Source organism: Amycolatopsis jiangsuensis, from assembly GCF_014204865.1.
In the GTDB taxonomy this organism is placed as follows: domain Bacteria; phylum Actinomycetota; class Actinomycetes; order Mycobacteriales; family Pseudonocardiaceae; genus Amycolatopsis; species Amycolatopsis jiangsuensis.
In genome coordinates this window covers 6,409,154-6,524,496 of record NZ_JACHMG010000001.1, presented here as the reverse complement: position 1 = coordinate 6,524,496, position 115,343 = coordinate 6,409,154, and the positions used below count along the sequence as shown (strand labels likewise).

Genomic DNA, 115,343 nt, shown 5'->3' with positions numbered 1-115,343 from the left:
AAGTGGTTCGGCGAGACCGTGCCGACCTGGACCGGCGGGCCGTGGAAGATCTCGAAGTTCGCCAACAACCAGTCGGTGACCGAGGTGCCGAACGAGAAGTACTGGGGCACCAAGCCGCGGCTGGCGAGTGTGGTCTTCCGGATCATCACCGACGCCACCCAGGAGCCGACCGCGCTGCAGAACAACGAGGTCCAGGCGATCTACCCGCAGCCGCAGGTCGACCTGGTCAACCAGGTCAAGAACATGCCGAACATCTCCTCCTACATCGGCCTCGGCCTGCAGTGGGAGCACTACGACTTCAACCTGAAGAACCCGGCGCTCGCGGACAAGGCGCTGCGCCAGGCGATGTTCACCGCGGTCAACCGCAAGGACATCATCGCCAAGACGGTCGGCCAGTTCACCGACAAGGTGCAGCCGCTCAACAACCACAACTTCATGCCGCAGCAGACCGGCTACAAGGACGTGGTGACCCCGACCGGGCAGGGCAACGGTGACGTCGAGAAGGCGAAGAAGATCCTGACCGACGCCGGCTACAAGGTCGGCGGCCAGCAGCTGATCGACCCGAAGGGCAAGGCGGTCCCGACGCTGCGGATCCGCTACACCGTCGGCAACCAGATCCGCCAGGACGAGTGCCAGCTGTTCGCGCAGGCGGTGGCCCCGCTGGGGATCAAGGTCGAGGTCTCCTCGACCGACGACCTCGGCGCCACCACGACCGAGGGCGACTACGACATCATCGTGTTCGCCTGGGTCTCCTCGCCGTTCCCGTTCGGTGGCGCCAAGCAGCTGTGGGGCACCGGCCAGGGCAGCAACTACGGCAAGTACACCAGCAAGAAGGTCGACGACCTGATGGCGCAGGCCAACTCCGAGACCGACCAGACCAAGGCGGCCGACCTGCTCAACCAGGCCGACCAGCAGCTGTCGGAGGACGCCTACGTGCTGCCGCTGTACCAGAAGCCGACGTTCCTGGCGGCCTCGGACAAGATCGGGAACCTCCGGAACAACTCGACCCTGGACGGGCCGGTGTACAACATGTCGGAGTGGGGCATCCGCAAGTGATCACCACCCGGTAGATTCGCGCTGAACCACCGGTGAGGGGCCGGCAGAACATTGCCGGCCCCTTACCGTTTGCCTGATTTGTTCCCGAACGCACGCTTGCCCGTCTCGTCGCACCGGCCCTGCCACCACCCGCGGCGGGCACCGGCAGAACACCGCCCAGAGCAGGAAGACCTCCATGCTTGCCTTCGCACTGCGCCGGCTCTTCGTCTCGGTGCCGATTCTGATCGTCTCGACGTTCGTCGTATTCGTGATGGTCTCGCTGTCGGCCAACCCGCTGAGCCCGCTTCTGGCGAGAAATCCGCCGCCACCACCGCGCACCATCGAGCTGGAGCGCATCCGGCTGCACCTCGACCAGCCGATCCTCGAGCGCTACTGGCACTGGATCACCGGCATCTTCAGCGGTGACTTCGGCCCATCGGTGCAGACGACAACGGACATCGGCAGCGAGGTCTTCGTCCGCTTCGGCGTGACGCTGCGGCTGATCGTGCTCGCCATGGTGGTCGCACTGATCCTCGCGGTGATCATCGGTGTGGTCAGTGCCGCGCGGCAGTACTCGAAGTTCGACTACACCGCGACGTTCTTCGGCTTCCTGTTCCTGTCGATGCCCTCGTTCTGGTTCGCGATCGTGCTGAAGCAGGTCGGCATCTCGATCAACACCGCGGTCGGCGACCAGCTCTTCTACACCATCGGGTCCTCGTCGGTGATCGCCAGCGGCGGGTTCTGGACCCAGTTCGGCGATGTGCTCGGCCACCTGATCCTGCCGACCATCTCGCTCGCGCTGACCAGCTACGCGGCCTGGAGCCGGTTCCAGCGCGCGTCCATGCTCGAGGTGCTCAACAGTGACTACGTGCGCCTCGCCCGTGCCAAGGGCCTGCCACGCTGGACGGTGACCCGCCGGCACGCGCTGCGCAACGCGCTCATCCCGCTGACCACGGTGACCGCGCTGGACCTCGGCTCCATCCTCGGCGGCGCGGTGGTGACCGAGACCGTGTTCCAGTGGCAGGGCGCGGGTGCGTTCCTGCTCAACGCCATCAAGCAGAGCGACGTCTACGCCGTGGAGGCCTGGCTGCTCATCGCGGCCACGTTCATCATCCTGCTCAACCTCATCGCCGACTTGCTCTACGGCCTGCTCGACCCGAGGATCCGCTATGCCTGACTCGACTCCCACCGCCATGGGCGGCTCCCGTTTCTCCCCGGACGACCCGCAGACCCCCAGCGGCGCGCCGGAGCGCGAGTTCACCGTCAAGGAACGCAGCCAGGCACAGCTGGTCTTCCGGCGGTTCCTGCAGCACCGACTGGCGATGATCAGCCTCGTCGTGTTCGTCCTGGTCGTGCTCTTCGCCTACGTCGGCGGGGCACTGTGGAAGTACGGCTCGGACAGCATCACCCCGGACAACTCGGCCGCCCCCTCGGGCGACCATCCCTTCGGCACGGACGCGGTCGGCCACGACACGCTCGCCCAGGTGATGCGCGGAACGCAGATCTCGCTGCAGATCTCCGTGCTGGTCGCGCTGTTCGCCACCATCGTGGGCACCATCTGGGGCTCGGTGGCCGGCTACTACCGCGGCTGGGTCGACACGCTCCTGATGCGCATCTCCGACCTGGTGCTCACCCTGCCGCTGCTCGCGGTGGCCGCGGTGCTGGCGCACCAGTCCGGCGGCACCTGGTGGCTGATCGCGGTGGTCATCGCGGGCCTGTACTGGGCCTACGTGTCCCGCGTCGCCCGCGGTGTGGTGCTTTCCCTGCGGGAGAAGGAGTTCGTCGAGGCGTCCAAGGCGCTCGGCGCGAGTGACGCGCGGATCATCTTCCGCCACCTGGTGCCCAACGCACTCGGCGCGATCATCGTCAACCTGACGATCCTGGTGTCGATCGGCATCCTGCTGGAGACCGCGCTGTCGTTCCTCGGCTTCGGCGTGCAGGTGCCGGACACCTCGCTCGGCCTGCTCGTCTCCACCGCGCAGACGGCGGTCGACACCCGCCCGTGGCTGTTCTACTTCCCGGGCATTTTCATCATCCTGATCGCGCTGACGATCAACTTCATCGGGGACGGCCTGCGGGACGCGTTCGACCCCCAGCAGACGAAGGTGCGCGCATGACGACCGAGCACACAGGCGACCCGGTCCTCGTGGTGGAGGACCTGACCGTGCAGTTCCCGACCGGAGAGGGCGTGGTCAACGCCGTCCGCGGGGTGAACTACCAGCTGCGGCGCGGCGAGGTACTGGGCATCGTCGGGGAATCCGGTTCCGGCAAGTCGGTGACCTCGCTGGCGGTGATGGGCCTGCTGCCGCGCACCGCCAAGGTGTCCGGCTCGATCCGCTTCGGCGGCACGGAACTGCTGAAGGCGAGCGAGAAGGACCTCAACAAGGTCCGCGGCAAGGGCATCGCGATGGTCTTCCAGGACCCGATGACCTCGCTGAACCCGGTGTACACCGTGGGCGACCAGATCGCCGAAGCGATCACCGCGCACCACGACGTGCGCAAGGACGTGGCGAAGAAGCAGGCGGTGGAGCTGCTCGACCTGGTGCGCATCCCGAACCCGCAGCAGCGGGCGAACGAGTACCCGCACCAGCTTTCCGGCGGGATGCGCCAGCGGGTGGTGATCGCGATCGCGATGGCCAACAACCCGGACGTGATCATCGCGGACGAGCCGACCACCGCGCTGGACGTGACGGTGCAGGCGCAGATCCTGGAAGCACTGCAGGCCGCGCAGAAGGAGACCGGCGCCGCGATGGTGCTGATCACCCACGACCTCGGTGTGATCGCCGGGCAGGCCGACCGGGTGCACGTGATGTACGCGGGCAAGGTGGTCGAGTCCGGCACGGTGGACGACATCTTCTACACCCCGCGGATGCCCTACACCCTCGGTCTGCTGGGCAGCCTGCCGCGGCTGGACGTGAAGACCGAGCGGCTCACGCCGATCACCGGTTCGCCGCCCGCGACCACGAACATGCCGCCGGGCTGCCCGTTCAGCCCGCGCTGCCCGCTGTCGCAGGACCTCTGCGACCAGGAGGAGCCGCCACTGGTCGAGGTCTCCGGTGGGCAGAAGGCGGCATGCCACTTCACCGAGCAGGTCGCCGGCAAGGACCCGGCCGAACTGTTCAGCGCCACCTCGGTCGACACGGACGACGTGGCCCCCACCGCCGACGCAGCGACCGACACGGAGACGAACCGATGAGCGAGGCGACGGCGGTGGCCACTCCCGTCCTTTCCGCGCAGAACCTGGTCAAGCACTTCCCGATCCGCGGCGGCGGGATCCTGCGCCGCAACGCGGGCGCGGTGCAGGCGGTGTCGGACGTGTCGTTCGACATCTACGAGAACGAAACCCTCGCGCTCGTGGGCGAATCCGGCTGTGGCAAGTCGACCACCGCACGGGTGGCGCTGGCCCTGCAGCCGCTCACCGGCGGCACGGTCAGCTACGAGGGCCGCGACCTGGCGAGCATGTCCAAGCGGGAGCTGCAGCGGCTGCGCCGCGACATGCAGATCGTGTTCCAGGACCCGTACGCCTCGGTGGACCCGCGGCTGCCGGTGAACGAGATCATCGCCGAACCGCTGCGCATCCACGGTCTCTACGCCGACGGTGGCCGCCAGCAGGTGCGGGACCTGATGCACACCGTGGGCCTGCGTCCCGAGCACGGCAACCGGTTCCCGCACGAGTTCTCCGGCGGCCAGCGCCAGCGCATCGGCATCGCCCGTGCGCTCGCGCTCAAGCCGAAGGTGCTGGTGCTCGACGAGCCGGTGTCCGCACTGGACGTCTCGATCCAGGCGGGCGTGCTCAACCTGCTCAAGGACCTGCAGGCCGAGCTGGGCCTGTCGTACCTGTTCGTGTCGCACGACCTGTCGGTGGTGCGACACGTGGCCGACCGCATCGCGGTGATGTACCTGGGCAAGATCGTGGAGACCGCCCCGTCGGAGGAGCTGTTCACGAACGCGGCGCATCCCTACACCCAGGCGCTGATCTCGGCGATCCCGGTGCCGGACCCGCGCAAGGAACGCACCCGCCAGCGCATCGTGATCACCGGTGACGTGCCCAGCCCGGCGAACCCGCCGTCCGGCTGCCGCTTCCGCACCCGGTGCCCGAAGTTCGCGAACGAACTCGACGACGCGGGCCGCGAGAAGTGCACCACGCAGGAGCCGGAACTCCTCGACCGCGGACAGGCACACCCGGTCGCCTGTCACTTCGCCGAAAGCCTGCAGCTGATCTGAGCGCGCAGCCGTGAAGGCCTCGTCCAGGGAATCCGGTTCCCCGGACGGGGCCTTCACCGCGTCCGGGGGTCAGCCGGTGGGCGTGGTGGAGCTGGTGGGGTCGGTGGAGGCGCCGCGGGTCCAGTTCACGGCGGTGCCGAACGGACCCTGCATCGGCGGCCCCGGCGTGAGGCCGGAGATGCCCTTGCCCACCGCCAGTGTTTCGGCGTCCTGGAAGAGCGGGATGACCGCGTTCGCCGACCACAGCTGGGGTTCCAGCGTCTTCAGCGAATCGGCCAGCGTCGCCGAGCCGGTGAGCGCCGAATCGATGGTGGCCTGCAGGCTCTCGTCACACAGCCCGGTCGGGTTGGCCGGCACCACCGGTTTCGTCTTGTCCGTTGTGGACTGTCCCGGTGCGCAGCCGAAGGTGGACGCCAGCACGGTCGCCGGATCGCCGCCGACCGGCAGGCCGGCCACCGCGATGTCCACGCCCACGTTGCCGTTCGCGTCCGGACCTGCCTGCTGCTGTCCGTTGACCACCGGCATCGCCAGCATCGACGAGAACAGGTCACGCGGCTGCGGGGTGATCGTGTTGACCTCGATCCCCTCGGCGATCAGTTCGGCGGACAGTTCCTTCGCGATGGCGGTGTAGGGCTCCTGACCGGCCGGTGACGCCAGCACCAGCGACAGCGTCTTGCCGTTCTTGCGCCACACGCCGGCTTCCTTCTTGTACCCGGCGGCGGTGAAGTACTTGTCCGCGGTCGCCGGATCCGGCGCGGCGGGCGGACCGGCCGGGATGGTGGCCGCATAGTCCTTCGCCGACGGCGGCAGCACCTGTGCGTCCGCCTTCAGCGTGGCGGACGGGCCGCCCTTCGTACCGGCGCTGATCAGCTCGGCACGGTTCAGCAGCGCGGCCACCCCGGCACGGACCTGCGGATCGGACAGCGTCGCGCTGACCGGCCGCAACAGCACCGACGCGGTGAGCGGCCGCGGCAGCGTGTGCAGCTGAACCGCGGGACCCAGCTCGTTGAGCAGCTGCAGGCCGGTGGAATCGGGATGGGTGAGCGAGAACTGGTCGTTGCCGCTGCGCAACGCGGTGGCGATCCCGGACGGATCCGACCGGCGCAGGGCCAGCGTGTCGACCGCGGCCGGCTTCTCCCAGTACCGGTCGTTGCGCTGCAGGATCACCTCGCCGCGCGCGGTGTCCAGGCTCTTGATCGCGAACGGCCCGGCCACCGCGGGGAAACTCGACGCGAGCGCGGTCTGCCAGCCGCCAGGAGCGTCCTTGAGCAGGTGCTGCGGCAGCAGGTCGTCGAACAACGTCTGCCAGGCCGGATACGGCTTGCTGAAGGTGACCTCGACGCCCTTTCCGCCGTCGCGGGGTTCGATGTCGGAGATCAGCCGGTAGCCGGCCGGTTCCCGGACACCCGGCTCACTCTTCATGGCGTTGGCCAGGTAGATGAAGTCCTCGGTGGCGATCGGGGCCCCGTCGGACCAGGATGCGTCCGGGCGGATCTCGTACCGGACGGTGAACGGCGTCTGGGAGACCACCTCGGCCGAGTTCATCAGGGTCTTGTCGAGCGTGCGGGTGCCGTCGTCGGACTGCCGGAACACCGAGGGCAGCAGCAGCTGGGACAGCGCCGAGGTGATGGTGGAGGAATCCGCGATGGTGTGCGGGTTGTAGCCGCCGACCACGTCGTCCACCCCGACCACGATCTGCGACGCGGCGGCCGGGTCGGTGGTGGGGCTCGGCGGGGGCGTGGAGGTGACCACCGGGGGTGGCGGCGTGTTCGAGCACGCGGCGAGCAGCACCCCCGCCAGTGCCAGCACCGGCGCCGCCCGGCGTCGCAATCGCACGCTCGTCCTCCCGAAACTTCCTGCCGTCGACGTCCTTGCTCCCGCGCGGCCCTTGTCCCTGGGAACGACTTCCCCCGGGAACGGCGCCGGCGCTTCTTCGCGGCGGCGTCCGGCAGCCCGAGCGGACATGCTGCCACGCCGCCGGCCGGACCGGCACCGAGATTCCCACATCCGCACGGGCCCGGCGACACCGGAGTGGATACCGCCATCAGGGTGGACGTGCGGGACCCGGCACGGGTTCCACCGTGGACACGGCGAAGGGCGCCTCCCCGGTTGCGGGAGACGCCCTTCGTCCGAGCCGGATCAGCCGTTCTCGCGGCTCTTGGCGCGGGAACGCTCCTTGGCGCGGGTCGAGATGTCGAGCGTGACCTTGCGGACGCGCACCGCCTCCGGCGCCACCTCGACGCACTCGTCGCTGGCGCAGAACTCCAGCGCCTCCTCCAGGCTGAGCTTGCGCGGGCGGGCCAGCCGCTCCAGCTCGTCACCCGCGGAGGTGCGCATGTTGGTGAGCTTCTTCTCCTTGGTGATGTTGATGTCGAGGTCCTCCATGCGCGGGTTCTCGCCCACGACCATGCCCTCGTACACCTCGGCACCCGGCTCCACGAAGAACGTGCCGCGGTCGGCCAGCTGGATCATCGCGTAGCCGGTGATCGGGCCGGAGCGGTCGGCCACCAGTGAACCGGTGTGCCGGGTGCGGATCTCGCCCGCCCACGGGAAGTAGCCCTCGAACACGTGGTTCGCGATGCCGGTGCCGCGCGTTTCGGTGAGGAAGTCGGTGCGGAAGCTGATCAGGCCGCGCGAGGGCAGCACGTAGACCAGCTTGATCCGGCCGCTGCCGTTGCCGCTCATGTCCTCCATGCGGCCCTTGCGCGCGGCGAGCAGCTGGGTGATCGAGCCGAGGTGTTCCTCGGGCGAATCGATGTAGAGCCGCTCGAACGGCTCGTGCAGCTTGCCCTCGATCGTGCGCAGCACCACCTGCGGTTTGCCGACCGTGAGCTCGAAGCCCTCGCGGCGCATCTGCTCGACCAGGATGGCCAGCGCCAGCTCGCCGCGGCCCTGCACCTCCCAGGTGTCCGGACGTTCGGTGGGCAGCACCCGGATCGACACGTTGCCGACCAGCTCGGCGTCGAGGCGGGACTTGACCAGCCGTGCGGTGAGCTTGTCGCCGCCGCCCCGGCCGGCCAGCGGCGAGGAGTTCACGCCGATGGTCATCGAGATGGCCGGCTCGTCCACGGTGATCCGCGGCAGCGCGACCGGGCTCTCCGCGTCGGCCAGCGTGTCGCCGATGGTGATCTCCGGGATGCCCGCGATGGCGACGAGGTCACCCGCGCTGGCCTCGGTGGCCGGCACCCGGGTGAGCGCCTCGGTGACGAGCAGCTCGGAGATGCGCACGTTGGCCACCGTGCCGTTCTCCCGCATCCAGGCCACCGTCTGGCCCTTGCGCAGCTTGCCGGCGTGGATGCGGATCAGCGCGATGCGGCCGAGGAAGTTGGACGCGTCGAGGTTGGTGACCAGTGCCTGCAGCGGGGCGTCCGGGTCCGCGGTGGGCGGCGGCACGTGGGTGAGCAGCGTGTCGAACAGCGGGTCGAGGTTCTCGCTCTCGGGCAGCCCGCCGTCCGCGGGCTGCTCCAGGCTCGCCTTGCCGGCGCGCGCGGAGGCGTAGACCACCGGCAGGTCGAGGATCGCGTCGTGGTCGGCGTCCTCGATGTCGCTCGCGAGGTCGAGCAGCAGGTCGTGGGTCTCCTCGACGACCTCGGCGATCCGCGCGTCCGGGCGGTCCACCTTGTTCACCACGAGGATCACCGGCAGCCCGGCCTCGAGCGTCTTGCGCAGCACGAAGCGGGTCTGCGGCAGCGGGCCCTCGCTGGCGTCCACCAGCAGCACCACGCCGTCGACCATGGCGAGGCCGCGCTCGACCTCGCCACCGAAGTCGGCGTGGCCGGGGGTGTCGATCACGTTGATGGTGATCGCGCCGTCGGCGGTCTGGCGGTGGATGGAGGTGTTCTTGGCGAGGATGGTGATGCCCTTTTCCCGCTCGAGCTCACCGGAATCCAGCACGCGGTCGACGACCTCGGCCCGCTCGGCGAACGCGCCGGACTGCCGGAGCATGGCGTCGACCAGTGTGGTCTTGCCGTGGTCGACGTGGGCTACGATCGCGACGTTGCGCAGGTCGGGCCGGGTCTTGCCGGACGCGCGGCCGGGTTCGACCGCGGTGGCGCTTGCTGCGGGCACGCGAGGACTCCTGAACGTTGAAAGGAAGTGCGGTGGGCGGCCGCGCTGGGCGTGGAAACCGGGCCTGGGGGCCACGGCGCCGAAGGTCATGACCGGCTCTGGCCACACGCGGACCACACCAGGATACCTGGCGCCGCAGTGTGAGTAGCGCCACGCCCTGTTATCGGTTAGCCTCACCTAACCTGGACGGCCGGAAGACCGCTGCCGGAACGAGGAGCGCAGGTGGGCAAGAAGCACCCCGACGACCCGCAGGCGGTCGTGCGCGAACTGATCAAAAAGGGCAAGGTCAAGAAGAAGTGCTGCCGCTCCAAGAGCCGGTGCGGCAAGTGCCCGGTGCTGGCGTTGAAGAAGGCCAAGAAGCAGCTGGCGAAGGCCGCCTGAGGCGGAAGCTCGTGACCGGTCCTCCGGCGAGCGGTCCGGTTTCCGGGGACAGGTGTCCGCAAGCGGGCAGGCTCGGCGCGCACGGTCCGGCTCCACACGCCACCGCTTCGCCGGTCGGTCGCGATTCCGGCGCCGTACCCACCGTGGCCACCCGATCGTCGGCTACAGTTCGTGTCATGCGTTTCCAGAGCATCCAGTGGTGGCCGCCCCTCGGCGGCCCCGAAGCTCTGCGCTGATCCAGCGAAGGCCGCCCCGGTGGGCGGCCTTTTCCCTGTCCGTCTCCCGGGGCCTGCGTACCCAGGAGAGGAACATCCCATGGTCCAGCTGTCCGGCATCACCCCGTCCGGCCACGTCCAGCTCGGCAACCACCTCGGTGCCACGCGCCGCTGGGCGGCCGAGGGCGGGGCGGACGACCTGTACTTCGTCTCCGATCTGCACGCGATGACCACCGCGCACAATCCGGCGAAGCTGCGTTCGCTGGCCACCGAGCAGCTGGCCGTGCTGGTGGCCACGGGCATCGCGCCGGATCGGGTGTTCGTGCAGTCCGACCTCGCCCGCGACCTGGGCGCGCTGACCTGGGTTCTCGAGTGCACCTGTTCCTACGGTGAGGCCGCGCGGATGATCCAGTTCAAGGAAAAGGCGAAGGGACAGGCCGGGGTACGGCTGAGCCTGCTGACCTATCCGGTGCTGATGGCCGCGGACATCCTGCTGCAGGGCGCGGACGAGGTTCCGGTCGGCGAGGACCAGCGTCAGCACGTCGAACTGGCGCGCACGCTCGCCCGGCGGTTCAACTCCACCTACGGCGAGGTGTTCACCGTGCCCGAAGCGGTGCTGCCGCCCACCGGCGCGCGGGTGAAGGACCTGGCCGATCCGGAGCGCAAGATGTCGAAGTCCGCGCGGGACGAGGCCGGGGTGGTGTTCGTGCTCGACGAGCCGGACCAGGTGCGGCGCAAGATCCGCCGGGCCCGCACGGACGGCGGCTCGATCCCGGCCTACTCCCCCGGAAGCCGCCCGGGGATCGCGAACCTGCTCGACATCCTGGCCTCGTGCACGGGGGGCGACCCGGCTGAGCTGGCCGGGCAGTACCCGTCCTACGGCGTGCTGAAGGACGCCGTGGCGGACGCGGTGATCGAAGAGCTGCGCCCGATCCGGGAGGGCGCCCGGGCGCTGCTGACCGACGTCGCCGAACTGGAACGCGTGCGCAAAGCGGGCGCGGAGCGCGCGGCCGATCGCGGTGCGCACCGGGTCTCCGCCGCACTACGGCTCATCGGCGCGGCTTGAAGACCCTCGTGAGTGGTGAGCACCGGGCTCACCACTCACGAGGGTTCACTGCAGCAGCGAATGCAACGCGGGCAACAGGTCCCGGTCCGCGGGCAGCCAGTCAACCTCGTCCAGTTCGTCGGCTCCGACCCAGCGCAACGCCGTGTGCTCGACCGCGCGCGGTTCGGCACCGGGCGACAGCAGCGCGGCCGCGTAGACCCGCAGCACCTTCCCGCCGGGCAACGGCACTTCCGGGCCGATCCGCGTACCGATGGTCACCACGACGTCGAGTTCCTCCTGGCACTCCCGGGCCAGCGCGAACGCCTCGGTCTCGCCCGGCTCGACCCGCCCGCCCGGCAGCTCCCACTGTCCCGCGTGGTGCGGTGGCCATGCCCGTTGCTGGGCAAGCAGTTTCCCTTCGCGCACGAGCGCTGCGCCCACGATGACCCCGTCCATCCGCTCAGTCTCCCGCACGGGGTGCACCCGGCCCCGGGCCGCCCGCCGAACTCCGCGCAGGGGGCTTTGACCGACGCGAGTTCACTGAAGGAGGCACCGCCGGACTCTCATCGACCGGCCGCACGCCACGTGATCTCGAAGCGCGCCCCACCGTCCGGGGACTCCCCGACCCGTGCCTTCCCGCCGCGCCGCCGCACGGCTTCGGCCACCATCGCCAGTCCGAGCCCGGTGCCGCCGGAGATTCGCGCGCGGTCGTCGGACGCGCGGTAGAACCGGTCGAACACCTTCCGCCGGTGCTCGGGTGCGACCCCGGGCCCGTCGTCGTCCACCACGACCCGCACGCTCGAACGCGACGCCAGCACCGACACCACGATCTGGCCCGCCGCGTACCGGCAGGCGTTGCGCAGCAGGTTGTCCAGCACCAGTTCCACCTCCTGGTGCGCGGCCGCGGCGAAGGCCTGCGCCACCGCGGTGCTCACCCGGGTCTGCGGCGCGCCGGCGGGCAGCCGGCCGACCGCGGCGCGGACCTCCGAGACGATCTCGACCGGTTCGGCGGGCGGCACCTCCCCTGCGTCCGAGCGGGCCAGCGTGAGCAGGCCGTCGAGCAGTCCGGACAGCCGTTCGGCCTCGGTGAGGATGTCCGACAGCGTTTCCTGCGCCAGCTCCGGATCCGGATTCGTCACGGCCACCTCGGCCTGCACCCGGATCGAGGCGACCGGCGAGCGCAGCTCGTGCGCGGCGTCCCCGGTGAACCGGCGCAGCCGCTGGCTCACCTCCTCCTGGCGCGCGAGCAGGGCGTTGAACTCCTCGGCGAGCGCCCGCATCTCGTCGTGCGACTGCGGCAGCGGCAGCCGGGACCCCGGCGGCAGCGACCGCACCAGGCCACGCATCCGGGCCACCGGCCGCAGCGCGAGCCGCACCACGAGCCACGTCGCGAACCCGGCCACCGCGGCACCCACCAGCGCGGCGAGCACCAGCCACAGCCCGCCGTACCGCACCGCTGCGGTGAACCCGACCAGGCCGGCGCTCGCGACCACGAGCCGCTGGGTGCCGTCCGGCGCACTCACCACCTCGCCCTGCCAGCGCGAACCGCCGCGCTGCACCGGCGTGCCTGCCTTGAGCTGCGCGACGTCGGCGGCGTTCAGCTGCGCACGCGACTGCCCGTCGACCGGCGCGCCGGAGATGTCCAGCACCCGTACGACCACCGGATCCGTGGGGCTGAGCCGGTGCCCGGCTGCGACCTCGGCGGCGGCCGGACCGAGCGCGGCCGACAGTTCGCGGTCGACCGAGCCGACCAGCAGCGGCTGCAGCCGCCCTGCCGCGAGGGCGGCCAGGCCCAGCAGGCAGAGCAGGGTGATCGCGGTCGCCAGCGCGGTGATCCGCACCCGCAGCGAACGACCCCGCCACCACCCGGGCGAGCCGATCACCTGACCTCGTCCGGCTGCGCGTCCGACGCGAGGTAGCCGTGGCCGCGCACCGTGCGCAGCAGCGTTCCGGCACCGACCGCGTCGAGCTTGCGGCGCACGTACCCCACGTAGACCTCGACGAGATTGCGCGTGACCGACTGCTCCTCGCCCCACACCGCACGCAGCAGCTCGTCCTTGGTCACCACCGTGCCCGCCCGGCCCACGAGTACTTCCAGCAACCCGAACTCACGGGGACTGAGCGGCACCTCCCGTCCGTCCCAGCGCACCTGCCGCAGCCCACGGTCCACTTCCAGGGCACCGAGTTTCAGCGTGCCACGCGCGGCGTCCGGACCGGCCCGGCGCAGCACCGCCCGTACCTGCGCGACCAGCACCACGAACGAGAACGGCTTGACCAGGTACCCGTCGGCGCCGAGGTCGAGGCCGTCGGCCTGGTCGATCTCGCCGTCCTTGGCGGACACGAGCAGGACCGGCGTACGCACGTCCTCGGCACGCAGCCGTTCCAGCACCCGGTAACCCGACAGCCCGGGCAGCATGATGTCCAGCAGCACGACGTCGAACGAACCGGTGCGCGCGAGCTGCAGCCCGGTCGGCCCGTCCGCGGCGGTGACCACGTCCATGTCCTCCGCACGCAGGCCGCGCTGCAGTGCCTTGCATACGCCCGGTTCGTCGTCGACCACCAGCACCCGAGGTTTCACGAGGTTCATCATGGCCGGTTTCCGCAGCTGACGCCGGGCCTCTCAGCGCGATCTCAGGCGCGCGGGCCGACCATTCAGGGGTATCTCAGCCTCGACCGGGGAGCGTCTGCACCGGGAGCCGAGCACACTGGGGCTCGGGAACACAGGGAGACGACATGGATCCGAAGAAGAAGGCCATCACCGCGGCCGTCGTCGGCACCGCGCTCGGGGTCGGCGGGCTGGTCGTGGTCGCGATGCCCGCGTCGGCGGGAGACGCACCGAAGCTGCCGCAGGTCAGCGCGGAGGACCTGGTGCAGTCGGTGATGACGGCGAAGCCGGCGGCGTTCGACGGCACGGTGCGGGTCAGCAACGACCTCGGCCTGCCGAGCATGGGCAACGCGATCCCGGGGGCCGGCGCGCTGAACGTCGATTCGGCGCAGGTGTTCAGCGACGGGGCGGACAAGGCGAAGGTCTCGCTCACCCAGGGTTCGTCGCAGGAGACGATCATCCACGACGGCACCACCGTCTGGAACTACAAGTCGAAGGACAACACCGCCACCAAGACCACCATTCCGGCGGGCGTGGCCACCGGGAAGCACGGGATGGGCGCGGACAAGGCAGCCGCCGACCCGGCCACCGCGGCGAAGGAACTGCTCACGAAGGTCCGGGAAAGCAGCACGGTTTCCGTCGACGGCACGGCCAACGTCGCCGACCGGCCGGCCTACGAGCTGGTCCTCACGCCGAAGCCGTCCGAGCGCACGCTGCTGCGTGAGATCCGCGTCGCGGTCGACTCGCAGACCCGGATGCCCCTGCGGCTTTCCGTGCTGAGCAACGGAACCACGTCCCCGGCACTGCAGCTGGCCTTCGACAAAATCGAGTTCACGCCGCAGCCGGCCGACCTGTTCGCCTTCACCCCGCCCAAGGGCGCGAAGGTGACCGAGAAGTCCGCGAAGCCGGACCAGGACACGAAGGACCTGGCCGACCAGGCCAAGCAGGACACCGCGCTCGTCGGGGACGGCTGGGACACCGTCGTCACCGGCAAGGTCCCGGCCGACGCACTCAAGATGACGCAGGGCGACAAGGGCAACAGGGGCAACGTTGACCCGCAGAAGCTGCTGAGCCGGGTGGCCAAGCGCGTGAACGGTGCGTGGGGCAGCGGCTACCTGCTGACCACCAAGGTCGGCACCGCGGTGCTGTCCGACGACGGCCATTTCGCCGCCGGCGCCGTGCCGGAGCAGGTGCTGTACGACGCGCTGGGCACCAAGTGACCAGCACAGCGATCGAGACCGGGGCGGGCATTTCGGACGAGGTGCCCGCCCCGGCGGTCCCGCTGGCCGCGCGCACCCGGGGGTTGCGCAAGGTCTACCGGAGCACGGTCGCGGTCGACCACGTGGATCTGGACGTGCCCGAGGGTGCGGTGCTGGGCATGCTCGGGCCCAACGGTTCGGGCAAGACCACCACGATCCGGATGCTGCTCGGGCTGGTCCGGCCCACCGAGGGTGAGGTCGAGCTGCTCGGCAGGCGGATGCCGGACGAGTCCGCGCACGCGCTGCCCGACGTCGGCGCGCTGGTCGAGGGCCCAGGTTTCCACCCGTTCCTGTCCGGCCGCGACAACCTGCTGCGCTTCGCGGCGGCGGAACCGCGGCTGGCGGCCAAGGCGATCCCGGGCGCGGTGGACGCCGCGATCGAGCGGGTCGGGCTCACCGCGGCCGCCCGGCGGCGGTACAAGGGCTATTCGCTCGGGATGAAGCAGCGGCTCGGCCTGGCCAGTGCGCTGCTGGTGCCGCGCAGGGTGGTCGTGCTCGACGAGCCCACGAACGGCCTCGATCCGGCGGGTACCAGGGAGATCCGCCGGATCATCGCCGAACTGCACGCCGAGGGCGTCACCGTGGTGGTGTCGTCGCATCTGCTGGCCGAGGTGGAGGCGACCTGCACGCACGTGGCGGTGCTCCAGTCCGGCACCGTGGTCGCCCAGGGCGAGCTGTCCGAGCTGCTGGAATCGGGCAACGCGGCGCTGCTGGTCCGCACGCCGGACGCGGAGCTGGCGCTGGAAACGTTGCGGGAGAACCGGATCGGCGCCCGGCTGGCCCCGGACGGCGTCCGCGCCGACCTCACCGTCACGCCCGCGCCGCGGGTCCTGCAGGTACTCGTGCAGGGCGGGGTGGAGGTGCACGAGGCGACCCGGGCGCGCACCGGATTGGAAGACTTGTTCGCCCGCCTCACCGAAGGGGAATCGGGAGCCGAGGGCGACGACGAGGGGGACTCATGACTACCGCCGACATGCTCCTTCCCGTGGAGGCGTCATGACTACCGCGGCACTCACCGCACCGGCGAGTCGGACCGGGCACGACACCGTGCCCGTGCCGCGGCTGGTCGCCGCGGAGCTGCGCTGGATCTTCCGCCGGCCGCGCACGCTCGCCGTGCTGGGGCTGCTGGCGCTGGTGCCGATCGTGGTCGGCGTCGGGCTCACCCTGGCGGGCGGAGCCTCACCGGGCGGCGACACACCGGGCGGCGCCCAGGGCGATGCGGGGGCGGCGCTGCTGGCGTCCGCGGTGAACAACGCGTTCGTACTGCCGATCGCCGCGATGGTGATGACGCTGACGTTGCTGCTGCCACTCGCCTCGGCGATGGCGGGAGCGGACGCGATCGCCGGGGAGACGGCACACGGTACGTTGCGCGGCTGGCTCGTCGCGCCGGTGAGCCGGGGACGGCTGCTGGTGGTGAAGGCGATCGGCGTCGCGGCCGTGTCGTTCGTCGCGGTGCTCGCGATGTGCGTGACCGGCGTGGTCACCGGCCTGATCCTGAACGGCACGGATTCGCTGTTCACCTTGTCCGGCACCACGTTGTCGCTCGGCGGGGCGCTCGCCCGCATCCTGCTCGTGGCCGGCTGGATCGTGCTGCAGATGTGGGCGGTCGGGGCGGTCGCGCTGGCGGTGTCGAGCTGGACCGAGCACCCGATGCTCGTGGTCGCCTCGGTGCTGGCGGGCAACATCGTGTTCACCATCCTGGGTTTCCTGTCCTCGCTGGACTGGCTGCACCCGTTCCTGCTCACGCAGAACTGGACGGAAGCACCGCTCGAGGTACTGCAGGACCCGATGGCGTCGACAATGCTCGGCGAAGGCGCACTGCGGGCGGTCTGCTACCTCGTGGTCGGCCTGTCCCTGGCCTACGGCCGCCTCAGCACCCGCGACGGCTGAGCACCCTGGTGAGTGGCGAGTCCGGTTCTATCCGGCCTCGCCACTCACGAGGGCAATTCCGTCCGGGTCTGGTGCCAGGCGTACGGGGTCGCCCGCACGCAGGTCCGAGGAGGCGGGCGCGACGGCGTCCACCGTCTCCACGGCAGGCGTTGCCAGCCGGACCAGCAGTCGTACGTGGTCGCGGCGGTGCAGGGCGGCGGTGACCTCCCCGGGCACGCCGTCGGAGGCCACGCGCAGACCGTGCGGGCGCAGGCCCAGCCGGACCGGGCCGTCCGGGGCCGCGGCCAGCTCGAACTGGCCCAGCTCGGTGCGCACCACGCCGCCGGAGGCGCGACCGGGCAGGAACGTGGTGACGCCGAGGAAACGGGCCACCGCGTCGTCGGCCGGGCGCCGCCACACCGAACCGACCGCACCCTCCTGCCGGATCTCGCCGGCGTCGAGCACCGCCACCCGATCGGCCAGCGTGAACGCCTCCTCCTGGTCGTGCGTCACGAGCAACGCGGTGATCTTGCTGCGTCGCAACAGGTCCGCCAGGTCGATCGCCAGCTGTTCACGCAGTCCCGCGTCGAGCCCGGACAGCGGTTCGTCGAGCAGCAGCAACCGGGGTTCGGGTGCCAGGGCTCGGGCGAGCGCGACCCGCTGGGCCTGGCCGCCGGACAGCTCGGTCACCCGGCGTCGTTCGAACCCGGTCAGCCCCACCAGTTCCAGCAGCTCGGTGACCCGTTTCGCGTGCTGTGCGCGCGGGACGCCGTGCATCCGCAGGCCGAAGGCGATGTTCGCGGCGACGTCGCGGTGCGGGAACAGCTGCCCGTCCTGGAAGACCAGGCCGAAGCCGCGTTTGTGCACCGGGACCGCGGCGAGGTCGGCACCGTCCCAGGAGACCACGCCCTCCGAAGCCGGTTCCAGTCCGGTGATCGCCCGCAGCAGCGTCGACTTCCCCGAGCCGGACGGGCCGAGCAACGCGAGCACCTCCCCGTCGGCGAGGTCGAGCGAGGCACCGCGCACCGCGGCGAAGGATCCATAGTGGACAGTGACGTCCCGTACCGACAGCGCCATCAGAACTCCCCGACCGAACCGAACCGGTCGATCAGCACGACGGCCACGACGGTCACCAGCATCAGCAAGGCGCATCCGGCGTAGGCCATCTGGTTGTTCAGCTCCCCCGGCCGGCCGATCAGCGTGGCGACGGCGACCGGCAGCGTCGGCGCGTCCGGGCGGGCGAGGAAACTCGTGGCCCCGAACTCGCCGAGCGCCACCACGAATCCGAACCCGGCCGCGGCGACCAGTGACCGCGCGGCCAGCGGCAGGTCGATCTCCCGCCACACCCGCGCCGGGCTCGCGCCGAGCGTCGCCGCGGCCTGGCGCAGCCGCTCGTCGATCGCCCGCAGCACCGGCAGGATCATCCGCACCACCAGCGGGATGATCACGAGCGCCTGGGCCAGCGGCACGAGCATCGGCGACGTGCGCAGGTCGCCGGGCAGCGCGTCGAGCGTCACGAGGTAGCCGAATCCGACCGTCACCGCGGAAACTCCCAGCGGCAGCATCAGCGCCGCGTCCATCGTCTCTCCCATTCCGTGGGCGAGCCGTCCGGGTGAGCGGCGCAGCGCGACCAGCACCACGCTCGCGATCACCCCGATGGCCATGGCTAGCAGGGTCGCGTCGGTCGCCGCGGCAAGTGAGTTCTGTGCGGCGACCCAGCCGGTCACCTGCAGCGCACCGTTCGCGCCGGTACCGGACAGGGCGCGATATCCGGCGAAACTCCACCCGTCCGCAGTGGACACCGACTCCACGAGCAGCGCGAAGATCGGTATCAGCAACAGCCCGAGCACGGCCACCGCCGCCCCGACCACGTACCACTGCCCGCCCTGCGGACACCGGGCAGTGACCTGCGCGGACCGCAGCCGCACCGCGTTCTCCCGCCGCCGTCGTGCGACCGCGCCGAGAGCCAGCGCCGCGACCACCGCGGCGAACTGGAGCAACGAGAGCGCCGCCGCCCCGGAGAGATCCAGCAAATCCACGGTACGCAGGTAGATCTCGGTCTCCAGGGTGCGGAAGTTGCCGCCGCCGAGAATCAGCACCACGCCGAAGCTGGTGGCGCAGAAGAGAAAGACCACTGCGGCCGCCGAGGCGACCGCCGGTGCGAGCGCAGGCAGCGTGACCGTGCGGAACGCCCGCCACGGCGAAGCGCCGAGCGCCCGCGCGGCCTCGGTGGCCCGCGGGTCGAGGTGCGCCCACAGCCCGGAGACGGTCCGTGCGACCACGGCGACGTTGAAGAAGGCGTTGGCCAGCACCAGCGGCAGCACCCCGCCGTCCGGCCACAACGCGCGGAACGCGAGGCCGACGACCACCGTCGGCAGCACGAACGGGACCAGCACGATGGTGCGCGCCAGGCCGACGCCGGGCAGCCGCACCCGGGCGAGCAGGAACGCCACCGGCAGCCCGGCCACCACCGCGACCACGGTGGACGCGGCGGCGCTGGCGAGGGTGAACCCGGTCAGCCGCCAGGTCTGCGGGTCGCCGAGCACGGTGTCGACGCCGCCCGCGGAGAACCCGCGGCCGACGATCGCCACCACCGGCCAGGCGAAGAACACCACCAGGAACGCGACCGGCAGCAGCCCGAGGAGGGTGAGCCCGGCCGTGCGAGCCGGTCTCACGCCCCCATGAGCGAGCGCCATGTCCCGATCCACTTCTCCCGGCCGGCCTGGATCTTGTCGGCGGCCATGGTGCCCGGGGCACTCGGCAGCGGCGCCGCGGTGGCCCAGCCCGCCGGCAGCTCGACGCCGGTTCGCGCCGGGTAGACGTACATATTGGCCGCGACCGTGGCCTGGAACTGTTGCGACAGCAGGAAGTCGACCACCTTCTGCGCCTGCGGCTGCTGCTTGCCGCCGGTCAGCACCCCGGCGTACTCGACCTGCCGGAAGCACGTGTCCAGCAGCGCCTTCGTCCGCGGTTTGCCATCCTGGCCGAGTTCGGCGGCAGGCGACGAGGCGTAGGAGACCACGATCGGCCGCGGGCCCTTGCCGGACGAGCCGGAGAAGTCCTTGGTGTAGGCCTCCTCCCAGCCGCTGTCGATCTTGAGCCCGTTGGCCTTGAGCCGGTTCCAGTAGTCCGGCCAGCCGGATTCGCCGTACTTCGCGACCGTGCCGAGCAGGAAGGCCAGCCCGGGCGACGCGGTGGCCGGGCTTTCGGCGACCATCAGGTCCTTGTACTTCGGATCGGCCAGATCGTCGTACGACGCCGGCGCCGGGATGCCCTTGCTCGCGAAGTAGCCGGTGTCCACGTTCACGCAGACGTCGCCGACGTCGACCGCGGAGAGCCGGTGCTCGGGGTCGACCGAATAGCGCTGGGGCCCGCGGTCGGCTTCGGGGCTCGTGTACGGCTGGAACACGTCCTCACCCAGCGCGCGGGAGGCGAACGTGTTGTCGACGCCGTACGCGACGTCGCCGACCGGGTTGCCCTTGGTCAGCACCAGCTTGTTGGTCAGCGCGCCCGCGTCACCGGACTTGACGATCTTGAGCGTGATGCCGGACTGACGCTGGAAGGCGTCGAGCACGTCCTGCGGCGCGGCGAACGAATCGTGCGTGACCAGCGTGACCGTCGGGTTCTGCTGGTCGGAGCCCGCCGAGCCGCCGGAATCACCGCCGGACAGCGAGCAGGCACCCGCCAGCACCGCCACCGAGGTGAGGCCCAGCACCGTGCGTGCGGTCCGCGGAAACATCTACCCTCCTGCACTACGCCGGGCGAGGAGAGCGGTGGGCCTCCCTGCGCCGGCATGATCCGGATTCAGGTGCGAACGGTCGCGGACCTGCTGCCCGCCTCTCAGCCCGGCCGTGCCGGACTCCCGTGGCAACCGCGAAGCCTAGCCGACACCATGGAGGGATGACGGAACTCCTGAGCGACTCGGCCGCCGACGAGGCACTGAGCACCCTGTCCGGCTGGCACCGCGACGGCGCCACCCTCGTCCGCACGACCGAACGGCCCTCCTTCCCGGCCGCGATCGAGGTGGTCGACCGGGTGGCCGAACTGGCCGAAACCGCGGACCACCACCCCGACATCGACATCCGCTGGCGAACCCTGACCTTCCGGTTGAGTACCCACTCCGCGGGCGGCCTCACGGAGAAGGACTTCGCACTGGCCAGGCAGATCGACGACCTGCTGGCGGCACGCTGACCAGGCGTGACGTCGGCAACAACGGCGACACCACCGCCGGTCTCGCACGTCTCCCGGACACCAGATCCGGAAGGACGCGAGATGACGCAGGCGGTAGTGGTGGGAATGGTGTCGTTCGGCCTGATGGTGGCCGCGGCAGGCGGGGTGCTCTGGTACACCGCCCGCGCCCGGCGTGATCCGTGACACACCCGGTAACGCCGGCCGTGATCAGGCCGCTATGCAGGCGGAACCGTCGGCACTCGCCCACTAGGACACGTCATGCACAGCACGTCCGCCCAGCTCTCCCCCACCCAGCGCGCCCTGATCACCGGCTACGCCACGGCGTTCACGCTGATCGCGATCGTGGTGCTCGGCCTGCTCGGCTGAACATCCACGCACGGGCCACGTGACGAAGCCCCCACGGCACACCGGCCGTGGGGGCTTCGTCAAGCGATGCCACTACACGTTGAAGCGGAACTCGACCACGTCGCCGTCGGCCATCGGGTAGTCCTTGCCTTCCATCCGGACCTTGCCGGCGGAGCGGGCGGCGGCCATCGAGCCCGCCTCGATCAGGTCGGTGTAGGACACGACCTCGGCCTTGATGAAGCCGCGTTCGAAGTCGGTGTGGATGACGCCCGCGGCCTGGGGGGCGGTGGCGCCCTGCGGGATCGTCCACGCGCGCGACTCCTTGGGACCCGCCGTGAGGTAGGTCTGCAGGCCCAGGGTGTGGAAACCGGCGCGGGCCAGCGCGTGCAGGCCGGGCTCCAGCTGGCCGACGGACTCCAGCAGCTCGCGCGCGGACTCGTCGTCGTCCAGCTCCAGCAGCTCGGCCTCGACCTTCGCGTCGAGGAACACCGCGTCGGCGGGCGCGACCAGCTTCGCGAGCTCTTCGCGGCGGGCTTCGTCGGTGAGCACGGGCTCGTCGGCGTTGAAGACGTAGAGGAACGGCTTCGTGGTGAGCAGGCTCAGCTCCCGCAGCGCCTCGGAGTCGATCTCCTTCTGCGCCTGGAACAACGTGCGCCCGGAGTCGAGGATCTCCTTGGCCTGCTGGGCGTTCTCCAGCGCCGGCCGGGCCTCCTTCCTGGTCCGGGCCTCTTTCTCCAGCCGCGGCAACGCCTTCTCCAGCGTCTGCAGGTCGGCGAGGATCAGCTCGGTGTTGATCGTCTCGATGTCGCCCAACGGGTCGATCCGGCCGTCGACGTGCACCACGTCCGGATCGTCGAACACCCGGATGACCTGGCAGATCGCGTTCGCCTCGCGGATGTTGGCCAGGAACTTGTTGCCCAGCCCGGCACCCTCGGACGCACCCTTCACGATACCTGCGATGTCCACAAAGGACACCACTGCGGGCACCGTCTTCTCCGAGGCGAAGAGCTCGGCGAGCTTGTCCAGCCGCGGGTCCGGCAGCGGCACCACGCCGACGTTGGGCTCGATCGTGGCGAACGGGTAGTTCGCGGCGAGCACGTCGTTGCGGGTCAGCGCGTTGAACAGGGTGGACTTGCCGACGTTGGGCAGGCCGACGATACCGAGGGTGAGACTCACGGCGGGTAAGTCTACGTGCCGCGCGCCGGCCCCCGCCGACCCGGTGAACGGTGCCGCAGCGTCGTGGCGGATTTCCGCCAGTCGACACTGTCACCTGCTGGCATCATTGCAGGCATGGCCACCACGAGCACGCCGATCTGGCTCGACACCGAGCGTTGCTACCGGGCCGTCACCGCCCGCGACCAGCGGTTCGACGGCCAGTTCATCATGGCTGTGCGCACGACGGGGATCTACTGCCGGCCGTCGTGCCCCGCGCTCACGCCGAAGGAGCGGAACGTCCGCTTCTACCCGACGTCGGCCGCCGCGCAGGCCGGCGGCTACCGCGCGTGCCGCCGTTGCCTGCCCGACGCCGTTCCCGGGTCGCCGGACTGGAATGTCCGCGCCGACCTGGCCGCCCGCGCGATGCGGCTCATCTCGGACGGTCTCGTCGAACGCGAAGGCGTGCCCGGCCTGGCTCGACGGCTCGGCTATTCCGAACGCCAGCTGGGCCGCGTGCTGACGGCCGAGCTGGGTGCCGGCCCGCTCGCTCTCGCGCGTGCCCACCGCGCACATGCGGCGCGGCTGCTGATCGAGATGTCCCAGCTTCCGCTCACCGACGTCGCGTTCGCTGCCGGCTTCTCGAGCGTGCGGCAGTTCAACGAGACGATCCGCGAGGTTTTCGCGACCACGCCGTCTCAGCTGCGTGCAGTCAGCGTCCGCCGCGGACGCCGTGCCGAACCGAGCACCGCGACGAGGTTGAGCCTCCGGTTGCCGTTCCGCGCGCCGTTCGACGCGCGAAGCGTGCTGCGTTACCACGCTTCGCGCGCGTTGCCCGGCATCGAAGCCACCGAGGGCGACACAGCCTTGACCGGCTACGGCCGCACACTCCGCCTGCCGCACGGGCCGGGCGCGGTCTGGGTGCACCCCCGGCCCGACCACGTCCGCTGTGACCTGACGCTGACGGACCTGCGGGATCTGGGCAGCGCCGTCACCCGGGTCCGCCGCCTCCTGGACTTGGACGCCGACCCCGAGGCAGTCACCAGGATCTTGGGTGCAGACACCGCACTGGCGCCCGTGGTCGCCGCAGCACCGGGCATCCGGGTCCCCGGCGCAGTCGACGGCCCGGAACTCCTGCTGCGAACTCTGCTCGGCAAGGCCGCGACCAAGGTCGCCACCCTGGGCGACCCCTTCGGCGGGCCACTTGCCGGACCTCTTGACGAACTGACCCCAGCAACGGGGACAGAGACTGCCTCAGCACGGAGCCGGGGCGCCCGGAGCTTCGCCGCACATCCCGCCTCTGTGCTGCCACGGGGCCACGCGAAACCGCCCGGTGCGGCACCGGATCTCCCATCGGATGCCCCACGCGCCGACTCCATCCCTTCACGCGGCCACGCGATAACCCCCAACGCAGCACGGAACGCCCCCTCGGCCGCCCCGCACGTCGCATGCCCCGACACCGCACCGCCACACAGCCACGGAGAACCACCCGGTGCGGCACCCGACTCGCCCACCGATGCCCCGCACATCACCGCACACCCCGGCCAGGTGCCACCACGCGGCCAGGAAGTACACCCCGGTGCGGCACCGGATTTCCCAGCATCACCCGACGCAACGCGGGACCACGCATCCTCACCCGGCTTCCCGCCGCCCTCCGACGCGGTCGCAGTCCAGCCACCAACCGCGGGCGCGGTATCTGGCGTTGCGAGCCGACTGTCCGACCTGCCGGGTAGCGCGGCATCGGCCTCCCGGCCCTGCCGCGGTCGCCCGGTCCCGGGGTCCGAGTCGCCGATGAACGCTCTGACGACTCTGTTTCCGACACCCGAAGCCGTGGCCGAAGCCGGCGTGGCACCGCTGGTCCGCCGGGTCGCCACCGCGCTGGCGGACGGCACGCTCGACCCCCACGTCGGCCGCGACCCGGACGAACTCCGCGACGAGCTGCTGTCCGGCGGCATCGACCCGGCGACCGCGGACTACGTCGTCATGCGCCTGCTGGGTTCGCCCGACGTGCTGCTGACCGCCGACCCCGCCGTCCGGCAGGGCGCGGACGTTCTGGGCATCGACCTCGCGACGTCGGCCAGGGGATGGCGACCGTGGAGTTCGTACGCCGGCATGTACCTCCGTATTCTCACCACTCAGGCCGTTCGAGGAGAATTCTCGTGAGCACAGCTTTTTGGTCCACTGTGGACACCAAGGTGGGCCCGTTCACCGCCGTCGTGGCAGGCGACGGCGCCGTACTCGCCTCCGGCTGGACGGGCGACGTCGCCGAACTGACGGCACTCATTTCCCCGTCGCTGGCGCCGACTGCGCTGACCGAACGCCGCGATCTGGGACCCGTGACCAAGGCCGTCCGCCGCTACCACGCCGGCGAGCTGGACGTCATCGCAGACGTCGAAGTCCGCCAACGCTCCGGCGCTTTCCGCGAGCACGCCTGGGAAATGCTGCGGAAGGTGCCGGCAGGCAGCCCCGTGAGCTATGCGGAGTACGCCACCCTGACGGGCAGCCCAGCCGCCGTCCGAGCCGCCGCCTCGGCCTGCGCCCGCAACGCCGCCGCCCTTTTCGTCCCCTGCCACCGCGTGATCCGCACCGGCGGCGCCCTGGGCAACTTCCGCTGGGGCACGGACACGAAGCGCTGGCTCCTGGACCACGAGCACCCTGCCTGAGACGCGCAGCACCCGCCCCACAAGCGGGAGCCTGGTCCGGGCGCTACCATCCACGGGCAGTCCCCTCCGGCAGCGGCGTCCCCTTCAGCAGCGGCCCCTCGCCGATAGCGGCTCTCCCACCGCGCAGACTGGCCCGCATCCATCCGCGATCGGATGCCTCAGCCGACAACGGTCTTCCCGCCCTGTGAACGCTCTCTGTTCTCGGGCGAATCCCGCCGGAGAGCAGCCCTCGCGACCTGAGAACGGGCGTCCCGACCCGCGGACGGCTCCCTACCCGGACAGGCCCACTCGAGAACAGTCCCCACCAGACGACGGCCGGCCCGCCCGAAAACAACCCTCGCCACCCGACAACGGCTCCCGACCCGTCGGCGCTCCCTACGCGGGTAGGCGGGCGCCACCCAACATCGGCGCTCGAACGGCCGACCCCACCCGAGAACAGCTTCCCGCCCCGCGGACGGCTTCCTACCGGGGCCGACCCCGTCCGAGAACAACCTCGCCACCCGACAACGGCCGGTCCCACGCGACAACGGCTCCCGCTATCCGCAGACAGCCTCATTCCCGAGCAACCGCCATCCGCCGACGGGCGGCGCACTGGATCAGTCCACAGGCCAGCTCGGCCTGGCGCGTGTGCCCGCAGGGTTCCGCGCGGTCAGCGTCCTGCGCTGATGTGCTCAGGCCACGCTCACCTCCACGGTCGAGCCGGCACGCGCCTTTCGCACCCGTAGGCGGGTCGGGATGCGCTGGCGCAATTCCTCCACGTGGGACACCAAGCCGACCACGCGGCCGCCGGCTCGGAGTTCGTCGAGGATGTTCATCACGACGTCCAGGGTTTCGGCGTCGAGGGTTCCGAAACCCTCGTCCACGAAGAGCGTGTCGAGCAGCGCTCCGCCGGTCTCGCCGGCGACGACGTCGGCCAGGCCCAGTGCGAGCGACAACGAAGCCAGGAACGATTCGCCGCCCGAGAGCGTCTTGGCCGGCCGGATGGCTCCGGAATAGTCGTCCAGCACGTCGAGCCCCAGTCCGCCGCGGGTGCCGCGGGCACCGGCCGCGTCCGAGTGCACGAACGAGTACCGGCCCTGGCTCATCGTGCGCAATCGAGCGGTCGCCGCGAGCGCGACCTCCTCCAGCCGCGCGGCGAGAACGTACGAGCGCAACGACATCTTCCGCGCGTTCTGCCCTCGCCCATTGACCACTTCGGACAGTGCGCGCAGCTCCGCGTACTCCTCCTCGACGGGCGCGAGCTCCGCAAGCGCCTTGCCCATCCGGCTGGCGAGTTTCTCCAGCTCACGATGCTGAGCCTGCACCGACTGCTGTTCCGCGTAAGCCGCGTCGGCACGCGCACGCGCGGCCTTGGCCATCTCGGCTTTCGGCGCGACCTCCACGGAGTCGTCCGGCGAAATCCCGAACAACTCGGGTTGCGCGAGCAGCTCACGCGCGCCCGCCGCAGTCGCATCGGCCTCGGCGAGCCCCTGTTCGAGCTTGGTGATCTGCTCGTCCGAACGCGTTGCCGCGCGCATCTCCTCGAGCGTGGCAAACCCTTTGGCGTGCAAAGAAATCTCGACAAGATCCCGCTGCTCGGCAAGCCGCGTCTCCGCTCCGGCAACAGTGGTGCGTGTCTCGGCGGCCTCGTCCAAGGCCCCCGCGACTGTGAGCAGGTGCTGCCGCCGCGCGGGGACGTCCGGAAAATCACCCCGGCCGGTGATCAACCGCTGCGCACGCTCGGCGAGACGCTCGTCCAGCGCCCGGATTTCGCTGGTCGCCCCGGTGACCGCCTGCTCTGCCTGCCTGCGTTGTTCGGCCAGCTCGTCCGCTTGTCGCTCCAGTTCGCTCACCTGGCGGACGAGCCGGTCCTTGTGCCGTGCCTGTTCGGTCAGCCCGGCAAGACTGCTCCGGGCCGCGGCCAGCTCAGCCGCCACCGACTCCGCTGTCTGCCCACCGAGCCGTTCCCGCAACGCGTCGGCGCGAGCCTTCACCTCTTCCAGCGTGGACACCACTCGCTGCCGCGCCGAAGAGGCCTGCTGCTCGACCTCCTCAGCGTCCCGTTCCGCGGCCGGATCGACCAGCCCGACCTCGTGGTCTGCCGGAGCAGGATGATCCGCCGAACCACACACCGGACACGGCGCCCCTTCCGCCAGCCCGGAAGCCAGCTCGGCCGCCATTCCCTCCAACCGACGCTCACGCAGGTCCAGCCGGTGCTGCCGGGCTGCCTGGTGCGCATCGACCGCCTCTCGCAGCTTCGTCTCCCCTCGCTCGACCCGGGCCACGGTGGCAGGCAATTGCTCGGCCGCCCGTGCCAGTGCGGTCAGCTCCTCCACCCGGGCCCCGACGCCCTCCAGCTTCGCCGCTGCCTCCGCGGCCGAAGCCGCGGCAGCCCGGGCAGCGGTGAGCTGTTCGGGCAGCTTCGTCAGTTTCTCGGTGAGGACCGTGACCTTGGTGGCCGTGTCCGCGACCGCCTTGCTCCGCTCCGCCCGCCGTTGTTCGTCGACCTGCTGCTGCCGCGCCTCCGCAGCCAGCTCGGCGAGGGCACCGGCTTCCTCGCGCAGAGAACCTGCGCGTTCACGCAGGTCGGCGACGACCAGCCCCGCTGCGTCGAAGCCCAGCTCGGCAAGGTCGCGGGCACGCTCGGCCTCCGCCGCCTGGGCGTTGCCGAGCTCGGCGGTACGCCGCTCCAGCAGCTCGGCCTCGGGTGCCACCGCCGCGGCCCGCCGCGCGACCGCGATCTCCTCCACCCATTCGGCACGCTCGTCCGCCTGCTCCGCGATCTGCGCCAGCCGCGTGTGCGCGGTGCGGACCCGGCGAATCTTCTCCACGTCCTCCTCGGCTTCTCGCAACGCCGCGTCTGCCGTTTTGGTCGCGGAAAGTGCTTGAGCGGCTTGGGTTTGCACCGATTGAGCGCGGGCAGCTACCTCGGCGAGCACGGTGTCGACCCATTCCACCCGGCCGTCTTCCGGCGGGTCCTGCTGCGCTTCCTGGGCGTAGCGGGCCAGCAGCTCCCGCACTTCCGCCTGCCGCTTTTCCAGCATCCGCCCCCGCTCGGTGCGCAGGTCGGCGAACCAGCGTTCGACGTCGGAAAACCGCTCCGTGCCGAACAATCGCTCCAGCAGCTTCTCGCGTTCGGTCGTGTCGCTGCGCAGGAACCTCGCGAACTCGCCCTGCGGGAGCAACACGACCTGGAAGAACTGCGCTGCGGTCATGCCCAGCAGCCGCTCGACCGTCCGGGCCACCTCATCGATCCGGATCAGTCCGTCGGGCGGCAGACCGGCCGGCGGAGCGCCGACCCAGGTCAGCGAGACCCGCGCCTGCTGCGTCGTGACACCGGCGCCGCGCTTCTTCGGGCGTTCGTACTCCGGGCTGCGGACGATCCGCAGCCGCTGTCCCTGCACGGTCAGCTCGAGCACCACTTCCGTGTGCTGCTCGGACGCGGCGAGATCGCACCGCAACCGCTTGGCGTCCCCACGCGCGCCCGGCACCACACCGAACAACGCGAAGGCGATCGCGTCGAGGAGTGTGGTTTTGCCCGCGCCGGTGTCGCCGTGAAGAAGGAAGAGGCCATCAGCTCCGAGAGCGTCGAAATCGACCATCTCTCGGCGCGCGTACGGGCCGAACGCCTCCACTTCCAGCAGGTGCAGTCTCACAGCTTCGCCACCGCCGCCCGGTTCGCCGCTTCGAGGGCGAGGTGCACGAGCCGCTCTTCCCGCTCGTTCGGTTCGGCACCCCGGCAGTCGTCGAGGAAGCTCCGCGCGATCTGCAGGTCACTGCGGCCACGGACTGCCTCGGCGTACTTCAGCTCCGCCCCGGCGACTCCGCCTTCCGGCCGCCAGTCCATATGCACCGCGAAGGGAAACCTCTCCCGAAGCCGGCGCATCGCCTCCACCGGACGGACCCGGTCGGTGACAGTGATCGAGAGGAAATGCGCGCGCCACTGCTCGTGATCCGGCTCCGCGAGCAGCGCGGACAGCTCACCGGTGAGCGTGGCCAGCGGACGCGGCACGGGCAGCTCGTGCCGACGCACAGCTGCCAGGCCGGCGACGTCGAGATCGACCAGCCAGACCGATTTCCGTTGCCTGGCCTCGGAAAACGAATAGGCCAGCGGACTGCCCGAGTAACGCAGGTGCTCGGCGAGCGTCTGCGGACCGTGCAGATGCCCGAGCGCGACGTAGTCCACGCCGTCGAACACCGAACCCGGTACCTGTTCGACCCCGCCCACAGCGATCGTCCGCTCCGACTCGGTGGGTTCACCACCGGTGACGAACGCGTGCGCCAGCACCACCGAGCGCGTTTTCGGACGGCGGGCCAGATCGGCACGTACGCGGCGCATTGCTTCGCCGAGTACGCCGGTGTGTCCCCGCGCCTCCGGGACACCCAGTGCGTGCCTCGACGGTTCCGGCTCCAGGTAAGGCAGGCCGTAGAACGCCACCGGACCGTGTTCGTCGTGAAGCAGCACGGGTTCTGCGATACCGGCGACCGTCGCGCGCAGGTGCAGCCCGCCGGCCGCGGCGAACTCCGCGAACGCGCCCAGCCGGGCGGCCGAATCGTGGTTGCCCGGGGTGAGCACCAGCTGCGCGCCCGCTTGGCGGATGCGGGCGAGCGCGGTCGTGGCGACCCGGACGGCCTCGGCGGAGGGCACCGCGCGGTCGTAGATGTCACCGGCCACCACCACGACGTCGACCGCCTCGCGCTCGACGAGTCCGGCGATGTGCGTGAGGACGGCCTCCTGTTCGGTGAGCAGATCGGCGCCGTGGAACGTGCGGCCGAGATGCCAGTCGGATGTGTGGAGGACTCTCACGGCGACCACGTTAGGAGCAGGGTCCGACCAAATGCCGCAGGCACGCCGATACCCCACTCGAACGTGTGTACGAAGCCGATCAGGGTTCGCCGGACACGCCGAGTTCCGGATCGGGTGAACTCGCTGGTCAGCTACGCACCGCGATCGCTCGCACCGGTTTTTGTCGGTGGGGTCCGCCATGATGTCTTCTCGACCGACACCCCGACGGAGAGGAGGCTCGGGTGGAGACGGTGATCACCACCGCGGCCGTCGTGCTCGCGCTGATCCTGTGCGTCGCGGTCGCCCTGCTGTGGCGGCTGTACAACGACGGGATGCGCCGGGCGGACGCGGCCGCGCGGCTCGTCGCGGCGGAGCGCGCGAAGGGGGACCAGCAACAGCTCGCGCTGCGCCGGTACGAAGTGGCGTTCGCGTCGATCCACGGAAGGGGCGAGCTGGGCGAACAGGTTCTGGCGGAGACTGCGCGCGCGCTCGGTTTGCGGGAGGGGCTGCACTACACGCTCCAGACCGACCTCGCCGGCGGCGGGAGCGCGAAGCCGGATCTCGTGCTGAACGTCGGCGGCGGCCGCGCGGTTCCGGTCGATGCGAAGGCGAGCATGGCCATCTGGGCGGAAGCGGTCGAGACCGACGATCCGGAAGAGCGGCTCGACGCGCTGCGCGTCCACGTCCGGCAACTGCGCTCCCGTGCGGCAGAGCTCGCCGGCAAGGGATACCAGCGCTGGGCGGACGCGATTTACGGAACGATCATGTTCGTCCCGTCCGACGCGGCCGTCGTCGCCGCTCTCGACACCGACCCGGAACTGCTGCGCTGGCTCATCGACCGCCGGGTGTTCCTTTGTGGACCGACCGGCTTCGGCGTCCTCGCCTCGGCCGCGTTGTTCGCGGCCAGCGATCGAGCGCTGGTCGAGGACGTGGAACAGGTGCGCGCGGGAGCGGCCTCCGCGCACCGGGCTGCCGGGAACGCGGTGGAGGCGCTCAATCTGTCCACAACGCACCTGCAGCGTTTCGTCTCCGCACGTCGGCGCGAGCTGGAGGCGCTGGAGGCTTTCCGTTCCACAGTGGCGCCGCTCACCGAGGCGTCCGGCAGCCCAGCGCCGGTACCACAGCTGCGGAAGGGAGACGAATTGGCTGCCAGCTGAGGAGACGTCGGTGTCCGGAAGCCGGGTCTGGTCACGGTTTGACTCGTTGCGACCGGGTGCTGTGGGCATGGGAGTGGCTGCCTGCTCCGAAGGGAGCCGCTGGCTTGCTGGCGGGCATGGGCGTGGCAGTTTCGGAGAGACGCTCTGGGTTACGTCCGCGGAGGTGGTGTACGGGTTCGTCGCTGGTGAGCGGCGTGGCGTCGTGACGTGAGACGGCCACCGCGTGATCTTTCTCGAGTACCGACCAAGGAACTCCAGGAAGGACCACCACGATGGCCGCACCACACAGTGTGGACCCTGCCCAGCTTGTCGAGGAGCTCGCCTCGGCGGGTGTGTCGCCGGATCTGTTGCAGACGATGATCGCGACGATGGCGAACGCGTTGATGTCGTCGCAGGCCGATCAGCAGTGCGGGGCCGGCTATGGCGAGCGCAGCAGCGAGCGGACGAACCAGCGCAACGGCTACCGGGCCCGGGAGTGGGACACCCGAGCGGGCACGATCGAGTTGGCGGTGCCGAAGCTGCGCCAGGGCTCCTATTTCCCGGACTGGCTGCTGACCCACCGCCGCCGCGCCGAGCAGGCCCTGGTCACCGTCGTGGCCACGGCCTACCTACTCGGTGTCTCCACCCGGCGGGTGGAGAAGCTGGCCGAACAACTCGGGGTGAAGTCGCTGTCGCGTTCGCAGGTCAGCGAGATGGCCACGCACCTCGACGGGCAGGTCGCCGCGTTCCGCGAGCGCCCGCTCGACCAGGGCCCGTACACGTTCGTGTGGGTCGACGCGCTCACGGTGAAGGTCCGCGAAGACGGCCGGGTGGTCAACGTGCACGCGCTGCTCGCGACCGGGGTGAACGCCGACGGGCACCGCGAGATCCTCGGCCTGGATGTGGCCTCCAGCGAGGACGGAGCGGGCTGGTTGGCGTTCCTGCGCGGTCTGGTCGCCCGCGGCCTGTCCGGGGTCCAGCTCGTCATCTCCGACGCCCATCCCGGCTTGGTGGCGGCGATCGCCTCGGCGTTGCCGGGTGCGGCGTGGCAGCGGTGTCGCACCCACTACCTGCGTAACCTGCTCTCCCGTGTTCCGAAGTCGGCGCAGCCGCATGTCGCTACGCAGGTGCGCACGATCTTCGACCAGCCCGACGCCGACGCCGTCACAGCCCAGTACGGACGCGTGGTCGACACTCTCACCGCGCGCTGGCCCGACGCAGCCGAGCACCTCGACAACGCCCGCGATGAGCTGCTGGCGTTCACCGCATATCCGCGCGAGGTCTGGCGCCAGATCTGGTCGAACAACCCTCAAGAGCGACTGAACAAGGAGATCCGCCGTCGCACCGACGTGGTCGGGATCTTCCCCGGCCGCGACTCCCTGATCCGCCTCGTCGGCGCCGTCCTGGCCGAACAGAGTGATGAGTGGACCGAGAACCGCCGCTACATGGGCCTCGATCTACTGGCCCGCTCACGCATCCGCATCGTCACCACCGAAGCCGCACCGACCGGCAGCGAGGCACTCATGACAACCGAGGCAATAACCGCCTAGAATCCCGAACCAAGATCACGCGGAGTCGATCTCATACACCACTCCGCCGGACGTGACCACGCTCTGAACGGACGCAACCAAGCATCCTCGGCGACCGATCCGGCACGCTCGACGGCCGCTACGCGGCGTCGACAACCGCTCTGCGGCGTCGACACGGCGACGTCTGGTCGCAAGTCGGTCGTGTCACAGGTCGGCAGCGTCAGGTTGGCCGTGTCGCGGGTCGGTCGTGTCGGGTCGGTCGTGTCGCGGGTCGGCAGTGTCAGGTCTGCCGTGTCGCGGGTCGGTGGTTCACAGGTGGGTGGGCTGCGCGTGCTCCCTGGTTAGCCGAGGCCGGCTGGCTCGGCTGGTTGCCGGGTGAAGCACGCGGTGGTCTGGGCGGACGCGCCGCGAGGCCGTGCGGGGAGGGGCGAGGACGTTCGAAAGGGCATGATTCCGGCATGGGCGGGCAGGGTCTGCTGCAACGTCAGAAGCATCGTCGCGTTAGTTTTCGGTCAAGTTCCGGGTGCGGCGAATGTTCCGGAACGGGCGTGACGTGACCACTGGGCGGCGGCGTCGGGGCGGCATGGACTCGTCGTCAGCGAAGGACCGCGAGTCGGCTTGTCGACCCATACTGGCGGTATGAGCGCTGGTCAGGAGTCTGGTCCGGACACCACTCGACCGGCGGAGTGCGGTGGCGGGGCAGCACGATGGAGACCACCCGACCGAGGGAGGAGTCACGCTCTTGAGTGGCTGCCGGATGCTGTCTTCGGCAGTGCCAGCAAGATCCTGACAAGTACGGGATACGGTGTGCCCCGTGACCGCGATACGCGATCGCCAGAGCGATCCTGATGCCGATGACGCTCCTCCCGTGCCCTGGGACGAGCGTCTCGTTGTCGGCGCGAGGCGCGGGCTGCCCTGGTGGGGAGCCGTGCTCGTGGGCTTCGGCTTGGCCGTGCTCGGCGCCATCATCGACGAGAAAACCCAGGGCAGCCTCGAATTCGTCTTCAAGGCCGGCTACTTCCTGGGGGCCGTGATCGCGGTCGGCGCAGTACAGAGACGCGCGCTGTTCGGCCCGATGGTGCAGCCGCCACTGGTTCTGGCGGTCACGGTGCCCGGCGTCGTCCTGGTGACCGGCGGCAGTTCCGGCGGCTCCGACACCCTGTCGAAGCTGCTCAACATCGGCACCCCGCTCATCAACGGGTTCCCGACGATGGCGGTCACCACGGCCGTCACTCTGCTGTTCGGTTTCTTCCGCATCTACCGCGAACGCGACCCGAACGCGCCGGTCAAGTTCAAGGACGGCAAGCAACCGCGCGACCGCGAAGACGGCGAGCCTCCCGCACGCCCCCGCAACCGCCCGGCGGCCGGACGCACCGGGCAAACGCCTCCGCCGCCCGGCAGTTCGCGTCGCACGCCGCGCGAACGAGGCGTCGACGCGCCGCCGCCTCGGCGCCCGCGTCCGCCTGCGGAACCGGGTGCGCGGCCTCGGCGAGAGCCACGGGACCCGGGCGTTCGCGGTGGGCGTAAACCTCCTCCTCCTGGCCGGCCGCGGCCACCCGAAGGCGACCCGCGCCGACGCGATCCGCGGGGCGAACCGCCGCCTCGCCGCCGGCCCCGCGCCGACGAGCCACCACCGGGACGCCCCCGCCCTCCACGCCGGGAACCCCCGCGCCGCCCACGCCCCTGGGATGACAACGCCTGACCGGCGACAACGTTGACAGACTGAACACGATCTCGCGTGAAAGGCCGCCGAACCACCCAGGTTCGGCGGCTTTTCCCTTGCCACAGCCGATTCTCGCAGTCGGCGCAATGCGAGAGACGCCGTTGAGGTGCCGAAACCTTGACAGGAAAAGACATTTCGGACGCTCGAGCAATCGGCCGACCACCTCGCCGACGCCGGCTGTACACGGTGGTCTAGTCCACTGTTACGTCGACCGCTCTCGACCACGCGCGAGGTGAAGGATCAGCATTCGCGGCAGCACACGACGGGCTCAGAAACACAAGGCGCGCCGAGAAGTTCGCGCGGTCGGCTGATCTCGTGGCCGCTCCCGCGGTACGACCGCTGCCCACCGGGCCGGCGAAGGCGGTCCGGTGCCGGTATTGCCACGGTGCGGAGGGTGAGGTGGTGCTCGACCTCAACGACCAACCGGGCTGCGAGCAGTCCGCGGAGCCCAGGGAAATGTCGTCGGGCCGGGTCCGGTTTTCCCGTTGCGAATGTGATGCTCAGCTACAGATGTGGTCTTCCCACTGCAGATGTGATGCTCCGCTGCGGATCCGGTGTTCCCGCGGCAGATGTGATGCTCAGCTACGGGATGCTGTGTTCCGCTGCGGATGTGGTTCTGCGCAGCTTTCAACCAAACGACCACGCCCGGAACCCCAAGACTCGACGCGCAGGCTCAACTCCCGAGTCCGAATCGGACGCCCGAGCCGTACAACCACGCCAGGCGTGCCACCCCGACGCGCACGCCCTGTACCCGACGCGCGGCCCCGACACTTCGCAAACCCAGCCCGGCACCCAGCCGCGCAGCACACCAGCCGCGCAAGCACACCAGGGGGCCGCACCCGACTCGGCCCTGCACCCGCCCAGCCCGAACCGGACGCCCAGCCACACCACCACGCCAGGCGCCCCACACCCGACGCGCGATCCCGACATTCAGCGAACCCGAAACCGACGACCCGACCGCGTCAGGCGCCCAATACCCGAAGTGCGGTCCCGAAACCCGGCGAATCCGGATATCACGCCCCACCCGCGCAACCACGCCAGGCAGCCCGCACCCGACCCCGCTAGCCCAAGACCCACAACCCAGTAGCCTCCGGCCCGGGAGGGGTCAGGAGTCCGTCTTGGTGGCTTTTCGGAGTTCCTTCGGCAGGGCGAAGGCGATCTTCTCGTTCGCTGTGGTCACCTCGTCGACCTGGCCGTAGCCTCGGTCGGCCAGCCAGGTCAGCAGGTCCATCACCAGGACGTCCGGGACCGAGGCGCCGGAGGTGACGCCCACCGTCGACACGCCTTCCAGCCATGATTCGTCGACCTCGGTGGCGAAGTCGACCAGGTGGGAGGCTCGGGCGCCGGCCTTCAGGGCGACTTCCACCAGGCGCTTCGAATTCGACGAGTTCGTCGAGCCGACCACCAGGACCAGGTCGCACTCCGCGGCCATGGCCTTGACCGCGACCTGGCGATTCGTGGTGGCGTAACAGATGTCGTCACTCGGCGGGTCGCTCAGGCCGGGGAACCGCTCGCGCAGCTGGTCCACGCGCTCCATCGTCTCGTCGACCGACAGCGTGGTCTGCGACAGCCAGATCACCTTGGACGGGTCGCGAATGCTGACCTTCTCGACGTCTTCGGCCTGGTCGACCAGCTGGACCTTGTCGGGTGCCTCACCCGAGGTGCCCTCGACCTCCTCGTGGCCCTCGTGGCCGATCAGGAGGATGTCGTAGTCGTCCTTGGCGAAACGGTTGACCTCTTTGTGCACCTTGGTGACCAGCGGGCAGGTCGCGTCGATCGTGCGCAGGTTCCGCTCCGCCGCCTCCGCGTGGACGGCCGGCGACACACCGTGCGCGGAGAACACCACGAGCGCCCCCTCGGGGACCTCGGACGTCTCGTCGACGAAGATCACACCGCGTTCGCTCAGGGTGTCCACGACGTGCCGGTTGTGCACGATCTCCTTGCGCACATAGACCGGCGGGCCGTAGAGCTCGAGCGCCTTCTCGACCGCGACGACGGCGCGGTCCACGCCGGCGCAGTACCCGCGCGGCTTCGCGAGCAGCACGCGTTTGGCGGCGCCGGACTGGGAGATCGTCGGATTGCCGGCGGGCTCGGTTCCGGGACTCGCTGAGGTCATGCCTCCAGGGTACGGGCTGTCCCGGCCCGGCTTCGAAGTCCTCTTTGGGATGGACCGGCTGGGCCGTCCGGGGTGTGCCAGCGGTCACGTCGGGTGCACTGGACCACCCGTTCGGTTGGGCAGGAGGGCCCTGATACGGCACGCTGTGACCCATGAAGCCACTCCCGCTCCCCCTCCGGGTCGCCGCGGGCCTCGCCGTCACCACCGCCGAGCGGGTTCGTGAGCTCCCGAAACAACTCACCGGTCTGCCGGTCACCGTCGTGAGCCAGGCACTGCAGCTGTCCATGCGCGTCCAACAGCACGTCACCGAGCTGGCCATCAAGGGCGACGACGCGCTGTCCCTGCTCCGTCCGGTCGAGGACACCCCCAGCTGGGCGACGTTCGACGAGGACGCCGAGCCCGACCTCGCACCCGCCCGGCCGAATCTGGTTCCGGTGGACGATCTTCCGCAGCCGCACGCGAACGGGCACCGCACGCCGGCGCCCGGCCTCGCCACCAATGTGGGGGACGAAGACGGGCCCGCAGACCCGTGGCTCGAAGAGGCGCGCGCGCTCGCCGAGGACCACGCCGAGGGTGAGAACGACAGTGCCGGTGGTCCGGCTACCCCTGACGACGGCGCCGGCCTCAGTCACCGGGTCGAGCCGGAAGTCCGCCCAGCCGACGGCGACGAGAGCACGAACCAAGCCGACGCACACAAGAAGGCGCACGAGAACGCGCACGAGAGTACCGGCGTGAGCGAGGGCGGAAGCGGACCGGCAGGACTCGCGGGCTACGACGAACTCACCCTGCCGCAGCTGCGTGCCCGGTTGCGCCGGCTCTCGGTGCCGCAGCTGGAGGAGCTGCTGGCCTATGAGAAGGACCACGCCGACCGGGCGTCGTTCACCGGGATGCTCGCTCGGCGCATCGCCAACGCGCGCAAAGCCGACGAGGTGAACGAGGACGGTCCCGCGTCAGGCACATGAGGCTGGCGCGTAAGCGATCCGCGTACCGGGAAAGCACCGCGTAACAGCGCTGAACCGTGAACCACGACCGAAAAACGGCGAAGCGCCCGAGCACACGACGACACCGGCGCGGAATGACCGCGCAGGCACCCGAACCCGCGGAGGCGGTATGAGTACCGAACCGGCCACCAGTGCGGAACAGCCCTGGCCGGTGCGCACCGTCGCGCGCAAGATCGGGGACTGGATCCACCGGCTCGGGGACGTGTGGGTCGAGGGGCAGGTCACGCAGATCAACGCGCGGCCCGGGACGCAGACCGCGTTCCTCACCCTGCGGGATCCCTCGGCGGACGTGTCGATGTCGGTCACGTGTCCGATGTGGCTGGTGCGCGAGCTGGAAACGCCGTTGCGCGAAGGGGATCGCGTCGTCGTGCACGCGAAGCCCTCGTACTTCTTCGGGCGCGGGACGCTCAGCCTGCGGGCCGATCGGATTCGCGCGGTCGGCATCGGGGAGCTGCTCGCGCGCATCGAACGGCTGCGCAAGCTGCTCGCCGCCGAAGGGCTGTTCGCCGTCGAGCGGAAACGGCCGATTCCGTTCCTGCCGCAGGGAATCGGCCTGATCACCGGCCGCGCTTCGGCGGCCGAGCGGGACGTGCTGGTGAACGCGCAGGCCCGGTGGCCGCACGTGCTGTTCAAGGTGGTGAACACCGCCGTGCAGGGACCGCAGGCGGTGCCGCAGATCCTTCGCGCTCTGTCCACTCTGGACAAAGATCCGGAGGTCGACGTGATCGTGCTCGCCCGCGGTGGTGGCAGCGTCGAGGATCTGCTGCCGTTCTCCGACGAGGCGCTCTGCCGGGCGGTCGCGGCGGCGGGCACGCCGATCGTGAGCGCCATCGGGCACGAGCCGGACACCCCGTTGCTCGACCACGTCGCCGATCTGCGCTGTTCCACGCCCACCGACGCGAGCAAGTGCATCGTGCCCGACGTGCGTGAGGAGAACGCGCGCGTGCGGCAGATGCGGGACCGCGGCCGCCGGGCGCTGCACGGATGGGTCGACCGGGAGACGCGGCTGCTCACCCAGCTGCGCAGCCGTCCGTCGCTGGCCGATCCGCTGGGTCCGGTGCAGCGCCGCCTGGACGACGTCGAGCTGCACCGCGAACGCGGGCGGCGCGCGATGCTCGGCCTGCTCGCCAAGGACCAGGCCGAGGTGGCCGGCGCCCGCGGCCGGCTGACCGCGCTCGGACCGGCGGCCACGATGGCGCGTGGCTACGCGGTCGTCCAGTTCACCGACGAGGCAGGCAACCTCCAGGTGCTGCGGTCCGTCTCCCAGGTCGAGGACGGCGCACGGCTGCGCGTGCGGGTCGCCGACGGGGCGGTCCACGCGGTCGCCGGATCCGTCGAAACCACCGAAGGGACGACCGCGAAAGGAGACGGGCCGTGAGAGCACCGGCGTTCCTGCCGCTCACCGTGGACGCCGCGGCCCGGCTCGGCGCCGAGGTGCTGCTGCGGCAGGCGCTGATCACCGACCGTGCCGCCGACGAATGCTGGACCACGCTGCTGGCCGGCTGCGGTACCGCCGCGCGCCGCGGGCTCGCGCCGCAGCTGCGCCGGCTTTCCGAAGCGGCTTCCGAGCACGTCGGGACGCGGTGGTGGTTCGACGAGGGCGCCGGGCACCGCCGGCGCGTGGCGGGGGCGCAGGAGAATCTGGAAGACGCGATCGCGGACGGTGACGGGCAGGAGTTCGCCCTCGCGTTCGTCGGCTACGACCACGCGATGGCCAGCGCGGTAGTGTGCGCGCACAGCCCCGTGCACCGGAAGGTCGGAGAACGTCCAGCGTGAGCGATTCAGCCAGCGAAACCGCCGGCCTCGGCTACGAGCAGGCCCGCGACCAGCTCGTCGAGGTCGTGAAGGAGCTCGAAGCGGGCGGCCTGTCCCTGGAGCAGTCGCTCGCGCTGTGGGAGAAGGGCGAGCAGCTCGCCAAGGTGTGCGAGCGGCATCTGGAAGGTGCGCGCGAGCGGATCGAGGCGGCGCTGGCGTCGGTCGAGGCCGACGACGCAGAGTGACCCGCACCATGCGCTGCTGAATCGTTCAGGTCAACCCGGCATCTGACAGACTGGTCATCCGCTGAGCAACTGTGATCCGGGAGGCCCGTATGACCACAGCCAGTGACCCGCGCCACGGAGAAGCGCCGGACCGCAACCTCGCGATGGAGCTGGTGCGCGTGACCGAGGCCGCCGCGATGGCGGCCGGCCGCTGGGTCGGCCGCGGCGACAAGATCGGCGGCGACGGCGCGGCGGTCGACGCGATGCGCCAGCTCGTCTCCACCGTCTCGATGCGAGGCGTCGTCGTGATCGGCGAAGGCGAGAAGGACGAAGCGCCGATGCTGTTCAACGGCGAGGAGGTCGGCAACGGCGACGGCCCGGACTGCGACGTCGCGGTGGATCCGGTCGACGGCACGACTCTGATGGCCAAGGGGATGCCGAACGCGCTGGCGGTGCTGGCGGTCGCCGAACGCGGCGCGATGTTCGACCCGTCCGCGGTGTTCTACATGGAGAAGCTCGCCGTCGGACCGGACGCGGCAGGCAAGGTGGACCTGGCCGCGCCGATCGCGGAGAACATCCGCCGGGTGGCCAAGGCGAAGAACTCCAGCGTCGGCGACGTCACGGTGTGCATCCTCGACCGGCCTCGGCACGAGCAGCTGGTCAAGGAGGTCCGCGCGGCGGGCGCCCGGATCCGGTTCATCTCCGACGGCGACGTGGCCGGCGCGATCGCCGCGGCCCGTCCGAGCACCGGCGTGGACATGCTGGTCGGCATCGGCGGGACGCCGGAGGGCATCATCGCCGCGTGCGCGCTGAAGTGCCTCGGCGGCGAGCTGCAGGGCCGGCTGTGGCCGAAGGACGCGGCGGAGCGGGACAAGGCACTGGCCGCCGGCCACGACCTCGACCGGATCCTGCTGAACGACGACCTCGTCACCGGCGACAACGTGTTCTTCTGCGCCACCGGGGTCACCGACGGCGACCTGTTGCGCGGCGTGCACTACCGCGCGGGCGGCGCGACCACGCAGTCCATCGTGATGCGGTCCAAGTCCGGCACGGTCAGACTGATCGACGGCTATCACCGGCTGGAGAAGCTCCGGGCCTACTCGTCCGTGAACTTCGACGGCAACCTCGAACTCGACGAGGACGACAGCGTGACCCCGCCCCTGCCCTAGAAAACACCGTAGAACCGCAAGGAGCTCCCCTGGTGCCGAAACGGTTGCCCGCCCTGCTGTCCACCCTCGTCGCCGGCTTGGCGCTCAGCTCGGGCAGCGCGGCCGCCGCTCCGGCGGTCATCGGCGGGACGGCCGCGGACCAGCCCTATCCGTACGTGGTCTCGCTGCACACCTCGTCCGGCGAGTTGTTCTGTGCGGGTTCGCTGATCGCCCCGTCGTGGGTGGTCACCGCGGCGCACTGCCTGTCTCCGGAGAAGCCCGCGACGATCAGTCTGCGCGTCGGCACGAACGACGCCGGCCAGGGCGGGGAAACGCCGAAGGCGGCCGAATTCGTGCTGAGCCCGCATTTCGACGCGGCCAACCAGACCGGCGACCTCGGGTTGATCCGGCTCGCCGAACCGGTGCGGGCCACGCCGGTGGCGATCGGCGGAACCGCCGCGCCGGGCAGCGACGTGCGGCTGCTCGGCTGGGGCCAGACCTGTGCCACCCCGGACTGCGGGCCGCTCGCCACGTCGTTGCAGCAACTCGACACGAAGCTCGTCGACGGTGCGAAGTGCACCTCGGCGTTCGACGGCACTTCCGAGCTGTGCACGGACAGCCCCGGCGGCAAGGCCGGTTCCTGCTACGGCGATTCCGGCGGCCCGGAGCTGGTCCGCGACGGCGACCGCTGGGTGCTGGCCGGCCTGGTCAGCCGGCCCGGCAACGGCTCCCCGACCTGCGCGACGGCGCCGTCCATCGCCACTTCGGTGGTGGCCTACCAGCCGTGGATCGCGGAGAAGACAGGCAGTTGACCTGCCCGGGAACGGGCCTCGTGGAGGGCGCGCTGAGCCCGGTCCAGGTGTCGTTGGCCCACGACGTCGCCGTCCACACCGAGCCGGACGTCCGGATCGGGCACCGTAGACCCTGAATCACTCCGCGTTGCTCGAATGGCCGGGGAACAGGTGTGCCTCCGGGTTCAGGGCCACCGCGATGTTGTTCACCGCGGTGGCGGCCTCGCCGAATCCGGTGGCGATCAGCTTCACCTTGCCCGGATACGCCGCGACGTCGCCGGCCGCGTAGACGCGCGGGCGGGCGGTCGCCATGGTCGAGTCGACCGAGATCGCGCGGTGGTCGATTTCCAGTCCCCAGCTTTCGATCGGGCCGAGGTCGGCGGTGAAACCGAGCGCCGCCACCACCGCGTCGGCACGCAGCTGCTCTTTCTCGCCGCCCTTCACCTCGACGTCCACCGCCGTCAGCTCACCGCCCGGCGCCGCGACGAAGCTGGTCACCTCGGCGTCGGTGACCAGCCGTACGCCCAGTTCCCGCACCTGCCGCACGATCGACTCCGCGGCCCGGAACCGGGCCCGGCGGTGCACGAGCGTGACGCTCGCCGCGACCGGGTGCAGCGCCAGGCACCAGTCGAACGCCGAGTCGCCGCCACCGACCACGACCACGTGCTGACCGGCGTGCGCGGCCAGCGACGGCACGAAGTGCACCATGCCGCGGCCGAGCCAGCCGTCTCCCGCGGGCAGCGGGCGCGGGGTGAACTCGCCGATCCCCGCGGTGATCAGCACGGCGCCGGCCCGCAGCACCTCACCGCCGTCGAGCGTCAGCTCCACGCCGTCTCCGACGTTCTCCAGCTTCTCCGCCTTGCGGCCGAGCAGGTAGCCCGGCCGCCACGGCTCGGCCTGCGCGACCAGGCCGTCCACCAGATCGCGGCCGCGAACGGCAGGGAAACCACCGACGTCGTAGATCATCTTCTCCGGGTACATCGCGGTGACCTGGCCTCCGGGTTCCGGCAGTGAATCGATCACGGCCATGGACAGGCCGCGGAATCCCGCGTAGTAGGCGGCGAAGAGACCGGTGGGTCCGGCGCCGATGACAGCGAGGTCGTAGGAATCCATGAAAGCTCGCTCCAAGCCCGTGGTGGTGGCGGTGATCGAGAACACAGCCGAGGATAGTCGCGTCCGGGTGACACGGTGGGCGAGGACACCACGCCGTCCGGCCGATTCGGGGCCAGAATCGGGGTATGGCTGAACAGGAATTCCGGATCGAACACGACACGATGGGTGAGGTCCGCGTCCCGGTCGACGCGCTCTACCGTGCGCAGACGCAGCGTGCCGTGGAGAACTTCCCGATCTCCGGCCGCGGTCTCGAGCGGGCCCAGATCCGCGCGCTCGGCCTGTTGAAGGCGGCCGCCGCCCGGGTGAACAAGCAGCTGGGCGTCCTGGAACCCGACGTCGCCGACGCGATCGCCGCGGCCGCGGACGAGGTGGCCGAGGGCAGGCACGACGAGCACTTCCCGATCGACGTGTTCCAGACCGGTTCCGGCACCTCGTCCAACATGAACGCGAACGAGGTCATCGCGACGCTGGCCACGCGTTCGCTGGGCCGTGACGTGCACCCGAACGACCACGTCAACGCCTCGCAGTCCTCGAACGACACCTTCCCGACCACGATCCACGTGGCCGCCACCGAGGCCGTGCTGACCGACGTGGTCCCGGCGCTGGAGCACCTCGCGGGCGTGATCGAGACGCGGGCGCGGGAGTGGCAGGACGTGGTCAAGTCCGGCCGCACGCACCTGATGGACGCGGTGCCGGTCACGCTCGGCCAGGAGGCCGGTGCGTGGGCCGCGCAGATCCGGTTCGGCGTCGAACGGCTGCAGTCCGGCCTGCCGCGGCTGGGTGAGCTGCCGATCGGCGGAACCGCGGTCGGATCCGGGCTGAACGCACCGGAGGGCTTCGGCGCCGCGGTCGCGGCCGAGCTGGCGAACCTGACCGGGTTGCCGCTCACCGAGGCACGCGACCACTTCGAGGCGCAGGCGACCCAGGACGGTGTGGTCGAGACCTCCGGGCACTTGCGCACGGTCGCGGTGTCGCTGAACAAGATCGCGAACGACCTGCGCTGGTTGGGTTCCGGTCCGCGCGCCGGGCTCGCCGAGCTGGCGCTGCCGGACCTGCAGCCGGGTTCGTCGATCATGCCGGGCAAGGTCAACCCGGTCATCCCGGAGGCGACGCTGCAGGTGGTCGCGCAGGTCATCGGCAACGACGCGGCGGTGGCGTTCGCCGGTGCGGCAGGGAACTTCCAGCTCAACGTGAACCTGCCGGTGATCGCACGCAACGTGCTGGAGTCGGCGCGGCTGCTCGCGGCGGTTTCCCGGTTGCTGGCCGACAAGGTCTTCGCCGGCGTCACCGCGAACACCGACCGCGCACGGGAATACGCCGAGGGTTCGCCGTCGATCGTCACGCCGCTGAACAAATACATCGGCTACGAAGCGGCGGCGTCGGTGGCGAAGCAGGCGCTCAAGGAGCTGAAGACGATCCGGGAGGTCGTCATCGAGCGCGGCTTCGTGAAGGACGGCAAGCTCACCGAAGCACAGCTGGACGAGGCTCTCGACGTTTTGCGCATGGCGCGCGGCGGAAAGTAGCTCAGCGGTCCGTGCAGGCCTCCTCGATGAGGCCTGCACGGCCTTCCCGGTCGGTCTGCTGAACCGCGGGTGAACTCCTGATGCACGCGGGAGGGGTCCCGTTTTCCGGCGCCTAGGGTGGACCTCTCGCGAATTCGCGCAGGGGGAAGGATCGCCGTGGGCTTCGGGGAGATCGTGCGGAGCCTCGCCGAGGTGCTCACCTCCGGTCGGGGCATCGTCCCGATCGCGGTCGTGGCCGGGGCGACGATCGCCGCCCCGCTGATCGACCGTTACGTGATCCGGCGCAGGCGGCTGCTTTTCCGGGTCCTGTACAACTCGAAGATCGGCCTCAGCCCGGTCATCCTCGGCGACGGCCACGACGGTGCGGCACAACAGGATCCCGAGCTGGCCCGCACAGTCCGGCTGCTGGAACCGCTCAGCGTGGTCGTGATCCGCATCCGCAACACCGGCAGTTTCGACATCCGCCCGGAGGATTTCGAGCATCCGCTGCAGTTCACCTTCGGCGACCGGGTGGTGTGGGACGCGCGGGTGTCCGAGGCCCGCGACGGCCTGCGTGACGTGGTGCGCAACGGGCTCGAGTTCTTCACCGACCACGAACCCGACCCGGAACCGGTCCCCGAGTCCGCGCGGCTGTCCGGTCTGCGGGCCCTGTTGCCGCAGCGGCTCACGGATTTCCTGCGCCAGCCCGATCCGTCCGCTGTGCGGACCCGCGCACCGCAGTGGCACGGCGTGCAACTCGGGCAGCTTTCCCTGAAACGGCGCGAAAAGTTCAAGCTCGTGGTGGTGCTGCGCGAACCGGACAGCTGGCCGGGCGGCACCCTGTCGAAGGAATGGGCGTGGACCGGACGGCTCGGTGGGGGCCGGATCAAGGACGAACGCAAGCAGCGCTGGCTGTCCTGGCCGGTGATCACGGTGGCGATCGGGGTACTGCTGACCGGGGCGCTGATCAGCACGCTGATCGTGGCCGCCTCGCAGTCGGCCGAGCCCGGCTGCGGGACCGGTTCGCTGTCCGTGCACGGGTCGAGTGCGTTCGCGCCGATCATCGACAACGTCGCACACGAGTACCACCGGCAGTGCCCGGGCGCGGGGATCACGACGCGGGCCACGGGCAGCGTTTCGGCGGTCCGCGAACTCGGACCGCTTCCTCCGGAGGGGAAGGACAGCCTCGCCGTGCTGTCCGACGGCAAGGCAACCGGTCCCGACCTGGTGGCACAGCCGGTGGCGGTGCTGATGTACAGCATGGTGGTCAACAGTGCGGCGGGAGTCGACCGGCTGACCACCGACCAGGTGCGCGGGATCTTCGGCGGCCGGTATCGCGACTGGGCACAGCTGCGGCCGGGGCCGTCGCTGCCGATCCGCATCGTCGGCCGCGGGCAGGAATCGGGTACGCGCATCACGTTCGAGCACAAGGTGTTGAGCGCCGCCGAACCTGCGTTGTCTTCGGACGACTGCCGGACGGCGGGGCGCGCGCCGGACGCGACGGTGGTCCGCTGCGAGCGCGGAACGACCGCCGAGCTGCTGCACGCCGTCGGCGAGACGCCCGGCGCGGTCGGATACGCGGACGCGCCGGCCGCCAAAGTCGAGTCAGTCCGGGGCGGCAAGGTGACCGTGGCCCAGCTCGACGGCCGTTACCCGGACGCGACCAGCATCGACGCCGGTTACCGCTTCTGGACGGTCGAGTACCTGTACACGAAAGGGGTACCGGAGAACGATTCGCTGCTCAAGCTGTTCCTGGACTACCTGCGCAGCAGCACCGCGCGGGCGGAACTGCAGGACGCGGGCTACACACCGTGCGTGACGAAGCAGGGTCTGCCGGAGCCGCATTGCACCCGTCCGGACGCTTGAGCCGGTTTTTGTCGGTGGCCGGGGTCATCATGGTCGGGTGTTGCTCACCGACCTCGTCACCGCCTCCGCCGAGCTGACGGCCACCCGGTCCAGGAAGGCGAAAATCGCCGTACTGGCCGGCGTGCTGCGCGCGGCCGCGCCCGCCGAGCTGCCCGCCGTGATCGCCTACCTCACCGGGCAGACCGCGCAGGACCGGCTGGGCGCGGGCTGGCGCACCCTCGCCGAGCTCGCCGTCCCGCCCGCGTCGGAGCCGGCCGTCGAGGTGGGCGAACTCGACGCGGCGCTCACCGAGGTCGCGGCCGCCACCGGGGCCGGTTCGGTCAAACGGCGTGCGGAGGTGCTCACCGCGCTGTTCGCCCGGCTCACCAGGGCCGAGCAGGAGTTCGTCGTCCGGCTCGTCACCGGAGAGCTGCGGCAGGGCGCGCTGGAGGGGGTGATGGTCGAGGCGGTGGCGGTCGCCGCCGAGGTGGGCCTCGAGCAGGTGCGGCGAGCGTTCATGCTGTCCGGCCGGCTGCCGGTCACCGGGCACGCAGCGCTGACCGGAGGCGCGGACGCGCTCGCACGGTTCCGGCTGGCAATCGGCCGTCCGGTGCGGCCGATGCTGGCCTCGCCGGCGGAATCGCTGGACGAGGCCGCCGCCGAGCACCGGCACGCGCTGGTCGAGTACAAAATGGACGGTGCGCGGATCCAGGTGCACCGCCAGGGCACCGATGTCCACGTCTACACCCGTACGTTGCGCGAGATCACGTCCAGCGTCGCCGAGCTGGTGGAGCTGGTGCGGTCGCTGCCGTGCGAATCGGTGGTGCTGGACGGGGAGACGCTGGCGCTCAGCGACGACGGCAGGCCGCGGCCGTTCCAGGAGACGATGAGCCGTTTCGGCAGCACGCGGGAGGAGCAGGTGCGGGCGTTGCTGCTGCGGCCGTACTTCTTCGACTGCCTGCACCTCGACGGCGTGGATCTGCTCGACGCACCGCTGTCCGAACGCAACGCGGCGTTGCGCCGGGTGGCCGGCCCGCACGTGATCCCGGGCGAGGTGGAGCCGGCCGATCCGGCCGCGGTGCTCGAAGGCTCGATGGCGGCAGGTCACGAGGGCGTGATGGTGAAGGACCTCGATTCGGTCTACGCGGCGGGGCGGCGCGGACGTGCCTGGCTCAAGGTGAAACCGGTGCACACCATCGATCTCGTGGTGCTCGCCGCGGAATGGGGACACGGCAGGCGCACCGGCAAGCTGTCCAATCTGCACCTCGGCGCGCGGGATCCGGACGGCGGTCCGCCGATCATGGTGGGCAAGACGTTCAAGGGCCTCACCGACGAGCTGCTGGCCTGGCAGACCGAGCGGTTGCAGGAGATCGAAACCCATCGGGACCGCTGGACGGTTTACGTGCGGCCCGAGCTGGTGGTGGAAATCGAGCTGGACGGCGCGCAGGTCAGCACGCGGTATCCGGGCGGGCTGGCGTTGCGGTTCGCGCGGGTGGTGCGCTACCGCCCGGACAAGGAGCCGGCGGAGGCGGACACCATCGACACGATTCGGTCGCTGCTGCGAGGGGATCGGGCGGAATGATGCTTCGTACTGGATTCCACGCTGTCGCCCGGAGAATCGCGCGGGAGGTCGGGGTGCGGGTGGGTTCTCTTGCCGTGCGATGTTTCCGGCTCGGACTTGCGGTGCGGGGATCGCTGTGGCCGCGTCGTCGTGGACTGGAGTGGGAGCGGCCGGGCGGCTGGCCGGGTAACTCAGCCGCGGACCCGGCGGAACGCGTTCAGCGGATCGTTGAACCCTGCGGTCAGCAAGGCACGGACCGCGCTGCGGTCGTCCGCCGGTTTGCCCGCCGCCAGCCGATGCAGCTGCTGGGTGTGCCACTGGATCTCCAGCAGGCTGTCGGCGAGCCGGATTCCGGTGCGCGGACACCGCCGCTGCGCGAGCACGTCCTGCCCGGCCAGCAGCCGTCCGGGCAGCTGCGGATCCACTGTGTACGGACGCCCGAGCCCGATCACGTCCAGCGCACCGGAACCGAGCGCTTCGGCCATCGCGGACGCCGTGGTGAAACCGCCGGTCACCATCAGCGCGACGTCGCTGACTTGGCGGGCTTTCGACGCGTAGTCAAGGAAATACGCTTCCCGTCGCGCGGTGCTCGCCCGCACCGTGCCCACCATTGCGGCCTTTTCGTAGGTCCCGCCGGAAATCTCCAGCAGGTCGATACCCGCCTCGCCGAGTGCCCGGACCACCCGCAGCGACTCGTCCTCGTCGAAGCCACCACGCTGGAAGTCGGCGCTGTTCAGCTTCACCGAAACCGGCACCCGATCCCCCACCGCGCCCCGTACGGCGCGCACCACCTCGAGCAGGAACCGGCTGCGGTCCCGGCCCCACTCGTCCTCACGCCGGTTCACCAGCGGGGAGAGGAACTGCGAGATCAGATAACCGTGTGCGCCGTGCAGCTGCACGCCCGCGAACCCGGCGTCCACGAACGTCCGCGCAGCCAGCGCGAACCGCGCCACGATGGCCTCGATCTCGTTCCCGGTGAGTGCGCGGGGAGGCGCGAACGCGGTGCGCACGCCGCGGTCGCCGAACGGCACCGCGGACGGCGCGACGGGCTGCCGCGACAGGTACCGCGGGCTCTGACGGCCGGGGTGGTTGAGCTGAACCCACAGTCGCGCGTCCGTGCCCTCGACTGTCCGCGCCCACCGCCGGTACGCCGCGGCGTCCGGACGGGCCGGCAGGGCCACGTTCCGCGGTTCGCCGAGCGCGGCCGGGTCGACCATCACGTTGCCGGTCACGAGGAGCCCCGCGCCACCGCGTGCCCAGGTCCGGTAGAGCTCGGCCAGCTCGGCGGTCGGCGCGTTGCGGCGGTCACCGAGCTGCTCGCTCAACGCCGACTTCGCGAGCCGGTGCGGCAGGACAGCGCCGCAGCGCAGCTGGAGCGGTTCGGCCAGCAGTTCCCGGGTGGCTGTCATCGCGGTCCCGTCGTCGCAGCGAACTTACTTCTGGTAAGGATACTGCACAGTAGGTACCGGCGGTATGGCTGCTGTCCCGCCCGGGGACCACTAGGGTCGGCAGGCATGACGGCCATAGTGCAGAACCTGGTCACGTCGGGTGTGTTCGAGCTCGACGGCGGCAGCTGGAACGTGGACAACAACGTCTGGATCGTCGGCGACGACACCGAGGTGATCGTGATCGACGCGGCGCACGACGCGGACGCCATCGCCGACGTGGTCGGGGACCGCGCCGTCCGCGCGATCGTCTGCACACACGCGCACAACGACCACGTCAACGCCGCCCCCGCGCTGGCAGAGCGCACCGGCGCGCCGATCCTGCTGCACCCGGACGACCGCGTCGTCTGGGACCTGACCCACCCGGACCGCGCCCCCGACGGCGAACTGGCCGACGGACAGCGGATCACCGTCGCCGGCACCGACCTCACCGTGCTGCACACCCCCGGTCACGCCCCGGGCGCGGTCTGCCTGCACAGCCCGGACCTGGGCGTCCTGTTCACCGGCGACACGCTCTTCCACGGCGGCCCCGGCGCGACCGGCCGGTCGTACTCGGACTACCCGACCATCGTGCGCTCCATCCGCGAACGCCTCTTCGCCCTACCGGAAACGACGACCGTCCACACCGGCCACGGCGAAGGCACCACGATCGGCGCGGAACAGGCAACGTCCACCACCTGGCCCGAAGCCTGAGCCGACACAGCCACGCCCCTGCCCCGCCGCCACGCCACGCCGCCCGCGCCAAGCCCGACCCGCCGACCGGACCTACCGGACAACCCGCCGCCCGGCGCCGGCGGGCCGACGGATGGGACCCGGTCGACCGGTGCCGCCGGTCCAGCGGGGCCGGGTCGGTCGACCAGTGCCGCCAGTCGAGTGGGGCCTGGTTCCGGTCGACCAGTGCCGCCAGTCCAGCGGAACGGCCCAGCCGACCGGTGCCGCCAGTCCAGCGCGGGCTGGTTCCGGTCGACCAGTGCCGCCAGTCCAGCGGAACGGCCCAGCCGACCGGTGCCGCCAGTCCAGCGCGGGCTGGTTCCGGTCGACCAGTGCCGCCAGTCCAGCGGAACGGCCCAGCCGACCGGTGCCGCCAGTCCAGCGCGGGCTGGTTCCGGTCGACCAGTGCCGCCAGTCCAGCGAGACGGGACGAGTCGGTCGACCGGCGCTACCGGATCAGTTCTGTCGCCGAGGCCGCCGGGTCCGCCCTGATCTGCCGGGCCATCCGGATACGTCTCGTTCACCGGGCGAGCCCGTTCCGCCGGGCAAGCTTGTCCCACCGCGCCTACCTGGCGCGCGGGCTCGGGAGTACCGGGCCAGTCCGATCGAGCCGGGTCAGGTCGACCCGCCGGGCCTGGCCCACCGGAACTGCCGGGTTCACCAGCGCCTGCATGCCCCCCGGAACTGCCGAATCCGCCGTGTCTGCCGGTCGCCCGGGTCGCCCGATCCGCCAGGTCAGCTGCTCTTGGGTCAGCCCGTCCACCGTTTCCCTACCCGGGTCGGCTGATCACAGCACCGGCCCCCGCGTTTACAGCCGACCCGACCAGGTCAGCCAGACTCCCCGGTCAACCCAGTCGGCCGCGGCCAGGACAATGCGTCAGCAACGGCCGTCCGACCTCGTCAACAGGGTTCAATCCGTCCACCGGGCAGCCATGGCCCTATCCGTCCACCGGGCGGCCGTGGCCATGCCCGATCAGCTCGCCGCGGGGGCGGTACCCGACCAGCCGGCCGTAGAGCCCTGCCGCGTCACTCGCCGCCCCACCGTCCGTCGTGTCCCGACCGCCCCACCGTCCGCCGTGTCACGAACGCACCGCCCGCACGCCCGACCCGCCGCTTCGTCCTGCCGTTATCCGGTCAGCCGGGGGCTTGCCGGCTCCGCGCGGGCTCGGTGCTTGACCTCCGCTGCCAGCGCGCGTGCCCAGGTTTGCAGGCCGGCCACGTCGATGCCGTGTGGCGGGGACTCGCGGTAGGGCTCGACGTTCTCCGCGCCGCGTTCGAGCAGGGCGGACGCGCCGGTGCTGTTGCCGCGCAGTGCGTGCGTCATGCCGACCGCCAGCTGGGCCAAGCCACGCCACAGCTCCCGGTCGGGGCCGTCGGTGGACTTCCACGCGTCCTCGAACACCTCGTGTGCATGGAAGGGGCGGCCGGCGTCGAGCAGGTCCTGCGCCTCGGCCAGGGTCTCCTGCGGCGTACGCACCACACCCTCCGGCTGGCGGGCCACTCCCGCCGACCCGTACGGCAACGGCCGGCCCAGGCCGTCACGCGGGCGGGAGTTGCGCGCGCGGCCTGTTTCGTCGCGATCACGGCTGTTCACGAGGCCATTGTCCCACGGGGCACGCCGGGTTCGCGCCCTGCGCGCGGGCCACGTAGCCTGGGGACTCGTGCGCTTTCTGGATGGGCATGTGCCCGCTCACGATCTGACCTACGACGACGTGTTCCTGCTGCCGAACCGTTCGGACGTCGAATCCCGGTTCGACGTCGACTTGTCCACTGTGGACGGTACCGGCGCGACGATTCCCGTGGTGGTCGCCAACATGACTGCCGTCGCCGGTCGCCGGATGGCGGAGACGGTGGCCCGCCGCGGCGGGCTGGTGGTGCTGCCGCAGGACGTCGACACGGCCGCGGTCGCCGAAATCGTCACTTGGGTGAAGAGCCGGAACCCGGTGTGGGATACGCCGCTGGTGCTCACCGGCGGTGACGCGGTGGCGGACGCGCTCAACCTCGTGCACAAGCGAGCGCATGGCGCGGTGGTGATCGTCGACGGCGACGGCAAACCGGCGGGCATCGTCGACGAAGCCGCCTGCGCGGGCGTGGACCGCTTCGCCCGGCTGGCCGACGTCGCCCAGCCCCCGGCTGTCGCAGTGCCACTGGAAACCCCACCGCGGGAGGTCTTCGAGCGGCTGCACGAGCATGGCGGACGGCTGGCGCTGGGCCTCGACGCGGAAGGGCGGCTCGCCGGCGTGCTCACCGAGGTGGGCGCCCTGCGCGCGGGCGTCTACACGCCTGCCGCCGACGCGGAGGGCAGGTTGCGCGTGGCCGCGGCCATCGGGGTGAACGGCGACGTCGCGGGCAAGGCCGAGGCGGTGCTGGCCGCCGGGGTCGACGTGCTGGTGGTCGACACCGCGCACGGGCACCAGGAAAAGATGATCGCCGCGTTGAAGGCGGTCCGGTCGGTCTCGCCGAAGGTGCCGGTGGTGGCCGGCAACGTGGTCACCGCCGAGGGCACCCGTGACCTGATCCAGGCCGGCGCGGACGTGGTCAAGGTCGGCGTCGGGCCAGGCGCCATGTGCACCACCCGGATGATGACCGGTGTCGGCCGTCCGCAGTTCTCCGCCGTCGCCGAATGCGCGGCCGCAGCCCGTGAGCTGGGCAAAAACGTGTGGGCGGACGGCGGGGTGCGGCATCCGCGGGACGTCGCGCTGGCACTGGCCGCCGGCGCGTCCGCGGCGATGGTGGGCTCGTGGTTCGCCGGCACCCACGAGTCACCCGGCGACCTGCGTTACGACGAGCAGGGCCGCCCGTACAAGGAGTCGTTCGGCATGGCGTCGAAGCGCGCGGTCGGCGCCCGCACGCGCACCGACAACGTCTTCGACCGAGCACGCAAGGCCCTGTTCGAAGAGGGCATCTCCTCGTCCCGTATGGCGCTCGACCCGGCGCGCCCGGGGGTGGAGGACCTGCTCGACTCGATCTGCTCGGGAGTGCGCTCGTCCTGCACCTACGCGGGCGCGCGCACGCTCGAAGAGCTGCACGCCCGCGCGCTGCTGGGTGTGCAGTCGGCCGCCGGATTCGCCGAGGGACGCCCCCTGCCCTCCGGCTGGTGATCCTCGTGAGTGGCTGGGCCGGTCAGAACCGGCCCAGCCACTCACGACGTCAGGTGTGGTCCTCCAGCATCTCCGTGACCAGGGCGGCGATCGGCGAGCGTTCGGAGCGGGTCAGGGTCACATGCGCGAACAGCGGGTGCCCCTTCAACTTCTCGATCACCGCCGAGACGCCGTCGTGCCGGCCGACGCGGAGGTTGTCCCGCTGGGCCACGTCGTGCGTGAGCACCACCCGCGACGCGGTGCCGAGCCGGGAGAGCACCGTGAGCAGCACGTTGCGCTCCAGCGACTGGGCCTCGTCCACGATCACGAACGAATCGTGCAGCGAGCGGCCGCGGATGTGCGTGAGCGGCAGGACTTCCAGCATGCCGCGGTCGAACACCTCGTCCAGCACGTCCTGGCTGACCAGCGCGCCGAGCGTGTCGAACACCGCCTGCGCCCACGGCTGCATCTTCTCGCTCTCGGACCCGGGCAGGTAGCCCAGCTCCTGGCCGCCGACCGCGTAGACCGGCCGGAACACCACGACCTTGCGGTGCTGCCGGCGTTCCATCACCGCCTCCAGGCCCGCGCACAGCGCCAGCGCCGACTTCCCGGTGCCGGCGCGGCCGCCGAGGGAGACGATGCCGACGTCGGAGTCGAGCAGCAGGTCGAGCGCCACGCGCTGTTCGGCCGAACGGCCGTGCAGGCCGAACGCCTCCCGGTCGCCGCGCACGAGCCGGACCCGCTTGTCCGCGGTGACCCGGGCGAGCGCGCTGGAACTGCCGGCGAGCAGCCGCAACCCGGTGTGACAGGGCAGCTCCCCCAGCTCGGGCAGCCCGAACTCGGCCGGCTCCGCCGAGCCGTCGGAGAAAAGCGCGTCGATCAGCTCCTGCGGGGCGTCCGCGTCCGCCATGCCCGTCCAGCCCGAGGGCGTGACCTCCTGGGCGCGGTACTCGTCCGCGACGAGGCCGACGGCCCCCGCCTTGACCCGCAGCGGGATGTCCTTCGTCACCAGCGTGACCTGCTCGCATTCGCCGGCGAGGTTGAGCGCGCAGGCGAGGATGCGGTGGTCGTTGGAGTCGGTGCGGAAGCCCACCGGGAGCACGGACGGGTCCGTGTGGTTCAGCTCCACCTGCAGCGTGCCGCCGTGCTCTCCGACCGGGACCGGCGTGTCCAGCCGGCCGTGCAGCCGGCGCAGGTCGTCGAGCATGCGGAGCGACTCCCGGGCGAACCACCCCAGCTCCGGGTGGTGGCGCTTGGCCTCCAGTTCACTGATGACGACCAGCGGGAGCACCACGGCGTGTTCGGCGAACCGGGTGAGCGCCCACGGGTCGGACAGCAGCACCGACGTGTCGAGCACGTAGGTGCAGCGCGGGGATTCGGGCGAGATCGAGGCTTTCTCCGGCGCCGGGGCACCGGTCGAAGAACGGCCAGAGGCCTTGCGGGGTGAACGCTGCGCAGTCACGACGGCATCTCCCTCGAGGGCGTGTGCACCCCACGCCCGCACTCGCTGGGCCGGGCACCTCCCTGGCGGCTCGCACTCCCCGACGCCGGATGCGTCAGGGCACGCGGCCACGGGGGCCGGGTGCCGGCCCCCTCGTGCCTCGTGTGGGCGGCTGAGCCGCCCCCTCGATCAACGCCACGACCAGGGCCTCCCGCGAGAACCCGCACGGAACGCGAGCCCTCTCTTCCGGACGGTACCGACGTCCGCCGGATCGTGCAGGCAGCCACACAGGTGATTCGCCGATTCGTCATCTCACCGTCGGTGGGCCGACACGAATGCCAGGCGTTCTCACGCAGAGTGATCGAGTGGTTCGATCGGGCGGTCGCGCAGTCGAATGAATTCAGTGGAATTCTCACCCAGTGCATGGAAAATAGCAGGAAGAAAGCTTTTACCACGGGGTCGCGTCGAATGCATTTCGCGCACGGGAGAGTGGACCTGACCGAGTGAAAGCCGCCGGTCCAGGCTCACACAATGGGAGTACAGGGCATTCGCAATCGGCCGTTTGCAGGTAATTTTCTCACCGCGGGACACACCACCGGAACACTCGGTGCCCGGATCCCAGTTAGTTCAACTTAGGAGTGTGCGAAGTGCTGAAGAAGGCTGGAATCGTCGCTGGTGCGGCCGCGGGCCTGATGATGATCGGCGGAACGGCGTTCGCTTCGCCGGCCGACGACACGACCGGCACCCCCGACCCGACGTTCGGCGACGCGTACGCCACCTTCATCGAAGGCGGCGGCGCGCTGGGCTACGGCGCCGCTTCCCTGGTCGCCGGCGCCTACACCGGTGTCGCCACGACCCCGGCGCTGGTTGCCCACTCGCTGGAGCACCACGGCCACTGAGGTCGGCAGTGAAAGGCCCCGGAGCTTCGGCTCCGGGGCCTTTCGCCGTCTGCCGGATTTACCGAGTCGGCGGGCGACCGATCGCCGGCCATCGACTGGTCCGCCTACCGAGTCGACGGGCCGTCCGATTACCGGCCGACGAGCGGTCCGGGTACCGAATCGACGGCGGGTCGGCGGCGGGCGGATGGTTCGCTTGCCGATTGCCGGACCGGCGGGGCGGGTTTGTCTGTCGACAAGTCTCGGTGCCCCAACGGTTTCGTGGTGAAAACGGCGTGTGTTCAGTTGCCGAACCGGCGGTGGCGCCAGGCGTAGTCACGCATTGCGCGCAGGAAGTCCACCCGGCGGAATGCGGGCCAATAGGCCTCGGTGAACCAGAATTCCGAATGCGCCGACTGCCACAGCAGGAATCCGGACAGCCGCTGTTCACCGGAGGTGCGGATGATCAGGTCCGGATCCGGCTGGCCGGAGGTGTACAGGTGCTCGGAGATGTGGTCCACGTCGAGCATTTTCGCGAGCTCGCGAATGGAGGTGCCCTCGTCCGCGTGGTGCAGCAGCAGCTTGCGCACGGCATCGGCGATCTCCTGCTGCCCGCCGTAGCCGACCGCGACGTTCACCTCCATGCCGGCGCGGTCCGCGGTCCGCTCGGCCGCCTCGGTGAGCTTCTTCGCCACTTCGGCCGGCAGCAGGTCCAGCGCCCCCACGATGCGCAACCGCCAGGGCACGCCGGGTGCGGCCAGATCGTCGACGACACCGGTGATGGTTCCCAGCAGCGGAGTGAGCTCGTCCGGATCGCGGTTGAGGTTGTCCGTGGACAGCAGCCACATGGTCACGACCTCGACCTCGGCCTCCCGGCACCAGCTCAGGAAGTCGGCGATCTTCTTCGCCCCCGCCCGGTGCCCGTCGGCGACGTCGGCGAGCCCGGCCTCACGCGCCCACCGGCGGTTCCCATCGAGGATGATGGCGATGTGCCGCGGATGCTTGCCTGCCGCCTGCTGGATCAGGCGGCGACCGTAGACGCTGTAGACGACGTCGGACAGGAATGATCGGAGGCTCACGTCAGCTGAGCGTACGCACCCCTGGCATCCGGGTGTGACGCACCACGGGGGCTGGCGAAAAGCCTACGGTCCCGTAGCGTGGGTTCGGTGAGCGTGACGACCGAGCCCCCACTGCCACCCGTGGACACCAGGCCCCGGCTGCGGGGCCACATCCACTTCTGGTCCTTCTTCGGCGCGCTCGCCGGCGCCGCCACGCTGATCAGCCTCGCCGCCGCCACCGTGTCTCCGGTCGCGGTACTGGCCACGTCGATTTACGGCCTGACCGTCATGGGCTTGTTCGGAGTGAGCGCGCTGTACCACCGCCGGCTCTGGAGCCCGCGCGCGTACAAGTGGATGAAACGCGCCGACCACTCGATGATTTTCCTGTTCATCGCCGGCACCTACACCCCGTTCACGCTGCTGGCCATGTCGAAGCCCACCGGATACGTCATCCTGGGCATCGTCTGGGGTGGCGCGGTGCTGGGCGTGGCGATGAAGATGCTCTGGCCGCACGCCCCCCGCTGGCTGGGCGTGCCGATCTACATCGCACTGGGCTGGGTGGCGGTGTTCGTCCTGCCCGAACTCGCCCACCACGCCGGCGCGGCCGCCTTGGTCCTGATCTGCGTGGGCGGCCTCTTCTACACGCTGGGAGCAGTCTTCTACGGGGTGAAGTGGCCCAACTACCACTCGGAAACCTTCGGATACCACGAGTACTTCCACGCGTGCACAGTGCTGGCCGCGGTGTCCCACTACATCGCGATCTGGCTGGCCATGTACGCCTAGCTGCGGTTTTACCCTCGCCTCACGCCCAGGCCTTCACAGCGAATCCGGCCCCGTCGCGGGTGATTTCGGCGGCTCCGGGGCCGGCGAAGTGGGCTGGGATGACTAGTTCGCGTTCGTCGGCGGCGCGTTCCAGGACTCGGCGGCGGGTGGTGGCTGCTTGGGCCGGGTTTTCGCAGAAGCAGCTGTTGTGTTCCGGGGCCAGGATTTGCACCGGGCTGTGCAGGAGGTCTCCGGCGAACACGGCGCGGTCGCCTTCGGAGTCGAGGCGGAGCACGGACGAGCCGGGGGTGTGGCCGGGCGCGGGTTCGAGGAGCAGGTTCCGGTCGATGCGGTAGCCGTCTTCCCACAGCGTCGCCCGATGCAGCACGGGGGCGACGCTGTCCCCGTAGACCAGGTGGCTGCCCTGACGCCGCACCTGGTCGTAGGCGGTTTTCGGGGACGGGCGGAGGTGCTCGTTGCGGGGGTCGAAGTAGTGCTGGTCGGCGCGCGGGATGAGGTACGTGGCGTTGGGGAACGTCGGTACCCAGCCGTCGTCCCAGCGCGTGTTCCAGCCGACGTGGTCGTAGTGGATGTGCGTGTTGACCACCAGGTCCACGTCCTCCGGCTGGACGCCGACGGCGGCCAGCCGGTCGAGGAAACCGGTGCGCAAGTGGTCGAACAGCGGGATCTGCGGCCGCTCCCGGCCGTTCCCGACTCCGGTGTCCACCAGGATCACCTTGCCCTCGCTGCGTAGCACCCACGTCTGCACGGCGCCGTGGTACTGGTCCGGCTCCGGACGCCAGTGGTCGGGGACGAGCAGGGACGCGTTGTCCCGCCACAGTTCGGGCGGACTGGGCACGATGCCCCTCGCGGGCGCGATCTCGCCTTCCCATTCGACAACTCGGCGGACTTCGACAGCGCCTAGCCGGATGTTCTCCATACCTGCACACTAGGCCGCAAGCATGAGACGGAGAATGTCTCGCAGCTGCAGGATGATACGTGAAAGTCTCAATACCGAGCGCTACGCTGGATCCATGGACCTTCTCAGCGACGCGATCGCGGTGATGCGCACCGGCGAGCCGGCGTCGAACCGCATGTGTGTCGGCACGGAGTGGAGCTATCGGTTCGCCTCCTACGCCGGCGCCGGCTTCCACGTGCTCCTGCGCGGCTCCGGCTGGTTGCTGACCGAGCGGGGCGGTCCCGTCCGGCTCGGGCCGGGCGACGCTGTGCTGCTCCCGCACGGCAGCGCGCACGTGCTGTCGAGCACTCCGGACGACCGGCGCGCGGTGCCGTTCGAGACCGCGGTCGCACAGCCGGGCGGGACCACCGACGTGCTGTGCGGGAAGTACCGGTTCGACCGTTCCCGCGCGCATTTCCTGATGTCCGCGCTGCCCGAGGTGATCCACCTGCCTGCCGAGATCGGCACGCATCCCGAACTGCGCGCGGCGATTTCGTTGCTCGGCAACGAGGTGCACGGCACACGACCGGGCAGGGACGCCGCTGTGGGCGGCCTGCTCGATCTGCTGCTCGCCTATCTGATCCGGGCGTGGCTGGCGGAGAACTCCGCGGACGGGTGGCCAAAGGCCCTGCACGACAAGGAAATCGCTGCCGCGCTGGAGGCGTTGCACGCCGATCCGGCACGCCCGTGGCAGCTCGCCGAGCTGGCCGCGGAGGTCGGGCTTTCCCGCGCGACATTGGCACGTCGCTTCACCGCGTTGACCGGGCGGCCTCCGATGGCGTACCTCACCTGGTGGCGGATGACGACCGCTGCACAGCTCCTGCGAGACAGTGAACGAGCGTTGCCCGCTATCGCGCGACGGGTGGGGTACAGCTCGCCTTTCGCGTTCTCACACGCCTTTAAGCGACAGTTCGGTGTCGCGCCTGCTCTGTACCGGTCAGCTGTCGAGCATGGGAGCGGCGAGGAACTGCTTCGGGATGGCGAAGGCGTCGACGAGAGTGCGCGCGTGCGGGCGTAGTGCACCGCACAGGCTGTTGACGGCAGCTGTCACCGCCTTCGAGCGCGATGCGGTAATGCGGCCGTGCTCCAAGAACCACGCGCGGTCGGCTTCGATAGCTGAAAGCGCGTACAGGTCGCAGACACGCTCGAGAAGTGCCTTCGCCTCGGGGTCAGTACAGGCCTCGACCGCGCGCACGAAGGCCTCGAGGACCAGCCGCTCGACGTGTACGCGACCGACGAGCAACACGTGGTCTTGCGCGCTGTTGAAGACGCCGAAGGGATCCTTCCCTGCCTTACGCAGGCGGTTGGCGACGCCGTCGAGTACGTGGCCCTCGCGGTCCTCGAAGAGCTGCAGCTGCCACTCGCGATCGAAAAGCACCACAGCGTCGTCGGAATCGGTGAAGCGCTCGACAAACTGCCGCGCGGCGGTGCGCTCCAGCACGGTGTCCACCAGCTGCTCGGCGACGAAGCGCGCGGTCGCCAGCGGACTGAGGTCCTGGAAGTGCTCCTTGTACCGCGTCAGCAAGCTCTTCGCGACCAGCTGCAGCAGTACCGTGTTGTCGCCTTCGAACGTGGTGAAGACGTCGGTGTCGGCTTTGAGGCCCGGGAGCAGGTTCTCCGACAGGTATCCCGCGCCACCGCACGCCTCGCGCGCAGCCTGGATCGTGCTGGTGGCGTGCCAGGTCTGCGCGGCCTTCAACCCGGCCGCACGGGATTCCAGCTCGCGCTGCTCCTCCTCCGGCGCGTCCGCGGCGATGTCGTTCAGCTTCGCGACGAGCTCTTCCTGCGCGAAGTGCAGCGCATACGTCTTCGCCAACGCCGGCAGCAGCTTCCGCTGGTGCCCGAGGTAGTCGAGGATCACCACCTCGTCCCCGTCCGGGCTCTGGAACTGGCGACGCCGCTCGCCGTAGCGGATGGCCAGCGCGAGCGCGCGTTTCGTCGCGTTGCCGGCGCTGCCGCCGACGCTCACGCGGCCGCGGATCAGCGTGCCGAGCATGGTGAAGAACCGGCGCCCGTCGCTCTCGATCGGACTGGAATACCTACCGTCCGCGGCGACGTCGCCGAAACGGTTCAGCAGTGCTTCCCGCGGCACCCGCACGTGGTCGAACGACAACCGTCCATTGTCGACTCCGTTGAGGCCGGCCTTCGGTCCGCAGTCCTCGATGGTCACACCCGGTGCCGCAGCCCCGGATTCGTCGCGGATCGGCACCAGGAAGGCGTGCACGCCACGCTCCTCACCGCCGGTGACGAGTTGCGCGAACACCACTGCGACACGGCCGTCCCGCGCGGCGTTGCCGATGTATTCCTTGGTGGCGCCGGGATCCGGACTGTCTACTACGAACTCTCCACTCACCGCGTCATAGGTGGCGGTGGTGTGCAGGTGCTGGACGTCCGAACCGTGGCCGTGCTCGGTCATCGCGAAACAGCCGAGCAGATCGAGATCCATGATGCGGCGCAGGTACTTCTCGTGGTGGCGTTCGGTGCCGAGCAGTTGCACGGCGCCCCCGAACAGGCCCCACTGGACCCCGGCCTTGACCATCAGCGACAGGTCGCCGAGCCCGAGCATCTCGAACGACATCACCGAACCGCCGACATCGCCCGCACCGCCGTACGCCGGGTCGAAACCGAGCGCGGGACGGTCGGTGGCAGCGAGTTTCCGCAGCTGGTCGAGCACCTGCGCACGGTGTTCCTCGACGCCGAGCGCACCGGCGTCGAGGAACTCCTCGGTGGCCATCTGCGCGCGTACGCCGCGTTTCAGCTCGCTCCACCGCCCGTCGAGCACGGCGGTGAGCAGTTCCGGGTCCACCTTCTCGGGCACGGCAGGGACGTCCACGGCTCCTCCGATGCGGCTGGCTGGCTGCTTACCGGCCAGCCTGCCGCAGCGGAGAAACCACCGCAGGCCAAGGTGAGGTGAACGACTCGATGGTTTGGTTCCCGCCCGGAACGGGAAGAACCCACGCGCTCAGCCCAGGTCGGGACCCTTCGAACGCAGGTCGTCCACCTTCGTCAGGGCTTCGCGCAGCTCGGCCAGCCAGCTGTCCGCGTGCTCACCGACCAGCCGCACCGCCCAGGCCAGCGCCTCGGACCGGGACCTGGCCACGCCGGCGTCGACCAGGGTGTCCAGCACCAGCCGCTCGGGTTGCCGCAGCCGGGTCATCACCGGCGCCGACAGCGTCGTGAACAGGACCCTCGTACCGCCGATCCGCGCGCCCCAGGCCACCTTGCGCTGGTAGCGGTGCTCGGCGTGCCGGGCGATCTCGATCCGCTCGTCCCGCGTCTCCTCGCGGAACCGGCTGATCCGCCCGTCCTCGGCCGCCGCGCGGGCCGCGTCGTCGGCGTAGTCGCCGGTCAGCGCGGGCAGCTCGCCGACCACCACGATCTCCTCGCGGTCCACCGTGACCTCGGGATCCCCGGTGAACCAGCCGTCGGGCAGCCGCCCGCCGAACCACGCGGCCGCGTCCGCCGCCGAGGGTGCCTCGGCCTGCTGCCAGCCACCGCGGCCCTTCCAGCCTCGCCCCATGTGTCCCACCGCCTCGAAATGCGTGTACATGCTCGCCTCCGCGATTACATGATTACAGTGCTAATCACGTTACGCGGAAGCGTCCGTCGCCGGGACGGTGTTCACCAGGGGCGGAATCTCAGAGCTGCGCGACCAGTTCGCCGGCCGTCGTCACGGGCCGCTCACACACGTACCCGCGGCAGACGTAGGCGGCCGCGCGGCCGGCCACCAGCGGACGGTCGGCGAGCAGCGGCACGCCGGGCGCGTCCGGAGCGCCACCGAGCACGATGCCGCCGCCGTGCACGTTCCGCGCCGCCGCGGTGAGCAGCGGCCCGCGCTCGTCGCCGACCACCGCCACCTGCACCGGGCCCGACTCGGCCGCCTCGGCCACGGACAGCCAGTGCCCGGCGAACCGTGGCACTCGCGCGGCGAGCAGGCCGACCCGGCGAAGCGCGGCTTCCGCGGCTTCCCGGTACCGCGCGGCCTCCGCGGGACCGGCCAGGGCAGCCGCGGTGAGCAACGCCCCGGCCAGCCCGGACGCACCGGAAGGGCTCGCGTTGTCCGTCGGATCGGACGGCCGCTGCACCAGCGTTTCGGCGTCGTCCGCGGTGTCGTGGTAAGCGCCGGGTGCGGTTTCCGACGCGAACCGCGTCAGTGCGACGTCCAGCAACCGGGTCGCCTCGGCGAGCCAGCGCGGTTCACCGGTCGCCTGGTGCAGGCTGAGCAGACCGTCGGCGAGGCACGCGTAGTCCTCGAGCACGCCGGCCGGCGTGCCGACGACTCCGTCGCGCGAACTCCGCCGGAGCCGTCCGTCGACCAGGTGTACGTCGAGCACCAGCTGGGCCGCGGCCCGTGCCAGCTCGACCCACTCGGGACGGTCCAGCGCCAGTCCCGCCTCCGCCAGCGCACCGATCGCGAGGCCGTTCCAGGACGCCACGACTTTGTCGTCCCGCCCAGGCTGCGGACGTGCGGCGCGAGCGTCGAGCAACGCCTGCCGGACTCGTTCGAACCGCCCGGGCTCGGGCTCGGTCAGCAGCCGCAGGGTCGAGGCGCCCGCTTCGAAGGTGCCTTCGGCCGTGACGCCGAACAGCTCCGCGGCCCAAGCTCCGTCTTCATCACCCAGCACTTCCCGCAGCTGCGCGGGCGTCCACACGTACGTCGAGCCCTCGACGCCCTCGGTGTCCGCGTCGAGCGATGCCGCGAAACCTCCTTGCGGCGTACGGAGATCCGCTTCCAGGAAGCGGACTATGCCTTCGGTCACGCGCAACGCCGCGGCCGAACCGCGCCGGGCGAGGTGCGCGTAACAGCGGAGAAGCAAAGCGTTGTCGTACAACATCTTTTCGAAGTGCGGCACGGTCCACTCGGCATCCACGGAGTAGCGCGCGAAACCACCGGCGAGCTGATCGTGGATGCCGCCGCGGGCCATCGCCTCCGTGGCCGCCTCGGCCAGCACGAGGGCGCCGGCCGAACCGGTGCGCTCGTGGTGGCGCAGCAGGAACTCCACCACCATCGACGGCGGGAACTTCGGCGCGCCACCAAACCCGCCGTGCACCGGATCCGCCTCTTCCCCCAGCTTCGCGACGGCGTCGGCGAGCACCCCGCCGTCGACGATCGACTCCTTCAGCGGACCACTCTGCTCGGCGAGGTGCTCGACGATCTGCTTCGCACCGGCACGCAGGTCGTCCGGCCGCTCCTGCCAGGCCTCCGCGACCGCGACCAGCAGCTGGCGGAACGACGGCATGCCCGGCCGCGGCGTGGGCGGATAGTAGGTGCCGCAGTGGAACGGCTCGCCGTCCGGCGTCAGGAAGCAGGTCATCGGCCAGCCGCCCTGGCCGGTCATCGCCTGCGTGGCGGCCATGTAGACGGCGTCGATGTCCGGCCGCTCCTCACGGTCGACCTTGACCGGGACGAAATGCGCGTTCACCAGCGCCGCAGTGCCCTCGTCCTCGAAGGACTCGTGCGCCATCACGTGACACCAGTGGCACGCCGCGTAGCCGACCGACAGCAGGATGGGCACACCTCGCCGCCGCGCCTCGGCCAGTGCCTCGGTGCCCCACTCCTGCCAGTCGACCGGGTTGCCGGCGTGTTGCAGGAGGTAGGGGCTGGTCGCGTCCGCCAGTCGGTTGCTCACTCTTCCCACCGTAGGGGCCGCGGCGAGCAAGGGCGAACACGTCCGAGTGAGGGAGCGGTCCCGGTCAGTCGGGCTTCTTGCCCGCTGTCGCCTCCCCGGCCGGTGTGCCGGCCTCGGCCTCGCGCGCTCCGGCGTCGTCCCCGGACTGCCCGGCCTCGTCGGCCTTGTCGCCGGTGCTGTCCGCGGCCGGCTCTTCCTCCGGTTCGAAGCTGGCCGGCACCTTCTTCAGGTGCTTGCTCATCGAACGGATCAGGAACGCGACCGCGATCAGGAACAGGATCAGCACGAGCAGGCCGACCGGCGAGGACTTGCCGAAGTCCTCACCCTGGCCGCCGTTGTCGCCGCTGTCCGGCTGCTGGGCCAGTACCAGGGCCGACGCCGTGAGCGGGACGACCGCCACGGCCGGCACACCGAAACTCATGGACTCACCTTCTCCTTGATGCCTGCGAACAGATCGTCCTCCGGCAGCGTGCTGTCCACCAGCGAGCGGTTCAGCTCGTACTCCTCGGTCGGCCACACCTTCCGCTGGACGTCGATCGGCACGAAGAACCAGCGGCTGTCCGGATCGATCTGCGTGGCGTGCGCCTTGAGCGCCTCGTCGCGCACCTCGAAGTATTCACCGCACTCGATCTGTGTGGTCACCCGCTCCATGACGTCCGGGCGGGCCGGATCCCACTTCGCCAGCCACTCGGCGTACGGCGACTCCACCCCGGCATCGAGCATCGCCTGGTGGAACAGCTCCATCCGGCGCTTGGAGAACCCGTGCCCGTAGTAGAGCTTGAGCGGCTGCCACGGCTCACCCGCGTCCGGGAACCGGTCCGGGTCGCCCGCCGCGTCGAAGGCGGCCATCGACACCTCGTGGGTGCGGATGTGGTCAGGGTGCGGGTACCCGCCGTTCTCGTCGTAGGTGGTCAGCACGTGCGGGCGGAACTCGCGAATGACGCGCACCAGCGCCTCGGTGGACTCCTCCAGCGGCGCCAGCGCGAAACAGCCCTCGGGCAGCGGCGGGAGCGGGTCGCCCTCGGGCAGGCCGGAGTCGACGAACCCGAGCCAGCGGTGCTGTACCCCCAGGATCTTCGCCGCGCGAGCCATCTCCTCGCGGCGGATCTCGGTCATGTTCGCCAGCACCTCGGGCCGGTCCATCGCCGGGTTGAGGATGCTGCCCGCCTCGCCGCCGGTGCAGGTCACGACCATGACCTGGTGACCCTCGGCGACGTAGCGGGCCATCGTCGCGGCCCCCTTGCTCGACTCGTCGTCGGGGTGCGCGTGCACCGCCATCAGGCGCAGTCCTGGTTTGCGGTCTTCTACTGTCAGCTCGTCGGCTCCCACCATCGTCCGAACGGCCCTTTCCTGTGCTCTTATTCCGTGGTGTCCGGCTGTCCCGCGGTTGGCCGCCCCGGCTCCACGTCTCCGGAGCGGATCACGGATACTCGGTACGGACGGTGCTGCCGCGGCTGCGGCGATACCCATTGTCCTCAGGGGTACGACAAGTCCGACCGGAGGCCCGGATTTTGCAGAGCGGGGAGACCGTGACCACCGAGGGCGACGCCGATCCGGCGCCGCTCGCGGAGCGGTACGGCACCCCACGCCGGCCCCGGTCGTCGCGGCGCGGGCGCGGCTGGCTGTTCGGCGGGATCGCGGTGGTCGTGAGCTGCGCCATCGCCTGGATCGCCTACGTCAACCTGGGGCAGACCTCGATCGACGCCGAGCGGGTGGCCTTCGAGGAGCGGCCCGGCAACGCGATGCAGATCACGATCAACGTCACGCGCGACGATCCGGACCGGCCGGGCGTGTGCATCGTGCGCGTACGCGACCGCGCGGGAGCCGAAAGCGGCCGCAAGGAGGTTCTGGTCCCCGCCGGGGCCGGGCACAGCAGGGTGAGCACGGTGGTGAAGAGCATCGGGCGACCGGTGACCGCCGACGTGTACGGCTGCTCGTATTCGATACCACGTTATCTGTCAACCCCGTAGCGGCCAACGGGGTGAAATGCGCGGTGAGCGTCCGCGCAGCGTGGGAATCGACCGGCGTCGACCAGTCATGCCGTGATAGGCTGGAACACCAGCACGGCCCGGAGCGGGCCGTGTTTTTCCTTTATCCCACCCACGTGAGCCCCGATGGCCCACGTGGTGGCCGGCTTGTACACCCAAGCCTGGCAGGCCCTACGAGGAGATGGTGACCGTGAGCGACACCAAGGTGACCTGGCTGACCCAGGATGCCTACGACAGGCTCAAGCACGAGCTCGACGAAATGATCGAGAATCGTCCGGTCATCGCCGCACGCATCAACGACAGCCGCGAAGAGGGCGACCTCAAGGAGAACGGCGGCTACCACGCGGCCCGCGAGGAGCAGGGCCAGGCCGAGGCCCGCATCCGGCACCTCCAGGAACTGCTGCGCAACGCGAAGGTCGGCGAGGCACCCGAGGACGACGGCACGGCCGGTCCGGGCAAGGTGCTCACCGTCAAGTACGACGGGGACGACGACGAGGAGAAGTTCCTGCTCGCCACCCGCGAGGAAGGCGCAGAGGGCACGCTCGACGTGTACTCCCCGGAGTCGCCGCTGGGCAAGGCCCTGCTCGGCGCCAGGGAAGGCGAATCCCGCGAGTACGAACTGCCCAACGGCAAGACCATGAAGGTCGTCCTGGTCAAGGCGGTGCCCTACAGCGAGTCGTGAGGCTTGCCGCGCTGCGCTCGGCGTCCGCGCTGGTTGGGTTGGCTGCGCTGGTTGGGTTGGCTGCGCTGGTTGGGTTGGCTGGGTGAGGGCGGATCGGGTCTCTCGGGCGGGCGGGCTGGCTGGGCAAGGACGCGTCGGGTCTCTCGGAGTGGCGCTTTGTGCTCCGGGCCGAACGGCCGGTCGAGGGCAGTGCTGCACGGTGAAGCCAGAGCCCTTCTGCGCTCGGCGGCCCACTGGCCGGGCTGACAGGGTGACGGCGCACCGCACTCACCAACTCACGCTCCCTACCAACGGCCGGCCGAGGCGGGCACTGCACGGCGCAACCAGAACCCTTCTGCGCTCGGCGGCCCACTGGCCGGGCTGACAGGGTGACGGCGCACCGCACTCACCGACTCACGCTTCCTACCAACGGCCGGCCGAGGCGGGCACTGCACGGCGCAACCAGAACCCTTCTGCGCTCGGCGGCCCACTGGCCGGGCTGACAGGGTGACGGCGCACCGCACTCACCGACTCACGCTTCCTACCAACGGCCGGCCGAGGCGGGCACTGCACGGTGAAGCCAGAACCCTTCTGCGCTGGGCAGCCCGCTCGCTGGACTGACAGGGGTGAGGGCGCACTGAGTTTCGCGGAGTGACGCTTCCTGCTTCGGCAACGGTCGGCCGGTCGCGGGCAGTGCCGCATCTTGAATGCTTCCCGATCCGGAAGCGGCCGACCGGGATACGGCGACGCCGCGCGGTGAAGCCGGAGGCTTGCCACCTCAAGCGCACCCGGCCGGGTGAGGAGACGGCGTGCTGCCGAGTCGGGGACCGGCCTAAGAAGCGGTCGGCTGGTCGAGGCGGCAGCTGAGGTTTCAACGTCCAGGCACGCTCGGCCGGGCGAGGCGGGGTGGAGCTCCGGCGAAGTCCGTTCCCAGCGCGGCGCTCGGTGGGTTTTCCACCGGCCGGGTGCCGGGTGGCGGCCTAACGTGGTCCTTCACTACTGCTGGGAGGAACCCACGATGAGCACCGAACCCGTCTGCCTCGCCTGTGGCACCCAGTACGCGCGGCCGCGGGCCGACTGTCCCGTCTGTGAGGACGAGCGTCAGTTCGTGCCGCCGGGCGGTCAGCGGTGGACCGACCTCGCGGCGATGCGTGCGGGCGGGGAGCACCGGGCGCGGGTCGAGGAACAGGGGCCGGGGATCGTGGGCGTCGGGTCGGCTCCGAAGTTCGCCATCGGCCAGCGCGCGCTGCTGGTGCGCGCCGGGAGCGGCAACTTCCTGTGGGACTGCGCCGCCTACCTCGACGACGAGGTGATCGCGAAGGTCACCGAACTCGGCGGGATCACCGGGATCGCGATCAGCCACCCGCACTACTACACGACCATGGTCGAGTGGGCGCACGCCTTCGACGTGCCCATCCACCTGCACGAGGACGACCGGCAGTGGATCGGGCGGCCGGATCCGGCGATCCGGCTGTGGTCCGGCACCACGCTCGACATCACCGGCGATCTGCGGCTGATCAACCTCGGCGTGCACTTCGCCGGCGGGACCGTCCTGCATTGGCCCGGCGGCGAGGGCGGCCGCGGCGCGCTGCTGTCCGGCGACATCGTGCAGGTGGTCGCGGACCGCACGCACGTGGGCTTCATGTACAGCTACCCCAACCTGATCCCGGAGCGGCCGAGCGTGGTTCGCCGCGCTGCGGAGCTGCTCGAGCCGTACGCGTTCGAGGCGATCTACAGCGCGTGGTGGAACGCCATCGTACGCACGAACGGCCACGAAGTCGTCCAGCGCTCGGCGAAGCGCTACCTCGCCTACGTGCAGGAAACCCTCTGACATTCGTCAACCGTTGGTGTGCACTCCGATACCACCCGAGACGGTGAGGTTCTGGCCGGTGATGTAGCTCGCGGTGTCCGAGGCGAGAAAGGCCACGGCCCCCGCGATGTCGGCCGGGGCACCGACGCGGCCGAGCGGGACCTGCTCGCCCCAGGAGTCGATCATTTCCCGGGTGACGCCCAGCTTGCCGTAGGCGGGGGTGTCGATGATCCCCGGGCTGACGGCGTTGACGCGGATGCGGCGAGGCGCCAGCTCGAGCGCGAGTGACCGCACGAGGGGCAGCAAAGCACCCTTGGCGGCGGTCATCGCGGCCCCCAGCCCCTCCCCGGCGCCCACGGTGACCACGACCGAGGCGCCTTCGCCGAGGAGCGGGAGCACCTTCTGAAGCGTGAAGAAGTTGCCCTTCACGTTGGTGTCGAACAGGGCGTCGAAGGCCTCTTCGTCGGTGGACTCGATCGGGCCGGGACGCGAGATGCCCGCGTTGAGGAAGAGCAGGTCGAGGGAGCCGAATCGCCGTCGGGCCTGGTCCACCACCTGGTCAAGGTCCGGCAGGGACCGCGCGTCGGCCCGCACCACCGCGACGTCTTCGGGAAGTCCGGCGTCGGCGACCCCGCTCACCCCGGTGACCATGACGCGGTAGCCGCGGGAGTGCAGCAGCTCGGCGGTCGCCTTGCCGATGCCGCTGGTTCCCCCGGTGATCAAAGCCGAAGGTGCAGACATGTCCGCTCCTTTCCGTGTCTCCGGAGAGCGAATCCCTCCAGCCTTGACAGCGTATAGCGCTTTGACAGCGACTGCCAGGTGGTCGTCGAGTGTCAACCTGACAGTGCTGGGCTACCCTGACGAGATGAAGCAGGAAGCCGACGCGGCGACGGGCGCACCGGCCACGCTGTGGGACCGGACGCGGCAGCTGGCCTCCCAGGAGATCCTCGAGACGGCGCTGCGCCTGTTCACCGAGCAGGGCTACGAGGAGACGACGATCGCCCAGATCGCCCGGGAGGCGGGCGTTTCCCAGCGCACCCTCTTCCGCTACTTCGGCACCAAGGAAGAGCTGCTCGGCGGCGACCAGAGCCGCTTCGGGAGAGTCCTGGCGGACACGATCAAGGCGCAGCCGGCCGAAGCCGGAGTCTGGGAGGTCCTGCGCGCGGGCGTCGCCGCCGTACTTTCCTTGCACGCCAGCAGGGAACGGGCCCTGGCGAGATTCCGGCTCATGCACGACACGGCTTCGCTGCGTGCCGGATGGCTGGCGAAGGCACTGCGGCTTCAGGAAGAACTGCTGCCGCTCGTCGAGGCGCGAATGGGTGTAGCCCCCGGCGCGTCGGATCCGAGGGTTCGCGCGGTGCTCGCGACGGCGTTCGCTTGCCTGGATGCCGCGTCGATGGCCTGGGTCGGCAGCGACGGCGAGAGCGACATCCTGGATCTGTACGACGAGTGCCTTGCCGCTGTGCGCGGATAACTCGCGGCCCTATTCGCGCGCGGCCCGCTCCAGCAACGGCCGCACCCGTGGCGGTACGGGCGTGGAAAGCGCGATCGAAGTGGACGTGCGTAGCACGTCGGGCACCCCCACCACCTCGTCGATCACGCGCTGCAAGTCGTCGTTGTCGCGCGCCACCAATCGGACGAACAGGTCACCTTCGCCGGTCGTGGCGTGCACTTCGCACACCTCGTCGATGGCAGCCAGTGCTTCCGCGACGCCGCCGCGTTTGCCCTGGGCGATCTCCACCACGGCGAACGCCGTGAGGCCGTACCCCATCGCGGCGAGGTCCAGCTCGGGCGGGAAACCGCCGAGCACCCCGCGCTCGGCGAGCCGGTCGAGGCGGGCCTGCACGGTGCCGCGGGCCACCCCGAGCCTGCGGGCGCATTCCAATACCCCCAGCCGCGGCGAATCGGTCAGCAGCAACAACAACCGCGCGTCGAGCGAGTCCAGCACCGGCGACCTCCCTGCCCGGATTATCCACGGAACCGCGTGCCCGTCGCGGCGTTCCATCCACAGTGGATGGTCAAGGGACGATGGTGAACCCGGCGTCGGCGAGGGCGGCCTCGACCTCCGCGCAGTGTTCCGGGCCGCGGGTCTCCAGTGCCAGCGCGACGTCCACCTCGCCGAGGGCCAGGCTGCCGGAAATCCGCGAGTGCTCGACGTCCAAAACGTTGGCGCCCAGCTCCTTCACGCTCGCCAGCACCGAAACCAGTGAACCCGGGCGGTCCGGTACCCGCAGGTGCAGTCTGAGATAACGCCCGCCCGCCGTCATGCCGTGCTGGATGATCTGCTGCAGCAGCACCGGATCGACGTTGCCACCGGAGAGGATCGCCACGACCGGCGGTTCGAAGGCACCCGGATGCTGCATCAGCGCGGCCACGGTCGCCGCGCCGGCGGGCTCCACCACGAGCTTGCGCCGTTCCAGACACAGCAGCACCGCGCGGGACAGCGACTCCTCGCTGACCGTCACGACCTCGTCGACGAGCGCGGACACGTGCGCGTAACTGACCGGGCCCGGTTCCCCGACGGCGATCCCGTCGGCCATGGTGTGCGGTTCCGGCAGGCGCACCGGGGCGCCCGCGGCCAGCGAAGGCGGGAACGCGGCGGCGTCCTCAGCCTGCACACCCACGACCCGCACCTGCGGCTGCAGCGCCTTCACCGCCGACGCGACCCCGCCCACGAGCCCGCCACCGCCGGTCGCCACGAGCACCGTCTTCACGGCCGGCACCTGCTCCAGGATTTCCAGCCCGACGGTTCCCTGTCCGGCGATCACGTCTGCGTGGTCGAACGGGTGGATGAACACCGCGCCGGTGCGCTCGGAGAACGCGACGGCCTCCGCGAGCGTCTCCTCGAGCACCGCGCCGTGCAGGTGCACGTCGGCGCCGTAACCGCGGGTCGCGGCGAGTTTAGGCAGCGGAGCACGCAACGGCATGTACACCGTGGACGGAATGCCGAGCAACGACGACGCCAGCGCGACGCCCTGCGCGTGGTTGCCGGCGCTGGCGGCCACGACGCCGCGGGCACGTTCGGCGGCGGACAGGCCGTGGATCCGGGTGTAGGCGCCGCGGATCTTGAACGAGCCGGTGCGCTGCAGGTTCTCGCATTTGAGGTGCACCGGTCCGCCGTGCAGCCGGCGCAGGTCCCGGGCGTGTTCCATCGGGGTGACCCGGGTGACGCCGGACAGCAGCTTCCGGGCCTCCTGGATGCGCTCGAGGCTGACGAGTTCCATAGCCTGCGATGATGCCATCCGCCGGACGGCCGGGCCGCGACCGCCGGGAGACCGGTACTCTGATTACGGCAATCACACGTGAGCAGGGAGTGCGCCCATGGCACGCGGGCAGGACCCGACCACCGCTCGGTCGATCCGCGCGACCCGTTCCACCGGCCTGCTGCCCCTCGTCGCGGGCATCGTGTCCGCGGCCGCACTGGCCGGAGCCGCCTTCGTCACGGTCGACGCGGCCGGCTGCGGAGGCCACGCGCAGTACATCCGCCACGACAGCCACACCGAGCTGGTCGGCAGCTGCCTCGACGGCGCCCACCTCCCGGCCGCCCCGGCGCAGGAAGAGGCCGCCCACCACGCCGGCACGAAGCCCGGCGCCCAGCCGAGCAGCTACCGTCCCTGACACTCGCGGCGACGGCGGGTTGACGTCCGCTCGCCCGCAGCTGCTCGTTCGCTGACGCTTGATCCGGTCGGTCACTGCTCGCACGACGCGCGCAGGTGCCGGAGTCGGTCCCGGACGGTCTTGACGAGCCGAGACGGAGAGGCATGAGCATACCGAGTACGCGCAGCTCAGCGGGCCGAGTCAGGACGGCGATGCCGGTCGGCTGAACCTGACCCGGACCATCGGGCCGAGCCGGACCGGCGATGCCGGCTGAATCTGGACCGGCCCAGCGCCCGGGGCAGGTCGGCGATGCGCTCGTTGGCTGAACCTGACCCGGGCCAGCAGACCAAGCCACACCGGCGATGCCGGTCGGAGGAAACCCGGTTCGGCTCAGCCCAGTGCCTGGGTCAGGTCGGCGACCAGGTCCTTTCCGTCCTCGATGCCGACGGAGAGGCGGATCAGGTCCTCCGGGACCTGGAGGGTCGAGCCCGCGGTGGAGGCGTGCGTCATGCGGCCGGGGTGTTCGATCAGCGACTCGATGCCGCCAAGGGATTCGGCCAGGATGAAAAGCTTGGTGCGGGACGCGGTTTCCAGTGCGGCCTGTTCACCGCCTGCCACGCGGAAGGACACCATGCCCCCGAAGCGGCGCATCTGCTTGGCCGCGATCTCGTGGCCGGGGTGTTCCAGCAGCCCGGGGTAGTACACCTGGGTGACCTTCGGGTGCCGGGCCAGGGTGCGGGCGACCAGTTCGGCGTTGCCGCTGTGCCGGTCCATCCGCAGGGCGAGCGTCTTCAGGCCGCGCAGGGTGAGCCACGCGTCGAACGGGCCGGGTACCGCACCGGCCGCGTTGCGCAGGAAGAACAGCTGCTCGCGCAGCTCGTCCTCGTTGGTCAGCACCGCGCCGCCCACCACGTCCGAATGGCCGCCGAGGTACTTCGTGGTCGAGTGCACGACGATGTCCGCACCCAGCGCCAGCGGGGTCTGCAGGTAGGGCGTGGCGAAGGTGTTGTCGACGACGAGACGGGCCCCCGCCTCGTGCGCCGCGCCGGCCAGCGCGGCCACGTCCGCGACGCCCAGCAGCGGGTTGGTCGGCGATTCGCACCAGACGAGCTTGGTCTCCGGACGCATCGCGGCACGCACGTCCTCGATCCGGCCCAGGTCCGCGACGGTGTGCTCGACGCCCCACAGGCTCAGCACCTTGTCGATCAGCCGGAACGTGCCGCCGTACGCGTCGTTGCCCAGTACCAGGTGGTCACCGGGGCGCAGCACACTGCGCAGCACCGCGTCGGAAGCCGCCATCCCGGACGCGAACGCGAGCCCGTGCCGGGCGCCCTCCAACGACGCGAGCGCTTCTTCCAGCGCACTGCGCGTGGGGTTGGCCGTGCGCGAGTACTCGTAGCCGCCCTCGCGGGTGCCACCCACGCCGTCCTGCGCATACGTCGACGTCTGGTAGATGGGCACGATCACCGCACCCGTGCGCGGGTCGGGCTGCTGCCCGGCGTGGATCGCGCGCGTCTCGAAGCCCAGGGCGGAGTAGTCGTCGGCCATGCCTCCCAGGGTACGGTCCTGGCCCGACAATCCCGTCAGGTGGGAGGCCGCCGGCACGCCCGGGCGCGCCGGCAGCCCGCGCCTCACCAGCTCGGTTGCTGCGGGTAACCGCCCGTGGCCGGCTGCTGGGCGCCCTGCGAGACCCACTCCACCGTCGGCTTCACCAGCGCCAGCACCAGCGTCGCGATCGGCGGGATCAGGCCGACCAGCGCTCCGGCGATCCCGGCGCCGATCACCTCGGCGCCACCGCCGACCGCGCTCACGCCCACCGTGATGAGCACGACCGAGACCACCGAGACCGCGATCGCCAGCCCGCTGCCGATGAGCACGCACAACCGGCCGGCCGGCTTGTGCATGAACAGCGCGACGGCTCCGTAGAGCAGCAGACCCGCCTGGGCCAGGTTGACGATCAACGCCACCAGCCCGGGACCGACGCCGCCGGAATGCCCCAGCAGGATCGCACCGCCGACCACGCCGAACAGGGCGAACAGGCCGCCGAGGATGGCCAGCACGCCGGCGATGATCGCGGTCGCGCCGCTCGGCTTCGGCTGCAGCGCGCCGGGTCCGCCCGGGTAGGCCGGGTAGGGCTGCTGCTGCTGCCCGTACGGCTGCTGCGGGTACTGCCCCGGCGCCTGGCCGTAGGGCTGCGCCGGCATCGGCTGGCTTCCCGGGTAGGGCTGCGCCGGCATCGGCTGGCTGCCGGAGTAGGGCTGCTGCTGCGCCGGCGTCGGTTGGCTGCCGGGGTAGGGCTGCTGCGCGGGCGTCGGCTGGCTTCCCGGATACGGTTGCTGCCCGCCGGGGTACGGGTTCTGCCCGGGGTACTGGCCCTGCGGGTTCTGGGGGTAGGTCACGGGAATCCCTCGGCTTCTGCGGATCCGCCTGCGGCGGGTTCGGTCCCCGGTATCGTGCCAGGCCGGACCCCGTTTCGGGGCGGAATTGCGCACTACCGGGGGCGGCCGGTCCTCTCCCGCGCCGTCGCCGGTCCCCGGAACCGCAGATAGCCCAGCGTCCGCGGCGACGCGGCGAGCAGGAGCACGATCAGGGCCGAGCCCATCAGCACGGCACGGTCGATCGCGGCGAAGCCGTCCAGCCGGAGCACTTCGTGGAAGTACTCGGTGTAGGAGATCCCGCCGCCGAGCGCGGGCTCGAGCAGAATCGCCCCGGCCGCCACCAGCGCACCGAAGATCAGCAGCACCGCGCCGGCCACCGCGCGGAAGAACGTCGCCACCGAACCCACCAGCAACGCCAGCGCGGCGACCAGAAAGCCGGCGAGATCGACAAGTGTCCACCGGGGCAGATCGCCGAGGCTGAATCCGGAAGGAATGTCCAGGAATTGCGTGATCGGCAGATAACCCGCTGCGACCGCCGCCACGAGCCCGAGCACACCCGCGGCGATCGCGGTACCGCTGCCGGGACGCCGGGGCGGTGCCGGCTCGGGGGACAGCTCCCGCGGCAGTTCACGGGCTGGGTATCCGTACTGGCCGCGCACCGTGGCTCCCCCTGGACTCGAAGGCGAAACGAACGGCGCTCACCCTAGCCGGGAAAACACCCCTATCGAACGCGATGACGCAACCGGTGCCGGAATCCGGCGACAATTCCCCCGGCTGCCGGAACGCGGCAAGATCAAAGCCTCACATTTCTTGGTTTTCGCCGGAAGAAATTGTGCGGGAACGACGAAGGGCGCCTCCGTGCGGAGGCGCCCTTCGCGAGATTCAGCGGATTACCACTGCGGGGTCTGCCCGTAGCCCTGCTGTCCGGGCTGCTGGCCGTAGCCCGGCGGCGGCTGCTGACCACCCGGCGGCGGGGGGTACTGCCCCGGCGGCGGGTAACCAGGCTGCTGGCCCGGCTGGCCGTACCCCGGCTGACCAGGCTGACCCGGCTGGCCGTACCCCGGCTGCGGCTGGCCGTACCCCGGCTGGCCCGGCTGACCGTAGCCGGGCTGCTGCGGCGGCTGGCCGTAACCCGGCTGCTGTCCCGGCTGGCCGTAGCCCGGCTGCGGCGTCGGGCCGCTGGGCGGGTTCGCCCCGCCCGGCTGCGGGAAACCACCGCTGCCCGGCTGGCCGAAGCCCTGCTGTCCGGGCTGGCCGAAGCCACCCGGCTGACCCGGCTGACCGAAACCGCCGGGCTGGCCCGGCTGACCGAAACCGGGGCCGGCGGGCGGGCCGCCGAACCCGCCGGGCTGCTGCGGACCGTCCGAGGATCCACCGCCGAGGCCGACGAACTGCGCGGTCGCCGGGATCAGGCTCAGCACACCGACGATCAGGATGACGATGCCGAGGATCATCGTGAGCGTGCCCATGCCGCTGGCGAAGCTGTCGTCGCTCGCACCGATCTGCCTCAGCTGGTCGGCGAGCGCGCCGCTGATCGTGGTGCCGACCATCAGCAGCACGGAGAAGAGCGTGAGCAGCACGCCGCCGGCCGCCACCGCGATCGGCACGAACTTGCGGAGCCCGCCGAGCCGGCCCGCCAGCGCCAGCCCGACACCGCCCGCCAGCGCCAGCACCGCGCCGATCAGCGCGAGGATCACGTAGATCCACAGCGTGCCCGGGCTGGACAGGCCGGACTGCTCGTAGAACTTGTCCAGTTCCGCCTGGCTGGGGGCGGAGTCCAGGTAGGTCGAGTAGTCACTGATCTTGCCCATGTAGAGGAAGGTGTAGATCAGCGAGACGAGCGCGAGCACGGCGGTCACGCCTCCGGCGATGTAGCCGTACAGGGCGTTGCCACCGCCACCGCCCGCGGCCGGTGCGCCGAAGGCGGCGGGCTGGCCGAAGCCGCCTGGCTGACCGGGCTGCCCGAAACCACCCGGCTGACCCGGCTGGCCAAAGCCCTGCTGCTGGTCGAAGCCACCCGGCGCGCCGAAGCCCTGCTGCGGCTGACCAGGCTGACCCGCCTGACCCGGCTGCCCGGGCTGGCCGAAGCCACCGGGCTGGCCGGGCTGGCCCGGCTGCCCGAACCCGCCGACCGCGGCCGGGTTGTCCGCGGCGCTCGGCGGCGGGGCGTACGGGATGGCCGGGGGCTGCTGTCCCGGCGGCACCAGCTGCGTCGACTCCGCGGTGCCCTCGGGGCCGCCAAGGGGGTTGACGACCTGGGTGGCGTTCGCGTCACCCGGCTGCGCGGGCTGCACGACCTGAGTCGGCTCCGGGGTCTCGCCGAACGCGCCGCCGCCCTGGGTGGGCTGCGGCGACTGGCCCGGCTGGACCACCTGGGTCGGCTCCGACGCGCCGAAGGGACTGTCCTGCTGCGGTGTGGGACCACTCGGTGGGCCCTGCGGCGGCGGCTGCTGGCCGCCGTCCCAAGGCTGGTTCGGTGGCTGCGGAGCACTCATGTGGGTCTTGAACCCCCTTGACGAGGACGCGAAAAAGTTCTACGCCGCCCACGCTATCGGATCGCGGGCCGGGGCGCGCGCAGGCGCCCCGGCCTGGGATCCGGCGGTTCAGGACTACCGGCCCGCGAGAAAGGCGAGCAGGTCGTGCCTGGTGACGACGCCCGCCGGCTTGCCGTCGATCAGCACCAGCGCGCCGTCCGCGCCTTCGAGCGCCTTCATCGCCGCGCTCACCTGCTCACCGGCGCCGATCGTGGGCAGCGGGGGCGACATGTGCGTCTCGAGCCGGTCGGCCATCTGGGCCTTGCCGGTGAACAGCGCGTCGAGCAGATCCCGCTCGTTCACCGCGCCCACCACCTCGGCCGCCATCACCGGCGGTTCGGCGCTGACCACGGGCATCTGGCTCACGCCGAACTCGGCAAGGATGGCGACCGCCTCGGCCACCGTCTCGTTCGGGTGCGAGTGCACGAGGCTGGGCAGCGAACCGCTCTTGCGGGTCAGCACGTCGCCCACGGTGGCGCCGGAGGAGTCCGGGGGCAGGAAGCCGTAGGAGGACATCCAGCTGTCGTTGAACACCTTGGTGAGGTAGCCGCGGCCGCCGTCGGGCAACAGCACGACCACGACGTCGTCCTCGGTCAGCCGCTCCGCGAGCTTCAGCGCGGCCGCCACGGCCATCCCGCACGAACCCCCGACCAGCAGGCCCTCCTCGACGGCGAGGCGGCGGGTGGTCTCGAAGGAGTGCGCGTCGCTGACCGGGATGATCTCGTCGGCGATGCCCCGGTCGTAGGTCTCCGGCCAGAAGTCCTCGCCGACGCCCTCCACGAGGTAGGGACGGCCGGTGCCGCCGGAGTACACCGAGCCCTCCGGGTCCGCGCCGATCACCGCCACCCGGCCGTCACTGGCTTCCTTGAGGAACTTCCCGGTGCCGGAAATGGTCCCGCCGGTGCCGACCCCGGCCACGAAGTGCGTGATCTTCCCGTCGGTCTGCCGCCAGAGCTCGGGTCCGGTCGAGTGGTAGTGGCTGGCCGGGTTTTCCGGGTTCGCGTACTGGTTCGGCTTCCAGGCGCCGTCGATCTCACGGACCAGGCGGTCGGACACGTTGTAGTAGGAGTCCGGGTGCTCGGGCGCCACCGCGGTCGGGCACACCACGACCCGCGCGCCGTACGCGCGCAGCACGTTGCGCTTGTCCTCGCTGACCTTGTCCGGGCAGACGAACACGCACTTGTAGCCCTTGCGCTGGGCGACCATGGCCAGGCCGACCCCGGTGTTGCCCGACGTCGGCTCCACGATCGTGCCGCCGGGGCGCAGTGCGCCGGAGGCCTCCGCGGCCTCGATCATGCGCAGCGCGATGCGGTCCTTCACGCTGCCGCCCGGGTTGACGTACTCGACCTTGGCGAGCACCAGCGGCTTGAGCCCCCGGGTCAGGGAATTCAGTTTGACCAGCGGGGTGTTGCCGACGAGGTCCACGATGTGTTCTGCGTACTCCACCCCGGCAGCCTAAACGCCGCGGCGGGGCTGTCCAGCGTGGACGGCCGCGACCGGGGTACTCGGGGTGCGCGTCGGGTGCTGCCGGGCGGCGCTCGGCGAGGTCGGGCCTTCCCGGCGAGGACCTCAGGCAGCCACCAAGCCGCGCATCGACACCGGGAACGGCCCGAAGGCCGCCGAACACCGATCCGTCATTCCGTCCCGGAGATCCTTCCCGGCGGATGCCGTCCCGCTTCGCCTCAGGCCGAGCGGGGTGACGGTGTTCGCCCACTTCTGTCGAACCTTCATGTCCGGTTCACCTCCTGTGTTTCTTCCGGACTCTTCACGTGGACTCTTCACGAAGCCCGCCGGTTCCGCCGTTACTCGGAAACACCCGATCGGCCCAGCCGTGCCCATCCGTCGGCACCGGGCTGTTCCGACCAGCCCGGCGGCCAGACGCGCTTGTACCCGGGTTTGGCGAGGGCGCCGTCCAGCCGGGCGTCGGACTTGATGCCGAATTCCGCCTGTTTCTCGAACCTCGCGCCGTGAAAGTTCTCCCGGTCCGTGCCGAAGACGGTGCCGCGGAAGTCCACCCGGTCGGTGAAGACGGCCTCGTGGAAATCGGCCTTGCTGTGGAATGCGGTGCCACGGAACGTGGCGAAGCTGTGGAACTCGGTCCGGTAGCAGGTCAGCGAGCGGATCCGGCAGTGTGTGAGGGTGAAGGTGACCAGCCGGGCGCCGGACAGGTCGAGGTCGATGTCCGGCCAGTACGAGCCCATCGGTTCCGCTTCGCCGCCCGGGCGCAGGTGCAGCATCAGGATCCGCTGCGCGGCCTTGCGCACCTGCAGTTCCTCGGCGGCGGTCGCGGCGTCGCCGGGTTCGGGCATGCGCAGGTACGCGCACAGCACGTTGACGATGGTCTGGCGCTGCTCCTCGTGGTCCTGCGCGAGCCGCTCGAGCGCATACAGTCCGGCCAGCCGGACCGGGGCCTTGTCGCTGCCGAGCTGGTCGGCGGCCTTGCCGTACATCTCGGTGATCCGCCGTTGGGTGGCGTCGTGGTCCTTCTGCTCCAGGTCGAGCTCGGCGGAGCGCTGGCGGCGCGCGGCGAGCAGCAGCGCGGCGGCGCCTCCGGTGCCGACCACGATGTTCGCCGCGGTGCGCAGGGCGTCGAGACGGGCCGAATCCTCCGGGCTGCCGCCGCCGAACAGCAGCAGGAGCAGGCTCGCGGCGAGTCCGGCGACCAGCAGGAGGCCGGCTGCCCACCACGCGATCGCGCGGGTCGACAGGACGCGGCTGGGCGAGGGCACGCAGGCGATCCTGCCACGAGGCGACAAGGACATGGGTCACCTTCGGCTTTGCGCGGCGGCCGTCAGGCGGCACTATGGTGAGCACCCGCTTAGTGCCCGTTCGAGCCGTTGACCCGAGGAAGTGTCCCGACATGCCCGAAGCCGTCATCGTTTCCACCGCCCGTTCCCCGATCGGCCGCGCCGGCAAAGGCTCGCTGGTCGGCATGCGCCCGGACGACCTGACCGTGCAGATGGTCCGCGCGGCGCTGGACAAGGTGCCGCAGCTGGACCCGGCCGACATCGACGACCTGATGCTCGGCTGCGGCCTGCCCGGCGGCGAGTCCGGGTTCAACATGGGCCGCGCGGTCGCCGTCGAACTCGGCTACGACCACCTGCCCGGGACCACGATCACCCGGTACTGCTCCTCGAGCCTGCAGACCACGCGCATGGCGCTGCACGCGATCAAGGCGGGCGAGGGCGACGTGTTCCTGTCCGCCGGCGTGGAGACCGTGTCGCGGTTCGCGAACGGCAGCTCCGACTCGTGGCCGGACACGCACAACCCGCTGTTCGCCGACGCCGAGCAGCGGACCAAGGACACCGCGGAGTCCGGCAGCGACAGCTGGCACGACCCGCGCGAGGACGAGCTCGTCCCGGACGTCTACATCGCGATGGGCCAGACCGCGGAGAACCTCGCCCGGTACAAGGGAATCAGCCGGGAGGAGATGGACGAGTTCGGCGTCCGTTCGCAGAACCTTGCGGAGAAGGCCATCGCGAACGGCTTCTGGGCCAAGGACATCACCCCGGTCACGCTGCCGGACGGCACCGTGGTCGCCAAGGACGACGGCCCGCGTGCCGGCGTCACCATCGAAGGCGTCTCCGGACTGAAGCCGGTGTTCCGCCCGGACGGCCGGGTCACCGCGGGCAACTGCTGCGCGCTCAACGACGGCGCGGCCGCCGTGGTGATCATGTCCGACACCAAGGCGAAGGAACTCGGCATCACCCCGCTGGCGCGGGTCGTGTCCACCGGCGTGACCGGACTTTCGCCGGAGATCATGGGCTACGGCCCGGTCGAGTCCTCGAAGCAGGCGCTGTCCCGCGCCGGACTGTCCATTTCGGACATCGATCTGGTGGAGATCAACGAGGCGTTCGCGGCGCAGGTCATCCCGTCCTACCGGGACCTCGGGATCGACCTGGACCGGCTGAACGTCAACGGCGGCGCGATCGCGGTCGGCCACCCGTTCGGCATGACCGGCGCGCGGATCACCTCGACGCTGATCAACTCCCTGCAGCACCACGACAAGCAGTTCGGCCTCGAGACGATGTGCGTCGGCGGCGGCCAGGGCATGGCGATGGTGCTGGAACGGCTTTCCTGAGTCCTGGCAAGCGAAACGGGCCGCCCGCGGAATGCGCGGGCGGCCCGTTTCGCGTTCGGGTGCAGTCCTCGGTCGGCGCGGCGGGTCAGCAGATGCTGTCGGTGGGCGCGGGGTTGCCCAGCCCGAACAACGGCCGCAGTTTCAGCCCGATCCAGGTGCCGAAGAGCGCGAAGATCCCCCACAGCCAGCCGTGCAGGCTGCCGACCGAGATGCCGCCGAGGTAGGCGCCGATGTTGCAGCCGCCGGCCAGCCGGGCGCCGATGCCCATCAGGATGCCGCCGAGGATCGCGGCCACCGCGGTGCGCCACGGGATCGAACTGTGGATTTTCCACGCCCCGGCCGCCGCGGCCGCGACCGCCGCGCCGATCATGATGCCGATGTCGGTGAGGCTCGTCTTGTCCTGCCAGATCGGCTTGCCCAGCGACGCGGCGTTCGCCTTCTGCTGCCAGAACTCCCACTGTTCCGGGTGCAGGCCGAACACCTGCAGGATCTTCGCGCCCCACAGGCTGAACGCGCTCGTGACACCCCAGATCCCGCCGGAGACGAGGTACACCGCACCGGCCAGCACGCCCAGCACGACGGCGCCGACCAGCAGCGGCCACGACCCGCGGAAGATCCGGGCGAACCCGCGCGCGGTCGGCACGACGTCCATCGGCGGCGGCACCCGGCGCCGCTGCACCACCCTCGTGCCCAGCACGATCGCGACGAGCACCGCGATCGTGATCGCCCACGAGCCGAACCAGCCGACGTGGTCGGAGAGCAGGAACCCGGACACCTGCGGCCAGCCGGTGAACACCGGATAACCCCAGGTGTAGAACACCGAACCGGTGATGAAGCCGAAGAGGGTGAGCACGATCGTCGACTGCCCGGAACCAACCGCGAACAGGGTGCCGGACGCGCAGGCACCCCCGAGCTGCATGCCGATCGCGAACAGGGTGGCGCCGACGAACAGCGCGAGCCCGATCGCCCCGGCGTTCTGCACCGGCACCGGCGCACTGCCGAACAGCCCGGCACCGGTGCCGCAGATGAGCGCGATCAGCGTGGCGGCCGTGCCGAGCAGCAGCGCGTGTGCCCGCAGCCCTTCGCCGTTGCCGACCGCGATGAGCTGGCGCCAGGCCGAGGTGAAGCCGAACCGGGAGTGGAACAACGCCAGCCCTAGCAGCAGCCCGAGCACGAGCAGGACGCCGAACTTGGCCCCGTGCGTGGCCCACACGTACGCGGTGAGCCCGGCCGCGAGCAGCCCGGCGACGATCAGCGGGACGATCCGCACCGGGTCCTCCGGCCGCGGCACCGGCGCGGCACACGAGGTGGGGAAGGTGAGCAGCCGCCGCTCACCGGCGGGGGAATCGGTCGTCGCCACCGGGTCTCCTGGTCGTTCGTGGGGGTTCTCGGGGAGCCGGATCACGGTAGGGCCAGGAGTTCGGCGGTCGCAGCTCGTCCCACAGAGTGCGACGAACCAGCCGGAAAGCGGCATCCGGACGCGGCCGGGAACCGAACAAACGCCGTACGGGCACGGAAAAGGCGCCCCGTGGGTCACGGGACGCCTTTTCGGGGAAGCCTGCGCGAGGACTACTCGCGCAGGTAGGACAGCAGCCGCAGGATTTCCAGGTACAGCCAGACCAGCGTGGTCATCAGGCCGAACGCGGCGTACCAGGCCCACTTGGACGGCATCCCGGCGCGGATCATCCGGTCCGCCTGGTCGAAGTCCAGCAGGAAGCTGAACGCGGCGATGCCGATGACCACCAGGCTGAAGATGATCGAGAGGGCGCCGCCGCCACGCAGCGGGTTGAAGCCGAAGATCATCGTCGTCAGCAGGTTCACCAGCATGAGGACCGCGGCGCCCGCGACCGCGCCGACGATCCACTTGGTCAGCTTGGGCGTGACCTTGACCGCACCGGTCTTGTAGACCACCAGCATCGCGACGAACACACCCGCGGTGCCGATCAGCGCCTGCAGCGCGATACCCGGGTACAGCAGCTCGAACAGCCCGCTCAGCGCACCGAGGAACAGGCCTTCGGCGGCCGAGTACAGCAGCGTGAGCGGTCCGCTCGGCTTCCGCCGGAAAATGATCACCAGTGACACGACGAGGCCCACGATCAGCCCGCCCATGAGCGCGCCGAGCAGCGCGCCGTTGACTCCGGTGACCCGGCCGAGCCCGTCGACGAGCAGCTGGGACTGCGCCCAGATCGCGGCGAGCACCCCGACGACGAGGGCGACCCCGAGCGAAAGCCCGGTCTTGATCACCACGTCGTCGACCGTCATCGGTCGGTCGGCCGAAGCCGCGCCCTGCTGCCCCGGGCCGTAACCCGGCACGCCGCCCTGCGGCTGTCCGTACGGCTGTTCGAAGCCGACGTTCGGCCCGTACTGCCCGCTCGCGGACGCGCCGCGCGGCAGGTTGCGGAACGCCGGGTTGCTACTGGAACGCACCTGTCCTCCTGGACCTTCTGGCACCATGCATCGGGTTCAACGACCGCTGAGGCCCGCTGGTTCCCGTCGGGTAAAGATGACTTTACCCACCTTCCGGGCGAACGAGCCAACCCCGGCACCACACGCTATGCGACGGAAGTCACGACCGCTCACCGCAGGTCACCCGATGGCCTCTAGACAACAGCCGTGCTCACCCGCGAATCTGCACATCGCGTGTTCGAGAATTAACCGAACGCGTGTCGGGGAGTTGTTCGATCGGGTGACCTGCGCAGACGCCATACGGGGCGTCCCCGCGGGCCGTTGAAGGAGTCAACACACCATGGGGTGGATCTCACGCCCGCGCGCCCGGGTGCGCGCGGTCTCCGGGCTGGTCGCCGCGGCTGTGCTCGGCGCACTCTCCGTCACCGCGGCCGGTACGACACCGGCGGCGGCCGCGACCGACGAAGGCATCGGGCACGACATCACGCCGGGCCAGCCGTTCGCTTCGCACACGCCCGACAAGAACTGGCTGGGCTCGTACATCGTCGGCGGCAAGCAGGTGTTCTGCGTCAGCTTCCAGCTGAAAGCACCGGACTCGAACGAGAAGTACGAGCCGGGCGACGAGCTGCTCACCAAATGGGGCGAGAAGCTGCCCGCAGACGAGGCGGCCAACATCTCGTACCTGCTGCTGCGCTACGGCGACACGAAGGACGCCGACCAGGCTGCCGCGCTCGCCCACCTGCTGCACTCGTGGACCTCGAAGCCGCGCAGCGACAAGGACCTCGACGAGAGCCTGCCCGCGAAAGAAATCGGCTACAACATCGACTACCACCTGGACAAGCTCAAGGCGCAGGCGCCGGGTGCGTACGCCGACGTGGAGAAGCTGACCGCGGACGCCGAAGCCAACCGCGGCCCGTGGACCGCCTCGGTGACCGCGCCGAAGGACGCGCAGCACCTCGGCACCCCGGCGAGCTGGACCGTGACGGTCAAGAACGCCAAGGGCAACGGCATGGCGGACGTGCCGGTGAAGCTCACCGCGACCGACGCTTCCATCGACACCGCTGACACCGCCGGCACCGCGGCGGACCAGGAAGCCACGGAAGACACAGAGCAGACCGACACCAGCGGCAGCTCGGCCACCCAGGCGGCGGCGACCGAGACCACGCTGAAGACCGACGCCGACGGCAAGGTCACCGTGCAGCTCACGCCCACGGGCAACCAGCCCAAGCTCGCCGCGTCGCTCTCGGCCCCCGCGGACCGGCCGTACGTGCAGAAGCCGATGAACGACGGCATCCAGAACGTGGTCTCCACCGGTGGCGAGAAGAAGTTGTCCGCCTCCGGGGTCGTCGCCGTGGCCAAGCCGGGCAAGGTGCAGGTCACCAAGACGGACGCGAAGACCGGCAAGGGCATCGGCGGCGCGACGCTGCGGATCACCGGCAAGGACCGCAAGAGCGCGGCGAACGGGCAGGACGGCAAGCCGCTGAACGGTCCGGACGGGCAGCCGGTCGTCGTCACCACCGGTGGCGAGGACGGGGTGGCGACCGTCGACGATCTGCTCGCCCCGCAGGACGTGTGCGTGGTCGAGGTGAACGCGCCGCCGGGCTACACCAACGCTTTCGATCCGAAGAACCCGCCCGCCGCGTGCGGATCGCTGGAGCCGGGCGGCACACTGGCGCTCACGGTGGTGAACATTCCGAACGAAGTGCCGCACGCGATTCCCGCCGGTGACAAGCCGGAGGCGATGGCCAAGGGCGCCACCGAGACGAGCTTCTCGGTGCCCGGTGTGGCCGGTCTCGCGGCGCTGGTGCTGATCGGCTCGGGCCTGGTCGGTTTCGCCGCCCGCCGTTCGGCCCGGCGGTGATGAAGGCAGCGAACGGAACGGGCGGGGCATGACGGGCAAGGGCCGGCTGATCGCCGGTTTCGCACTGGGCGCGGCGAGTGTGCTGGCGGTGGAGCTGGCCACGGTCGTGATCACCTCACCGCCGACGGCGGTGGTGGCCGGGAGCGCTTCCCCGGCCCCCGCCGCCCTCGCCGCGCGCGGTGCGGCCGCCGAACCGGTCGCACCGCCGCCGTCGCCGTCACCATCACCGTCGTCGGCTCCGTCCACGAGCACGTCCGCCGCGCCGCCGGCGGCACCGGCCGAGCACCGGCAGCCCGGACCGCAGCGGCCGGGCACGATCCGGCTGCCCGGCGGCGGTACCGCGGCGATGGTGCGCAAGGGCCTCGGCCCCGGCAACACCCTGCCGGTGCCCTCGAACATCGGGCAGGCCGCCTGGTGGGGTGCGGAGCTGGACGCGGTGAGCGGGGCGAGCGTGTTCGCCGGGCACGTGAACTGGCGTGGGGCGACCGGTCCGTTCGCGGAGCTGTGGAACGAGCGCATCGGCGGCGTGGTGACCATTGTGGACAGTGCGGGCAAGGCCGCGCGGTACCGGGTCTCCCAGCTGGTCACGGTGCACAAGAACGATCTGGGCGCCCGCGCGGACGACCTGTTCGGCCAGGCCGGCCCGCACCGGGTGGTCCTGGTGACCTGCGGTGGCCGTTGGGTCGGCGGAAGCGACGGCTACGAGGAGAACCGCGTCGTGATCGCCGATCCGGCCTGAGCAAAACCCTCCGGACCCGGCTAAGTTACCTACGAGTAACATAGCCGGGCGCACTGTGGTCAGCACGGCGTCCATGCAGCACAATGCGCAGGGTCCAGCGGCGTACGGCGGAGGGTGATGGAGATGGCGACGTTCTTGGTGACCGGCGCGACCGGATTGATCGGGCGCCAGTTCACCCGGCTGCTGCTCACCCGGCCGGACGTCGAGCGGGTCGCGCTCGTGGTGCGCGCAGGCTCGCGCGGGAAGCTGGCCGCGCTCGTGGACCGGTGGCCGCATGCCGACCGCGTCACGCTGGTCACCGGCGATCTCGCCGAGCCGATGATGGGGGTGTCCGAACCGGACCGCGAGGCGCTGCGCGACGTGGACCACGTGGTGCACCTGGCCGCGCTCTACGACCTCACCGCGGACGACGAGGCGAGCGTCCGGGCCAATGTGGACGGCACCAGGCACGTTCTCGAACTGGCCGCGGACCTGCGGGCCGGCTGTCTGCACCACGTGTCGTCGGTGGCCGTGGCCGGCGACCACGAAGGACTGTTCAGCGAGGACATGTTCGACGTGGGCCAGCGGCTGGTCACGCCGTATCACCGCACCAAGTTCGAGGCCGAGAAGCTGGTGCGCGACCAGGACGAGGTGCCGTGGCGGGTGTACCGGCCCGCGGTCGTGGTGGGCGATTCGGAAACCGGCGAGATGGACAAGATCGACGGCCCGTACTACCTCTTCCCGGCGATCAGCAGGCTGGCCGGGCTGCCCGACCTGCCGATCGTGGGGCCGGGCCTCGGCGACACCAACGTGGTTCCGGTCGACTACGTGGCCGGTGCGCTGCTGGAACTGGTGACCACCGCGGGTCTCGACGGCCGGGCCTTCCACCTGGTCAACCCGGAACCGCAGCCGGTGGTGTCGGTGTACAACGCGTTCGCCCGCGCGGCCGGTGCGCCGACGATCACCGTGCAGCTGGGTCAATCGGTGTCGAAGGGCATCGTCGGGCTGGTCAAGCTCAGTGAGCACATTCCGGGCTTCACCATCGCCCGCGACGCGGTGCTGGAACGCCTCGGCATCCCGCCGGTACTGCTGGAGACGATGGCCTTCCCGTCGGTGTTCGCGTCCACCGAGACCCGGAAAGCACTGGCCGGCAAGGGCGTCGAGGTGCCGCAGCTGGAGGAGTACGCGGCCACGCTGTGGCGGTACTGGCGTGAGCACCTCGACCCGTTCCGGGCCCGCAAGCACGGTCCGCGAGGCGAACTGGACGGCCGGCGCGTGATCATCACCGGCGCGTCGTCCGGGATCGGGCGCGCCACCGCGCTCAAGGTCGCCGCGGCCGGTGGGGTGCCGCTGCTCGTCGCCCGGCGCCGGCACGAGCTGGCAGAGGTGCGCGACGAGATCATCGCCGCCGGCGGCACCGCGTCGGTGTACCCGGCGGACCTGACCGACGAGGACTCGGTACGCAAGACGGTGGACGCGATCCTCGCCGAGCACGGCCGCATCGACATGCTGGTGAACAACGCCGGCCGCTCGATCCGCCGTTCCATCAAGCTGTCCTACGACCGGATCCACGACTACGAGCGCGCGATGGCGATCAACTACTTCGGCGCGGTCCGGCTGATCCTGGCGGTCCTCCCGCACATGTCGGAGCGGAAGTTCGGGCACATCGTGAACGTCTCCTCGATCGGCGTGCAGGGCATCGCGCCGCGGTTCTCCGCCTACGCCGCCTCCAAGGCCGCGCTGGACTACTTCTCGCGGATCGCGGCCACCGAAACGCACGGCGACGGGATCACCTTCACCACCATCCACATGCCACTCGTACGCACGCCGATGATCCGGCCGACGAAGATCTACGACGCGTTTCCCACGAAGTCCCCGGAGCAGGCGGCGGACATGGTGCTCAAGGCGCTCGTGGAGCGGCCCAAGCACATCGGCACACCTGCCGGGCAGGCGATCGGGCTGACCTACACCCTCGCGCCCGGGCTGACCGACGCGATCGCCTACCAGGGCTACCGGGTCTTCCCGGACTCCACCGCGGCGGGCGGCAGCGGCCGGCTCAAGATCGGGCGGGGCGAGATGCACCTCTCGCGCGCGGCGATGGCGCTGGCGCGGCTCTCCCGTGGTTTCCACTGGTAACCATCCCGGGTGCGGCCGTTCCGGCGACAACCGTGGCATCGGGTGGTGAATCACGACTCCTGACGGCGACGACAGGGCGTGCGCGGGTACGGTCGTGGGCATGGTTCCCGAGCGAGACAACGGCCTCCTGCCCCTGCGGCGCGAGTACACCGAAGCCTGGCGCGGCTTCGACCGCACCGAGGTGCGTCAGTACCTCGACCACCTCGAGGCGCAGGTGCGCCGGCTGGCCGGCGACCGCGACGCGGCCGCGGCACAGGTCACCACGCTGTCGCGGGAGCTGGAAGCGGCCCGTGGCGAGGTCGGCAAGCTGCAGTCCCGCGTCGACGAGCTGATGAAGCCGCCGGAGCGGCTCGAGGACCTGGACGAGCGGATGCAGCGCACCGTCCAGCTCGCGCACGCGCGGGCCGAGGAGGTCACCAAGCGGGCGGAGGTGGCCGCGGAGAAGCACTGGGCGTCGTCCACGGAGGCGTCCACGAAGCTGCGGGAGCGCTACCGCCGGCTGGTCGAGGAGCTGGACAAGCAGGCCGAGGCACTGCACTCGGAACACGAGGCGGCGCTCGAGGAAACCCGCGCCGAGGTACAGCGACTGACGGTCGAGGCGGCGCAGCGCCGGGAACTGCTCGACAACGAGGCCGAACGCAAGCGCCGCAAGATCGAACGCGACTTCGACTCGAAGATCACCTCGGAGCGCACGGCGCACGAGAAGCTGATCGCCGACCAGCGCACCGCGAGCAAACAGCAGGCCGAGCGCCGCATCGCGGAGGCGACGGCGGAGGCCACCCGCCGTGTCGAGGACGCCACCACCGAGGCCAAGCGCCGCCTCGACGAAGCGACCACGCAGGCAGCCCAGCGCACCACGGCGGCCACCCGCAAGGTCGAGCGCCTCGCCGAGATCCGCGAACAGGCCCGCAAGAACCTGGCGATGGCCGACGAGGTGCTGGGCCGCAGCGAGAGCCTGCTGACCGCCCTGCCGGCGGAGTCGGTGATCCCGTCGGCGTCGAAGCTGGTCGGCGGGGATGACACGACCGGCGGCCCGGGTGCCGGTGCGGCAGCGGGTGCCGGTTCGAACGGGGGCTCCGGCGCGGCAGGGGGTTCTGGCGCAGCGGCGGGTGTCGGTTCGAACGGCAATGCCGGTTCGGGTGCCGCTACAACCGCAGGTTCGGCTACGGCCGCCGGTTCGAGCGCGGGTGCCGGTTCGAACGGAGGCTCCGGCCCGGTTCGTCCGAAGCCGGAGACGGTTTCGGTCGACTCGCCCACCACACCGGGCGCGAAGGCGGTCCAGCCGAGCCCGTCGCCGAAGCCGAAGCCGTCCCCCGCGGGTGGCGGCAATCCGGCGAACCCCAACGGGGGCAAGGACAACGGCAACGGCGGGACCGGGCAGGCCAAGTCCCGGCCGCAGGCCGCGGGCAAACCGCAGTCCTGACCCCGGCCTTCGGTTTCTGCTCAGGCCAGGTCCACCTTGGCCCCCACCCCAGTCAGCACGACCTTTCGGCCTGACCCCACCGAGTCCGACGTTTCAGCCGGACCCGGCCTTTCGGCCGGCCGTACCCAACCCGACGTTCGGCCAACCCAGCGTGCACGCCGCCCGGCGGCTCAGTGAGCGGTCCGGGAGGTCGGGGGTGCCGCTCACACCGTGCGCGGCCAGGGGTTCGCCGACTCCAGTGCGGCGGCCAGGCCCAGCAGCAGCGCTTCCCCACCGGGGCCCGCCACCAGCTGTACGCAGGTGGGGAGGCCGTGCGCCGGGTGGTGACCGATCGGGACGGCCAGGGCGGGGTAACCCGCGAGGTTCCACATTCCGGCGAAGGCCGCCACGCGCACCGAGGGCAGGGCGACCGCCGGCCAAGGACGGCGGTGCCAGCGGCGGGCCTTCGGCGGCATGGTCGCCAGTGCGGGGGTGACCAGCACGTCGTGGTCGGCGAAGAAGGCCTCGGTGATCGAAAGCCACTCCGTGCGTGAGCGTTCGCGGACCCAGCGGGCGGTCAGCTTGCCCAGCCGGACGTGCGTGCGGGTGCGCGGCTGGAGGCGTGCGAGGTCGAAGCCGTCGGCGGCGGCCTGCTCGGCCGGTCCGGCGAACCAGCGCGCCAGCATGGCGTTCATCGTCGACAGCGGATAGCGCGGGGTGGCCTCGACGACCGAGTGCCCGTCCGCACGCAGCAGTTCCGCGGCCCGGTCGACGGCGGCGCCGAGTGGCCGCGGCAACGGCGCGTGGGTGAAGGGCACCTGGGTGGATACCGCGATCCGCTGTGGGCCCGGTTGCGCGAGGGTGGCCAGCTCCGGACGTTCCGCGAGCACGGACAGCAGCAGGGCGGCGTCCTCCGGGGTCGTGGCGATCGGTCCGTGCGCGGACATGCCGAACCAGCCCTCGCCCGGTTCGCGCACGACGCCGCGACCGGGTTTGAGACCCACCACCCCGCACATCGCCGAGGGCAGCCGGATCGAGCCGAGGCCGTCGGTGCCGTGCGCGATCGGCACCAGCCCTGCGGCGACCGCGGCCGCGCTGCCGCCGGACGAGCCGCCCGCGGTGAACGAAGGTTCGCGCGGATTGCGGGCAACCCCACCGGGATCGTCGCTCATCGGGAAGATGCACAGCTCGGGCACGCGGGTGAGGCCGACGATCACCGCACCGGCGGCCCGCAGCCGGGCCGCGATGACCCCGTCGGAGGTGGCGGGCGTGCGTGGTCCGGCGGCCGAACCCCAGCCGGCGTGCTCACCGGTGACCTCGGTGACGTCCTTGACCGCCACCGGGACCCCGGCCAGCGGCAGCTCATGCAGATCCGGCCGGACGGCGACCTCGGCCGCCTCCGCGCGCGCCCGCTCGGCCCGCACCCGGCGGAACGCGCCGACCACGGGATCGGCGGCCGCGATGCGCGCGAGCGCCTCCTCGGTGACCCGCACCGGATCCAGTTCCCCGGCCCGCACCGCGCGGGCGATCTCCACCGCCGTCAGCACCATGACGACGAGATTAGCCGCCGGGACGAAGCCCGCGAGGGCGGCGGCACCGCGCCGGCCGCCGCACCCGCGGAGCAGCTCAGATGGCGCCGGCGCGCAGCGCGTACGCCACGGCGTGCGCCCGGTTGTTCAGGCCGCAGCGCGTCATCAATCCGTACAGGACGTTCTTCACGGTCCGCTCGGAGTAACAGAGCTTCGACGCGATCTCCTCGGTGCCGTAGCCCTCGGCGACCAGCCGCAGCACGTCGCATTCGCGGGAGGCCAGTCCGGACAACGTGAGACCGTTGGGCTCCAGCACGTCGCGCCGCATCCGCTGCACCTGGCTGAGCAGCGCGCCCTGCAGCCGCGGCGGCAGGGTCGCGGTGCCGTCCCCGGCGGCGAGCACCGCGGCCACCAGCTCGGCTCCCCCGGTCTCCCGGCGGGGCAGGATCGCGACGACACCGCATTCGATCGCGGTCATCAGGTCGCTCTCCCGGAAGTGGTCACCGACGATGACCAGGTCCGGGCCGGTCACCCGGTCCGACTCGCGGGCCAGGTCCTTCACCCGGGACAACACCCGGTCCGTCACGTGCTCCTCCATCACGAGGACCACGTCGGCCTCGGCGGCCGTGTCCTCGGACAGGACGCGAAACTCGGGACGCGTGCCCAGCAGGCTCACCGCACCTGCCCGGGTGATCGGATCAGAAGCGAGGACAGCGACCTTGACCAGCTTCACGACAACTCCTACCGCCTCTTCACGTTGACAGGTCAGAGTCTGACGCGACTGACTTCACGTTTTCTTGCCGCGTGTGCCCAGCGCCCGTGCACCGGCGAGGAGGGTCGGTGATTTTCCCAGCTCAGCGCCCTCTATCCGGTTCTTCACCGGCGATCTCGCGGACCGCTTGCCGTGCCCGGTCCAGGCACTCCGGCATCCGCCGCACGGCCTCGTCCCACTCGCGTCGGGCCGTCCGGTACCGCGCCTTCATCTCCGCGGGCCAGCCGGGCAGCTCGCGCTCCACGGCCGACTCGAGTTCGGCCAGCACCGCGCGGATCCCGCTGGTCGTCTCGTCCATCCTCGCGAGCACCTCGTCGGCGCCGCGGACACCGGGAGGACCGTCACTCATCGTCCGCTCGGACCGGTCGATCGCTCGTTTGAGCAGTAACGCGGATTCGTGACAAGATCGCGAAGCTCACCCAAGTGGGTGAGTATCGCGTCGAACTGCCGCTCCCAGTCGTTCATCGCCTGGCCGAGGCGCACCGAGCCCTCTCCCCGCCAAGAGGCCTGCAGTACGGCCATGTCGCTGTTGACCGGACGCAGGCACGCGTGCGCGGAGTCGATCGCCCACGCGAAGTGGTCCGCCGCACGGCGCAGATCCGCCGGCACTGCCCGGGGAGGAACGAAGTCCACCACCCACTCCTCACCACAAAAGCCCAGCATGCGCACGAAAAACGCGCCAAGGTCCGCGGCCGAGGCTGCCGGAGCCCGTGCGGGCGCGAAACCCGCGGCGGGCGGGCGTGCCCGTTTTTCGGCGGATCGCTGCCTGCCATTCCCCGGTGCCGCCCGCGGCGAGTTCTCCTGCCGTTCGCCGCCGCGAAGGGCCGCCGACACACCACCACCCGACAATGGAGCGGACGCCGGGCCCCGGCCGGGAGGCACAAATGACGACCGCACGCCGGTGCGAGCAACCCGGGTGCGCTCCGCGACGTCACCATTTCGGGCGTAAGCTCATCAGTGACATCAGGCGTCTGACGACACGTCGGCGTGCGAAGGGAGACCGATGTCGGCAGCGGACGGCGTCACCGCGCCGAGAATCCAGCTGCTCGGACCGGTCCGAGCCTGGCGGGGAGACCAGCCGCTCGACCTCGGGTCCGCCCATCGACGCACGGTGTTCGCCGTACTCGCGCTCGCGCACGGCCGCAGCGTCTCCCGCGAAGAGCTCATCGACGCGGTGTGGGGCGACGCTCCCCCGGCCAGCGCGCAGGGCAGTATCTACACCTACATCTCCGGGCTGCGCCGGGTGCTCGAACCCGGTCGAGCCAAGGGCACCGGCTCTCGCCTGCTGGCTTCGGTCGGTTCCGGCTACACGCTGAGCATCGGCTCGGACAACATCGACGCGCTCCGCTTCGAGGTGCTGCGAGAGCAGGCGCAGCGGCTGATCGCCGACGGCCAGTCCGCCGCCGCCCGCGAACGGCTCGACGAAGCACTGGGCCTGTGGCGCGGCACTCCGCTGGAAGGTCTGCCCGGCCCGTACGCGACCTCGCACCGCGCACGGCTGGAAGAGCTGCGGCTGACCACCGTCGAACGCCGTGCCGAAGTGGCGCTGGACAGCGGGAACCACGGCGGCCTGCTGCCCGGCCTTGCCGAGCTGGCCGCTGAGCATCCGCTGCGGGAACCGCTCCAGGGCGTGCTCATACGAGCACTTCATCGAGCAGGCCTCCGGGACGAAGCGCTCGGGGTGTACACCCGCTTGCGCGACCGGCTGATCGAGGCTTCCGGTACGGAACCCGGTCCCGCCCTGCGTGATCATTACGAGAAGCTGCTCGCCGCCCGGCCGTTCGCCGCGCCGGCCGTGCCCGAGGGCTCCACGCCGGTCCGGGTGCCCCGCTTCCCGATTCCCGTGCTGCCCGCGCGGCCGGCCACGTTCGCCGGGCGGGACGGCGAAATGGCGGTGCTGCACGAGGCGGTCGCCGGGCTGGAGAGCGGCCTCGGCCGCTCGGTGTGGATCGAGGGCGAACCCGGCATCGGCAAGACCGCGCTGCTCGCGGAGGTCATCGAGGTGGCCCAGCACGAGGGCGGGAAACCACTGTTCGCCGCGGCCGACTCGCTGGACCAGCGCTTCGCCCTGCGCCCGCTGCTCGACGCACTCGGTGTGCACCCGCGGGCCTCGGACCTGCGGCGGGCCGAACTGGCCGTGGCGCTCGCCGACGATCCGGCGCTGGATCCCGCCGACGGGCTGCTCGGGCTGGTCCGCGAACTGTGCGCCGACGAACCGCTGGTGCTGGTGGTCGACGATCTGCAGTGGGCCGACGAACACACGCTGCGGGTGTGGCGGCACCTCAGCCGGGAGACCCGGCGGCTGCCGCTGCTGCTGGTCGGCGCCTGCCGGCCGCTTCCCCGGCCGCCGGCACTGGAGACACTGCGCGCGGAACTCGCCGCGGACGGCACCGCGCTGCTGGCGCTGGGGCCGCTGCCGGACCCGGCGATCGCGCAGCTCGCCGGTGACCTCGCCGGCGCGCCGCCCGGGACGATCCTGTCCGTCCTGGTCTCGCACGCGGCCGGAAACCCGCGCTACGCCAAGGAAGTCGTCGAAACGCTGCTGAGCAACGAGATGATCCTGCTCGACGGCGCGCAGGCGATCGTCGACGGCACCGCCTGCCGGACCATCCCGTCGCCGCTCGGGTCGAAGATCACCCTCTACCTGAGCTTCCTCGGCAGCGGCACCCGCGACGTGCTGCGCTGGGCGGCCTTGCTGGGCAAGGAGTTCTCTCTCGCCGACATCGCGATCGCCACCGAGCGCGCCGCCACCTCGCTGGTCGGCGCGGTCGAGGAGGCGCTCGCCTCGGGCGTGCTCGTCGAGTCCGGTGATCTGCTCGCCTTCCGGCATCCGCTGCTGCGCCGGGTGCTCTACGAGAAAACCCCGGCCGCGATGCGGGTCGCGTTGCACCGGCAGCTCGCCGAATCCTTCGACGGCGCCGGCGCCTCCACGCAGCGGGTGGCCGAACAGCTCGCCGCGGCGCCGGGCCTTGTCGACAGCTGGGTCACCGGCTGGCTGCTCCAGCACATCGGTGCGGTCGCCGCGCAGGCTCCGCGGATGGCGGTGGACCTGCTCAAGAGCGTGGTCGCGCAGACCACGCTGCCCGCCGAGGCCCGGGAACCGCTGACGGCGACGCTGGCCCGGCTGCTGTTCTGGCTCGGCCGGGAACCGGAGGCGGAGGCGCGTTCGGTGGTGGCCCGCACCACCGACAGCAGGCAGGCCGCGGAAATGCGCTGGATCCTGGCCTACATCTATTACCGCCGTGGGGAATTCGCCGAGGCCGCCGAGGAGGTCCGCCGCACGCTCGCGGATCCACGGGTACCGGAGATGTGGCGCGGCAGGCACGAAACGCTGCGGGCGACCATCGAACGGCTCGCCACGCAGGAGTCGGCGATCGAACCGGATCTGTCCGAGCTGGGCGTGCTCGACGGACTGGACGACGCGGCCGAGCCGCTGAGCACCGCACGCCGGCTCGCCGCGGTCCGCGCGGTACCCGGCGAAATGCACCTGGCCGGCGCGGTGCACTACTACTGGCGCGGCCGCTGGCCGGAAGCGCTGACCGAGCTGGACACGGTGATCCGCGGCGGCGCGGAGACCGCGTCGTATGTGTTGCGCAGCCCGGGATCGGCACTGCTCGTGCACGGGGTCGGCGCCCTGATCGCCAGCCACCGCGACGAACCCGGCCGGGCGCACGAGCACCTCGACGCCGTGGCCCGGCAGTCCTGGCCGCGGGACCTGGAGCCCAACGGGGGCGACTACCTGCTGGCCGCCCGGGCTCAGCTGGCCGAGCTGGAGGACGGTCCGGAGCGCGCGCTCACCGAGCTGCTGCCGTTGCTGGAACAGAACTATCCGCCCTCGGCACGACAGCAGTGGCTGCCCGACCTCGCCCGGCTGGCGATGCAGACCGGCGACCAGCAGCGGGCGTTCCAGGCGCTGCGGCTGATGGGCGACGCCGGCGGCTTCGACACCCCGCCGGCCCACGTCGCGGCGGCCGCGCACTGCCGCGGCATCGTCACCGCCGATCCGGACGCGATCCTCGGCGCCGCGGCGCACTACGAATCGGCCGGGCGGGTGCTCAAACACGCCAGGGCCAACGAGGACGCCGCGATCCTGCTCGCCGAGTACCAGCGCATCGACGAAGCACGCAGCGCGTTCTTCACTGCGCTCACGAGTTACACCTCGCTCGGCGCGGCGTGGGACGTGCGCCGGGCCGAGACGCGGATGCGCCCGTACGGCATCCGCCGGGCGAACCCGGTCCGTCACCGCGCCGCGGCCGGTGAGTGAACTGCGTAAACCCGTCTTGCGTACGATGCCGGAAGAAGATCAGCGCCCGTAAACTCACGGGATCAGTCGCCTACGTCGAATGGAATCGCATGCCAGGGGACGGGCGCAGCGGGCTGCGGGTGAACGTGCTCGGTCCGCTGAGAGCATGGCGCGGGGCGACCGAGGTCGCCCTCGGACCGGCGCGTCAGCGTGCCGTTTTCGCGATGCTGGCGGTCGCCGCCGGGCACAGCGTCGGCCGCCCCGACCTGATCGCGGGGGTGTGGGGTGAGTCGCCGCCCGCCAGTGTCGAGGGCAGCGTGCACACCTACATCTCCGGGCTCCGCCGCGCGCTCGAACCGGAACGCACCCGGTGGGCTGCTTCCACCGTGCTGGTGTCGGAGGCCGCGGGCTACACGCTCGACCTCACTCCGGAAGCACTCGACGCCGCGGTGTTCGAGCGGCACCGCGAACGGGCTCGGCACGACGCCGCGGCCGGCGAGCACGAGCGGGCGGTGGCCGGTTTCGACGCGGCGCTCGTGCTGTGGCACGGCGAAGCGTTGTCCGGGGTACCCGGCGCGTTCGCCGAACGCCACCGTGAGCACCTGGCGGAGCTGCGGCTGGACACCGTCGAACAGCGGGCCCGCAGCGTGCTCGAGCTGGGCGGCCACCAGGACCTGATCGCGGAGCTGACGGTGCTCACCAGCGACCATCCGCTGCGCGAGTCCCTGCGCGAGTCTTTGATGCTCGCGCTCTACCGCAGTGGGCGGCATTCCGACGCGCTGGACGTGTTCCGTGAGGCGCGGGGCACGCTGCGCGACGAGCTGGGGGTGGAACCCGGTCCGCGGCTGCGTGAGCTGCACCAGCGCGTACTCGCCGAGGACCCGGCGCTCGACCTGCCCCGGCACCCGGAGCCCGCCCCGGTGGCGGTGCCGGCGCCGCGCGTCCGGAGCACCGGCAGCGATCCGCTGTTCGGGCGTACCGACGAGGTCGACCAGCTGCGTGAGCTGCTCGCGCAGGTCCAGGAGGGCCGCGGCCGGGCAGTCTGGATCGAGGGCGAAGCCGGCATCGGCAAGTCGGAGCTGCTCGCCACGACGTTCCCGGCAGCGGCCACCGCCGGCCTGCAGCTGGCCTGGGTGGCCGCGGACGAGATGAGCACCCGGTTCCCGTTGCAGGTCATGATCGAATGCCTGGCGATCGACCCGCTCTCCCCGGATCCGCGGCGTGCCCGGGTGGCCCACGAGCTCGGCGGGGAGCCGGCCCGGCAGGCCTGGGGCTCGGGCGATCCCGTGCTCGGCGCCGTGGACCGGCTGCTCTCGCTCGTGGACGAGCTGTGCGCGCAGTCCCCGCTGGTCCTCGTGATCGACGATCTGCAGTGGGCCGACGAGTCGAGTGTGCTGGTGTGGCACCGGCTGTGCGCGGCCACCCGGCAGCTGCCGCTGCTGCTGGTCGCCGCGACCCGGCCGGCGCCGGACCGCGCGGAGCTGACCCAGCTGCGCCGCGGGGTCGAGGCCCGCGGCGGGCTGGTGCTGGATCTCGCGCCGCTCGGGCGCGCGGACGTGGACCGGTTCGTGGCCCGCCTCGTCGGGGCCGGACCGGGTCCCGGGCTGCGCGAGCTCGCCGCCCGTGCGGCCGGGAACCCCTTGTACGTCAAGGAAATGGTCGACGTACTGGTGCAGGCGGGCGCGGTCGAGGTGGAACGCGGCCGGGCCGATGTGGACGATCCGGCCGAGTTCGAGACCCCGCGCTCGCTGCTGGCCGCGGTCGACCGGCGGCTGGACTTCCTGCCGGCCGAGGCACAGGATGTGCTGTGCTGGGGCGCGCTGCTCGGCATGGAGTTCGCGGTCGGCGACATCGCGGCGGTACTCGACCGGCGGCCGTCGGACCTGCTCGGCCCGCTCGAGGAAGCGGTCACCGCGAACGTCCTGATCGACACCGGGACGCACCTGGCGTTCCGGCATCCACTGCTGCGCCAGGCGTTGTACAACCGGCTGCTGAGCGGTACGCGGGCCGCGCTGCACCGGCAGGCGGCGCAGGCGCTGGCCCTGATCGACGCGCCGGTGAAGCGGGTGGCCGAGCAACTCGTGGCCGCCCCGTCCACTGTGGACCCCTGGGTGCTGGACTGGCTGGTGCAGCACCAGAGTGCGGTGTCCAACCGGGCCCCGCTGATCGCCGTGGAGCTGCTGGAGCGGGCCCTGGCCTGCTGTGCGGCGGACGATCCACGCCGGGAGGCGCTGCTGGTGGCGCTGGTGAAGGTGCAGTTCCGGCTCGAACGCGCGCCGGAGGAGCTGGCGCTGCAGGCGCTCGAAGTGGCGCAGGACCCGGAGAACGCCGAGGAGATGCGGCATGTCCTCGCCGCCATGCGGTTCCGCCGCGGGGACGTCCGGCAGGCCGTGGAGACGCTGGGTGAGGCCTCGGCGGATCCTCGGATCCCGGAGTTGTGGCGGGTCAAGCACCGGCATCTGCTCGCGAACTTCCGCCGGGGCGGGCTCGACGACCTCGCACGGGCCGAGGCCAACGCGCACCAGGCGCGGGCCGAGGCGGACGGCGACCGCTACCTCACCGCGCACGCCCTGCAGACGCTGTGGCTGGTGGATTCCGTGCGCCGTCACCACGCGAGCGCGCTCGCGCACATCGACCAGGCGATCGCCGTCGTGGGCGACGAGCACGAGCTCGCCGATCTGCATCTGGATCTGCTCGACAACCGGGTCTTCACGCTGCAGAATCTCGACCGGCTCGACGACGCCGACCACACCCTGCGCGAGGCCGGCGAGATCGCACTGCGGCACGCGCTGCCGGTCGGCCTGCAGGTTTCGGTCGCCGTGCACCGGTACTGGGAAGGCCGGTGGGACGAGGCACTGGTGGAGCTGGACACGGTCACCGAGGACGGCCCGGCGATCACCTTCTACGGGTTGCGCGAGCCGGGTGCCGCGGCGTTGCTGCTGCACGGCGTCGCTTCCCTGATCGCCGCACGCCGGGGTGACCGGACCCAGGCGGCCGCGCACCTCGACGCGGCCGAGGAGTACGCCCCGGCCACCGGGGCCGAGCGGGAGAGTTTCGACTTCCTGCTGGCCGCACACGGGCTCGTCGCGTTCCAGCGGGGCGAGGTGCAGCAGGCGCTCACCGTCCTCGAGCCGATCCTGAACCCCACGTATGCGCAGATGATGTTGCGGCACCAGTGGTTGCCGTTCTTCGTGCAGCTGGCGCTCGAGGCAGGAGACCGCACGAGGGCCGAGCGCGCGTTGGCCGTGTGCGAGGAGGAGTCGGCGAAGGAGTCCGAACCCGCGCGGGCGTTCGCGGCCACCGAATGGTGCCGTGGGCTGATCGACGGTGATCCGGCGCCGGTGCTGCGGACGGTCGAGCACTTCCGCGCGGTGAGCCGGAAACCCGAGCTGGCCAGTGCGCTGGAGGACGCCGCGGTGCTGCTCGCGCACGCCGGTGACCTGGACGGCGCGCACACCGCGTTCGACGAGGCGGCGGAGCTCTACACCGAGCTTTCCGCGCACTGGGACCTGGAACACGCGGAAGCGCGGCTGCGCCCGCTCGGGGTGCGCCGGGGCGCGCGGTTCATCCCGGTCCGACCGGGCCGTGGCTGGGATTCGCTGTCCCCACTGGAAGTCCGCATCGCCACGCTGGTGGCGGCGGGACGGTCCAATCCGGACATCGCGACCGAGCTGTCCCTGCCACGCCGGACCGTGCAGGCGCACGTCGCGCGGCTGCTGGGCAAGCTGGAGGCACCCTCGCGCACCGAACTGGCGAACACGCTGGCCCGCCGCACGGGTTGACGAAAGGCGGGGGTCACCGGCGCCGAACGGCCGACGTGCCGGGATGCCCGCGCGCGGAACAGTGCGGGACATGCGAAAACGCCTTCTGCTTCTGCTGTCCGCGGCGATCCTCGCCGTCACGTCGGGCACGGCCACCGCCGAAGTGGCTCCGGTGACCGTCACCCTGCCGCAGCCGTCCGGTCCGCATGCGATCGGGGAACGCGACGTCCACCTGGTCGACCCCGTACGGCACCGGGAACTCATGGTCAGCGTCTGGTATCCGGCCGAGCCGGGCACCGGGCCGCGCGCGCCCTACCTGCCGGCACCGGCCGCGGACTACTTCGACCAGGGCGCGGCACCGATACTGGGAATCGAGCCCGGCAGGGTGGACTGGGCCGCCATCGAGACGCACGCCCGCGCCGGCGCGGCACCGAAGGGCCGCTGGCCGGTGCTGGTGTACTCGCCGGGCTGGGGTTCGCTGCGGCAGCTGGCGACCGCGTCCGCGGAGGATCTGGCCAGTCGCGGCTACGTCGTGGTGACCGTGGACCACACCGGAGAGGCACCGTTCGTGGTGTTCCCCGACGGCCGGATGGTGACCGCGGACCACGGCCCGGACCTCGAGGCGGATCTGCGGGTCCGGGTCGCCGACGAGCAGTTCGTGCTCGACCGGCTGCCCGGGATCCCCGGGCTGGGGCGGGCGATGGACCTGTCGCACGTCGGTGCGTTCGGCCACTCCTACGGCGGGGACACCGCTGCCGAGATGGCCACAGTGGACAGCCGGGTGGACGCCGCCGCGGACCTGGACGGCTTTCTGGCCTACGACGTGGACGGGCAGCGTCTCACTCGCGCCGCCGCCGAGGGCGTGCCGCGTCCGGTCCTGCTGATGGGTTCGGCGGGCAGCACGCGAAACGGCGAGGTGCGCAGCCATCGGACCTCGCCGGCCTGGAAGTCGTTGTGGGAGCACACCACTGCACCGAAGTACGACGTCCCGCTGCCGACGGGCATGCACTACAGCTTCACCGACCTGCAGTGGCTCCTTCCGCAGCTGGCGCGGAAGCTGCCGGTGGACCCGGCGGTGCGGCAGACGCGGATCGGCACGATCGACCCGGCCGTCAGCGGCGCCGTGCAGCGCGGCATGCTGACCACCTTCTTCGGGCGTACGCTGCACTGATCCTTGACGACCAGACGACCTCGTTGCACTATGCGAACATCGTCTCGTGTTCCGCAACACTCTGAGAGGAGGCCTGGTGACCGGCGAGCGCGGGCGGGCCCGTCCCGCGGCCGGCTGAGGCCATGGAACGACGTCAGGTCGAGTACTTCCTCGCGGTGGTCCAGCATGGTGGCTTCACCAATGCCGCGCGGGCGCTGCACGTCGCGCAGCCGTCCCTGTCGCGCGCGGTGCGGTCGCTGGAACGCGAAATGGGCGGGTCACTGTTCCACCGGCTGCCGCACGGTGCCGTGCTCACCTCGGCGGGTTCGGCGTTGCTCGGCCCGGCGCAGCAGGTCATGCGGGACCTGCGCGTCGCCACCTCCTCGGTGCGGGAGGTGCTCGGGCTCGGCGGCGGCTCGCTGGACATCGTTTCGCAGACCACGCTGTCGGTCGAGCCGCTCGCCCCGCTCCTCGGCCGCTTCCGCATCCGGCACCCGCAGGTCCGGGTGCGGGTGCTGGCCCCGGAGAGCTACGACGACGTGGTCGACCAGGTGCGCCACGGCGAGAGCGAGGTCGGGCTCGTGGAGTCCGTTTCGGACGTCCGCGGGCTGAGTGCGGCGCGGCTACCGGACCAGGAGATCCTCGCCGTACTGCCGGCCGGCCGCACGAAGGCCGGCCGGCTGCCCCGCCGCGTCCTCGCCGAACTCGACCTGGTGTCCACCCCACCCGGCACGACCACCCGGCGGATCGTCGAGGACACCTTGGCCGGACTCGACGTCGAACCCCGGATCGTGGTGGAGACCGAACACCGCGCGATGATCGTGCCGCTGGTGCTCTCCGGCGCCGGTTCCGCCCTGCTGCCGCGGGCGATGGCCGAGGAAGCAGGCCGCCAGGGCGCGCTGGTCGTGCCGCTGACGCCGGCGGCCGCGCTGTCCGGGCAGATCCTCTGGCGGCCGGGTCCGCTCTCCCCGGCCGCCGCGGCGTTTCTCACGCTCGCCGAGGCTGAGCTGCGGACATAGCGATCTTCTACCGGGCACATCCGGATCCGGTCTCGGCCGGGCCGCCCAGTGTGTTGCCCGGTCCCCCCGGTACCTGTGAGAGTGGGGTGAAACTTCCCTTCTCCGCAAGGGAAGGTGCTATCCGCACCCGCCAGCAGCACCGAAGGAGGACACTTTGCCCGCATTCCCCGCCGGACGGCACATCCTGCCCCGGCCGGAGCAGGCCGAACCCGTCGCGACCGCACTGAGCGTGCACGACCAGTCGGCTCCGTTCCAGCCGGTGGGCCCGATATCGCCACCGCGGGGAGCGCCGAACGTCGTCGTGGTGCTGGTCGACGACCTCGGCTACGGCACGGCCAGTGCGTTCGGCGGCCCGTGCCGGATGCCGGCCGCGGACCGGCTGGCCGACAACGGGCTGCGCTACACCCGATTCCACGTCACGGCACTGTGCTCGCCGACGCGGCAGGCGCTGATGACCGGCCGCAACCACCATTCCGTGGGCATGGGCGGCACCACCGAGATGGCCACCGCCGCGCCCGGGTACAACGGGTTCCGGCCACGCAGCGCCGCGACGATCGCGCAGCTGCTGCAAGGAAACGGTTACAGCACCGCTGCGTTCGGGAAATGGCACCAGACGCCGCCGCGGGAGATCAGTGCGGTCGGCCCGTTCGACCGGTGGCCCACCGGCGAGGGTTTCGACACCTTCTACGGCTTCATGGGCGCGGAGATGAACCACTGGTACCCGCAGCTGTACCAGGGCACCACGCCGGTCGAGCCGGACCGCCGGCCCGAGGACGGCTACCACCTGAGCGAAGACCTCGTCGACCACGCCATCGACTGGGTCCGCACCCAGCGCACCCTCACCCCCGAGCGTCCGTTCTTCACCTACCTCGCGCTCGGCGCCGGGCACGCGCCCCTGCACGTGGGCGAGGAGTGGCGGGAGCGCTACCGCGGCCGGTTCGACCACGGCTGGGACGAGCAGCGAGAGCGGACCCTGGCCCGGCAGAAGGACCTCGGCGTGGTGGCCGAGGACGCGGAGCTGGCTCCCTGGTCCGAGGGAGTGCCGCACTGGGACGAGCTGTCCGGCAACCAACGACGCCTCGCGACGCGGTTCATGGAGACCTTCGCCGGCTTCGTGGAGCACGCCGACGCCCAGGTGGGCCGGTTCACCGACGCGCTCGAGGAAATGGGGGTGCTGGACGACACGCTGTTCCTGTACGTCCTCGGTGACAACGGCGCTTCCGGCGAGGGCGGGATCGAGGGGACGATCGTCGAGCACCGGCTGGGACACGGGGTCGTCGACGATCCGGACGAGATGATCGGCCACCTCGACGAAATCGGCGGGCCGCACAGCTATCCGATCGCTCCCGCCGGATGGGCGCTCGCGCTCAACACGCCGTTCCAGTGGACCAAACAGGTCGCTTCCCATCTCGGCGGCACCCGCGACGGCATGATCGTGCACTGGCCCTCGGGCATCACCGGACGCGGCGAGCTGCGGCACCAGTTCAGCCACGTCATCGACGTGCTGCCGACGATCGCCGAATGTGCCGGGATTCCGTTGCCGCACAGCGTGGACGGCGTGGTGCAGCAACCGGTCGAGGGGCGCAGTTTCGCCGCCACCTTCCACGATGCGCAGGCGCCGGAGTACCACCACACGCAGTACTTCGAGATGTGCGGCAACCGCGGTGTCTACCACGAGGGGTGGATGGCGGTGACGCGGCACGGGGTCCCGTGGGAGATGGTGCCGACCGGCGTCCGGCCGTTCCGGGACGACGTCTGGGAGCTCTACGATCTGAGCACCGACTGGAGCCAGGCGCACGATCTGGCCGCGCGGCATCCGGGCAAGCTGCGGGAGCTGCAGGACCTTTTCCTCATCGAAGCGGCGAAGCACCAGGTGTTCCCCCTCGACGACCGCGTGACCGAACGCGAGAATCCGGCGGTGGCCGGCCGGATCGACCTGCTCGGCGGCCGGACGTCGGTGACCTATCACGGCCGGATGCGGCGCTGCACCGAGGAAACCACGCCGAACGTCAAGAACCGCTCACACGACGTCGTCGCCGACATCGACGTGCCCGAGGACGGCGCCGAAGGCGTGCTGATCGCACAGGGTGGCCGGTTCGGCGGCTGGGCGCTGTACGTCATCGACGGCCATCCGTCCTATGTATACAACTACTTCGGCATGTCGAGCTACCACGTGCGTTCCCCGGTTCCGCTCACTCCTGGCCGGCACGAGGTGTGGGCCGACGTCGACTACGACGGCGGCGGCCTCGGCAAGGGTGCCGTGGTGACGCTGATCGTCGACGGCACGAAGCAGGCGTCGGGCCGGGTCGAGCGCACCATCCCGTACTACTTCTCGTTCGACGAGACGCTGAACGTCGGCGTGGACCTCGGCACCCCGGTGACCGAGGAGTATCCGGTGATCGACAACGCCTTCACCGGGACTGTCCACACTGTACGCATCGATCTCGCTCCCTGCGCCGAGGAGCCGGACGCCGGCGGACAGTACCGGCGCGTGCTGGCATCGCAGTGAACCTCCGGGGGTGGCCGCACCCGGCGGTCACCCCTTTCGGGAGGTCACTGGAGGTTCGCCGCCACCCGGAAGCCGAGGTTGCCCGTGGAGGAGTCCGGGGTGTTCGCGGTGCGCGCGGCCACCCGGTAGCGGTTGCAGTACGACTCGTGGCACAGGTACGACCCGCCACGCATCGAGCGCTGACCGCCTGCTTCGTCGAACTGGTCGGCACACCACTCCCACACGTTCCCGGCCACGTTGTGCAGCCCGAAACCATTGGGCGGGAAGGCATCCACCGGCGCGGTGCCGACATATCCGTCGTCCTCGGTGTTGCGCACCGGGAACCGGCCCTGCCAGATGTTGCACCGGTGCTCACCGCCGGGCGTCAGCTCGTCACCCCAGGGATACCGCGCCTGGTCGAGCCCGCCGCGCGCGGCGTACTCCCATTCGGCCTCGGTCGGCAGCCGCTGCCCGGCCCACTCGCAGTAGGCCATCGCGTCCTGCCAGGACACGTGCACGACGGGATGATCGCCGCGCCCCTCGACGGCGCTGCCCGGCCCTTCCGGGGACCGCCAGTACGCACCGGACACACCGCACCACCACGGCGCCTGCTCCGGCCGCGGCGACCCCTTGCGGAGCACGGCGGGCACGAACTTCGCGAACACGTACGTCCAGCCGAACTTCTCCGCGTCGGTGCGGTAGCCGGTCTCGTCGGCGAAGGCGGCGAACTGGGCATTGGTCACGCAGTGCGCGGCGATGGCGAACGGCTCGACCGTGACCTCCCGCACCGGGCCTTCGCGGTCGCCGGGGAACCCGTCGGGATCGTCGGTGCCCATCCGGAACACCCCGCCCGGCAGCGCGAGCAGGCCACCCGCCTCGGTACCCGTCAGCCGCGGGACGGGAGCGGTTTCCGAGCCGGAACGGCCGGGCGGGCAGCAGCTGGACACGTGTCCCAGGATAACCGCCGCGTCAGCCGTATCGCACCCCGCTGGCGATGCTGCGCACCAGGTACCGGCCCAGCAGCAGGAACAGGACGATCACCGGCAGCACGCCGAGCGTCGCCCCGGTCAGCATCAGTGCGTAGTCGGTGTAGTACCCACTGGCCAGCTGCGACAGCACGACCTGCACGGTCGGTGCTTCCGCCGGATCGAGCACCACCAGCGGCCAGAAGTAGTCGTTCCAGGCGCCGAGGAAGGTGATCATGGCCAGCACCGCGGCGTGCGAGCGGATCGCCGGTACCGCGACGTGCCAGAAGGTCCGCAAGACCGAGGCACCGTCCACAGTGGCCGCATCGACGAGTTCGGCGGACACCGCGCCCTCGCACGCCTGGCGCATCCAGAACACGCCGAACGCGCTCACCAGCGCCGGCACGATCACCGCCTCCAGCCTTCCGTACCAGCCGAAATCGTTGACCAGCAGGTACAGTGGGACCACCCCGAGCTGCGCCGGCACCATCGCGGAACCGGCGACCACCAGGAACAGGCTGTTGCGGCCGGGAAAGCGCAACCGGGCGAACGCGTAACCGGCCACACTGGACAGCACCACATTGGACACCATCACGGTGCCCGCCACGATCAGCGAATTGCCGATGGCCAGCCAGAAGTCCACGGTGTCGAACACCCGGCGCACGTTCTCGAAGAAATGCCCGCCGGGCAGCATCAGCGGCGAGACCTCGCCGATCGCCGAATTGTCCCGGCTGGACACGGCGAACGACCAGTACAGCGGGAAGATCGAGGCGCCGACCACGCCGGTCAGCACCACGTAGACCCAGGCCCCCGCGCGCCGCCGCCGCGTCACGGCGAGCTCACGAACCGGCGCACCAGCCGGTAGTTGACCACGGCGAACACCACGCACACCAAGAACACCACCCAGGACAGCGCGGCCGCGTACCCGGCGTCGAACTTGGTGAAGCCCTTTTCGTACAGGTACATCGCCAGCGTCTGGAACTGCCGGTCGTTGCCCCCGGTGCCGCCGCCCCCGGCGTCGAACAGCTGCGGTTCGGCAAACAGCTGCAACCCGTTCACCGTGCCGGCGACCGCGGTGAAGGCGATCGCCGGGCGGATTCCGGGCACGGTCACCGACCAGAAGGTACGCCACCGCGAGGCACCGTCCAGCTCCGCCGCCTCGTACAGGTCCTGCGGCACGGCCTGCATGGCGGCCAGGTAGATCAGCGCGTTGTAGCCGGTCCAGCGCCACATCACCATGCTCGCCACGGCCAGGTGCGACGACCACCGCCCGGCCTGCCAGTTGACCGGCGGCACCCCGAACCAGCCCAGCACCTCGTTGACCACCCCGAAGTCCCGGCCGTAGAGCTGGGTGAAGACCACGCCCACCGCGACCACCGACACCACGTTCGGCACCAGCACCCCGGTCTGCCACCAGGTCGAACCCCGCAGCTTGCGGTTGAGCAGCTCGGCGAAGCCCAGTGCCAGGAAGAATTCCGGCACCGCGGCGAGCAGGAAGATGCCCACCGTGTTGACCAGCGCGTTGTAGAACCGCGGATCGCCGAACAGCTCGACGTAGTTGGCGAAGCCGAAGCCGCCCCGGTTCCCGGCGAGCAGGTCCCAGTCGTGCAGGGAGACCCAGGTCGTGTAGAGCAGGGGGAAGACGCCGAACACCGCGAACACCGCGAAGAACGGCGCGATGAACAGGAAGGGAGTGGCCTTCCGGTCCAGCCGCGCCACGAAGGACCCGCGCTTGCCCACGACCGCTACTTGATCGCTTCGGAGCCCATTTTCAGCGCGTCGGCCCAGGCCTGGCCGACGTTCTGCGAACCGTCCTCGATCCGGCCGAGCGCCTTGCCGAACTCGGGACGCACGTCGGCGTCGTGCAGACCGCGGTAGTTCGGCCGTAGCTGGTTCGCCGACGCGGCGTAGAGCTGCCCGATCGGGGCGTTCGAGAAGTACTCGTCGGTGTGCGCGATGATCTGCGGATCCTGGTACACCGCCGGTTCACTCGGCAGGATCCCGTCGCTGAGGAAGAGCCGCTTCTCCTGCTCGGGCGCGGTGAGCCAGCGCGCGAGGTCGTAGGCCTCCCGCGGATGCTCGCTCTGCTTCGGCACGGTGAGGAACGAGCCGCCCTGGTTGCCGCTGTTGCCGGGCACCGTGGTCACGTCCCATTTACCGCGCACGGCGTCTCCGCCGGCTTCCTTGATCTGCGTGAGCAGCCACGCCGGGCAGGCGATGGTCGCGAAGCTGCCCTGCTTGATCGCCACGTTCCAGGCCGGGGTGTAAGTGGTCACCGCGGCGGTCTGGTGGGCCGCGGCGAGCCCACCGGCGAGGTAGAACGCGTCGTGCACGCTCGGGTTCCGGTCCGCGATGTAGGAGTCGTCCTTGGCCGAGAAGTAGTTCTCCGGCGACTGGTTGAGCATCGCGGTGTACACCGTGCCGGCCGAGTCGGCGAACTTGATCTTCGGCAGCTTCGCGGTGAACCGCCCGGCGAGCTCGGCGTAGTCCGCCCAGGTCGGCATCAGCGCGGCGACGGCCTCGCGATCGGTGGGCAGGCCGGCCTGCTCGAAGTAGTCGCGGCGGTAGCACATCGCGAGGCTGCCCATGTCCGTGCCGAGGCCCATGACGTAGCCGTCCTTGGTGCCCTGCGCCCACTTCCACGGCGCCCACCGGTCCTTCAGCCCCTCGGCACCGTAGTCGGCGAGGTTGACGAACTTGTCCTTGACCTGGAGGTAGGTCGGGAGCTGCTGCTCCTCGACGGCGACCACGTCGGCCGCGCCCCGTCCGGCGGCCAGCTGCGTGCTCAGCGTCTTGAAGTGCGTGTCGAAGTCGGTGACCCGGCTCCGGATCTCGATGCCCGGGTGGTCCTTCTCGTACTGCTCGAACAGCGGCTGGTAGCCGAACTCACCGAACGTCGCGACGGTCAGCGTGACCTTCCCGCCGTCGGAGCCCGAACCACCGCAGGCGGCCGAGAGGAGCAGGAGCGCGGCCGCCATGGCGGCGGCGGCCGGGTGCCGGGTCAGCTTTCGCACGTGGTGAGCATCCTTCAGATAACCCCTGCGCGCAGGGCGTAGGCGACGGCGTGCGGACGGTTGCGCAGCTTCAGCCTATTGGTCAGACCGTAGATCACATTCTTCACGGTCCGCTCTGAATAGCACAGCTTGCCCGCGATCTCCGCGGTGTCCCAGCCCTCGGCCATCAGCCGCAGCACGTCGACCTCACGGGCGGACAGCGCCGCGCCGTCGCCGGCTTCCCGCAGGTTCTCGGCCTGGTCCAGCAGGTCACGCAGGGACGTCTCGCGCCCGGAAGCGGCCGCCACGATGCTGCGCACCAGCTTCTCGCCCGCGATGGCCTCGCGCGGCAGCACCGCCGCGACGTGGCAGGCCGCCAGCTCCGGCAGCTCCTCGGGCTCCACGTAACCGGCCACCAGCACGATGGCCGCCGGGGTCTCCGACGCCGCTGCCCGCAGCGCGGCCTTCACCTCGCGGGTGATCCGGTTGGCCGCGAAGATCAGCACGGCGGCCTCACCGCGCTGCTGCCCCGGCAGCACCCGCACCTCCGACCGCGTCCGGAGATGGTCGATGAGCCCTGCCAGCGCGATCGGGTCCGAAGCCCACGCCGCCACCTTGACCTGGTTCATTGCCACCTCCGTGTACAGAGACCTACCCGTGCTGGTAGTCAGTGTGCCGAGGGCGCCTTCACGAATTCTCTAGCCGCCGCGAGACCATTCTTCACCGCCTGAAGTTGGGTGCCGGCAAGGCCGTCGGATACCGTCTTGAGGACCCGTCCCAGACCGCCAGAGGAATTCATGAAGGCGCATGTCCGGCCCTCGCGGTCGTCGGCGGGAATCCTCGCCGGTCTCCTGTTCGGCGGTGTGCTCGCCGGGTGCGGCGGGCCCGCGGTGTCCGGCACGGCACTGCCCGCACCGGGCGCGACTCCCGGCACCGGCAGTACTTCGCAGGCAGCGCCGCCAGTGCGGACGCCCGCGTCTGCCGATTCTTCGTGCGCGTCGGCGGTCTCGGCGATGGACGTGCGCGCCCGGGTGGCACAGCTCGTGGTGCCCGGCGTGGACGCCGGAAATCCGGCCGCGGTGACCAGCCTCGTACGCACCACACAGATCGGCGGAATCTTCATCGGCGGCAATAACACCACGCTGTTGCAGAATGGTGCGCTCGCCGCGGTACAACAGGCCGCGCAGATCCCCGTCTCGATCGCGGTCGACGAAGAAGGCGGACGGGTGCAGCGCGTCGACGAACTCGACGGGTCGTTGCCGAGTGCCCGGGAACTGGCCGCCACGAAATCGCCGGACGAGGTGCGCGCGCTCGGCGAACAACGCGGGAAGCAGTTGCGGGCACGCGGTGTGACCGTGGACTACGCACCGGATGCGGACGTCAGCGACGAGCCGGACGACGCGGTGATCGGCGACCGTTCCTACAGCCCGGATCCCGAGAAGGCACGCGAGTACGCGATGGCGTTCGCGGAAGGCCTGCGCGCCGGCGGGGTCCTGCCGGTGCTCAAGCACTTTCCCGGGCACGGCCACGGTTCCGGGGATTCGCACCGGACCGCGGTGACCACCCCGCCGCTGGAGCAGCTGCGGCAGGCGGACCTGGTGCCCTACCGCGATCTCGCCGAATACGGGCAGGTCGCGGTGATGGTCGGGCACCTCGACGTACCCGGCCTGACCAACGGGGTCCCCGCGTCCATCTCCCCCGCGGCCTACCGGCTGCTGCGCGGCGAATACCGCTTCACCGGCCCGGTGATCACCGACGATCTGGGCGGGATGAAGGCGATCACCGACCGGTATGCGCTGCCCGAGGCGGTGCTGAAGGGCTTGCAGGCGGGTGCGGACGAGGCGTTGTTCTCCTCCGGCAACGGCGACGTGCCCGCGGTGCTCGACCGGCTGACGCAGGCGGTGGAGACCGGTGAGCTGCCGGCCGCGCAGGTGGCCGCCTCGGTCGGCCGGGTGCTCGCGGCCAAGGGCGTCTGCACGATGTGAGGAACTCTATGAACGAAACGCGCGGACTCCGGCGCGATGGTGTGACCATGGTCGCGCTCGCCCGTCGATCGAGGAGGATCGAATGTCCGGACGTTTCCGTCGGTGTGCCGCGCTGGGTGCCGCGGTACTGGGATTCGGCACGCTGCTCAGTGGTACCGCAGCCGCGTCCGGGGTGGTCGACCACGCGGTCGCGACCACCGGTTGCGGACAGGCGGTGGCCGGGGCCGGAACCAGCACCACCGCGCACCTGAAATCCGGCGGGATCGACCGCGAATACCGGATCTACGTGCCGGCGAGGTACAACCCGCACCGCAGGTACCCGCTGGTGCTTTCCTTCCACGGGCACAAGCGCACCTCGCAGTACCAGGAGGAGCTGTCCGGCTTCTCGGGTTCGGACCAGATCGCGGTGTACCCGCAGGGGCTCGTCGGCACCGACGGCGAAACCGCCTGGACCGGTGCGCCGTACTCGGCCTCGGCGGACGACGTGCAGTTCACCAGCGACCTGCTCACCTCGTTGCAGGGGCAGCTGTGCGTGGACCCGTCGCGGATCTACGCCACCGGCAAGTCCAACGGCGGCGGCTTCGTCGGTGTGCTGGCCTGCCGGATGGCCGGCCGGTTCGCCGCGTTCGCCCCGGTTTCCGGTGCCTTCTACCCGCAGGGCGGGGCGTGCCACCCCTCGCGCAAGGTGGCGCTGCTGGACTTCCACGGCACCGCGGACACCACGATTCCCTACACCGGCAACCCGGCGAAGGGCCTTCCGTCCATTCCGGACTGGCTGGCCGGCTGGACTTCGCGCGACCACTGCTTCCCGCGTCCGCTGTCGTACTCTCCGGTGCACGACGTCGTCGTACAGCGGTGGCTGGGCTGCTCGCTGGTGCACTACCGCGTCGAAGGCGCCGGGCACGTGTGGCCGAGCACGGAACCCAACCTGGACTCCGAAACCCCGACCGTCATCGACGCGACCCCGGTGATCCGGCACTTCTTCCGGGCCCACCGGCTCTGAACCTCGCTCAGTGGACGAATCCGGCCAGCCGGTCGAGCTGCCGCAGCGTGCCGGCCGGGTCCTCGTGGTCGTCGAGTTCGAACAGGACCCGGTCGACGCCGGCTTCCTCGTAGTCGGCCAGCTTTTCCGGGTCGGCGCCGTAGAGCGTCACGCCGACCGGACGTCCGGCGCGCGTGCGCAGTTCAGCGATCCGCTCGCGCAGGACCTCGATCGGGTACAGCGGAAGCGGCAGCCAGCCGTCCCCGTGGCTGAGCACCCGGTCCAGCACTCTCGGTCCCACGCCGGCGATCAGCACCGGCAGCCTGCGGTCCGGCTTCGGCCAGGACCAGATCGGGTCGAAGTCCACGAACTCACCGTGGAACTCGGGTTCGTCCTCGGTCCAGATTGTTCGCATGGCCGCGAGGTGCTCGAGCATCCGCGCGATCGGCCGGGCCGGGGCGACGCCGTGGTTCTCCATCTCCTCGGCGTTCCAGCCAGGGCCCACGCCCAGCTCGAACCGGCCGGCCGAGATGCGGTCCACGCTCGCGACCTGTTTGGCCAGGGTGATCGGATGGTGCTGGTTGATCAGTGAAACCGCCGTGCCCAGCCCGATCCGGCTGGTCGAAGCCGCGATCGCGGCGAGCGCGGTGAACGGGTCGAAGGTGTGCGAGTAGTACCTCGGCAACGGCTGGGGTTCGGCAGCGCCCACCGGGTACGGCGTGCGGCGGCTGACCGGGATGTGGGTGTGCTCGGTGAGCAACAGCGAGCCGAACCCGCGTTCCTCCACCGCCCGGCCGAGGTCGGTCGGTGCGATGCCGTAGTCGGTGAGGAAGGTGACGATTCCGTGGTCCATGACAGCACTGTAGCCTAAATGGCAGTCGACTGACATTTAGGCCGCCGGTGCTAGCGTGCCACCGTGACCGAACGTCCGCGCGCCGACGCCCAGCACAACCGGCGCGCCATCCTGGCCGCGGCGCGGGAGGCCGTCCGAGACGGCGGCGAGGCCGGGCTCGACCGGATCGCGAAGTCGGCCGGGGTCAGCGCGCGCACGCTCTACCGGCATTTCCCCACGAGGGACGAGCTGCTCGCGGCAGTGCTGGAGGACTACTTCGCCGAGCAGGTGGAGCCGCTGCGCCGCCGCGTCGCCGCGGAGTCCGACCCGCGGGTGGCGCTGGAGACCGTCCTGGCGAGCGGCGTCACGGTCTTTCTCGACCATCCGGGGATCCTCGCGGCGGCCAACGGCAACGCGCTCGCGGCCGAGGTCGCCGGCCGCCACCTCGAGCCGTTCGGCGAAGTGCTGGCACGCGCACAGCGATCCGGCGCCGTGCGCGCGGACCTGGTGCTCGAGGACCTGCCGTGCCTGATCACGATGCTCGTGGCCGGGGCAGGCGCGCAGTGGCGCCGCTACCTCGCGCTGCTGCTCGACAGCCTGTCCCCGGCAGCGGTCAGCGCGCCGCTGCCGGCTCTCCGCTGAAGCAGCTCGCTACCAGGTGACCGGCAGCGACTTCGGTCCGCGCAGCAGCCGGCCGGTCTTGAACGGAACCTCTTCGGCCGGTACCGCCAGGCGCAGCTCCGGCAGCCTGCGCAGCACCGCGGCGAGCCCGATCTGCAGCTCCACCCGGGCGAGCGGCGCGCCGAGGCAGTGGTGCACGCCGTGGCCGAACGAGATGTGCGGGTTGGTCTCGCGGTCGAAGTCGACCTCGTCGGGATCGGCGAACGCGACCTCGTCCCGGTTGGCGGCCGCGATCTGACAGACCACGGTCTCCCCCGCACGCACCAGGGTGCCGCCGACCTCGACATCCTCCCTGGCGATCCGGCCGAAGGTGACCACGCCGAGCGGGGTGATCCGCGCCAGCTCCTCGACCGCGGCGGGCACCAGCTCCGGCTCACCGCGCAGCCGCTGCCACAGCTCGGGCCGGTTGAGCAGGGTGAACACGTACCCGGAGAGCTGGTTGGCCGTGGTCTCGTGCCCGGCGGCGAGCAGGGTGGTGCCCAGCTGCACGAGCTCGTCGTCGGTCAGCCGGTCCTCGGCGTCGCGCGCCGAGACGATCTGGCCGATCAGATCGTCGGTCGGCGTCACCCGGCGTTCCTCCGCGAGCTCGCGGAAGAAGATCTCCAGCTGACGGCGCGCCTCGACGATCTCCTCGACCGGCACGTCGGAGATGGCCGCGCCCTTGTCCGACCACTCGTGGAACTGGGAACGCCGGTCCTGCGGGATGCCGAGCAGTTCACTGATCGCGGTGATCGCCAGCGGCAGCGCGAAATCGGTGACCAGGTCGGCGGGCGGGCCCTGCTCGATCATCCGGTCCAGCAGGCCGTCGACCAGCCGCTGGATCTTGGGCCGCAGCAGTTCGACCCGGCGCACCGTGAACGTCCGCGCGACCACCCGGCGCACCCGGGTGTGCTCGGGCGGATCCAGGTTCAGCAGGTTGGGAGTGGTCTCGACCATCGGGACCGTGCGCGGCATGTCGTTGTGCAGTGCCGCGGCGCGACTGAACCGGAGGTCGGCCAGCACGAGCTTGACGTCGGTCAGCGCGGTCGCCAGCCAGGCCGTGCCGCCGTGCGGCATCTCCACCCGGCCGAGTTCGCCGGACCTGCGGAACCGGCCGTACTCCGGGGCCAGCGCCAGCTGCCCGGCCTCCGGGAACGGATACGGACAGGCCTCGGTCGTCATCGGACGAGCCTCCTGGGTTCGGGGACCGGACGGTCTTTTCGAGTAATAGCACGACATTTCGAGAGCGTCCAGCGAACGGGAGCGGCCTGGGCCGGGCAAGGCAGGACCACCGCACGACTGTGCCCCGTCCGCGGGGAGACTCAGCTCGGCCGCACTTCCAGGGTCACCGTGCGGTTCGCCTCCGGTCCGCCGTCCGGATGCGCCGAGGCCGTCTGGTCGGCACTCGAAACCGCGAACGTCGTCAACGGCAATCCGCTCGCGGTGGCCAGCACCCTGGCCGCCGAGGCCGCCCGCGCCAGCGAGACCGTCGAGCCGCCACCGGCCGGGCCACCGGCGACCGCGACGCCGTGGCCGACCACGGTCACCCGCACTGACTGTCCTTTTAGGACAGATGCCCACTGTTCCAGCGCCGCTCGGCCTGCCGGGTCCGGACTGATCGCGTCCGGCCCGAACAGGCCTTGGTCGAAGGTGACGACCACCTCGCCATCCCCTTGCGTCACAGTCACATCGGGTGCGGCCAACGCGCCGGCCAGGTCAGTGAGCCGTTGCTGCTGCGCGGTTTTTGCCGCTGCGGCGCTGGACTGTGCGACGTGCAGCCGGTCGAGTTCGGCACGCAGGCCGCGGTCCGGCTGGGCGGCCGCAACCGGCGGCGCGGGGCGCGTCGCCAGCACCACGCCACCGGTGACCACCGCAGCGGCCAGCACGACCGCCCCGCCGGCCAGCAGCTTGCGCCGGACCGGACGACGGCGCAGCCGTCCCGAACGGATCCGGGCGAGCACCCGCCGTCCGGCCTCCGCGTGGGGATCGTCCGGCCGCAGCCGCAGCACCGCCGCCCACGCCGCGTCGGCCGCGTCCAGGTCGCCGGACTGGGCGTGCACGCGGGCCAGCAGGTCCAGGTACGCCGGATCGTCCGGTCCGCCACTCAGCAGTTCCACGGCAGCCGGATACTGCCCGTCGCGGGCGAGGTCGGCGGCCTCGGCGAGGACCAGCTCCGCTTCCAGCATCCCGCCGGGCCCGGTCACGGGCGGTCCTTCCGCTGCACGCCGGACCGGACGTCGCGGCCCTGATCCGGCAGCAGCTTGCGCAGGCGGCGGTTGACGTCCGGCAGCGCGGCCCAGTTCGACGCCGAGACCATCCGCTCACCCTCACGGATCAGTTCACGCGCCCGCGCCGGGTCGGTCATCTGGCCCTGCATCGCACGCAGGGCGTTGAACACCTCCAGGTCCAGCGAACCGTCCCGGCGCAGCAGCACCACCTGCAGGTCCAGCAGCCGGTCGGACAGCCGTTCGCCGGCATCGGCGTCACGGTCCTGCGCCACGGCCGCGTACCGCCGCTCGATATCGGCCAGTTCGGCGCGGTCCTCCTCGGAGCCGACCCGATCGACGAGGCCACGGGTGTACTCGATCTGGTCGGACAGCCGTTCCATCACCTCCGGCACCCGCAGTTCCGCCTCGATGTCGTCGAGGTCGGCCTGCGCGTCCCGCATCCGCTCCTCCGCCGCGGTGGCCGCGGCCTCGTCGGTGCGCCCGGCCGTCACCTCGTCCCGCGCGGTCGCCACCGTGGCCCGGTCGTCCAGCCGCTGCAGCAGTCCGCGAGCCCGGTCCGACCGCGTCGTCTCGACCTGGGACCGCAGCTCTTCGTGCCGCGCCTCCAGTTCGCTCAGCATCCGGCGCAGCAGCTGCTCGTCCGGAATCCGCTGCTGCTTCAGGTCGATCACGGCCTCGAACTCCCGATCCAGCATCGGTACGTAGGCCACCACGGTCACCTGCCGTGATTCGTCCATCTCGAAGGTCATCTCGACGTCCCTGCCCCGGGGCACGTCGAACCGCACGTCCCGTGCCCGGATCTCGATCACGCCGACCTGCTGGTTCCGGTCGCCCCTGCGCCGTTCCCCCTCGGCGACCGGGATGCGGATCACCGCCGAGGTGTCGCCGCGGCGCAGCGTCGAGGTGGTGTAGAACGTCTGCCGTTTCGAGGCGGGCAGTGGGG

94 protein-coding genes and 1 pseudogene (2 of these 95 running past the window's edge) are annotated in these 115,343 nt (G+C 70.8%); 48 read left to right on the top strand and 47 right to left on the bottom strand.

Going from position 1 to position 115,343, the window contains the following annotated elements; translation table 11 throughout:
* From BJY18_RS29695 to BJY18_RS29675, 5 genes are all read left to right on the top strand, one after another.
* Positions 1-1,056, top strand: the 3' portion of a protein-coding gene (locus BJY18_RS29695) for an ABC transporter family substrate-binding protein (protein WP_184783199.1). It extends 684 nt beyond the left edge of the window; only the last 1,056 of its 1,740 coding nucleotides appear in the window; its start codon lies beyond the left edge, outside the window; the stop codon is at positions 1,054-1,056.
* Between the two features lie 175 nt (positions 1,057-1,231).
* Positions 1,232-2,212 carry an ABC transporter permease gene (locus tag BJY18_RS29690; RefSeq protein ID WP_184783198.1) on the top strand — a complete coding sequence of 327 codons (981 nt, stop codon included), beginning with the start codon at positions 1,232-1,234 and terminating at the stop codon, positions 2,210-2,212.
* Positions 2,205-3,152 carry an ABC transporter permease gene (locus BJY18_RS29685; protein WP_376774739.1) on the top strand — a complete coding sequence of 316 codons (948 nt, stop codon included), beginning with the start codon at positions 2,205-2,207 and terminating at the stop codon, positions 3,150-3,152. Before BJY18_RS29690 ends, BJY18_RS29685 begins: the two co-directional genes overlap by 8 nt.
* The gene (locus tag BJY18_RS29680; RefSeq protein WP_184783197.1) at positions 3,149-4,231 is read left to right on the top strand and encodes an ABC transporter ATP-binding protein; all 1,083 of its coding nucleotides are present in this window, start codon (positions 3,149-3,151) and stop codon (positions 4,229-4,231) included. Before BJY18_RS29685 ends, BJY18_RS29680 begins: the two co-directional genes overlap by 4 nt.
* Positions 4,228-5,259, top strand: a complete 1,032-nt coding sequence (locus BJY18_RS29675; protein WP_184783196.1) for an ABC transporter ATP-binding protein — start codon at positions 4,228-4,230, stop codon at positions 5,257-5,259. Before BJY18_RS29680 ends, BJY18_RS29675 begins: the two co-directional genes overlap by 4 nt.
* A 69-nt stretch (positions 5,260-5,328) precedes the next feature.
* Here the strand turns inward: BJY18_RS29675 and BJY18_RS29670 are convergent, their stop codons facing one another.
* Both BJY18_RS29670 and typA read right to left on the bottom strand, forming a co-directional pair.
* The gene (locus BJY18_RS29670) at positions 5,329-7,095 is read right to left on the bottom strand and encodes an ABC transporter family substrate-binding protein (RefSeq protein ID WP_184783195.1); all 1,767 of its coding nucleotides are present in this window, start codon (positions 7,093-7,095) and stop codon (positions 5,329-5,331) included.
* Positions 7,096-7,398: 303 nt separating this feature from the next.
* Complete coding sequence (typA, locus tag BJY18_RS29665; protein ID WP_184783194.1) at positions 7,399-9,327, bottom strand: translational GTPase TypA; 1,929 nt, start codon at positions 9,325-9,327, stop codon at positions 7,399-7,401.
* A gap of 222 nt (positions 9,328-9,549) precedes the next feature.
* Here typA and BJY18_RS29660 point away from each other — a divergent pair, with 222 nt between their 5' ends.
* Positions 9,550-9,708, top strand: coding sequence for a hypothetical protein (locus BJY18_RS29660; RefSeq protein WP_184783193.1), 159 nt, complete (start codon positions 9,550-9,552; stop codon positions 9,706-9,708).
* 315 nt (positions 9,709-10,023) lie between these two features.
* Positions 10,024-10,989 (top strand): tryptophan--tRNA ligase, encoded by a 966-nt coding sequence (gene trpS, locus BJY18_RS29655; protein ID WP_184783192.1) that lies wholly within the window; start codon positions 10,024-10,026, stop codon positions 10,987-10,989.
* Positions 10,990-11,034: 45 nt separating this feature from the next.
* Here the strand turns inward: trpS and BJY18_RS29650 are convergent, their stop codons facing one another.
* The 3 genes from BJY18_RS29650 to BJY18_RS29640 form a co-directional block, all read right to left on the bottom strand.
* Complete coding sequence (locus tag BJY18_RS29650) at positions 11,035-11,424, bottom strand: (deoxy)nucleoside triphosphate pyrophosphohydrolase (protein WP_184784922.1); 390 nt, start codon at positions 11,422-11,424, stop codon at positions 11,035-11,037.
* A gap of 107 nt (positions 11,425-11,531) precedes the next feature.
* Positions 11,532-12,851, bottom strand: coding sequence for a sensor histidine kinase (locus tag BJY18_RS29645; RefSeq protein ID WP_184783191.1), 1,320 nt, complete (start codon positions 12,849-12,851; stop codon positions 11,532-11,534).
* The gene (locus BJY18_RS29640; RefSeq protein WP_184783190.1) at positions 12,848-13,558 is read right to left on the bottom strand and encodes a response regulator transcription factor; all 711 of its coding nucleotides are present in this window, start codon (positions 13,556-13,558) and stop codon (positions 12,848-12,850) included. The genes BJY18_RS29645 and BJY18_RS29640 overlap by 4 nt, the downstream gene beginning before the upstream one ends.
* 143 nt (positions 13,559-13,701) lie before the next feature.
* On the opposite strand from BJY18_RS29640, the gene BJY18_RS29635 reads away from it, so the two are divergent.
* Genes BJY18_RS29635 through BJY18_RS29625 form a run of 3 tightly spaced genes read left to right on the top strand, consistent with a single transcriptional unit; the run spans position 13,702 to position 16,722 of the window.
* The gene (locus BJY18_RS29635) at positions 13,702-14,793 is read left to right on the top strand and encodes a LolA family protein (protein WP_184783189.1); all 1,092 of its coding nucleotides are present in this window, start codon (positions 13,702-13,704) and stop codon (positions 14,791-14,793) included.
* Positions 14,790-15,794 carry an ABC transporter ATP-binding protein gene (locus BJY18_RS29630; RefSeq protein ID WP_312874003.1) on the top strand — a complete coding sequence of 335 codons (1,005 nt, stop codon included), beginning with the start codon at positions 14,790-14,792 and terminating at the stop codon, positions 15,792-15,794. Before BJY18_RS29635 ends, BJY18_RS29630 begins: the two co-directional genes overlap by 4 nt.
* A 34-nt stretch (positions 15,795-15,828) precedes the next feature.
* Complete coding sequence (locus tag BJY18_RS29625) at positions 15,829-16,722, top strand: ABC transporter permease (RefSeq protein ID WP_184783188.1); 894 nt, start codon at positions 15,829-15,831, stop codon at positions 16,720-16,722.
* 27 nt (positions 16,723-16,749) lie between these two features.
* Here BJY18_RS29625 and BJY18_RS29620 read toward each other — a convergent pair whose 3' ends face one another.
* Genes BJY18_RS29620 through BJY18_RS29610 form a run of 3 tightly spaced genes read right to left on the bottom strand, consistent with a single transcriptional unit; the run spans position 16,750 to position 20,440 of the window.
* Positions 16,750-17,778 (bottom strand): ABC transporter ATP-binding protein, encoded by a 1,029-nt coding sequence (locus BJY18_RS29620; RefSeq protein ID WP_184783187.1) that lies wholly within the window; start codon positions 17,776-17,778, stop codon positions 16,750-16,752.
* Complete coding sequence (locus BJY18_RS29615; RefSeq protein WP_184783186.1) at positions 17,778-19,397, bottom strand: ABC transporter permease; 1,620 nt, start codon at positions 19,395-19,397, stop codon at positions 17,778-17,780. The genes BJY18_RS29620 and BJY18_RS29615 overlap by 1 nt, the downstream gene beginning before the upstream one ends.
* Entirely contained in the window at positions 19,373-20,440 is a 1,068-nt protein-coding gene (locus BJY18_RS29610; protein ID WP_184783185.1) for a thiamine ABC transporter substrate-binding protein, read from the bottom strand. Before BJY18_RS29610 ends, BJY18_RS29615 begins: the two co-directional genes overlap by 25 nt.
* Before the next feature lie 161 nt (positions 20,441-20,601).
* Here BJY18_RS29610 and BJY18_RS29605 point away from each other — a divergent pair, with 161 nt between their 5' ends.
* Complete coding sequence (locus BJY18_RS29605; RefSeq protein WP_184783184.1) at positions 20,602-20,892, top strand: 4a-hydroxytetrahydrobiopterin dehydratase; 291 nt, start codon at positions 20,602-20,604, stop codon at positions 20,890-20,892.
* A gap of 438 nt (positions 20,893-21,330) precedes the next feature.
* Here the strand turns inward: BJY18_RS29605 and ychF are convergent, their stop codons facing one another.
* Positions 21,331-22,413: a redox-regulated ATPase YchF gene (ychF, locus tag BJY18_RS29600; protein WP_184783183.1), complete on the bottom strand. Its 1,083-nt coding sequence runs from the start codon at positions 22,411-22,413 to the stop codon at positions 21,331-21,333.
* A gap of 114 nt (positions 22,414-22,527) precedes the next feature.
* On the opposite strand from ychF, the pseudogene BJY18_RS38130 reads away from it, so the two are divergent.
* Both BJY18_RS38130 and BJY18_RS29590 read left to right on the top strand, forming a co-directional pair.
* Positions 22,528-23,580, top strand: a pseudogene (locus tag BJY18_RS38130) (bifunctional transcriptional activator/DNA repair enzyme AdaA); the annotation flags it as partial.
* Between the two features lie 968 nt (positions 23,581-24,548).
* Positions 24,549-25,052 carry a methylated-DNA--[protein]-cysteine S-methyltransferase gene (locus BJY18_RS29590; RefSeq protein ID WP_184783182.1) on the top strand — a complete coding sequence of 168 codons (504 nt, stop codon included), beginning with the start codon at positions 24,549-24,551 and terminating at the stop codon, positions 25,050-25,052.
* Between the two features lie 671 nt (positions 25,053-25,723).
* Here the strand turns inward: BJY18_RS29590 and BJY18_RS29585 are convergent.
* On the bottom strand, positions 25,724-28,687 hold the full coding sequence (locus BJY18_RS29585) for an AAA family ATPase (protein WP_184783181.1): 2,964 nt from the start codon (positions 28,685-28,687) through the stop codon (positions 25,724-25,726).
* Positions 28,684-29,838, bottom strand: a complete 1,155-nt coding sequence (locus BJY18_RS29580; protein WP_184783180.1) for an exonuclease SbcCD subunit D — start codon at positions 29,836-29,838, stop codon at positions 28,684-28,686. The genes BJY18_RS29585 and BJY18_RS29580 overlap by 4 nt, the downstream gene beginning before the upstream one ends.
* A gap of 221 nt (positions 29,839-30,059) precedes the next feature.
* Here BJY18_RS29580 and rmuC point away from each other — a divergent pair, with 221 nt between their 5' ends.
* The 3 genes from rmuC to BJY18_RS29565 all read left to right on the top strand — a co-directional run bounded on the left by rmuC (position 30,060) and on the right by BJY18_RS29565 (position 34,184).
* The gene (gene rmuC, locus BJY18_RS29575; RefSeq protein ID WP_184783179.1) at positions 30,060-30,974 is read left to right on the top strand and encodes a DNA recombination protein RmuC; all 915 of its coding nucleotides are present in this window, start codon (positions 30,060-30,062) and stop codon (positions 30,972-30,974) included.
* A 272-nt stretch (positions 30,975-31,246) separates the two neighbouring features.
* Entirely contained in the window at positions 31,247-32,503 is a 1,257-nt protein-coding gene (locus BJY18_RS29570) for an IS256 family transposase (protein WP_184776778.1), read from the top strand.
* Between the two features lie 847 nt (positions 32,504-33,350).
* On the top strand, positions 33,351-34,184 hold the full coding sequence (locus BJY18_RS29565) for a DUF6542 domain-containing protein (RefSeq protein ID WP_312874002.1): 834 nt from the start codon (positions 33,351-33,353) through the stop codon (positions 34,182-34,184).
* A gap of 1,126 nt (positions 34,185-35,310) precedes the next feature.
* On the opposite strand, the gene BJY18_RS29560 is transcribed toward BJY18_RS29565, so the two are convergent.
* Entirely contained in the window at positions 35,311-36,321 is a 1,011-nt protein-coding gene (locus BJY18_RS29560; protein WP_184783177.1) for a 4-hydroxy-3-methylbut-2-enyl diphosphate reductase, read from the bottom strand.
* Between the two features lie 152 nt (positions 36,322-36,473).
* Here BJY18_RS29560 and BJY18_RS29555 point away from each other — a divergent pair, with 152 nt between their 5' ends.
* The 6 genes from BJY18_RS29555 to BJY18_RS29530 all read left to right on the top strand — a co-directional run bounded on the left by BJY18_RS29555 (position 36,474) and on the right by BJY18_RS29530 (position 41,261).
* Complete coding sequence (locus BJY18_RS29555) at positions 36,474-37,283, top strand: lipid droplet-associated protein (RefSeq protein ID WP_184783176.1); 810 nt, start codon at positions 36,474-36,476, stop codon at positions 37,281-37,283.
* A gap of 148 nt (positions 37,284-37,431) precedes the next feature.
* Entirely contained in the window at positions 37,432-38,700 is a 1,269-nt protein-coding gene (xseA, locus tag BJY18_RS29550; RefSeq protein ID WP_184783175.1) for an exodeoxyribonuclease VII large subunit, read from the top strand.
* Positions 38,697-39,098 (top strand): hypothetical protein, encoded by a 402-nt coding sequence (locus BJY18_RS29545; protein ID WP_184783174.1) that lies wholly within the window; start codon positions 38,697-38,699, stop codon positions 39,096-39,098. The genes xseA and BJY18_RS29545 overlap by 4 nt, the downstream gene beginning before the upstream one ends.
* Complete coding sequence (locus tag BJY18_RS29540; RefSeq protein WP_184783173.1) at positions 39,095-39,322, top strand: exodeoxyribonuclease VII small subunit; 228 nt, start codon at positions 39,095-39,097, stop codon at positions 39,320-39,322. Before BJY18_RS29545 ends, BJY18_RS29540 begins: the two co-directional genes overlap by 4 nt.
* A gap of 89 nt (positions 39,323-39,411) precedes the next feature.
* Entirely contained in the window at positions 39,412-40,470 is a 1,059-nt protein-coding gene (glpX, locus tag BJY18_RS29535; protein ID WP_184783172.1) for a class II fructose-bisphosphatase, read from the top strand.
* Positions 40,471-40,502: 32 nt separating this feature from the next.
* Entirely contained in the window at positions 40,503-41,261 is a 759-nt protein-coding gene (locus BJY18_RS29530; protein ID WP_184783171.1) for a S1 family peptidase, read from the top strand.
* 117 nt (positions 41,262-41,378) lie between these two features.
* Here BJY18_RS29530 and BJY18_RS29525 read toward each other — a convergent pair whose 3' ends face one another.
* The gene (locus tag BJY18_RS29525; protein ID WP_184783170.1) at positions 41,379-42,353 is read right to left on the bottom strand and encodes an NAD(P)/FAD-dependent oxidoreductase; all 975 of its coding nucleotides are present in this window, start codon (positions 42,351-42,353) and stop codon (positions 41,379-41,381) included.
* Between the two features lie 125 nt (positions 42,354-42,478).
* On the opposite strand from BJY18_RS29525, the gene BJY18_RS29520 reads away from it, so the two are divergent.
* From BJY18_RS29520 to BJY18_RS29510, 3 genes are all read left to right on the top strand, one after another.
* A complete protein-coding gene (locus BJY18_RS29520) occupies positions 42,479-43,876 on the top strand; it encodes a class II fumarate hydratase (protein ID WP_184783169.1) in 1,398 nt (465 codons plus the stop codon).
* A 156-nt stretch (positions 43,877-44,032) separates the two neighbouring features.
* Positions 44,033-45,721, top strand: coding sequence for a PstS family phosphate ABC transporter substrate-binding protein (locus BJY18_RS29515; protein WP_184783168.1), 1,689 nt, complete (start codon positions 44,033-44,035; stop codon positions 45,719-45,721).
* 37 nt (positions 45,722-45,758) lie between these two features.
* Positions 45,759-47,282, top strand: a complete 1,524-nt coding sequence (locus BJY18_RS29510; protein WP_184783167.1) for an ATP-dependent DNA ligase — start codon at positions 45,759-45,761, stop codon at positions 47,280-47,282.
* A 170-nt stretch (positions 47,283-47,452) separates the two neighbouring features.
* On the opposite strand, the gene BJY18_RS29505 is transcribed toward BJY18_RS29510, so the two are convergent.
* Positions 47,453-48,670, bottom strand: coding sequence for an NADH:flavin oxidoreductase/NADH oxidase family protein (locus BJY18_RS29505; protein WP_184783166.1), 1,218 nt, complete (start codon positions 48,668-48,670; stop codon positions 47,453-47,455).
* Between the two features lie 105 nt (positions 48,671-48,775).
* Here BJY18_RS29505 and BJY18_RS29500 point away from each other — a divergent pair, with 105 nt between their 5' ends.
* Entirely contained in the window at positions 48,776-49,399 is a 624-nt protein-coding gene (locus tag BJY18_RS29500) for an MBL fold metallo-hydrolase (RefSeq protein ID WP_184783165.1), read from the top strand.
* A gap of 1,144 nt (positions 49,400-50,543) precedes the next feature.
* Here BJY18_RS29500 and BJY18_RS29495 read toward each other — a convergent pair.
* The gene (locus tag BJY18_RS29495) at positions 50,544-51,011 is read right to left on the bottom strand and encodes a DUF309 domain-containing protein (protein WP_184783164.1); all 468 of its coding nucleotides are present in this window, start codon (positions 51,009-51,011) and stop codon (positions 50,544-50,546) included.
* 67 nt (positions 51,012-51,078) lie between these two features.
* On the opposite strand from BJY18_RS29495, the gene guaB1 reads away from it, so the two are divergent.
* Positions 51,079-52,518, top strand: a complete 1,440-nt coding sequence (gene guaB1 / locus BJY18_RS29490) for a GMP reductase (protein WP_184783163.1) — start codon at positions 51,079-51,081, stop codon at positions 52,516-52,518.
* Between the two features lie 49 nt (positions 52,519-52,567).
* Here guaB1 and phoH2 read toward each other — a convergent pair whose 3' ends face one another.
* Positions 52,568-53,854 (bottom strand): RNA 5'-3' helicase PhoH2, encoded by a 1,287-nt coding sequence (phoH2, locus tag BJY18_RS29485; RefSeq protein WP_312874125.1) that lies wholly within the window; start codon positions 53,852-53,854, stop codon positions 52,568-52,570.
* A gap of 731 nt (positions 53,855-54,585) precedes the next feature.
* Between phoH2 and BJY18_RS29480 the strand changes: the two genes are divergently transcribed.
* Entirely contained in the window at positions 54,586-54,837 is a 252-nt protein-coding gene (locus tag BJY18_RS29480) for a hypothetical protein (RefSeq protein ID WP_184783161.1), read from the top strand.
* Between the two features lie 278 nt (positions 54,838-55,115).
* On the opposite strand, the gene BJY18_RS29475 is transcribed toward BJY18_RS29480, so the two are convergent.
* The gene (locus tag BJY18_RS29475) at positions 55,116-55,892 is read right to left on the bottom strand and encodes an isoprenyl transferase (RefSeq protein ID WP_184783160.1); all 777 of its coding nucleotides are present in this window, start codon (positions 55,890-55,892) and stop codon (positions 55,116-55,118) included.
* A 120-nt stretch (positions 55,893-56,012) separates the two neighbouring features.
* Between BJY18_RS29475 and trhA the strand changes: the two genes are divergently transcribed.
* On the top strand, positions 56,013-56,654 hold the full coding sequence (trhA, locus tag BJY18_RS29470) for a PAQR family membrane homeostasis protein TrhA (RefSeq protein WP_446680367.1): 642 nt from the start codon (positions 56,013-56,015) through the stop codon (positions 56,652-56,654).
* Positions 56,655-56,673: 19 nt separating this feature from the next.
* Here the strand turns inward: trhA and BJY18_RS29465 are convergent, their stop codons facing one another.
* On the bottom strand, positions 56,674-57,573 hold the full coding sequence (locus BJY18_RS29465; protein WP_184783158.1) for an MBL fold metallo-hydrolase: 900 nt from the start codon (positions 57,571-57,573) through the stop codon (positions 56,674-56,676).
* A 94-nt stretch (positions 57,574-57,667) separates the two neighbouring features.
* Between BJY18_RS29465 and BJY18_RS29460 the strand changes: the two genes are divergently transcribed.
* Positions 57,668-58,609: an AraC family transcriptional regulator gene (locus BJY18_RS29460; RefSeq protein ID WP_184783157.1), complete on the top strand. Its 942-nt coding sequence runs from the start codon at positions 57,668-57,670 to the stop codon at positions 58,607-58,609.
* Here the strand turns inward: BJY18_RS29460 and BJY18_RS29455 are convergent.
* The 5 genes from BJY18_RS29455 to mca all read right to left on the bottom strand — a co-directional run bounded on the left by BJY18_RS29455 (position 58,529) and on the right by mca (position 64,553).
* Positions 58,529-60,424 carry an acyl-CoA dehydrogenase family protein gene (locus BJY18_RS29455; RefSeq protein ID WP_184783156.1) on the bottom strand — a complete coding sequence of 632 codons (1,896 nt, stop codon included), beginning with the start codon at positions 60,422-60,424 and terminating at the stop codon, positions 58,529-58,531. The two genes, BJY18_RS29460 and BJY18_RS29455, sit on opposite strands and share 81 nt — an antisense overlap.
* A 129-nt stretch (positions 60,425-60,553) precedes the next feature.
* Positions 60,554-61,111 (bottom strand): ATP-binding transcription factor AbmR, encoded by a 558-nt coding sequence (abmR, locus tag BJY18_RS29450; protein WP_184784920.1) that lies wholly within the window; start codon positions 61,109-61,111, stop codon positions 60,554-60,556.
* Between the two features lie 118 nt (positions 61,112-61,229).
* A complete protein-coding gene (locus BJY18_RS29445) occupies positions 61,230-63,221 on the bottom strand; it encodes a thioredoxin domain-containing protein (RefSeq protein WP_184783155.1) in 1,992 nt (663 codons plus the stop codon).
* Between the two features lie 64 nt (positions 63,222-63,285).
* Positions 63,286-63,642, bottom strand: coding sequence for a hypothetical protein (locus BJY18_RS29440; RefSeq protein ID WP_184783154.1), 357 nt, complete (start codon positions 63,640-63,642; stop codon positions 63,286-63,288).
* Positions 63,639-64,553: a mycothiol conjugate amidase Mca gene (mca, locus tag BJY18_RS29435; protein ID WP_184783153.1), complete on the bottom strand. Its 915-nt coding sequence runs from the start codon at positions 64,551-64,553 to the stop codon at positions 63,639-63,641. Before mca ends, BJY18_RS29440 begins: the two co-directional genes overlap by 4 nt.
* Before the next feature lie 179 nt (positions 64,554-64,732).
* Here mca and BJY18_RS29430 point away from each other — a divergent pair, with 179 nt between their 5' ends.
* From BJY18_RS29430 to BJY18_RS29420, 3 genes are all read left to right on the top strand, one after another.
* Positions 64,733-65,191: a DUF4307 domain-containing protein gene (locus BJY18_RS29430; protein WP_221458009.1), complete on the top strand. Its 459-nt coding sequence runs from the start codon at positions 64,733-64,735 to the stop codon at positions 65,189-65,191.
* Positions 65,192-65,390: 199 nt separating this feature from the next.
* Complete coding sequence (gene greA / locus BJY18_RS29425) at positions 65,391-65,891, top strand: transcription elongation factor GreA (RefSeq protein ID WP_184783151.1); 501 nt, start codon at positions 65,391-65,393, stop codon at positions 65,889-65,891.
* 997 nt (positions 65,892-66,888) lie between these two features.
* Entirely contained in the window at positions 66,889-67,701 is an 813-nt protein-coding gene (locus BJY18_RS29420; protein ID WP_184783150.1) for an MBL fold metallo-hydrolase, read from the top strand.
* 6 nt (positions 67,702-67,707) lie between these two features.
* Here the strand turns inward: BJY18_RS29420 and BJY18_RS29415 are convergent, their stop codons facing one another.
* The gene (locus BJY18_RS29415; protein ID WP_184783149.1) at positions 67,708-68,421 is read right to left on the bottom strand and encodes an SDR family NAD(P)-dependent oxidoreductase; all 714 of its coding nucleotides are present in this window, start codon (positions 68,419-68,421) and stop codon (positions 67,708-67,710) included.
* 124 nt (positions 68,422-68,545) lie between these two features.
* Between BJY18_RS29415 and BJY18_RS29410 the strand changes: the two genes are divergently transcribed.
* Positions 68,546-69,154: a TetR/AcrR family transcriptional regulator gene (locus BJY18_RS29410; RefSeq protein WP_184783148.1), complete on the top strand. Its 609-nt coding sequence runs from the start codon at positions 68,546-68,548 to the stop codon at positions 69,152-69,154.
* A 9-nt stretch (positions 69,155-69,163) separates the two neighbouring features.
* On the opposite strand, the gene BJY18_RS29405 is transcribed toward BJY18_RS29410, so the two are convergent.
* Positions 69,164-69,685, bottom strand: coding sequence for an Lrp/AsnC family transcriptional regulator (locus BJY18_RS29405; protein ID WP_184783147.1), 522 nt, complete (start codon positions 69,683-69,685; stop codon positions 69,164-69,166).
* Positions 69,686-69,698: 13 nt separating this feature from the next.
* Positions 69,699-70,904: a threonine ammonia-lyase gene (ilvA, locus tag BJY18_RS29400; RefSeq protein ID WP_184783146.1), complete on the bottom strand. Its 1,206-nt coding sequence runs from the start codon at positions 70,902-70,904 to the stop codon at positions 69,699-69,701.
* Between the two features lie 97 nt (positions 70,905-71,001).
* On the opposite strand from ilvA, the gene BJY18_RS29395 reads away from it, so the two are divergent.
* On the top strand, positions 71,002-71,298 hold the full coding sequence (locus BJY18_RS29395; protein WP_184783145.1) for a hypothetical protein: 297 nt from the start codon (positions 71,002-71,004) through the stop codon (positions 71,296-71,298).
* A 369-nt stretch (positions 71,299-71,667) separates the two neighbouring features.
* Here the strand turns inward: BJY18_RS29395 and BJY18_RS29390 are convergent, their stop codons facing one another.
* The 6 genes from BJY18_RS29390 to BJY18_RS29365 all read right to left on the bottom strand — a co-directional run bounded on the left by BJY18_RS29390 (position 71,668) and on the right by BJY18_RS29365 (position 78,951).
* The gene (locus tag BJY18_RS29390) at positions 71,668-72,825 is read right to left on the bottom strand and encodes a cystathionine gamma-synthase (protein ID WP_184783144.1); all 1,158 of its coding nucleotides are present in this window, start codon (positions 72,823-72,825) and stop codon (positions 71,668-71,670) included.
* 83 nt (positions 72,826-72,908) lie between these two features.
* Entirely contained in the window at positions 72,909-73,676 is a 768-nt protein-coding gene (locus tag BJY18_RS29385; RefSeq protein ID WP_184783143.1) for a hypothetical protein, read from the bottom strand.
* Positions 73,677-73,768: 92 nt separating this feature from the next.
* On the bottom strand, positions 73,769-74,314 hold the full coding sequence (locus BJY18_RS29380) for a hypothetical protein (RefSeq protein ID WP_312874000.1): 546 nt from the start codon (positions 74,312-74,314) through the stop codon (positions 73,769-73,771).
* Between the two features lie 231 nt (positions 74,315-74,545).
* Complete coding sequence (locus BJY18_RS29375) at positions 74,546-76,150, bottom strand: hypothetical protein (RefSeq protein ID WP_184783142.1); 1,605 nt, start codon at positions 76,148-76,150, stop codon at positions 74,546-74,548.
* A 114-nt stretch (positions 76,151-76,264) separates the two neighbouring features.
* Positions 76,265-77,635 (bottom strand): cystathionine beta-synthase, encoded by a 1,371-nt coding sequence (locus BJY18_RS29370; protein WP_184783141.1) that lies wholly within the window; start codon positions 77,633-77,635, stop codon positions 76,265-76,267.
* A gap of 356 nt (positions 77,636-77,991) precedes the next feature.
* Positions 77,992-78,951, bottom strand: a complete 960-nt coding sequence (locus BJY18_RS29365; RefSeq protein ID WP_221458008.1) for a pentapeptide repeat-containing protein — start codon at positions 78,949-78,951, stop codon at positions 77,992-77,994.
* A 98-nt stretch (positions 78,952-79,049) separates the two neighbouring features.
* Here BJY18_RS29365 and BJY18_RS29360 point away from each other — a divergent pair, with 98 nt between their 5' ends.
* A complete protein-coding gene (locus tag BJY18_RS29360) occupies positions 79,050-80,270 on the top strand; it encodes an acetyl-CoA C-acetyltransferase (protein ID WP_184783140.1) in 1,221 nt (406 codons plus the stop codon).
* An 85-nt stretch (positions 80,271-80,355) separates the two neighbouring features.
* On the opposite strand, the gene BJY18_RS29355 is transcribed toward BJY18_RS29360, so the two are convergent.
* Positions 80,356-81,630, bottom strand: a complete 1,275-nt coding sequence (locus BJY18_RS29355; RefSeq protein ID WP_184783139.1) for a YeeE/YedE family protein — start codon at positions 81,628-81,630, stop codon at positions 80,356-80,358.
* Positions 81,631-81,839: 209 nt separating this feature from the next.
* On the bottom strand, positions 81,840-82,697 hold the full coding sequence (locus BJY18_RS29350) for a Bax inhibitor-1/YccA family protein (protein ID WP_184783138.1): 858 nt from the start codon (positions 82,695-82,697) through the stop codon (positions 81,840-81,842).
* 319 nt (positions 82,698-83,016) lie between these two features.
* On the opposite strand from BJY18_RS29350, the gene BJY18_RS29345 reads away from it, so the two are divergent.
* From BJY18_RS29345 to BJY18_RS29330, 4 genes are all read left to right on the top strand, one after another.
* Positions 83,017-84,537 (top strand): MSCRAMM family protein, encoded by a 1,521-nt coding sequence (locus tag BJY18_RS29345; RefSeq protein WP_184783137.1) that lies wholly within the window; start codon positions 83,017-83,019, stop codon positions 84,535-84,537.
* A gap of 28 nt (positions 84,538-84,565) precedes the next feature.
* Positions 84,566-85,276: a class F sortase gene (locus BJY18_RS29340; protein WP_184783136.1), complete on the top strand. Its 711-nt coding sequence runs from the start codon at positions 84,566-84,568 to the stop codon at positions 85,274-85,276.
* Positions 85,277-85,399: 123 nt separating this feature from the next.
* Complete coding sequence (locus tag BJY18_RS29335) at positions 85,400-87,391, top strand: SDR family oxidoreductase (RefSeq protein WP_184783135.1); 1,992 nt, start codon at positions 85,400-85,402, stop codon at positions 87,389-87,391.
* A 100-nt stretch (positions 87,392-87,491) separates the two neighbouring features.
* On the top strand, positions 87,492-88,814 hold the full coding sequence (locus BJY18_RS29330; RefSeq protein WP_184783134.1) for a coiled-coil domain-containing protein: 1,323 nt from the start codon (positions 87,492-87,494) through the stop codon (positions 88,812-88,814).
* Positions 88,815-89,017: 203 nt separating this feature from the next.
* Here the strand turns inward: BJY18_RS29330 and BJY18_RS29325 are convergent, their stop codons facing one another.
* The 4 genes from BJY18_RS29325 to BJY18_RS29310 form a co-directional block, all read right to left on the bottom strand.
* Positions 89,018-90,343 carry an amidase family protein gene (locus BJY18_RS29325; protein WP_184783133.1) on the bottom strand — a complete coding sequence of 442 codons (1,326 nt, stop codon included), beginning with the start codon at positions 90,341-90,343 and terminating at the stop codon, positions 89,018-89,020.
* Positions 90,344-90,419: 76 nt separating this feature from the next.
* Positions 90,420-91,055, bottom strand: coding sequence for a helix-turn-helix transcriptional regulator (locus BJY18_RS29320; RefSeq protein WP_184783132.1), 636 nt, complete (start codon positions 91,053-91,055; stop codon positions 90,420-90,422).
* 121 nt (positions 91,056-91,176) lie between these two features.
* The gene (locus tag BJY18_RS29315; protein WP_246459011.1) at positions 91,177-91,392 is read right to left on the bottom strand and encodes a WXG100 family type VII secretion target; all 216 of its coding nucleotides are present in this window, start codon (positions 91,390-91,392) and stop codon (positions 91,177-91,179) included.
* A 47-nt stretch (positions 91,393-91,439) separates the two neighbouring features.
* Entirely contained in the window at positions 91,440-91,727 is a 288-nt protein-coding gene (locus BJY18_RS29310) for a WXG100 family type VII secretion target (protein ID WP_312873999.1), read from the bottom strand.
* 370 nt (positions 91,728-92,097) lie between these two features.
* Here BJY18_RS29310 and BJY18_RS29305 point away from each other — a divergent pair, with 370 nt between their 5' ends.
* From BJY18_RS29305 to BJY18_RS29285, 5 genes are all read left to right on the top strand, one after another.
* Positions 92,098-95,358 carry an ATP-binding protein gene (locus BJY18_RS29305; protein WP_184783130.1) on the top strand — a complete coding sequence of 1,087 codons (3,261 nt, stop codon included), beginning with the start codon at positions 92,098-92,100 and terminating at the stop codon, positions 95,356-95,358.
* Positions 95,359-95,447: 89 nt separating this feature from the next.
* Positions 95,448-99,119, top strand: coding sequence for an ATP-binding protein (locus BJY18_RS29300; RefSeq protein ID WP_184783129.1), 3,672 nt, complete (start codon positions 95,448-95,450; stop codon positions 99,117-99,119).
* A 70-nt stretch (positions 99,120-99,189) separates the two neighbouring features.
* The gene (locus BJY18_RS29295) at positions 99,190-100,269 is read left to right on the top strand and encodes an alpha/beta hydrolase family protein (protein ID WP_184783128.1); all 1,080 of its coding nucleotides are present in this window, start codon (positions 99,190-99,192) and stop codon (positions 100,267-100,269) included.
* A gap of 122 nt (positions 100,270-100,391) precedes the next feature.
* Positions 100,392-101,267 carry a LysR family transcriptional regulator gene (locus tag BJY18_RS29290; RefSeq protein WP_184783127.1) on the top strand — a complete coding sequence of 292 codons (876 nt, stop codon included), beginning with the start codon at positions 100,392-100,394 and terminating at the stop codon, positions 101,265-101,267.
* A 154-nt stretch (positions 101,268-101,421) separates the two neighbouring features.
* Positions 101,422-103,776, top strand: coding sequence for an arylsulfatase (locus tag BJY18_RS29285; RefSeq protein ID WP_184783126.1), 2,355 nt, complete (start codon positions 101,422-101,424; stop codon positions 103,774-103,776).
* A 44-nt stretch (positions 103,777-103,820) separates the two neighbouring features.
* Here BJY18_RS29285 and BJY18_RS29280 read toward each other — a convergent pair whose 3' ends face one another.
* Genes BJY18_RS29280 through BJY18_RS29260 form a run of 5 tightly spaced genes read right to left on the bottom strand, consistent with a single transcriptional unit; the run spans position 103,821 to position 108,342 of the window.
* The gene (locus tag BJY18_RS29280) at positions 103,821-104,702 is read right to left on the bottom strand and encodes a formylglycine-generating enzyme family protein (RefSeq protein ID WP_184783125.1); all 882 of its coding nucleotides are present in this window, start codon (positions 104,700-104,702) and stop codon (positions 103,821-103,823) included.
* Between the two features lie 22 nt (positions 104,703-104,724).
* Positions 104,725-105,552: a carbohydrate ABC transporter permease gene (locus BJY18_RS29275; protein WP_184783124.1), complete on the bottom strand. Its 828-nt coding sequence runs from the start codon at positions 105,550-105,552 to the stop codon at positions 104,725-104,727.
* Positions 105,549-106,460, bottom strand: a complete 912-nt coding sequence (locus BJY18_RS29270) for a carbohydrate ABC transporter permease (RefSeq protein WP_312873998.1) — start codon at positions 106,458-106,460, stop codon at positions 105,549-105,551. The genes BJY18_RS29275 and BJY18_RS29270 overlap by 4 nt, the downstream gene beginning before the upstream one ends.
* Before the next feature lie 5 nt (positions 106,461-106,465).
* Positions 106,466-107,734 (bottom strand): ABC transporter substrate-binding protein, encoded by a 1,269-nt coding sequence (locus tag BJY18_RS29265; protein WP_376774738.1) that lies wholly within the window; start codon positions 107,732-107,734, stop codon positions 106,466-106,468.
* 14 nt (positions 107,735-107,748) lie between these two features.
* A complete protein-coding gene (locus BJY18_RS29260) occupies positions 107,749-108,342 on the bottom strand; it encodes a helix-turn-helix transcriptional regulator (protein WP_184783123.1) in 594 nt (197 codons plus the stop codon).
* Positions 108,343-108,510: 168 nt separating this feature from the next.
* Between BJY18_RS29260 and BJY18_RS29255 the strand changes: the two genes are divergently transcribed.
* Together BJY18_RS29255 and BJY18_RS29250 are read left to right on the top strand one after the other, a co-directional pair.
* Positions 108,511-109,698 (top strand): glycoside hydrolase family 3 N-terminal domain-containing protein, encoded by a 1,188-nt coding sequence (locus BJY18_RS29255; RefSeq protein WP_184783122.1) that lies wholly within the window; start codon positions 108,511-108,513, stop codon positions 109,696-109,698.
* An 82-nt stretch (positions 109,699-109,780) separates the two neighbouring features.
* Positions 109,781-110,701: a CE1 family esterase gene (locus BJY18_RS29250; RefSeq protein ID WP_184783121.1), complete on the top strand. Its 921-nt coding sequence runs from the start codon at positions 109,781-109,783 to the stop codon at positions 110,699-110,701.
* A 7-nt stretch (positions 110,702-110,708) separates the two neighbouring features.
* Here the strand turns inward: BJY18_RS29250 and BJY18_RS29245 are convergent, their stop codons facing one another.
* Entirely contained in the window at positions 110,709-111,533 is an 825-nt protein-coding gene (locus BJY18_RS29245) for an LLM class F420-dependent oxidoreductase (protein WP_184783120.1), read from the bottom strand.
* Positions 111,534-111,596: 63 nt separating this feature from the next.
* Between BJY18_RS29245 and BJY18_RS29240 the strand changes: the two genes are divergently transcribed.
* Positions 111,597-112,154, top strand: coding sequence for a TetR/AcrR family transcriptional regulator (locus tag BJY18_RS29240; protein WP_184783119.1), 558 nt, complete (start codon positions 111,597-111,599; stop codon positions 112,152-112,154).
* 9 nt (positions 112,155-112,163) lie between these two features.
* Here the strand turns inward: BJY18_RS29240 and BJY18_RS29235 are convergent, their stop codons facing one another.
* The 3 genes from BJY18_RS29235 to BJY18_RS29225 all read right to left on the bottom strand — a co-directional run.
* Positions 112,164-113,354 (bottom strand): cytochrome P450, encoded by a 1,191-nt coding sequence (locus BJY18_RS29235; protein WP_184783118.1) that lies wholly within the window; start codon positions 113,352-113,354, stop codon positions 112,164-112,166.
* A gap of 140 nt (positions 113,355-113,494) precedes the next feature.
* Positions 113,495-114,376, bottom strand: a complete 882-nt coding sequence (locus BJY18_RS29230) for a hypothetical protein (protein WP_184783117.1) — start codon at positions 114,374-114,376, stop codon at positions 113,495-113,497.
* Positions 114,373-115,343, bottom strand: the final stretch of a protein-coding gene (locus BJY18_RS29225) for an Hsp70 family protein (RefSeq protein ID WP_184783116.1). It continues 1,522 nt past the right edge of the window; the window shows 971 of its 2,493 coding nt (coding positions 1,523-2,493); its start codon lies beyond the right edge, outside the window — the gene reads right to left on this strand; its stop codon occupies positions 114,373-114,375. Before BJY18_RS29225 ends, BJY18_RS29230 begins: the two co-directional genes overlap by 4 nt.

Excerpts from the sequence above, each read along its gene's own strand:
- BJY18_RS29690 (WP_184783198.1), top strand. The coding sequence starts at position 1,232 with ATGCTTGCCTTCGCACTGCGCCGGCTCTTCGTCTCGGTGCCGATTCTG.
- BJY18_RS29685 (WP_376774739.1), top strand. The coding sequence starts at position 2,205 with ATGCCTGACTCGACTCCCACCGCCATGGGCGGCTCCCGTTTCTCCCCG.
- BJY18_RS29680 (WP_184783197.1), top strand. The coding sequence starts at position 3,149 with ATGACGACCGAGCACACAGGCGACCCGGTCCTCGTGGTGGAGGACCTG.
- BJY18_RS29675 (WP_184783196.1), top strand. The coding sequence starts at position 4,228 with ATGAGCGAGGCGACGGCGGTGGCCACTCCCGTCCTTTCCGCGCAGAAC.
- trpS (WP_184783192.1), top strand. The coding sequence starts at position 10,024 with ATGGTCCAGCTGTCCGGCATCACCCCGTCCGGCCACGTCCAGCTCGGC.
- BJY18_RS29650 (WP_184784922.1), bottom strand. The coding sequence starts at position 11,424 with ATGGACGGGGTCATCGTGGGCGCAGCGCTCGTGCGCGAAGGGAAACTG.
- BJY18_RS29640 (WP_184783190.1), bottom strand. The coding sequence starts at position 13,558 with ATGATGAACCTCGTGAAACCTCGGGTGCTGGTGGTCGACGACGAACCG.
- BJY18_RS29635 (WP_184783189.1), top strand. The coding sequence starts at position 13,702 with ATGGATCCGAAGAAGAAGGCCATCACCGCGGCCGTCGTCGGCACCGCG.
- BJY18_RS29625 (WP_184783188.1), top strand. The coding sequence starts at position 15,829 with ATGACTACCGCGGCACTCACCGCACCGGCGAGTCGGACCGGGCACGAC.
- BJY18_RS29620 (WP_184783187.1), bottom strand. The coding sequence starts at position 17,778 with ATGGCGCTGTCGGTACGGGACGTCACTGTCCACTATGGATCCTTCGCC.
- BJY18_RS29615 (WP_184783186.1), bottom strand. The coding sequence starts at position 19,397 with ATGGCGCTCGCTCATGGGGGCGTGAGACCGGCTCGCACGGCCGGGCTC.
- BJY18_RS29610 (WP_184783185.1), bottom strand. The coding sequence starts at position 20,440 with ATGTTTCCGCGGACCGCACGCACGGTGCTGGGCCTCACCTCGGTGGCG.
- BJY18_RS29605 (WP_184783184.1), top strand. The coding sequence starts at position 20,602 with ATGACGGAACTCCTGAGCGACTCGGCCGCCGACGAGGCACTGAGCACC.
- BJY18_RS29570 (WP_184776778.1), top strand. The coding sequence starts at position 31,247 with ATGGCCGCACCACACAGTGTGGACCCTGCCCAGCTTGTCGAGGAGCTC.
- BJY18_RS29560 (WP_184783177.1), bottom strand. The coding sequence starts at position 36,321 with ATGACCTCAGCGAGTCCCGGAACCGAGCCCGCCGGCAATCCGACGATC.
- BJY18_RS29555 (WP_184783176.1), top strand. The coding sequence starts at position 36,474 with ATGAAGCCACTCCCGCTCCCCCTCCGGGTCGCCGCGGGCCTCGCCGTC.
- xseA (WP_184783175.1), top strand. The coding sequence starts at position 37,432 with ATGAGTACCGAACCGGCCACCAGTGCGGAACAGCCCTGGCCGGTGCGC.
- glpX (WP_184783172.1), top strand. The coding sequence starts at position 39,412 with ATGACCACAGCCAGTGACCCGCGCCACGGAGAAGCGCCGGACCGCAAC.
- BJY18_RS29525 (WP_184783170.1), bottom strand. The coding sequence starts at position 42,353 with ATGGATTCCTACGACCTCGCTGTCATCGGCGCCGGACCCACCGGTCTC.
- BJY18_RS29520 (WP_184783169.1), top strand. The coding sequence starts at position 42,479 with ATGGCTGAACAGGAATTCCGGATCGAACACGACACGATGGGTGAGGTC.
- BJY18_RS29505 (WP_184783166.1), bottom strand. The coding sequence starts at position 48,670 with ATGACAGCCACCCGGGAACTGCTGGCCGAACCGCTCCAGCTGCGCTGC.
- BJY18_RS29500 (WP_184783165.1), top strand. The coding sequence starts at position 48,776 with ATGACGGCCATAGTGCAGAACCTGGTCACGTCGGGTGTGTTCGAGCTC.
- BJY18_RS29465 (WP_184783158.1), bottom strand. The coding sequence starts at position 57,573 with ATGGAGAACATCCGGCTAGGCGCTGTCGAAGTCCGCCGAGTTGTCGAA.
- BJY18_RS29460 (WP_184783157.1), top strand. The coding sequence starts at position 57,668 with ATGGACCTTCTCAGCGACGCGATCGCGGTGATGCGCACCGGCGAGCCG.
- abmR (WP_184784920.1), bottom strand. The coding sequence starts at position 61,111 with ATGGGGCGAGGCTGGAAGGGCCGCGGTGGCTGGCAGCAGGCCGAGGCA.
- BJY18_RS29440 (WP_184783154.1), bottom strand. The coding sequence starts at position 63,642 with ATGAGTTTCGGTGTGCCGGCCGTGGCGGTCGTCCCGCTCACGGCGTCG.
- mca (WP_184783153.1), bottom strand. The coding sequence starts at position 64,553 with ATGGTGGGAGCCGACGAGCTGACAGTAGAAGACCGCAAACCAGGACTG.
- greA (WP_184783151.1), top strand. The coding sequence starts at position 65,391 with ATGGTGACCGTGAGCGACACCAAGGTGACCTGGCTGACCCAGGATGCC.
- BJY18_RS29420 (WP_184783150.1), top strand. The coding sequence starts at position 66,889 with ATGAGCACCGAACCCGTCTGCCTCGCCTGTGGCACCCAGTACGCGCGG.
- BJY18_RS29415 (WP_184783149.1), bottom strand. The coding sequence starts at position 68,421 with ATGTCTGCACCTTCGGCTTTGATCACCGGGGGAACCAGCGGCATCGGC.
- BJY18_RS29410 (WP_184783148.1), top strand. The coding sequence starts at position 68,546 with ATGAAGCAGGAAGCCGACGCGGCGACGGGCGCACCGGCCACGCTGTGG.
- BJY18_RS29405 (WP_184783147.1), bottom strand. The coding sequence starts at position 69,685 with ATGGAACGCCGCGACGGGCACGCGGTTCCGTGGATAATCCGGGCAGGG.
- ilvA (WP_184783146.1), bottom strand. The coding sequence starts at position 70,904 with ATGGAACTCGTCAGCCTCGAGCGCATCCAGGAGGCCCGGAAGCTGCTG.
- BJY18_RS29395 (WP_184783145.1), top strand. The coding sequence starts at position 71,002 with ATGGCACGCGGGCAGGACCCGACCACCGCTCGGTCGATCCGCGCGACC.
- BJY18_RS29390 (WP_184783144.1), bottom strand. The coding sequence starts at position 72,825 with ATGGCCGACGACTACTCCGCCCTGGGCTTCGAGACGCGCGCGATCCAC.
- BJY18_RS29375 (WP_184783142.1), bottom strand. The coding sequence starts at position 76,150 with ATGAGTGCTCCGCAGCCACCGAACCAGCCTTGGGACGGCGGCCAGCAG.
- BJY18_RS29365 (WP_221458008.1), bottom strand. The coding sequence starts at position 78,951 with ATGTCCTTGTCGCCTCGTGGCAGGATCGCCTGCGTGCCCTCGCCCAGC.
- BJY18_RS29360 (WP_184783140.1), top strand. The coding sequence starts at position 79,050 with ATGCCCGAAGCCGTCATCGTTTCCACCGCCCGTTCCCCGATCGGCCGC.
- BJY18_RS29345 (WP_184783137.1), top strand. The coding sequence starts at position 83,017 with ATGGGGTGGATCTCACGCCCGCGCGCCCGGGTGCGCGCGGTCTCCGGG.
- BJY18_RS29340 (WP_184783136.1), top strand. The coding sequence starts at position 84,566 with ATGACGGGCAAGGGCCGGCTGATCGCCGGTTTCGCACTGGGCGCGGCG.
- BJY18_RS29335 (WP_184783135.1), top strand. The coding sequence starts at position 85,400 with ATGGCGACGTTCTTGGTGACCGGCGCGACCGGATTGATCGGGCGCCAG.
- BJY18_RS29330 (WP_184783134.1), top strand. The coding sequence starts at position 87,492 with ATGGTTCCCGAGCGAGACAACGGCCTCCTGCCCCTGCGGCGCGAGTAC.
- BJY18_RS29325 (WP_184783133.1), bottom strand. The coding sequence starts at position 90,343 with ATGGTGCTGACGGCGGTGGAGATCGCCCGCGCGGTGCGGGCCGGGGAA.
- BJY18_RS29315 (WP_246459011.1), bottom strand. The coding sequence starts at position 91,392 with ATGGACGAGACGACCAGCGGGATCCGCGCGGTGCTGGCCGAACTCGAG.
- BJY18_RS29305 (WP_184783130.1), top strand. The coding sequence starts at position 92,098 with ATGTCGGCAGCGGACGGCGTCACCGCGCCGAGAATCCAGCTGCTCGGA.
- BJY18_RS29300 (WP_184783129.1), top strand. The coding sequence starts at position 95,448 with ATGCCAGGGGACGGGCGCAGCGGGCTGCGGGTGAACGTGCTCGGTCCG.
- BJY18_RS29295 (WP_184783128.1), top strand. The coding sequence starts at position 99,190 with ATGCGAAAACGCCTTCTGCTTCTGCTGTCCGCGGCGATCCTCGCCGTC.
- BJY18_RS29290 (WP_184783127.1), top strand. The coding sequence starts at position 100,392 with ATGGAACGACGTCAGGTCGAGTACTTCCTCGCGGTGGTCCAGCATGGT.
- BJY18_RS29260 (WP_184783123.1), bottom strand. The coding sequence starts at position 108,342 with ATGAACCAGGTCAAGGTGGCGGCGTGGGCTTCGGACCCGATCGCGCTG.
- BJY18_RS29255 (WP_184783122.1), top strand. The coding sequence starts at position 108,511 with ATGAAGGCGCATGTCCGGCCCTCGCGGTCGTCGGCGGGAATCCTCGCC.
- BJY18_RS29250 (WP_184783121.1), top strand. The coding sequence starts at position 109,781 with ATGTCCGGACGTTTCCGTCGGTGTGCCGCGCTGGGTGCCGCGGTACTG.
- BJY18_RS29245 (WP_184783120.1), bottom strand. The coding sequence starts at position 111,533 with ATGGACCACGGAATCGTCACCTTCCTCACCGACTACGGCATCGCACCG.
- BJY18_RS29235 (WP_184783118.1), bottom strand. The coding sequence starts at position 113,354 with ATGACGACCGAGGCCTGTCCGTATCCGTTCCCGGAGGCCGGGCAGCTG.